This window comes from Teredinibacter haidensis (assembly GCF_014211975.1).
Taxonomy (GTDB): Bacteria; Pseudomonadota; Gammaproteobacteria; order Pseudomonadales; family Cellvibrionaceae; genus Teredinibacter; species Teredinibacter haidensis.
On the sequence record NZ_CP060084.1, the window covers coordinates 4,056,782 to 4,172,124 of the forward strand.

Annotated in this window: 97 protein-coding genes, 1 tRNA gene and 2 pseudogenes (1 of these 100 cut by a window edge); 62 read left to right on the plus strand and 38 right to left on the minus strand. The window is 45.0% G+C overall.

Annotation, left to right across the window (positions count from 1 at the left end; all coding sequences use genetic code 11):
• Window positions 1–5 precede the first annotated feature (5 nt).
• The 14 genes and pseudogenes from H5715_RS16455 to H5715_RS16520 all read left to right on the plus strand — a co-directional run bounded on the left by H5715_RS16455 (window position 6) and on the right by H5715_RS16520 (window position 11,709).
• Window positions 6–1,652, plus strand: a complete 1,647-nt coding sequence (locus H5715_RS16455) for an ATP-dependent nuclease (RefSeq protein ID WP_075186370.1) — start codon at window positions 6–8, stop codon at window positions 1,650–1,652.
• Window positions 1,642–2,757: a UvrD-helicase domain-containing protein gene (locus tag H5715_RS16460; RefSeq protein WP_075186369.1), complete on the plus strand. Its 1,116-nt coding sequence runs from the start codon at window positions 1,642–1,644 to the stop codon at window positions 2,755–2,757. The genes H5715_RS16455 and H5715_RS16460 overlap by 11 nt, the downstream gene beginning before the upstream one ends.
• Before the next feature lie 264 nt (window positions 2,758–3,021).
• The gene (locus H5715_RS16465; protein ID WP_075186368.1) at window positions 3,022–4,101 is read left to right on the plus strand and encodes a hypothetical protein; all 1,080 of its coding nucleotides are present in this window, start codon (window positions 3,022–3,024) and stop codon (window positions 4,099–4,101) included.
• Between the two features lie 37 nt (window positions 4,102–4,138).
• Window positions 4,139–4,873 (plus strand): hypothetical protein, encoded by a 735-nt coding sequence (locus tag H5715_RS16470; protein ID WP_075186367.1) that lies wholly within the window; start codon window positions 4,139–4,141, stop codon window positions 4,871–4,873.
• 11 nt (window positions 4,874–4,884) lie between these two features.
• Window positions 4,885–5,481 carry an imm11 family protein gene (locus H5715_RS16475; protein ID WP_075186366.1) on the plus strand — a complete coding sequence of 199 codons (597 nt, stop codon included), beginning with the start codon at window positions 4,885–4,887 and terminating at the stop codon, window positions 5,479–5,481.
• Window positions 5,482–5,685: 204 nt separating this feature from the next.
• Window positions 5,686–6,345, plus strand: coding sequence for a hypothetical protein (locus tag H5715_RS16480; protein ID WP_075186365.1), 660 nt, complete (start codon window positions 5,686–5,688; stop codon window positions 6,343–6,345).
• Window positions 6,346–6,479: 134 nt separating this feature from the next.
• Complete coding sequence (locus H5715_RS16485) at window positions 6,480–7,100, plus strand: hypothetical protein (protein WP_139309814.1); 621 nt, start codon at window positions 6,480–6,482, stop codon at window positions 7,098–7,100.
• 197 nt (window positions 7,101–7,297) lie between these two features.
• Window positions 7,298–8,791, plus strand: a complete 1,494-nt coding sequence (locus H5715_RS16490) for an IS1182 family transposase (protein WP_281388216.1) — start codon at window positions 7,298–7,300, stop codon at window positions 8,789–8,791.
• A gap of 171 nt (window positions 8,792–8,962) precedes the next feature.
• On the plus strand, window positions 8,963–9,592 hold the full coding sequence (locus H5715_RS16495; protein WP_075186362.1) for a GNAT family N-acetyltransferase: 630 nt from the start codon (window positions 8,963–8,965) through the stop codon (window positions 9,590–9,592).
• A 190-nt stretch (window positions 9,593–9,782) separates the two neighbouring features.
• Window positions 9,783–10,058, plus strand: a pseudogene (locus H5715_RS16500) (BrnT family toxin); the annotation flags it as partial.
• Window positions 10,055–10,249 carry a hypothetical protein gene (locus H5715_RS16505; protein WP_075186361.1) on the plus strand — a complete coding sequence of 65 codons (195 nt, stop codon included), beginning with the start codon at window positions 10,055–10,057 and terminating at the stop codon, window positions 10,247–10,249. The pseudogene H5715_RS16500 and the gene H5715_RS16505, both read left to right, overlap by 4 nt.
• Window positions 10,239–10,385, plus strand: coding sequence for a hypothetical protein (locus H5715_RS16510; RefSeq protein ID WP_175574277.1), 147 nt, complete (start codon window positions 10,239–10,241; stop codon window positions 10,383–10,385). Before H5715_RS16505 ends, H5715_RS16510 begins: the two co-directional genes overlap by 11 nt.
• Before the next feature lie 16 nt (window positions 10,386–10,401).
• Window positions 10,402–10,866 carry a hypothetical protein gene (locus H5715_RS16515; protein WP_075186360.1) on the plus strand — a complete coding sequence of 155 codons (465 nt, stop codon included), beginning with the start codon at window positions 10,402–10,404 and terminating at the stop codon, window positions 10,864–10,866.
• 342 nt (window positions 10,867–11,208) lie between these two features.
• Window positions 11,209–11,709: an RNA methyltransferase gene (locus tag H5715_RS16520; protein ID WP_075186359.1), complete on the plus strand. Its 501-nt coding sequence runs from the start codon at window positions 11,209–11,211 to the stop codon at window positions 11,707–11,709.
• A gap of 893 nt (window positions 11,710–12,602) precedes the next feature.
• Here H5715_RS16520 and H5715_RS16525 read toward each other — a convergent pair.
• On the minus strand, window positions 12,603–12,830 hold the full coding sequence (locus H5715_RS16525) for a YheV family putative zinc ribbon protein (RefSeq protein ID WP_075186357.1): 228 nt from the start codon (window positions 12,828–12,830) through the stop codon (window positions 12,603–12,605).
• Window position 12,831: 1 nt separating this feature from the next.
• Window positions 12,832–14,871, minus strand: coding sequence for an oligopeptidase A (gene prlC / locus H5715_RS16530; protein ID WP_075186356.1), 2,040 nt, complete (start codon window positions 14,869–14,871; stop codon window positions 12,832–12,834).
• A 64-nt stretch (window positions 14,872–14,935) separates the two neighbouring features.
• Between prlC and H5715_RS16535 the strand changes: the two genes are divergently transcribed.
• The 4 genes from H5715_RS16535 to H5715_RS16550 all read left to right on the plus strand — a co-directional run bounded on the left by H5715_RS16535 (window position 14,936) and on the right by H5715_RS16550 (window position 18,943).
• Window positions 14,936–15,493: a gamma carbonic anhydrase family protein gene (locus H5715_RS16535; protein WP_075186355.1), complete on the plus strand. Its 558-nt coding sequence runs from the start codon at window positions 14,936–14,938 to the stop codon at window positions 15,491–15,493.
• Between the two features lie 23 nt (window positions 15,494–15,516).
• Window positions 15,517–16,713, plus strand: a complete 1,197-nt coding sequence (uxuA, locus tag H5715_RS16540; RefSeq protein WP_075186354.1) for a mannonate dehydratase — start codon at window positions 15,517–15,519, stop codon at window positions 16,711–16,713.
• Between the two features lie 141 nt (window positions 16,714–16,854).
• The gene (locus H5715_RS16545; RefSeq protein WP_175574283.1) at window positions 16,855–17,877 is read left to right on the plus strand and encodes a lactonase family protein; all 1,023 of its coding nucleotides are present in this window, start codon (window positions 16,855–16,857) and stop codon (window positions 17,875–17,877) included.
• A gap of 67 nt (window positions 17,878–17,944) precedes the next feature.
• Entirely contained in the window at window positions 17,945–18,943 is a 999-nt protein-coding gene (locus tag H5715_RS16550) for a potassium channel beta subunit family protein (RefSeq protein WP_075186352.1), read from the plus strand.
• Window positions 18,944–19,393: 450 nt separating this feature from the next.
• On the opposite strand, the gene yihA is transcribed toward H5715_RS16550, so the two are convergent.
• Complete coding sequence (yihA, locus tag H5715_RS16555) at window positions 19,394–20,023, minus strand: ribosome biogenesis GTP-binding protein YihA/YsxC (RefSeq protein ID WP_075186351.1); 630 nt, start codon at window positions 20,021–20,023, stop codon at window positions 19,394–19,396.
• 186 nt (window positions 20,024–20,209) lie between these two features.
• Here yihA and H5715_RS16560 point away from each other — a divergent pair, with 186 nt between their 5' ends.
• The 4 genes from H5715_RS16560 to H5715_RS16575 all read left to right on the plus strand — a co-directional run bounded on the left by H5715_RS16560 (window position 20,210) and on the right by H5715_RS16575 (window position 24,590).
• Window positions 20,210–20,863, plus strand: coding sequence for a c-type cytochrome (locus tag H5715_RS16560; RefSeq protein ID WP_075186350.1), 654 nt, complete (start codon window positions 20,210–20,212; stop codon window positions 20,861–20,863).
• A gap of 139 nt (window positions 20,864–21,002) precedes the next feature.
• Window positions 21,003–21,869: a thiol:disulfide interchange protein DsbA/DsbL gene (locus H5715_RS16565; RefSeq protein WP_083608086.1), complete on the plus strand. Its 867-nt coding sequence runs from the start codon at window positions 21,003–21,005 to the stop codon at window positions 21,867–21,869.
• A gap of 148 nt (window positions 21,870–22,017) precedes the next feature.
• Window positions 22,018–23,793 (plus strand): GGDEF domain-containing protein, encoded by a 1,776-nt coding sequence (locus H5715_RS16570; RefSeq protein ID WP_075186349.1) that lies wholly within the window; start codon window positions 22,018–22,020, stop codon window positions 23,791–23,793.
• A gap of 14 nt (window positions 23,794–23,807) precedes the next feature.
• Window positions 23,808–24,590, plus strand: coding sequence for a 4'-phosphopantetheinyl transferase family protein (locus tag H5715_RS16575; protein ID WP_075186348.1), 783 nt, complete (start codon window positions 23,808–23,810; stop codon window positions 24,588–24,590).
• On the opposite strand, the gene H5715_RS16580 is transcribed toward H5715_RS16575, so the two are convergent.
• Window positions 24,559–24,948, minus strand: a complete 390-nt coding sequence (locus H5715_RS16580; protein WP_075186347.1) for a response regulator — start codon at window positions 24,946–24,948, stop codon at window positions 24,559–24,561. The two genes, H5715_RS16575 and H5715_RS16580, sit on opposite strands and share 32 nt — an antisense overlap.
• Window positions 24,949–25,303: 355 nt before the next feature.
• On the opposite strand from H5715_RS16580, the gene H5715_RS16585 reads away from it, so the two are divergent.
• From H5715_RS16585 to H5715_RS16635, 11 genes are all read left to right on the plus strand, one after another.
• Window positions 25,304–26,341, plus strand: a complete 1,038-nt coding sequence (locus tag H5715_RS16585; protein ID WP_246434594.1) for an efflux RND transporter periplasmic adaptor subunit — start codon at window positions 25,304–25,306, stop codon at window positions 26,339–26,341.
• 10 nt (window positions 26,342–26,351) lie between these two features.
• Window positions 26,352–27,047: an ABC transporter ATP-binding protein gene (locus tag H5715_RS16590; protein ID WP_075186345.1), complete on the plus strand. Its 696-nt coding sequence runs from the start codon at window positions 26,352–26,354 to the stop codon at window positions 27,045–27,047.
• Window positions 27,044–28,207, plus strand: a complete 1,164-nt coding sequence (locus H5715_RS16595; protein WP_075186344.1) for an ABC transporter permease — start codon at window positions 27,044–27,046, stop codon at window positions 28,205–28,207. Before H5715_RS16590 ends, H5715_RS16595 begins: the two co-directional genes overlap by 4 nt.
• A 3-nt stretch (window positions 28,208–28,210) precedes the next feature.
• Window positions 28,211–29,395 (plus strand): ABC transporter permease, encoded by a 1,185-nt coding sequence (locus tag H5715_RS16600; protein WP_075186343.1) that lies wholly within the window; start codon window positions 28,211–28,213, stop codon window positions 29,393–29,395.
• A gap of 93 nt (window positions 29,396–29,488) precedes the next feature.
• On the plus strand, window positions 29,489–30,253 hold the full coding sequence (locus H5715_RS16605) for an SIMPL domain-containing protein (RefSeq protein WP_083608085.1): 765 nt from the start codon (window positions 29,489–29,491) through the stop codon (window positions 30,251–30,253).
• Window positions 30,254–30,451: 198 nt separating this feature from the next.
• Complete coding sequence (locus H5715_RS16610) at window positions 30,452–31,351, plus strand: toll/interleukin-1 receptor domain-containing protein (protein WP_075186342.1); 900 nt, start codon at window positions 30,452–30,454, stop codon at window positions 31,349–31,351.
• A gap of 323 nt (window positions 31,352–31,674) precedes the next feature.
• The gene (locus H5715_RS16615) at window positions 31,675–32,109 is read left to right on the plus strand and encodes a pyrimidine dimer DNA glycosylase/endonuclease V (RefSeq protein ID WP_075186341.1); all 435 of its coding nucleotides are present in this window, start codon (window positions 31,675–31,677) and stop codon (window positions 32,107–32,109) included.
• Window positions 32,110–32,126: 17 nt separating this feature from the next.
• Window positions 32,127–32,510: a DUF3224 domain-containing protein gene (locus tag H5715_RS16620; protein WP_075186340.1), complete on the plus strand. Its 384-nt coding sequence runs from the start codon at window positions 32,127–32,129 to the stop codon at window positions 32,508–32,510.
• A gap of 9 nt (window positions 32,511–32,519) precedes the next feature.
• On the plus strand, window positions 32,520–32,840 hold the full coding sequence (locus H5715_RS16625) for a heavy metal-binding domain-containing protein (protein WP_075186339.1): 321 nt from the start codon (window positions 32,520–32,522) through the stop codon (window positions 32,838–32,840).
• Between the two features lie 114 nt (window positions 32,841–32,954).
• Window positions 32,955–34,349 carry a hypothetical protein gene (locus tag H5715_RS16630; protein ID WP_075186338.1) on the plus strand — a complete coding sequence of 465 codons (1,395 nt, stop codon included), beginning with the start codon at window positions 32,955–32,957 and terminating at the stop codon, window positions 34,347–34,349.
• Window positions 34,346–35,074 carry an esterase/lipase family protein gene (locus H5715_RS16635; protein ID WP_075186337.1) on the plus strand — a complete coding sequence of 243 codons (729 nt, stop codon included), beginning with the start codon at window positions 34,346–34,348 and terminating at the stop codon, window positions 35,072–35,074. The genes H5715_RS16630 and H5715_RS16635 overlap by 4 nt, the downstream gene beginning before the upstream one ends.
• Window positions 35,075–35,110: 36 nt before the next feature.
• Here H5715_RS16635 and H5715_RS16640 read toward each other — a convergent pair whose 3' ends face one another.
• Entirely contained in the window at window positions 35,111–35,446 is a 336-nt protein-coding gene (locus H5715_RS16640; protein WP_075186336.1) for a c-type cytochrome, read from the minus strand.
• Between the two features lie 111 nt (window positions 35,447–35,557).
• Here H5715_RS16640 and H5715_RS16645 point away from each other — a divergent pair, with 111 nt between their 5' ends.
• Window positions 35,558–36,775, plus strand: a complete 1,218-nt coding sequence (locus H5715_RS16645; protein WP_075186335.1) for a permease — start codon at window positions 35,558–35,560, stop codon at window positions 36,773–36,775.
• Window positions 36,776–36,789: 14 nt separating this feature from the next.
• Window positions 36,790–37,965 carry a BaiN/RdsA family NAD(P)/FAD-dependent oxidoreductase gene (locus tag H5715_RS16650; RefSeq protein ID WP_075186334.1) on the plus strand — a complete coding sequence of 392 codons (1,176 nt, stop codon included), beginning with the start codon at window positions 36,790–36,792 and terminating at the stop codon, window positions 37,963–37,965.
• A gap of 61 nt (window positions 37,966–38,026) precedes the next feature.
• Here H5715_RS16650 and H5715_RS20435 read toward each other — a convergent pair whose 3' ends face one another.
• Window positions 38,027–38,674: a pilin gene (locus H5715_RS20435; RefSeq protein ID WP_221892311.1), complete on the minus strand. Its 648-nt coding sequence runs from the start codon at window positions 38,672–38,674 to the stop codon at window positions 38,027–38,029.
• Window positions 38,675–39,111: 437 nt separating this feature from the next.
• Between H5715_RS20435 and dmeF the strand changes: the two genes are divergently transcribed.
• Together dmeF and H5715_RS16665 are read left to right on the plus strand one after the other, a co-directional pair.
• Complete coding sequence (gene dmeF / locus H5715_RS16660) at window positions 39,112–40,044, plus strand: CDF family Co(II)/Ni(II) efflux transporter DmeF (RefSeq protein WP_075186333.1); 933 nt, start codon at window positions 39,112–39,114, stop codon at window positions 40,042–40,044.
• 727 nt (window positions 40,045–40,771) lie between these two features.
• Entirely contained in the window at window positions 40,772–42,061 is a 1,290-nt protein-coding gene (locus H5715_RS16665) for a glycoside hydrolase family 6 protein (protein ID WP_075186332.1), read from the plus strand.
• A gap of 188 nt (window positions 42,062–42,249) precedes the next feature.
• Here the strand turns inward: H5715_RS16665 and H5715_RS16670 are convergent, their stop codons facing one another.
• The gene (locus H5715_RS16670; protein ID WP_075186331.1) at window positions 42,250–43,554 is read right to left on the minus strand and encodes a DUF1015 domain-containing protein; all 1,305 of its coding nucleotides are present in this window, start codon (window positions 43,552–43,554) and stop codon (window positions 42,250–42,252) included.
• Between the two features lie 87 nt (window positions 43,555–43,641).
• Here H5715_RS16670 and H5715_RS16675 point away from each other — a divergent pair, with 87 nt between their 5' ends.
• Entirely contained in the window at window positions 43,642–44,865 is a 1,224-nt protein-coding gene (locus tag H5715_RS16675; protein ID WP_083608082.1) for an MFS transporter, read from the plus strand.
• Window positions 44,866–45,257: 392 nt separating this feature from the next.
• Here H5715_RS16675 and rarD read toward each other — a convergent pair whose 3' ends face one another.
• Window positions 45,258–46,178 (minus strand): EamA family transporter RarD, encoded by a 921-nt coding sequence (gene rarD / locus H5715_RS16680; protein WP_075186330.1) that lies wholly within the window; start codon window positions 46,176–46,178, stop codon window positions 45,258–45,260.
• 123 nt (window positions 46,179–46,301) lie between these two features.
• Between rarD and H5715_RS16685 the strand changes: the two genes are divergently transcribed.
• From H5715_RS16685 to H5715_RS16700, 4 genes are all read left to right on the plus strand, one after another.
• Window positions 46,302–46,571, plus strand: a complete 270-nt coding sequence (locus tag H5715_RS16685; RefSeq protein ID WP_075186329.1) for a GIY-YIG nuclease family protein — start codon at window positions 46,302–46,304, stop codon at window positions 46,569–46,571.
• Between the two features lie 47 nt (window positions 46,572–46,618).
• The gene (locus H5715_RS16690) at window positions 46,619–49,267 is read left to right on the plus strand and encodes a helicase-related protein (RefSeq protein ID WP_246434596.1); all 2,649 of its coding nucleotides are present in this window, start codon (window positions 46,619–46,621) and stop codon (window positions 49,265–49,267) included.
• Window positions 49,268–49,990: 723 nt separating this feature from the next.
• The gene (locus tag H5715_RS16695; protein ID WP_246434800.1) at window positions 49,991–51,640 is read left to right on the plus strand and encodes a cellulase family glycosylhydrolase; all 1,650 of its coding nucleotides are present in this window, start codon (window positions 49,991–49,993) and stop codon (window positions 51,638–51,640) included.
• Between the two features lie 162 nt (window positions 51,641–51,802).
• Window positions 51,803–52,948: a class I SAM-dependent RNA methyltransferase gene (locus H5715_RS16700; protein ID WP_075186327.1), complete on the plus strand. Its 1,146-nt coding sequence runs from the start codon at window positions 51,803–51,805 to the stop codon at window positions 52,946–52,948.
• Here the strand turns inward: H5715_RS16700 and H5715_RS16705 are convergent.
• The 3 genes from H5715_RS16705 to H5715_RS16715 form a co-directional block, all read right to left on the minus strand.
• Window positions 52,945–53,493, minus strand: a complete 549-nt coding sequence (locus H5715_RS16705; protein WP_075186326.1) for a hypothetical protein — start codon at window positions 53,491–53,493, stop codon at window positions 52,945–52,947. The two genes, H5715_RS16700 and H5715_RS16705, sit on opposite strands and share 4 nt — an antisense overlap.
• A gap of 94 nt (window positions 53,494–53,587) precedes the next feature.
• Complete coding sequence (gene hemH, locus H5715_RS16710) at window positions 53,588–54,679, minus strand: ferrochelatase (RefSeq protein ID WP_075186325.1); 1,092 nt, start codon at window positions 54,677–54,679, stop codon at window positions 53,588–53,590.
• A 176-nt stretch (window positions 54,680–54,855) separates the two neighbouring features.
• Entirely contained in the window at window positions 54,856–55,059 is a 204-nt protein-coding gene (locus tag H5715_RS16715; RefSeq protein WP_075186324.1) for a hypothetical protein, read from the minus strand.
• A gap of 249 nt (window positions 55,060–55,308) precedes the next feature.
• Between H5715_RS16715 and H5715_RS16720 the strand changes: the two genes are divergently transcribed.
• Genes H5715_RS16720 through H5715_RS16735 form a run of 4 tightly spaced genes read left to right on the plus strand, consistent with a single transcriptional unit; the run spans window position 55,309 to window position 60,186 of the window.
• On the plus strand, window positions 55,309–56,715 hold the full coding sequence (locus H5715_RS16720; protein ID WP_075186323.1) for a TIGR03013 family XrtA/PEP-CTERM system glycosyltransferase: 1,407 nt from the start codon (window positions 55,309–55,311) through the stop codon (window positions 56,713–56,715).
• A gap of 15 nt (window positions 56,716–56,730) precedes the next feature.
• On the plus strand, window positions 56,731–57,363 hold the full coding sequence (locus H5715_RS16725; RefSeq protein ID WP_083608080.1) for an XrtA/PEP-CTERM system exopolysaccharide export protein: 633 nt from the start codon (window positions 56,731–56,733) through the stop codon (window positions 57,361–57,363).
• Between the two features lie 2 nt (window positions 57,364–57,365).
• Window positions 57,366–58,880 carry an XrtA system polysaccharide chain length determinant gene (locus H5715_RS16730; RefSeq protein WP_075186322.1) on the plus strand — a complete coding sequence of 505 codons (1,515 nt, stop codon included), beginning with the start codon at window positions 57,366–57,368 and terminating at the stop codon, window positions 58,878–58,880.
• 22 nt (window positions 58,881–58,902) lie between these two features.
• Window positions 58,903–60,186: a hypothetical protein gene (locus H5715_RS16735; protein WP_139309813.1), complete on the plus strand. Its 1,284-nt coding sequence runs from the start codon at window positions 58,903–58,905 to the stop codon at window positions 60,184–60,186.
• A 42-nt stretch (window positions 60,187–60,228) separates the two neighbouring features.
• Here H5715_RS16735 and H5715_RS16740 read toward each other — a convergent pair whose 3' ends face one another.
• Both H5715_RS16740 and H5715_RS16745 read right to left on the minus strand, forming a co-directional pair.
• Window positions 60,229–61,632, minus strand: a complete 1,404-nt coding sequence (locus H5715_RS16740) for a FemAB family XrtA/PEP-CTERM system-associated protein (protein WP_083608079.1) — start codon at window positions 61,630–61,632, stop codon at window positions 60,229–60,231.
• Between the two features lie 12 nt (window positions 61,633–61,644).
• Window positions 61,645–62,544 (minus strand): XrtA system polysaccharide deacetylase, encoded by a 900-nt coding sequence (locus tag H5715_RS16745; protein ID WP_075186320.1) that lies wholly within the window; start codon window positions 62,542–62,544, stop codon window positions 61,645–61,647.
• A 245-nt stretch (window positions 62,545–62,789) separates the two neighbouring features.
• On the opposite strand from H5715_RS16745, the gene H5715_RS16750 reads away from it, so the two are divergent.
• Together H5715_RS16750 and H5715_RS16755 are read left to right on the plus strand one after the other, a co-directional pair.
• Window positions 62,790–63,875, plus strand: coding sequence for a hypothetical protein (locus tag H5715_RS16750; protein ID WP_075186319.1), 1,086 nt, complete (start codon window positions 62,790–62,792; stop codon window positions 63,873–63,875).
• Between the two features lie 281 nt (window positions 63,876–64,156).
• Window positions 64,157–65,989: a hypothetical protein gene (locus tag H5715_RS16755; protein ID WP_075186318.1), complete on the plus strand. Its 1,833-nt coding sequence runs from the start codon at window positions 64,157–64,159 to the stop codon at window positions 65,987–65,989.
• Window positions 65,990–66,154: 165 nt separating this feature from the next.
• On the opposite strand, the gene H5715_RS16760 is transcribed toward H5715_RS16755, so the two are convergent.
• The 11 genes from H5715_RS16760 to H5715_RS16810 form a co-directional block, all read right to left on the minus strand.
• On the minus strand, window positions 66,155–67,333 hold the full coding sequence (locus H5715_RS16760) for a glycosyltransferase family 4 protein (RefSeq protein ID WP_075186317.1): 1,179 nt from the start codon (window positions 67,331–67,333) through the stop codon (window positions 66,155–66,157).
• 81 nt (window positions 67,334–67,414) lie between these two features.
• A complete protein-coding gene (locus tag H5715_RS16765; RefSeq protein ID WP_075186316.1) occupies window positions 67,415–68,464 on the minus strand; it encodes an acyltransferase family protein in 1,050 nt (349 codons plus the stop codon).
• A gap of 311 nt (window positions 68,465–68,775) precedes the next feature.
• Window positions 68,776–69,753: an acyltransferase family protein gene (locus tag H5715_RS16770; protein WP_075186315.1), complete on the minus strand. Its 978-nt coding sequence runs from the start codon at window positions 69,751–69,753 to the stop codon at window positions 68,776–68,778.
• Between the two features lie 35 nt (window positions 69,754–69,788).
• Window positions 69,789–70,883, minus strand: a complete 1,095-nt coding sequence (locus H5715_RS16775) for a glycosyltransferase family 4 protein (RefSeq protein ID WP_075186314.1) — start codon at window positions 70,881–70,883, stop codon at window positions 69,789–69,791.
• A 2-nt stretch (window positions 70,884–70,885) separates the two neighbouring features.
• Window positions 70,886–72,154 (minus strand): O-antigen ligase family protein, encoded by a 1,269-nt coding sequence (locus H5715_RS16780; RefSeq protein WP_075186313.1) that lies wholly within the window; start codon window positions 72,152–72,154, stop codon window positions 70,886–70,888.
• Window positions 72,155–72,205: 51 nt separating this feature from the next.
• Window positions 72,206–73,648 carry a lipopolysaccharide biosynthesis protein gene (locus H5715_RS16785; RefSeq protein ID WP_139309812.1) on the minus strand — a complete coding sequence of 481 codons (1,443 nt, stop codon included), beginning with the start codon at window positions 73,646–73,648 and terminating at the stop codon, window positions 72,206–72,208.
• Window positions 73,649–73,683: 35 nt separating this feature from the next.
• Complete coding sequence (locus H5715_RS16790; protein WP_075186311.1) at window positions 73,684–74,703, minus strand: polysaccharide deacetylase family protein; 1,020 nt, start codon at window positions 74,701–74,703, stop codon at window positions 73,684–73,686.
• 13 nt (window positions 74,704–74,716) lie between these two features.
• Window positions 74,717–76,684, minus strand: coding sequence for an asparagine synthase (glutamine-hydrolyzing) (gene asnB, locus H5715_RS16795; protein WP_075186310.1), 1,968 nt, complete (start codon window positions 76,682–76,684; stop codon window positions 74,717–74,719).
• Entirely contained in the window at window positions 76,672–77,928 is a 1,257-nt protein-coding gene (locus H5715_RS16800; RefSeq protein WP_075186309.1) for a glycosyltransferase, read from the minus strand. Before H5715_RS16800 ends, asnB begins: the two co-directional genes overlap by 13 nt.
• Before the next feature lie 6 nt (window positions 77,929–77,934).
• The gene (locus H5715_RS16805) at window positions 77,935–79,026 is read right to left on the minus strand and encodes a glycosyltransferase family 4 protein (protein WP_075186308.1); all 1,092 of its coding nucleotides are present in this window, start codon (window positions 79,024–79,026) and stop codon (window positions 77,935–77,937) included.
• Entirely contained in the window at window positions 79,023–80,132 is a 1,110-nt protein-coding gene (locus H5715_RS16810) for a glycosyltransferase (protein WP_075186307.1), read from the minus strand. Before H5715_RS16810 ends, H5715_RS16805 begins: the two co-directional genes overlap by 4 nt.
• A gap of 895 nt (window positions 80,133–81,027) precedes the next feature.
• Here H5715_RS16810 and xrt point away from each other — a divergent pair.
• The 5 genes from xrt (at window position 81,028) to H5715_RS16835 (ending at window position 86,447) form a co-directional block, all read left to right on the plus strand.
• A complete protein-coding gene (gene xrt, locus H5715_RS16815) occupies window positions 81,028–82,503 on the plus strand; it encodes an exosortase (RefSeq protein WP_075186306.1) in 1,476 nt (491 codons plus the stop codon).
• Between the two features lie 83 nt (window positions 82,504–82,586).
• On the plus strand, window positions 82,587–83,726 hold the full coding sequence (locus H5715_RS16820; RefSeq protein WP_075186305.1) for a glycosyltransferase family 2 protein: 1,140 nt from the start codon (window positions 82,587–82,589) through the stop codon (window positions 83,724–83,726).
• 29 nt (window positions 83,727–83,755) lie between these two features.
• Entirely contained in the window at window positions 83,756–84,862 is a 1,107-nt protein-coding gene (locus tag H5715_RS16825; protein ID WP_185906561.1) for a DegT/DnrJ/EryC1/StrS family aminotransferase, read from the plus strand.
• On the plus strand, window positions 84,863–85,729 hold the full coding sequence (locus H5715_RS16830; RefSeq protein WP_075186303.1) for an alpha/beta fold hydrolase: 867 nt from the start codon (window positions 84,863–84,865) through the stop codon (window positions 85,727–85,729). It begins immediately after the preceding gene.
• Between the two features lie 61 nt (window positions 85,730–85,790).
• Window positions 85,791–86,447 (plus strand): hypothetical protein, encoded by a 657-nt coding sequence (locus tag H5715_RS16835; RefSeq protein ID WP_075186302.1) that lies wholly within the window; start codon window positions 85,791–85,793, stop codon window positions 86,445–86,447.
• Here H5715_RS16835 and H5715_RS16840 read toward each other — a convergent pair.
• Genes H5715_RS16840 through H5715_RS16855 form a run of 4 tightly spaced genes read right to left on the minus strand, consistent with a single transcriptional unit; the run spans window position 86,444 to window position 89,495 of the window.
• Window positions 86,444–87,328: a CheR family methyltransferase gene (locus H5715_RS16840; protein ID WP_075186301.1), complete on the minus strand. Its 885-nt coding sequence runs from the start codon at window positions 87,326–87,328 to the stop codon at window positions 86,444–86,446. The two genes, H5715_RS16835 and H5715_RS16840, sit on opposite strands and share 4 nt — an antisense overlap.
• A 19-nt stretch (window positions 87,329–87,347) precedes the next feature.
• Window positions 87,348–87,767, minus strand: coding sequence for a MaoC/PaaZ C-terminal domain-containing protein (locus tag H5715_RS16845; protein WP_083608076.1), 420 nt, complete (start codon window positions 87,765–87,767; stop codon window positions 87,348–87,350).
• A 3-nt stretch (window positions 87,768–87,770) separates the two neighbouring features.
• Complete coding sequence (locus H5715_RS16850) at window positions 87,771–88,253, minus strand: FAS1-like dehydratase domain-containing protein (RefSeq protein WP_075186300.1); 483 nt, start codon at window positions 88,251–88,253, stop codon at window positions 87,771–87,773.
• Between the two features lie 6 nt (window positions 88,254–88,259).
• Entirely contained in the window at window positions 88,260–89,495 is a 1,236-nt protein-coding gene (locus H5715_RS16855) for a hydroxymethylglutaryl-CoA synthase family protein (protein ID WP_075186299.1), read from the minus strand.
• Between the two features lie 312 nt (window positions 89,496–89,807).
• Here H5715_RS16855 and H5715_RS16860 point away from each other — a divergent pair, with 312 nt between their 5' ends.
• Genes H5715_RS16860 through H5715_RS16890 form a run of 7 tightly spaced genes read left to right on the plus strand, consistent with a single transcriptional unit; the run spans window position 89,808 to window position 97,632 of the window.
• Window positions 89,808–90,047, plus strand: coding sequence for an acyl carrier protein (locus tag H5715_RS16860; protein ID WP_075186298.1), 240 nt, complete (start codon window positions 89,808–89,810; stop codon window positions 90,045–90,047).
• Window positions 90,048–90,079: 32 nt separating this feature from the next.
• Window positions 90,080–91,252, plus strand: coding sequence for an acyl-CoA dehydrogenase family protein (locus H5715_RS16865; protein WP_083608075.1), 1,173 nt, complete (start codon window positions 90,080–90,082; stop codon window positions 91,250–91,252).
• Between the two features lies 1 nt (window position 91,253).
• Window positions 91,254–92,180, plus strand: coding sequence for an amino acid--[acyl-carrier-protein] ligase (locus H5715_RS16870; protein WP_075186297.1), 927 nt, complete (start codon window positions 91,254–91,256; stop codon window positions 92,178–92,180).
• Entirely contained in the window at window positions 92,180–93,157 is a 978-nt protein-coding gene (locus H5715_RS16875) for a DUF1839 family protein (RefSeq protein ID WP_075186296.1), read from the plus strand. Before H5715_RS16870 ends, H5715_RS16875 begins: the two co-directional genes overlap by 1 nt.
• Window positions 93,158–93,193: 36 nt before the next feature.
• On the plus strand, window positions 93,194–95,659 hold the full coding sequence (locus tag H5715_RS16880; RefSeq protein WP_075186295.1) for a glycosyl hydrolase 2 galactose-binding domain-containing protein: 2,466 nt from the start codon (window positions 93,194–93,196) through the stop codon (window positions 95,657–95,659).
• A 6-nt stretch (window positions 95,660–95,665) separates the two neighbouring features.
• Complete coding sequence (locus H5715_RS16885) at window positions 95,666–95,905, plus strand: acyl carrier protein (protein WP_075186294.1); 240 nt, start codon at window positions 95,666–95,668, stop codon at window positions 95,903–95,905.
• Window positions 95,906–95,925: 20 nt separating this feature from the next.
• Window positions 95,926–97,632 carry an alpha/beta hydrolase family protein gene (locus tag H5715_RS16890; protein ID WP_075186293.1) on the plus strand — a complete coding sequence of 569 codons (1,707 nt, stop codon included), beginning with the start codon at window positions 95,926–95,928 and terminating at the stop codon, window positions 97,630–97,632.
• Between the two features lie 13 nt (window positions 97,633–97,645).
• Here H5715_RS16890 and H5715_RS16895 read toward each other — a convergent pair whose 3' ends face one another.
• Entirely contained in the window at window positions 97,646–98,611 is a 966-nt protein-coding gene (locus tag H5715_RS16895; protein WP_075186292.1) for a sulfotransferase family protein, read from the minus strand.
• Between the two features lie 175 nt (window positions 98,612–98,786).
• On the opposite strand from H5715_RS16895, the gene H5715_RS16900 reads away from it, so the two are divergent.
• Entirely contained in the window at window positions 98,787–100,442 is a 1,656-nt protein-coding gene (locus H5715_RS16900) for an alpha/beta hydrolase (protein ID WP_075186291.1), read from the plus strand.
• Here the strand turns inward: H5715_RS16900 and H5715_RS16905 are convergent.
• The 4 genes from H5715_RS16905 to H5715_RS16920 form a co-directional block, all read right to left on the minus strand.
• Entirely contained in the window at window positions 100,436–101,209 is a 774-nt protein-coding gene (locus H5715_RS16905) for a class I SAM-dependent methyltransferase (protein ID WP_075186290.1), read from the minus strand. The genes H5715_RS16900 and H5715_RS16905 overlap by 7 nt on opposite strands.
• Window positions 101,206–102,309 (minus strand): GNAT family N-acetyltransferase, encoded by a 1,104-nt coding sequence (locus tag H5715_RS16910; RefSeq protein WP_075186289.1) that lies wholly within the window; start codon window positions 102,307–102,309, stop codon window positions 101,206–101,208. Before H5715_RS16910 ends, H5715_RS16905 begins: the two co-directional genes overlap by 4 nt.
• A gap of 43 nt (window positions 102,310–102,352) precedes the next feature.
• Entirely contained in the window at window positions 102,353–104,992 is a 2,640-nt protein-coding gene (locus tag H5715_RS16915; RefSeq protein WP_075186288.1) for a tetratricopeptide repeat protein, read from the minus strand.
• A gap of 391 nt (window positions 104,993–105,383) precedes the next feature.
• Window positions 105,384–105,460, minus strand: a tRNA-Arg gene (locus tag H5715_RS16920).
• 305 nt (window positions 105,461–105,765) lie between these two features.
• Between H5715_RS16920 and H5715_RS16925 the strand changes: the two genes are divergently transcribed.
• Entirely contained in the window at window positions 105,766–106,170 is a 405-nt protein-coding gene (locus H5715_RS16925; RefSeq protein WP_075186287.1) for a c-type cytochrome, read from the plus strand.
• Between the two features lie 133 nt (window positions 106,171–106,303).
• Here the strand turns inward: H5715_RS16925 and rep are convergent, their stop codons facing one another.
• The 5 genes and pseudogenes from rep to H5715_RS16945 all read right to left on the minus strand — a co-directional run.
• The gene (rep, locus tag H5715_RS16930) at window positions 106,304–108,322 is read right to left on the minus strand and encodes a DNA helicase Rep (RefSeq protein WP_075186286.1); all 2,019 of its coding nucleotides are present in this window, start codon (window positions 108,320–108,322) and stop codon (window positions 106,304–106,306) included.
• Window positions 108,323–108,605: 283 nt separating this feature from the next.
• On the minus strand, window positions 108,606–109,397 hold the full coding sequence (locus H5715_RS16935; protein ID WP_246434599.1) for a hypothetical protein: 792 nt from the start codon (window positions 109,395–109,397) through the stop codon (window positions 108,606–108,608).
• Between the two features lie 75 nt (window positions 109,398–109,472).
• Window positions 109,473–109,619, minus strand: a pseudogene (locus H5715_RS20645) (hypothetical protein); the annotation flags it as partial.
• Window positions 109,620–109,628: 9 nt separating this feature from the next.
• Window positions 109,629–110,456, minus strand: coding sequence for a hypothetical protein (locus H5715_RS16940; protein WP_075186284.1), 828 nt, complete (start codon window positions 110,454–110,456; stop codon window positions 109,629–109,631).
• On the minus strand, window positions 110,453–115,343 hold the 3' portion of the coding sequence (locus H5715_RS16945) for a hybrid non-ribosomal peptide synthetase/type I polyketide synthase (RefSeq protein WP_075186283.1). It continues 2,231 nt past the right edge of the window; 4,891 of the gene's 7,122 nt are visible here — the last part of the coding sequence; the start codon falls outside the window, past its right edge; it ends in the stop codon at window positions 110,453–110,455. The genes H5715_RS16940 and H5715_RS16945 overlap by 4 nt, the downstream gene beginning before the upstream one ends.

A 115,343-nucleotide genomic window follows, 5' to 3' on the forward strand; every position in this document is an offset into this window, starting at 1 on the left:
CCAATGTGGTTATTGATAAAGTTACTATCGAGAATTTCAAAGGGTTTAAGGAACGGTTTACCATACCCTTAAATAGTGGTTTAAATATCATCGTCGGTGACAATGAAGCTGGAAAATCCACAATACTTGAAGCCATAAATTTGGTTCTCACTGGACTGTATCATGGTCGATATTTACGAAATGAGCTAACCCAGTATTTATTTAATAACGAGACTGTAGCTGAATATTTGGCAAGCCTTCCCTCCGATAAACCCCTTCCCCCACCAAGCATACTAATTGAGTTGTATCTCAGTGGTGAGGAAAGACCATTTCTAAAAGGCACAAAGAATACGGACGGTGCTGATTGCAGCGGTGTTTACTTTAAGATTGAGTTCGACGAATCATACAAAGTTGTCTATGAAGAACTCATCAAAGCTGGTGATCTCAAAACCCTTCCGATTGAATATTACCATATCGTTTGTAAAGGCTTTTCAAGAGACCCTATTACAGCAAGGAACATTCCCCTAAAATCTGCTTTCATCGATTCATCAAGCACGAAATTTTCAAACGGCTCCGATGTCTATATCAGCAGAATTGTAAAAGAACTTTTAACCCCAGAAGAAATAGTCAACATTTCTCAGTCACACAGAGAGATGAAAGAGAGCTTTATGGGCAACGAGTCCATACAGGCAATCAACGAAAAACTAACCACGGCCTCAAAGGTAACGGAAAAAACCGTCTCAATATCAGTTGAGCTGTCATCTAAAAATGCTTGGGAGAGTAGTTTAACCACCTACCTCGAAGACATACCATTTCATTACATTGGTAAAGGCGAGCAAAGCATTATAAAAACTAATCTTGCCTTAGCTCATAACAAGTCCAAAGAAGCTAATGTAATCCTGCTAGAAGAGCCTGAGAACCACCTTTCCCACAGTAAACTCAACGAACTAATCCAGTCAGTTAAAGCAAGCTGTGCTGAAAAACAAATCATCGTAACAACTCATAGTAGCTTTGTAGCAAACAAGTTGGGACTGGACAGTCTTACTTTGTTGAACGATAGAAAGTCAATAAAAATGGACGGCTTGTCATTAGCAACAAAAGCCTTCTTTGAAAAAATACAGGGGTATGACACTCTCAGGCTAATCTTATGTGATAAAGCAATTTTGGTTGAAGGCGACTCGGACGAACTTGTCGTTCAAAAAGCTTATATGGCAGTAAATGACGGGAAGCTACCCATTGAAGACCGTGTTGATGTTGTTTCTGTTGGGGTGTCGTTTTTACGGTTCCTCGAAATAGCCGACAAGATTTCTCAAAGAGTTTGTGTTGTCACGGACAATGACGGAGATACCGACGCGCTCTTGAAAAAATACAAAGACTATGTGGGCGACAATGCCAAGCCTAATATAACAATACATTATGATGTTGTTATTGATACTGGGGGGTTGATGATTGGAGATAGCAATTTCAACTACAACACCCTTGAACCAAAATTCCTGAAATCAAACGGGTTTGAACGCACGAAGAAAATACTTGGCGTTGAATATGCTGATATTGATGACCTCCACAAGCATATGAAGGCAAACAAAACAGATTGTGCATTAAAGATTTATGACAGTGCTGAGGAAATAACCTACCCGGGCTATATCATTGAGGCTATTTGCGATGGCGAATGATTTGATCATAGCCTCTGCTGGATCGGGCAAGACAACCGCCCTTGTTGAAAAAGCAATCGAGAAAGCCAATGCTGGTGAGACTGTGCTTATTACTACTTTCACAGAAGCTTGTGAAGCTGAAATAAAAAACAAACTGATTGAGGAAAGTAACGGCTACATACCTGACAGCATCACAATACAGACTTGGTTTGCTTTCTTAATCAAACACGGAGCTAAGCCTTATCAAGATTATGTCATTGACACTGAGGTCACAGGCTTGATTCTCGTAAGCGGCAAATCAGGTTTACGACATGAAACAGAAGACGGTAAAAAGTTCTATTGGGGTGAAGCAAAAAACCCCTATGAATTCTATTTTTCGAAGAGTGGTAAAATATATTCCGACAAGTTAGCCAAGTTTGTAATCCGGTGTAACAAAGATTCAGGCGGAAAAGTAATCGACCGATTATCGCAATGTTTTGACAATATATTTATTGATGAAGTCCAAGACTTAGCGGGGTATGACTTGGAGATACTTAAAGAGTTATTCAATTGCCAGTCAAGTATCTTACTGGTTGGCGATCCTCGACAAGCAACCTACTCGACCAACAATGCACAGAAGAATGCACAGTATAAAAAATCCGAGATAGTTAATTTCTTTTCCGACGACACTATCAAGATAGACACGGATGATAAATCATTAACGGTTAATCATCGTTGCTCACCACAGATATGTGAATATTCAAATACACTTTACCCTGACTTCCCAGAATCCACCTCTGGGAATGAAGTAGTAACAGGACACGACGGTATTATCATAGTTGACGATTCACATGTTCAATCATACTTGGATGAATATAGCCCTGTTCAGCTTAGGCACTCAGTTAAGAAACAGGTTAATGCTAACTTCCCTGTATACACCTTTGGAAAATCAAAAGGATTAACTTTTGATAGAGTCTTGATATACCCTACAGGCCCGATATTCAAGTGGCTGATAAGCTCGAAGAACGAGCTTAAAGGAATATCAAGAGCTGGGTTATATGTAGCTCTTACGAGAGCAAGGTATAGTGTAGGTATTGTTCTCGAGCCAAAGCAATACAAGAAAATCAATGGGATTTCAGTATATTGAAACTGGATTCATTGGGCACGGTAAGAGTACAACCACTTAACAAACGTTTCCAGCGGCCGGCAAGTACTGCGCGTTTTTTTGTGTTACTCGCTTCGCTCAAACATCAACACAAAAATCGCTCCATACCAGCCGCAGCTGAAACGGGCGTTATAGCTCGCAAGCCAAGTAGGTTAAGTGTCATTAGAGAGGTTGGCTCTTTTAACAGCTTTGTATTGCCAGTGCCTGAGTAACCATTTTTTTGAGTATTAAAATAAGGAACTAAGTGTGAGTCAGTTAGGTAATAAGCTATACATTGCCGCTATCGGCATGTTAACGCCCTTAGGATATAATTCTGCAATGACATCGGCAGCTGTGGGAGCTGGAATTAGCGCTTATAAGTTATCAGATTACCGTTCAAAGTCGGGGCGCGCCATAAGAACCTCGCCAGTCCCTGAAGAGATATTCTCATTGGACGTAGACGTAGAAAAGAACGCAACTTACAGACCGCAATATGACCGTGTGATAAAAATGGCTGCGTTAGCATTGCAAGATGTTGAAAAGGAATTAAGCAAGCCTATTAAGAAAGCTATACCGCTGATATTAGCTTTGCCCGAAAGTATTCCTAATGTAGATCAAACCCCGCCTCATTTGTTACTCAACAATATTTTAAAGTTAAGTGATATCCCTATTGACGGGAGTAAAGTGCAAGGAGTTCCCACAGGTAGAGCGGCTGGCTTGCAAGCGCTAGAGTTAGCAGAGCGTAACCTTTTTCAGCTAGGTGACGATTTTGTCTTGATTGGGGGTAGTGATAGTTATATTAACCTGTCATTCATTAATCACTTAGAGGAACAAGATCGGTTATTATTCGAAGGCAAAATCGGTGGCTTTGTTATAGGAGAAGGCGCTAGTTTCTTATTGCTTACTCGACACGCCGAACATGCAATGCAGCAGGATAATCATATTATTGCAATAAACCCCGTTGGTATTGCTGACGAACATGGTCATATAGGTAGTGATGAACCATATCGAGGTGATGGTTTAGACCAAGCTTTTAAACAAGCCTTAGCAAATTATTCTGGTCATAAAATAGATGCCATATACGGCAGCATGAATGGCGAGGCATTTTGGAGTAAAGAGCAAGGCGTAGCACAAACTCGTAATCATCAATTTTTTACTGATAATTTAGCGATAGAGCATCCAGCTGATTGTTTCGGTGATTTAGGCGCCGCAATGGGAAGTACACTGATTGGTGTGTCGGCATTAGCTTTACTTGATGATAAACGCCACAATGCTCACTTAGTTTATAGCTCATCAGATGGTGCTAAACGTGCAGCGGTTATTGTCGAAAAAATAAGTATTACATAATTAAAATGAATCTACATAGTTTAAATTGGAGATCTCAATGACACAAATTGGGGAAGGTATCGCAATAACTCAAGTACGCCTAGATGAAGGTAAGTGCGTATTTTGTGGTGAAGATGAACATGAGTTCCCTAAAAAGGATGTGATTAAGGCAACTGGTTGGAAAAGAGCAAAAATCGCGGGGGTGGGCGGACGGTTTTCTGGTGCGAAACTTGACCTTTACCCTAAACAAGTAACGCCACCAACTGCTTATAAATCAGAAGGGCATCATTGTCTTGCGTTTAGCTCTTTTATCATCGGGGCACAATCGTCACCACCGAATCCAAGAGACCGATTTGCTGCATTAAACCACTATTTAAAAGAAAAAAATTATGACCCAAACAATATAAATAATGTTATTGATTTACCTGGTAGAAAAGAAAAAGGCGAGGAAGATCCTCGCTCACATTATATGGAGTTTACTATCGCGGTAGAGAAGGAAAAACCACTACAAGTTCATATTGGCGGCCATGCTGATAAGTTTATGAATGCGTCAAACGTGCTGCTTTTAGATATAGTTAGTACAATTCAAGAAAATAAATTATGTGGTAAGCCTGATGATGAATTTAAAAATAAATTGTTAAAGAAAGTTGAGAATGCAGAAGATAAGGCATTTAAAAAAACAGCAGGTGCTATCTCTCCTTGGATTTGTCACCCTGCTCATATTAATAAGGCGAAAGAGTTTGCTAATGATATGCTAAACCGAACCGAAGAGATTAAATTCCCCAAATTATAAGGACTGATTCAATGTCACAATATTTACTTTGCCCCAATATGGATACCTCTCCTGGCTTGCGAATGAGCGATAATGGTTCATGCAATAAAATTATTTGGAGAAAGGGGCACAAGATAGATCTAAATAAGTTCGATTTATCAAACCTAGAGTTTTTATGTGAAACGCTACCCTCAGGTGGTATGACGGATTATGCGGTGAGCGATATGGGCTGTTCTGTGGTGTCAGAGCGTTTTAAACAGTTTTTAGATAGCCTTAAGATTAATACCATTGAATATTTTCCAGCCACCATGATAGAACGAGAGGGGGAGCCAGCAAAGTCGGGATATTATGCCGCTAATATACTGGGCTTGATCGATTGTATCGATAAAGATGCTTCTGAGATGGATGCAGAGCCTAATGATGAAGGTGAGCTTACAATTATTTTTAGTATTGACAAGCTAGTATTAAAAGATACCCCCTTTAGCCAAGAGCCTATTCATAGAGCGGCTCATTTTACTCGGTTAATTTTGATTAATGAACTAACCAAGCAGAAAATAAAAGAAAGTGGCTTAACGGGCATTCGCTTAGTTGCACCTGAACGCTGGGATGGCATTAACGGGGAATTGTAGGTAGGACAGCTAAGAGGATGTCAGCCTTGAAATCTAGCTATAACAAAGTCATCAAACCTTACACTTTTTACTCCATTCCATGTTGTGCATGCCTGCGGCATAATCGCACAACATTCCATTACATAAAAAAGTGCAGTTTATAACAACGTTATATCAAAACGAGCCCTGTCCTTGGGTGAAAATAAATAGTAGGAGTAATATAAAATGAAGTTTTTTGGGATCGGCACAAAATTTATGGCCTCTATTTTGGCTCTTTCATTATTTAGTGGCTGTGCCGTTAATGCTCCCATTCCTATTCCCTTGGTAACTTCTTTTGATTCCGAAGGAGAGCGTAAAGAAAGTGTGTTACTTGTAATTGATGATGAGTTTCGACGATATGAATTTGTTGAGTCGCAGGTGTTAGCTAACTTCATATACCCTTTGGGTGAAAAATTGCCTGTTATGATAGAGAATTCATTAACGCAGTCTTTTTCTCACGTTGTTGTTGCGTCTAACAGCGAGGCAAAAAGCGAGTACGACCTTATTATTCAGCCAAGAATAAAAAGCTTCGAGGTCAAGATTCCTGCTACGATTATGTCGCGTACTAAAACAAATATTGAAATTGAGTACTTTGTTTTGAACGTTAATGGTGGCAAAGAGTACACATTGCTGGGAGTCGGTGATTATGAGATTACTACTGAGGAAGACAAGGTGTTGTATAAAGAATTGTCGGAATATTCTTCTAGCTTCTACTACCATGATGTTAGCTCGGGAAACGGAGTGAATATACCAAATTTTGCCTATTTGGCTGCAAGGGACGCTGGCGTAGCTATATACCATTGCCTAAACGACTTGGATTCGAAACTGCTAGAGAGTCTGGAGTAAAAATATAACAATGCCAGCCAGTAGGATCTACATTTCGGCGCTTCGCGCCTTCACTCCGGACTCTGCTGGCGGGCGTTAGCTTATAAGGAGCTTAGGTGAGACTAAGAAGGAAACAGGTTTGGACAATAGGTTTCATGGTTGTTTTCATATCACCTGTAGTTTTATATGGGTACCAATTTGGTATTGGGCTCTGGAGCGAGCATAGTAAATGGGCTGAACTTGGGTCTTTTTTATCAGGCGTATATTCGCCAGTAATCGCGTTATTTGCTTTCATCGTGCTTCTTGTTCAGGCTAGCTGGCAGAGTAAAATAAATAAGTACCAGTACGATATTTCGTACATATCAGCTAACCGAGACGTTATTGACTATTACATTGAAAAAATGGAGCAATATCTAGAAAAGAAAAATGAGCAAGGAGTAACTATATCTCAAGAGTTGGTTCAGAAGTACTATGCTAAATCTGAAGATGCGCTACAGCTAGAAAGGGACCAAATATCAAATTACATTACTGCTTTTCATCCAAAAGTATCTGGCATTTGGAGCGCGCTTTACCCAATCTTAAATGCGATGGGGAGTAATAGCGAATTTCCATACGAGCACAACTATCTGGGTTCAATTCAAAAAATAGAAACGATCTTAACTCTACCAGTCTGTGTGGCAATTGATAAAGTGTACTTTTGTATAAACCGTAGGGTTAACCCTAGCGAAACACTATTTTGGGAAGGTGGTAAAAATATAACAAGTGGGTCAACCTGATGCCACATGCTACGCTCCGTTTTGGGGTGGCTTCGCCACTTTACCCCAAAACTACACTCCCACAGGTTACCCAAGCGTTGAAGCTGTCGAATTACTCCCAAAAGTGCAATGTTTCTGCTGAATTGACCACTTTCATCTAGTAAAGTGAACCTACTATCCATTTACAGGAAATCCTGATAGGCAATAACTTCAAAGAAATTGACTCGAGCCAAGGTCGATTTATTCCCGTTATCCCTGATGAGCAAATAACAGAGGGTAGTTTTGATGAAACGGTTCAGCTTCTAATCGATCACGTTGCTGATTTAAGCTCGTTCGAGGCGGGTTACAATAACTCCAAGGGTGGAGCCTCAGCTTACCCTCCATCAGTGTTGTTAAAAATTATACTGGCCGCCTATTCTCGCGGTATTACCGGTAGCCGAAAAATTGAAAACCTTTGTAAGTTCAATACCGTCTTTATGAGCTTGTCTGGATTCCTTACTCCGGATCACTCGACACTAGCGGCATTCGTATCTAAACAGCATAAGCAAATCGAAGATCTATTTATTCAAATTGTCATAGAGTGCGATTACCTAGGCTTGATCGGAGGCAATTGTTTTTCAATCGACGGTACGAAGCTGTCGTCTAATGCCAGTAAAGATAATTCGGGCACAATTTCTGATTTCGAGAAGCGGTACAAGAAAATAAAGAATGGCGTTAATTTTCTATTAAGGCAGCACCGCGAGGAAGACAAAGCGGGCGGTGTGAAGCCTGATCGTCGAGAGAGAGAAAAGAAGAAAATCAAGAAATTGCGAAAACTTGCTAAGGATCTAGAAGCCCCTCTTAGTGAAATGACGGACAAAATTGGCCGTACAGGCAAGCCCAAAAAGACCAATCTTACGGACTCGGATAGCAGTACCCTAATGTCCGGAGGTGGTGGTGCCGCACAAGGGTATATGGCCGTTGCTGTTGTAGATGATAAACACCAAGTGATTTCTGGTGCGGGAATAGCGCATGAAACAGAGCACAAATGCTTCATCCCAATGCTTGAGCAGGTTGAGGAGAACCTAGGAATAAGCTTAGAGGGACGAAAGGTTCTAGCTGACGCAGGGTTTAATACTATTGAAAACGTCGACTACTGTTTTGAACATGAAATTGATGCCTATTTAGCCGACGGGGGCATGCGAACAAGAAACCCGCTCTATAAAGACAGGGATCGCAAGAAACCGGAATCGCGCAGACGGAAATTCTTTAAGGTCAGTGAATTTAGCTACGACGAGGAAAGTAATAGTTGTCAATGCCCGGTCGGTAACAGCATGAGGTTGGCGATGGATGATTACATACTGAATGGCGAACACTACCGAAAGTTTGTGGGGCTGCTAAACGATTGTCGAAGCTGTTCATTTCAGAAGCAGTGTATGAAAAGCGCACCGAGACTACAGGGTCGACAAGTATCGATTAAAAAGGACGCGAAATCGAATCCTCCGAGCCCCTTTGATCTAATGAAAGAAAAGATAGATTCGCCGGAGGGGCGAGATATATACGGGGGCAGAATGGGCGCTGTAGAGCCGGTGTTTGGGAACATTAAGCATAACATTGGATTAAAGTGGTTGAGCCTGCGAGGTTTAGAGACGGTCACGGGTCAATGGTTGCTGTTCACAATGGTACATAATATGGTAAAGATTCAAAAATACGGCGAATATGAGCCCCAGTAGGGGTTTGTTGTTATTTTTTTAATGTTGGGGTATTGATTTTCCATTTTGGATAAATAGATGTTCCTCGACAAATTAAAATAAAAACAGGAAAGGCTAGTTGATTTTATTCATCTAAATATGTGAGTAATTCGACAGCCTCGTTAGATTGGAAAGCGCAATCAAGGAAATCGCGTGGGAAATATTGAAATAAGGAAATACCGAAAGTCAGATTACTCTAGCTGTGAAGAGTTAGTTAATCTTGCTTGGAGATTCGATAAAATATTTGCATCAGAAAAGCTATTTGTGTTGGCCAAAGAGCTATACACAAGAGGCTCATTTTTCACTAGCAATTATCATATGGTCGCAGAAATTAACGGAAAGGTCGTTGGCTTTATCTTCGGGTTTAATATTAATAACAAAAATCCTAAAGGCGGTCTGCTGCTTGGGTTAAAAGCTACATTCAAGTTATATTTTGGTAGCACTAATAAAGAAGAACGCAATATATTAATTGAGACAGCAACTGTACATGGAAAAAACAGAGCATCTGTAGACTCTCGAAATGTAAATGAAATTGTTCTATTCGTTATAGACGAAGCTTATCGGGGCTTAGGCATAGGCTCCAAATTGTGGAATTCATTCAAAGGTCATTGCGATAATTCAAATTCCGAAATAATACGTGTAGAAACAAATAGATTGGGCGCAAGTGGCTTCTATGAAAGAATAGGGTTTAAGTTTTATGCCAACTTCAACTCTCCGCTACATGAACTTGCCACAAAAGGTGGTCAAGCATGTATATATGAGTATAGCAGAAGTGAAATCTAACAAATCGCTCAAGCATCGCCACTTCGTGGCTGGACAGTTTTTAAGTCGCGTTTTTGTGGTTTTTCTGCGCAAAAGAATTCCACAAAATCACAACTTAAAAACTGCCGCTTAGCTCGGCGTTAGTAGCTACTTTGATATTCCTAATTTAGGAGGAAATATGGAATTTGAATGGGATTAAAATAAACGTCAACAGACCTTACTGAGACGCGGAATTGATTTTATTGACGCCGTAATGGTTTGGGATGACCCGTTTCGGCAGGAGCGGATAGATACTAGAAATGATTATGGTGAAATTCGATATCAAACAATAGGTAAGTGTGAACTTGGAGTTTTATTTGTCGCTTATGCAGTGAGAGCATACTCAGAAGGTCAGTTGGTAAATAGAATTATTTCAGCGCGTCCAGCAAAGAAAAATGATATCGAGCAGTATGAATCACACTTATTTAGAAAAGGAGTAGCGCTGTGAGCGAACGTATTACCAGAATGTCGTTTGAGCAGATTAAAAAACTTAAAGGGCTATCAAATGCTAAAAAAGTACAATCAATGACCGACGAAGAAATAGGAAAAATTATCGATGAAGATCCAGATCTTCATCATTTAACGGACGAAGAGCTTTCTCAGTTTCAGCTCGTCAAGGAAATCGGCAATGGACAATAATAAGAAAGAAAAGACGAAGATGTCGTTAGAAGAAGCCAAGAAAACCAAGGGAAAACCAACTTTGGTAAGCTACTTTCAGAGCAGAATAAAGAGAAATCAAAAAAATGGGCCGGTGAGTTCGGCGTTAGAGCAGTAAATAAGTAAGGGGATATATGAAAAACGTATTTTTACTATTTATCTTTTGTTTTATTGTCGCTTGTGCGACTCCGCCATCTACATCGCTTAATTATGATAATGCAGATGTAGGCACTCCTAATGAAGAATATTCTGTTTTAGTACTTTATCGAAAAATGGTTCCACCTGTTATGTATAAGGTGTCAGCCAGTCTGAATGGAAAGAGTATTGCTCAATTACCTAATAAGGCCTTTACTTGGGTTTACATAACGAAAGGAGAGCATGAAATAAAAATAAAATGGCCTGGAATTGCTATGACGCCAAGCACCAAAATCAACCTGACTGCCGAGCCGGGAAGGTATTATTTTGTCGAGTTTGGTGGTAGTACATACGTCTCAGGTACTGGAGTAGCGTACAACTTACATGGAGCAAAAGTACGCACATATGAAGAGAGTGTTGATGAGGTTCGCTCATGTTGTGGCTTCATTCCGTCACTGCTCTAACAAGCCTATCAATCTGGGGCTTGTCGGTTTGCTCCTGAGCATAGTCGTGGTATATAAACTTAAAACGCTACCTATTTGGTTTAAGCAGACGACCAAATATTTGAGCTATCTATGGGTTCTTTTTGTCCCAGCGGGTACAATAATTGGTGTTGTTCAAATTAAGCGACTAAATGCAAAAAATGCTTAACAAAGGTAGCCAATTGGCCTCCGTAAGCTGTCTTGGTTTTTACAAAAAATACGCAAACGCTCAATCCAACTTACTCCGGAAATAGCTACCGGCGTTAAATGTAAGGCGAAACCTTTGCCTGCTTTTCTTAAATCACCAAAAATGAACTAATTTTAATGAAAAATAGTTATGCCTGTATCGGCCTGTTCAACCCTAAGTCTCCTGAGAATGTCGGTTCAGTGATGCGTGCCGCTGGCTGCTATGGCGTCAATTCCGTGTTCTATACAGGAAAACGGTACGATCACGCCAAGCCTTTCTACACCGACACCCAAAGAATTTATGAAACACTGCCGCTCATAGGAGTAAAGGAATTAGAAGATATTATACCGTTGGGCTGCGTACCAGTGGCCATTGAGTTGATCGCTGGCGCCAAGCCACTAACTAGCTATAAGCACCCAGCCCGAGCCTTTTACATTTTTGGTCCAGAAGACGGCACTCTGAAAAAAGAGATCACCGACTTTTGCGAGGATATTGTCTATATTCCAACTGAGGGCTGCATGAATTTAGCCGCCACTGTAAATGTAGTACTCTACGACCGCCTCGCTAAGGGAGATCACTTCTCTCACCATCAAGACTCATTAAAGAACAAGAAAAATCAGCCAAACAACCTGCCATAATGTTGGTTCTGGATGCTTTGGCTGTGATTGCTGGAGAAACATTTAGCAAACACATAAAAAAGATTTCCCACAAAAAGCGTGGCCGGGATTCGCTGTCGCTCGCCGTTTATGTGGGCGTTTAGGTGTAAATCAGAAAGGAGAAATTACGCCAACAAATAGTGGAAAATATTGGGTTACATGGGCTAATGCCAAGAGCAGTAATAAGGTAAATAATTTATAGGCGACCTTCAAAGATTTTACGGATGCTGGGACGGCTGTTGATATCCAATGGAATCATGGCAATTTAGTAAAAAGTAAAGCTGGAGTAGCGGAAATGGTGAATGCATTTTGATTGGAAATTCCTCCAAGAAGCATAAATCCAGCTTCGTTGACACGTAATCATATAAGTGGGAAAGCCATAGACATGGCGATAAAATGGAGCGGTACAAGTAAAGTAAAAAAACGGATGGCCGCATGGAAATTGCTTGGCTATAAAAATCCAAGTCAAATATATGGAATGGCTGCTATTATCTAGGTTCCGAATCGGAAGTAACGTGCGATGAAAAATATAACAACTAGATACAGCCGACAGGCTAACGTGCCGGCTGATTTCGGTGTTATGTAATCGCAACCAACAGCAACTAGTATTTTTGGGATTTAGTTTTTATGAATTGGAAGTTGGTACTATTGGTCACGTTTTCGGTCACGCTGGGTTCTGCCGTCGCGGTGTATTGCTTGGGGAGTTTTAGTGTGTTGGGTTTTGTCGCGTGTTTGGGCGCTTCACTTTTGGCGGCAATATTGGTGTCTTTTTACAAACCATTGGTAAAAAAAGCGCAGAGTGGTGAGCTTTTCGCCGCGCTAGTTGGCAGGTTCTAGGCGGCGTTGCTGTTGTAAGTGGAACGATTGGCGGGGTGTTATTCTTTTGGTGGAAACTGTATAACTTGGGTTTGTGATTGCATTTCTTCTTCCGTTCGGTTTACGCGGGTTTCCAGTTCTTTTATTACCGGTCTTATCAGTATTTCATCTTTGTAGCCGCAGGCTACACACTCACGATAATTTTTCTCTTCATCCTGATAATTTAGGATTTTGTCCATTACTCCGCATTTGGGGCAGACGGCCCCGGCAATAAAGCGTTTTTTCATATTAGGTGGCCAGTCCGGAGTGTCTTAATAGTGCATCTACGTTTGGCTCGCGGCCACGGAAGTTTTTGAACAGTACCATGGCATCTTCTGAGCCGCCTTTTTGTAATATTTCCTGCAGGTAGCGCTGACCTGTTGCGGTATCGAAAATTCCGGCTTCTTCAAAAGCGGAGTATGCATCGGCAGACAGCACTTCGGCCCACTTGTAGCTGTAATAACCCGCCGCGTAGCCTCCGGCAAAGATATGGGAGAAGCTGTGTTGGAAGCGGTTGAAGCTTGGCGGAGAAAATACGGCGACTTCGTCGCGCACTTGGTTTAGCAGTGCTTGTACGCCGGGGAATTCGTTGGCGCCACTGTGAATATGCAGGAGGAAATCGAACAGTGAAAACTCTAGTTGCCGTTGCATAAACATGGCTGCCTGGAAGTTTTTGGCGGCCAGCATATTGTTAAGCTTTTCTTCGGGCAGTGATTTGCCATCTTCGTAGTGAGCAGATAAAAACGCGAGGACTTCGCGTTCCCAGCAGAAGTTTTCCATAAACTGGCTGGGTAGCTCTACGGCATCCCACGCGACACCGTTAATGCCGCTTACCGCTGCGACATCTATTTGCGTGAGCATATGATGTATGCCGTGGCCAAATTCGTGGAAGGTTGTTGTGACTTCGTTGTGGGTTAGCAGCGATGGCTTGCCGTCGAGCGGCGGATTAAAGTTGCACACTAGGTAGGCAACGGGTAGTTGTAATTCGCCCTGGCGAATGCGTCTTACCCTGCATTCATCCATCCAGGCGCCACCACGTTTTTTCTCGCGGGCATAGAGATCGAAATAGAAGCCGGCGATGGGCTCGCCGTTTTGCGTAATTTGGTAATATTTTACCGACTCGTGCCAGGTTTTGACTTCTGCTGTTTTGTCTTCAAATTCTAGCTTAAATAGGCGATTCGCCACTTCGAACAAGCCTTTGATAACGGTGTCGGCTGGAAAGTAGGGGCGCAGTTCTTCCTGCGAAATACTGTAGCGTGCTAATTTGAGTTTTTCTGAGTAGAACGGAATATCCCAGGCTTTTAGTTGCTGTACGTCGTATTCGCTGGAGGCAAAGGCTTTGAGCTCCTGAAGATCTTTTTCGGCAAAGGGCTTTGATTTTTTTGCGAGGTCGCGCAGAAATTCGACGACTTGGTCTGTGGTTTCTGCCATCTTGGGTTCGATGGAAAATTCGGCGTAGTTGTTAAAGCCAAGTAGCTGGGCTAATTCCTGACGCAGGGCCAGTATTTCTTCCATTATGTCGGAGTTATTCCATTTTCCAGCGCTGGGGCCTTGGTCTGATGCGCGGGTGTTAAAGGCTTCGTACATTTCCCTGCGCAGTTCGGGGTTTTCGCTCTGGGTGATAACGGTGAAATAGACGGGTGTGTCGAGCGTTAGTACCCAGCCGCTAAGCTCTTTGGATTGGGCAGCTTCTTTGGCGGCGGCAATGGCAAATGGCGGTAAACCCACCAGTGCTTTTTCATCTTCAATGTGCTTGTACCAGCCGTGAGTAGCATCGAGAACGTTGTTGGAAAACTGGTTGGTTAAGGTCGATAGGCGGGATTGTATTTCGCCGTAGCGCTGTTTCTGTTCGGTGGGCAAGGCGACGCCGGACAATTTAAAATCGCGAATGGCGTTATCTACGGTTTTTTTCTGGGCCTGACTAAGTAAGGGGTAGTGCTGGCCATCGCGCAGCTGCTGATAGGCTTTGTATAGGGTTTCATTTTGCCCAAGCTCGGTAAAATACTCGGTTAGCAGCTGTCGGCTCTGTTCGTAAGCTTCTCGCAGTTCATCGCTGTTGCAAACCGCGTTAAGATGACCGACTGGCGACCAGGCTTTGTTTAAGATATCGCCTCGCTCTTCGATGGGTGCCACCAATGTTTCCCATGTCACGTCTTTTAACTGCGCAAGCTGCTGTGTTAGCTGCGCGCGTGCATCGGATAAAAGCTGAGTGACTGCTGGCACCACATGTTCTGTTTGAATCGCATCAAAGGGAGGTAAGGTTTGGTCTTGCAACAGAGGGTTGTTCATCGCTTCTTGAATCCTTAGCGCTTAGAATGGCGAAATATCGTAGGTTTCTTTAATGGAGTTTAGTATGAGCGAAAACAAGCCCCTTGCCGGCAATATCCGGCCTTACAAAGACCATACACCGATGCTGGGCGAACGCGTGTTTGTCGATGCTGCCGCCGTTGTTATTGGTGATGTAGAGCTGGGCGACGATGTATCTGTTTGGCCCTGCGCAGTGGTTCGCGGCGATATGCACAGTATCCGCGTGGGTAAACGCACCAGTATTCAGGACAATGTGACCCTACATATTACCCATGCGAGCAAGTTTACGCGCGATGGCTGGCCGGTGAATATTGGCGATGATGTGACTATTGGTCACGGCGCCTGTTTGCATGGCTGCACGGTGGGAAACCGCGTGCTGATTGGGATAGGCGCTACGATACTGGACGGCGTGGTTATTGAAGATAATGTGATGGTTGCGGCAGGGGCTTTGGTTCCGCCGGGCAAGAGGCTGGAATCGGGCTACCTTTATGTGGGTAATCCGGCAAAACAGGCGCGCGCGTTAAAAGAATCCGAATGCGCCTTTTTCGAATATTCTGCCAACAATTATGTGGCGCTGAAAGACGATTACTTAAACGAGCAGTGAGCTTAAGTGAAAAGGGTAAATTAATGACCGTTATAGATTATTCCAATACCTTAATGGAGCAAACCATGCGCTGGTTTGGCCCGAAAGATCCCGTTAGCCTTTCCAATTTGCGACAAGCTGGCTGTGCCGGTGTTGTCAGCGCCCTTCATCAAATTCCCAATGGGGTGGTTTGGAGCGTGGAGGATATTCAAGCCAGAAAGGACGAAATTGAAGCAGCCGGTATGCGCTGGAGTGTTGTTGAAAGTTTACCGGTACACGAAGATATAAAATCCCAAGAGCTGGGCTTTGAACAGTTTATCGAAAATTACAAACAGAGCCTGCGCAATCTTGCCGCCTGCGATATAAATATTATTACCTATAATTTTATGCCGCTACTGGACTGGACTAGAACAAGCTTGAGCTACGACATGCCCGATGGTGGTAAAGCTTTGCGCTTCGATATGATCGATGTGGCGGCCTACGATATATTTATGCTTAAGCGCCCGAATGCGGTGGACGGCTATTCGGAAGACGTCGCTGCCCTGGCAAAAGAAAAATTTGACGCCTTAGATGAAAGCGACAAAGTGGCCTTGGAAAAAACCATTGTTGCGGGTTTGCCGGGTAGTGAGGTGGGCTTCAGTACGGAGCAATTTTTACAGGCAATTATGGTTTACCATGATATTGGCCCTGAGCAATACAAACAAAATTTGTTCTATTTTTTACAGCAGGTTTGTCCAATTGCTGACGAGCTGGGCATTAAGCTTGTTGTTCACCCGGATGATCCTCCCTTTACCATTTATGGTTTGCCTCGGGTTGTGAGTACGGCTGAAGATTTGGATGAGTTATTTGAAGCGGTACCGAATGAATCCAATTGCCTGTGTTTTTGCGCAGGGTCTTTTAGTATTCGTGAAGACAATTATTTAGAGGGTATGGTGCGCCGGTTTGGTGATCGTATTTATTTTATTCACCTGCGTAATACCCAGAGGGAACAGTACGGTAGCTTTCACGAGTCCCAGCATTTGAATGGCAGTATCGATATGTTTGAATTGATCAAGGCCATAGTGGAGGTATCACGTAAGCGGGGGGTTTCCATTCCTATGCGGCCGGATCACGGACATCAAATTCTGGATGATCTGGATAAGCAGGCTAATCCGGGGTATTCGGCGATTGGACGATTGAAAGGTCTGGCCGAATTGCGTGGGTTGGAGTTGGGAATCGCTCGTTCTTTAGTCGCGTTATAGCAAACGGGTTTTTCGTCCTGCGGGGCGAAAAACCTACAAATTGATATCTACTTAAAAATAAAAGAAAAAATGAAAAAATACCTGCTAGCTCTAACATTGATCATCCTAACCGCTTGTCAGCCCAACAAAGAGCCCAATAATATGCAAACTTTCTATACCGGTGGTTATACCGGCTCTGAAGAAACCGCCAGTAAAGGTATTTACCAATTCGATTTTAATCCTGAAACGAGGGAAATGGGCAACCTAAGCCTGGTAGTAGAAACCACAAATCCCTCCTGGCTGATGCAGGAAAATAAAAACACTTATGCCGTGGGTGAAACCCCTCAGGGTGTTCTGAATGTTTATGAGGGAGGCGAACTAAAGCAAACGCTAGCGAGTGAAGGCGCTTCGCCTTGCCATCTGGCTCTCAGTAAAGATAAGCAGCATTTAGTTGTGGCGAATTATATGGGCGGGAATATTGCCTTGTTTTCTCGAGACAGAAATACGGGCTTATTGGGCGAGCAGCCACAAGTTAAGCAGCACACCGGTGCTGGCCCCGACAAAGATCGCCAAGAGGCGGCCCACGCGCATTGGGTGGGCTGGGATAAGGCCGAGAAGATTTTATACGTGGTGGATTTGGGTATTGATACCATTATGGCCTACCCTTTCGATCAAGCGAGTGGGCAATTAGGTGAGGGTTTTGTGGCATTAAAAGCCAAGCCTGGTGCTGGCCCGCGTCATATGATTTTTCATCCCACTAAAAATGCGATCTATGTGGTCAATGAGCTGGATAATACGCTTTCCTTAGTGGTACAGAATGACGACGGTACATTGACCGAGAAACAAACTATTTCCATCCTGCCGGAAGATTTTAACGAGTATTCGCTGGCCGCTCATATTGTGCTGAATGCTGCGGGTAGCCGTTTGTATGTTTCCAACCGAGGCCACGATTCCATTGCGGTTGTGGCTCTGGAGGAGGAAGGAACGATGGATCTTATTCAGTGGCAATCGTCGCTGGGCCATTGGCCACGGTATTTCTCTTTACTGGAGGACAGCAATACTTTGCTGGTGGCGAATGAACAAAGCAACATGCTGGTTGCTCTGGAAGTTGCAGCCGATGGTCGGCTGGCACCAACAGGGCAGACGTTGGATGTGGGTACGCCAACCTTTATCGGTACCCCTTGAGAATCCAACCTATATTTGACAGAACAGTTGTTAACATCCGCGCAAAATTTATTAAGGGGTAAATAATATGCAATATCGTCGATTGGGTAAATCTGGGCTACAGGTGAGTGCTTTATCGCTGGGTTCCTGGGTTACCTTCGGTAAGCAGGTACATCTGGATGATGCCAAAGCTATGATCCAGGCTGCGTTTGATCTGGGTATTAATTTCTTCGACAACGCCGAAGGCTATGAAGCCGGTGAATCGGAAATTGTAATGGGTAACGCCATCAAAGCGTTGGGCCTGCCACGGGACGAATACTGTGTTTCCAGCAAGGTGTTCTGGGGCGGTAAAAAGCCCAATCAGTTGGGGCTGAGTAATAAGCATGTTACTGAGGCCTGTAACGCTGCGCTTAAGCGTCTGCAGGTGGACTACTTGGACCTGTATTTCTGCCATCGTCCGGATATAGATACCCCTATCGAAGAAACCGTACGCTCTATGCATAACCTGGTTGCGCAGGGCAAAGTACTCTACTGGGGAACCTCCGAATGGAACGCGCAGCAGATTATGGAAGCCCATATGATCGCCCGCCAGTACAACCTGACCCCTCCCACCATGGAGCAGCCGCAGTACAATCTGTTCGAGCGTCAAAAGGTGGAAGAGGAATATCGCGATATATACACCGGCGTTGGTCTGGGTACTACAGTTTGGTCGCCACTGGCCAGCGGTGTGCTTACTGGCAAATACAACAACGGTATCGGCAGCGATGGTCGCTTGAACCTGCCCGGTTATGAGTGGTTGAAGGAGATGTACGAGTCGGAAGAAGGCCAGGAGAAGATCGAGAAGACCCGTAAACTCTCCGCCGTCGCCGATGGTTTGGGTGTACCTGTCCACCATTTGGCACTGGCCTGGTGTTTAAAGAACCCTAATGTGAGTACCGTTATTCTCGGCGCATCTAAAATCGAGCAGCTGAAAGACAATGTTGCCGCGCTTGATGTGATCGAAAAGATCACACCCGAAGTTAACGATGCCATAGAAGCCATTGTGCAGAATCGCCCGGCTGACCCAATGCGTTGGGCTGAGCTGTAAGTTGCCAGTGACTCAAAAAAACTGAAACTATTTTGAACTTAGGGAAAAAGCTTTAGTCATATATTGTGTGCAGGCGAGATCGCCTGTTGGGTTTCCTCCCAATGATTATTGATTGATCTAAGCTTCCCCAAAGCGATAGCTAGCCCCGAGCCCCAAAAGCTCGGGGTTTTTTTATGTCCAGGGATGGACGGTATGCCGCGGGCGCATGGATGCGCAGGAGCGGCGTCTTCCCGCTGGTAGCAGCCACCCCTACGAAGTGAGTATATTCGTGCAGATTCGGGCCAGCGCGTGGTAATGGACGGTATGCCGCGGGCGCATGGATGCGCAGGAGCGGCGTCTTCCCGCTGGCAGCAGCCACCCCTACGAAGTGAGTATATTCGTGCAGATTCGGGCCAAAACATTGCCCTAACGGGAACAGTTGTTTCGGGGCTTTGCTGAGTGTTTCTGTGTCTATTCTTCTTCTGGTTCTTTGATTGTCAGCCAGTTGGCGAGCACTTTCTCTAGCTCGGCCACGCCGTCGCCTTTTAGGGCCGAAAAGGTTTGGGCAGAGACCAGATCTTCCACATTGGAGTTTTTCAGGTGGCGCTGTACTTCCAGCAAGGTGTTTTTAGCGGCGCCGCGATTCAGTTTGTCGGATTTGGTGAGCAGAATATGCACCGGCATTTCAGCGTCCACTGCCCAGTTAATCATCATGGTGTCAAATTCCTGCAGCGGATGACGGATATCCATCAGCAGTACCAGCCCGTTTAGGGATTGGCGTTCGTGCAGGTATTCCGATAAGTGTGCCTGCCATTTTTTCTTGGTTGCCAGTGGCACCTTGGCGTAGCCGTAGCCGGGTAGGTCGACGAGTCGCTGTTGATGGTCATTGTCGAGCGAGAAGAAATTGATTAGCTGTGTGCGCCCGGGCGTTTTACTGGTTCGCGCCAGCTTACCGTTGTCGGTCAGTTTGTTAATGGCGCTGGACTTGCCTGCGTTAGAACGTCCGGCAAAGGCCACCTCAGCACCGCCTTCGGCGGGGCAATCTCTTAGGCTCGGGGAGCTGATTAAAAATTGAGCTTTTCGGAAGTTAATTTCCGTCATAGTCGGGTATCTACTGGTTGGAAGGGTGTGATAGCTCTGGACAACGTATATAATGCCGCTCTTTTAATGAGCAGAATACGCATGTTGCCGTGGGCAAACGAGCAGTTTAACGCAAAAATGCCCAATGCCAGAGATTGAACTGCTCTATCATTGAAAATCATAGATAAATCAATAACGGATAAACCAATGAACAAAGTATTTCGCGCCACTTTGATTTCTTTCGGCCTATTGGGTGCAGCCCTGTCGTCACAGGTGAATGCTGCTGGCGATGCGGCAAATGGTGAGGCTCTGGCCGCAGCCTGTACCGCCTGTCATGGGGCTGATGGTAACAGCGCCATTGCCAGCTTCCCCAAGCTGGCTGGGCTGGGTGAGAAGTATCTGCTCAAGCAGCTTCAGGATATAAAGTCCAAGGTGCGCGATGTGCCGCAAATGACGGGGCAGCTGGATGCTTCCAGCGAACAGGATATGGCCGATATAGCCGCTTTCTTTGCCAGTAAAACGACCCAGCTCAGTGGTTCCAAAGAGCAGAAAGTTCAGCTGAACTCCGGTGTTAAGGTCGATGGTTTGAAATTGGGCGCCAAGGTTTACCGTGCGGGTAATCACGAAAGTGGTGTTCCGGCTTGTAGTGGTTGCCACTCTCCCCGCGGCCAGGGCAATGCCCCCGCTGGATACCCTCGCGTGAGTGGTCAGCACGCGGAGTATATTGCCAAACAGTTAAAAGATTTCCGCGCCGGTAATCGTACTAACGATGGTGATGCTATGATTATGCGCGGCGTTGCCCAGTATATGAGCGATGCTGAAATTGATGCGGTGGCGAATTTTATCGCCGGTTTGAACTAGGCGACACCCGCGTTTCAAAGAATAGAAAAAAGGCGGCTGCGGCTGCCTTTTTTGTGGAATTTTTTGTTTGCGCATATGTCCTCTATAATGCTCTTCCATAACTAGAAGATTTGATCCATTGGGACCCCAGGAGAACACCATGCGTATCCTCGCAGTCACTACAATAATTTTTACCCTTATACTCAGCGCTTGCGGTAAGCCGGAGGCCGAATCGGCACAGCTCGCACCTGCTGTTGAAGCTGTTGCCGCGCAGGTTCAGGAAACTGTCGCAGCACCGGTAGTCGCAGTCGTTGAAAAAGCCGATGCAAAAGCTGAAGAGGCTGCCGCGACAGTGGTCGATGCTCACGCTGGCCATCAGCATGCAGCAGAACAAGCAAAAGAGGCGGTTAAGCCGGTTGTTAAAAAGGCGTTAGTTGAAATGTCTGCGCAGGCACAATATTTTGCCGGCACTCACTACGAAGAACTGGCCACTCCGGTGAAAACCATTACCGGTAACAAAATCGAAGTGACCGAAGTTTTCTCCTACGCCTGTATCCACTGTTTCCACTTTGAGAGCGCAGCGAAGGCCTGGTTAACCTCAATGCCGGAAGGTGTTGAGTTTGTACAAAGCCCGGCGATCTTCAATAAGGCTTGGGCGCACTACGCACGCATTTTCTACACAGCTAAATCTTTGAATGTGTTGGATCAGGTGCATTTAAAAGTATTCGAGGCTATGCATGTTGGCCGCAATCGTCTGAACGATCCAGATGATATAGCCGCTATATTCGCTGAGGCGGGTGTTGATGCGGCCACGTTCAAAGCTACTTTCGATTCCTTTGGCGTTTCTAGCCAAATGCAGGCGACCGATAAGCGCGTACGTGATGGATTCAAAACCCAGGGCACGCCCGAGCTGATTGTGGATGGTCGTTATCGTGTAACCACTGGTATGGCCGGTGGTCATGCGGCGATGTTTAAAGTGGTCGATTTCCTGATTGGAAAAATCAAAATAGAGAAAGGCCTGAACTAGGGCGCCATCGACCCCGGTTTTTCGAAAAGCCCTGGCCTGTGCCGGGGCTTTTGTTTATGGCCAAAGGTATTGAATTGGGGCTTTCGCCAGAGCTGTCTTATACTTAGGTGGCCTTAAACAGAACAACAAAAAAATTGGGAAATGGCCCATGGTTGAGACAGCCGGTAGTAGCTACAAAGAAAAATACCTTAAAGCATTGGACGACCAGGAACGTCAGCAGAAACAGTTTACTTTTCAGCTGGATCTAATGCGCAAGACGCTCGGTCACCTGGGGGTTGCCGCTCAGGGTCTGGACAAAAATCTGGATAGTAGCTTACTGGCCTTGAAGGAACTTATGCGCGGTGGCTCGGGGCATCAGGTTGTCGAGCAGCTCGAGCGGGTACAGCAATCGGTATTAGCTTTTGAGCGCATTCGCGATCAGGAGCAGCTGCAAGCCGTTGAAAAAATGCGTGGCCTGCTGCAAATATTCCTTACCCTCAAGCTACCGAGAGAGCTTCGGGACAAAATTCACGGCTTTAGTAAAAATCTTCAACACGCTCTAACCTCTTATCGCTATTACCCCCGTGTGTTGGGGGAGCTGACTTTACTGCAGGAGTCGGCGCTTAACGCTGCAATGAATCCACCCACGTCTTTTTTTCAGCGCTTGAAGGGTGGGAATACGCTGGGTTCTGTTAAAGAATCGGTACAAGAGCCGACAGATGTGGCGCGCCACAAAGAAGAGGAGGGCCTGGGCGGAGAAACATTGCAACTGGCCAATAACGAGGTGCCACCCGCTGACAAAGCGAAGTCTGTCGGTAAGGAGAGAGGTGCTGAGCCATTACATGGTGGCCATCTGCTGAAGGAAGATGGTTATGACAAGGTTGCCTCTCGCATTACCTTAACGCTGCGTGAGCTGATGGATAATATTGAGCCCAACGATATTGTCCGCCACCGGGTAGATTTGGTTCGGGCCCGTATCGAGCGAGGTATGGATTGGTACGCTCTCTCTGTCACGCTAGAAGATATTCGCGATATCCTGATGCAGCGCTATCTGGATGTAGACCGCGAATTCAGCCAGTACCTGCAGGACGTCAATAAGGAACTGAGCTCTATCAGCAGTGCATTGGGCATCGCGCTGGAGCGGGAAGCGGAGGTTAATACCGCAGCTGCCGATTTGTCTGATGCCGTTAGTGGTGAGATGCAGAAAATTCAGGAGACAATGGTGCACTCGACCTCACTTGATAACCTTAAGGATTCGGTGACGAGCCACCTTTCGGTGATCCATGACGCGCTTCTCGATTATCGACAGGTACAGGAGCAGGGCGTCAATACCGTTACCGGCGAGCTGCAAAAACTGCTGACAAAAGTCGAGACCATCGAAAAGGAATCCAACAAAACAAAAGAGCTGTTGGAGGAAGAGCGCTACCGGGCGACCCACGATACGCTTACCGGGCTGCCCAACCGCGAGGCCTACAACGAGCGCGCGTTTCACGAATTGCAGCGCTTTCAACGCTACGGCCACAGCCTGACGATAGCCGTATGTGATATCGATTTCTTTAAGAAAATTAACGACAACTACGGCCATCAAGCCGGTGATAAAGTTCTTAAATTGCTGGCGCGGGTTATCTCAACTCGCCTGCGCAAAGTGGATTTTGTCGCACGCTACGGGGGCGAAGAATTCGTCCTGTTGTTGCCCGAAACCACACCGAATACGGCGAAGAAAGTACTGGATAAAATTCGCGCTGTAGTGAGCAAGGCGTCATTTCGCTTTAAGGATGAGCCCGTGGGCATTACCATTTCTTTCGGCATAACAGGTTTTGCCAGTGATGATTCGGTTGAGTCTGCCTTCGAGCGCGCGGACAAAGGCTTGTACGAGGCCAAAGCCGGGGGCCGTAACTGCTGTGTTCTTGTGTCTACAGAAGAAAGCGATAGCGAAACGAATTGAGTTTATATTCCACTATGCAGCCTAAGGCCAGCCTCTATTATTGCGCGGCGGAAGACATTCCTTCCTCCTCGCCAGACGACGTAAACATCTTTCTGGATGCCAGTGAAATCGAGCGTTACGGGCGTATGTGCGATATCGTGGCGGCACAATTCCTACAGGGCCGGCGCATGGTGAAGCAGGCGTTATCAGACGTTTTGGCAGTATCGCCCAGCGACATTCGCTTTGCCTATAGTGATAACGGCAAACCCCGTCTCGCCAATGACTGCGGCTGGCACTTCAATATATCCCATTGTAATACGGCCGTAGTGGTGGCTATTTCCAAGGAGAATCTGGGGGTGGATGTGGAAGCGGTGCATCGGGGCCGGGGCAAGGCGCCACCACCGTGGCAAAATTCTCTAAATTTTATGCATGCCTATACCGCTGAATGGGTAGAGCAGCAGGAGAGCGAGGAGGATAAGGCCAAGCTTTTTACATTGCTGTGGACACTTATGGAAAGTGAAGTAAAGCTTAACGACAGTAGTATCTTTAAAGCGCGCAAGCAGCTGGCTATACACGTGAATAGAAACGCGCAACAAGCAACAGCAGAGGTGGCGACTTCCGTTTCTAGCTACGGAAGCGGTAGCCGTTGGCTCGCGTTTGAGGGCTGGGGTGATGCGACGGGAAAAGATGTGGTGGCATTGGCATTTTCGGGGCTGGAGCCGACGTTGGAATTCTATTGCTGGCAATCACCGGAGGTGGTGGCGAAGCAGACGCCCGTTAAGCGTCTTATCGGGCCAGCAGTGAATGAATATGGCTGATAAGCTCTTCTTCGTTGACGGGTTTGGTTAACAGGCCGTCGACGCCACTGGCAATAATGCTTTCCCGTTCGCCTTGTACGGCATGTGCGGTAAGCGCCAGTATCGGAATATCCTTTAAATGGGGTGCTTGTCGAATCTTGCGGGTGGCTTCTTTGCCGTCCATGCCAGGCAGAGAAATATCCATTAATACGATATCGTAGCGCTGGACCTCCAGTAGCTCCAAGCCCTCTTCAGCGGAATCAACGCAGGTTACATTGAAACCCTCGTCTTCGAGTATCCAGGTGGCAAGTTGTTGATTGTCTGGGTTATCTTCAACAACCAAAACTGTTCTATTTTCTTCGCTATTGGTAGCAAGCATAGAGAATGTGCCGAGGGTTACATAAACGCCAATGAGTAAGGATAAGCATATACCATGCTTCGCGTGACTGCAGTTGAATTATAGAAACAGATTAATATCAAAGGCGAACAACGATGGGGGGAGAAGAATAGTTGCGGTATAGTGTCTGAGATAACGGCAGTATGCAAAATAAAAAAATCGGCCTGCTAAATCGCAATTCTATATTAGTGGATAACGATGCCAGTCGTCGGGCAGAGACTTATCGCTAGCAGCGGTATATAAAGACCGGGAGCCTAAACTGGCGCCAATGAATGTTAGGTTCTGAAAATTCCGAACCACTCTAAAAAGCATACACAGTATGCTACAGGAGTTTGTTGTGGTCCCAGAGCAAGATAAAAGTGAACTGCTGAAGCAGTTAACTATTGATAGAAGCGAACCACCTGCAAAAATAGTGGGCCTGCCGCAGTTAGTCATTGTGGTGGTGGTAACGGCAATTGTCAGCGCCGGTATCACGCTATATCTTTTCCCTTCCCCCTTATCCCCTACCAACGAAAAACAGCCACCAATTAGCACCGCAGAGCTTGCGAATATGCAATCGAGATCGGCCGCCGTTGATACACGTTCCAACGAGAAGGTCATACTCAATGCCTCTGGTTATATCACCGCGCGTCGGGTGGCGACTGTTTCGGCCGAAATTATGGGGCTCATTGTTAGTGTCGACGTGGAAGAAGGAATGCGTGTCGAGAAAAGGCAAATTCTTGCGCGCCTTGACGATTCCGTGGCTCGTGTCAATCTGCGCTTGGCTGAGGCGCAGGTTCAGGTTCAGAGAGAATTGGTTAACAGTATTGAAAGTGACCAAAAGGAGGCCGAGCGTGTACTGAAGCGTCTGTCGACTCTAGGGAAAGAAAATTTCTCCAGTGAAGCACAACGCACACGCGCTGAGGCAGATTTGTCCAAATTAAATTCCACACGGGCTAGTGCCAAAGCAGAATTAAACGTGGTGGAACTAAATGTTGAACGCGAGCGGGAACGGCTTGGCGATCACACCATTCGCGCACCATTTGGTGGCGTAATAACCGTAAAGAATGCACAACCTGGCGAAATTGTAGCGCCCGCTGCAGCCGGCGGTGGTTATACGCGTACGGGTATTTGCACTCTGGTGGATATGGATTCGCTTGAAATTGAAGTGGATGTCAATGAAGCCTTTATCGGTCGCGTTGTCGCCAATCAAAAAGTTATTGCGAATCTGGATGCGTACGCAGACTGGGATCTGGCGGCCAGTGTTATTGCCATTATTCCCACCGCAGATCGTGCTAAAGCGACCGTAAAAGTACGTATAAAAATACACACAAGAGATGAACGCATACTGCCCAATATGGGCGTTAAGGTGGCGTTTTTCGACGAACAGGCCTAGGGATAACACTATGAGCAGCGACAATTTATTTGAGTTAAAAGGCTTGGCCAAATATTTCACCAAGGGAAAGGAAACCATCTCGATTTTTGATGGCTTGAATATGCATATAAAAAAGGGCGATTTCGTAGCGGTGATGGGGCCTTCGGGATCGGGAAAAACGACACTGCTGAATATGCTGGGTGGAGTGGATAAACCCAGTGCGGGTGAAATTTTGTATGCAGACAAACCGATACAAAATCTGAGCGAAGGAGGATTGGCAAATTGGCGAGCCGAAAATGTGGGCTTTATTTTTCAGTTTTACAATTTAATGCCCATGCTAACAGCGGAAAAAAATGTAGAGTTACCACTTTTACTAAAACGACTATCCCGCGCGCAACGAAAGAAAAATATCGATGCAGCGTTAACACTGGTAGGTTTACAGGATAGGGCTAAACACAAACCCGATGAGCTTTCCGGTGGCCAGCAGCAGCGCGTTGCCATCGCCAGGGCCATTGTGTCTGATCCGGCTCTTCTATTATGTGACGAACCGACCGGCGATTTGGATCGCAGCACCGCAGAAGACATTCTAAAAATACTACAATTGCTAAATGATGAGTTTGGCAAAACCATCATTATGGTGACTCACGACCCCGCTGCCGCTAGATACGCCAAGCGTTGTATTCATCTGGATAAAGGGAGCTTTGTCGAGAAGGAGCTGGTGGCATGAAAGATTTCTATCTAGTGTTTAAAAACCTTACGCGCAATAAAATGCGCCTAACTCTCAATGGCTTTGCGATATTTATCGCGTTTTTACTTTTTGGGGTGTTGTCTTCTATTAAAGGCGCTTTTGATGCAGGTATTGATTTGTCCGCCGATAACCGTTTGGTTGTTGTCAACAAAATAAATTTTACCCAACCGCTGCCTATTGCCCATGTTCAAAAAATTCGCGCAATGGATGGCGTTAAAGACGTAACTTGGGCTAATTGGTTCGGGGCATACCACCAGGATGCGCGTAAACCCCTTGTCGGTATGGCGGTCGACCCCGAGAGTTACTTAAAGGTTTACGACGAAATTTTGTTAGATGAGGAGTTTAAGAAAGCCTGGTATGCAGAGCGTCAGGGGGTGATTGTTGGCGAGCGCATGGCGACCGCGAAAGGTTGGAAGGTAGGTGATCGCATTCCTATTTCCTCCAGTATATTTTCAAAGTCTGATGGTTCACACGTTTGGGATATGGTGATAATCGGAATTTTTACAGGGAAAGATCGTCAGCTGGATACAAACTATCTGCTCTTTCATTACAAATACTTTATAGAAACTCAGACCTTCGGTAGAGACTGGATCGGTTGGGCCATTCTTACAACCGATGATGCAATGCTAAACGACAATGTCGCTAATAGCATCGATAGACGCTTTGCTAACTCGCCCGCTGAAACGGAAACCACATCGGAAAAACAATTTACCAAAGCGTTTATAGCGCAGATTGGGAGCGTGGGCCTGATTCTAACCTCGGTCGTGCTGGCCGCATTTTTTACCATTCTGCTCATTGTGGGTAACTCCATGGCTCTTGCTATTCGTGAGCGTACGGCGGAAATTGCGGTGTTAAAAACATTGGGCTTTCAGGCAATGCGCGTTTTTCGCATGATCTTGACTGAATCAATCGTATTAGCCTTGATGGGAGGCCTGCTAGGTTTGGGCTTTGCGCATTTCATCGTGACGGGTGCGAGTCAACAGCCACAGTTGCAATCGATATTGCCGAATTTAATTCTCAGTGGAGAAACCATCCTGAAAGCTTTGGCTTATATGGTGCTGTTGGGATTATTAACGGGATTCTTCCCCGCTTGGCGGGCAATGAGACTCAACACCCTAGATGCGTTGAGCAGGAGATAGACGATGGTCAGTGTATTTGCACAAGTTATGGCGGTGGTTGCGATGAATATACGCAGCTTGCCGAAGAGAATCTGGATGTCGTTAGCAACGCTTCTGGCGGTTGCCATCGTTGTTGCTGTATTGCTCGGCTTTCTGGCGATGTCTAATGGGTTTCAGCAAACCCTAAAAGGCACCGGTTCGGAGGCTCTGGCAGTAATATTACGTGAAGGTTCGCAGGCAGAATTAAATAGTGTTTTACTGCGGGAACAATACCGTGTCATTGAAACCGCACCGGGTATAGCGCTAGATGCGGAAGGGCCAATCGTCTCCGGAGAACTCTATATTATTGTAACCGGAAAGAAAAAAACCACTGGTACCGATGTGAATTTACCGCTTCGGGGTTTGGACAACCGTGGTATTGCCATGAGGGAGAATATCAGCATCGTCGCTGGCAGAATTTTCGAGCCGGGGACCAATGAAATCGTGGTAGGAGAAGCGATTCTTAAAGAATTCAGCGGCTTCGAACTTAATAAAACCATTCGGCTTAATAATATTGAATGGACAGTCGTCGGTGTGTTCGCCGCCGGGGGCTCGGTCTTCTCAAGTGAGTTGTGGGCCGATTCGAAAACCGTACAGAGCCAATTTAATCGTGGCAGCAGCTACCAAATTATGCGCGTAAAACTTGCGAAATCTGGTGAGATAACACCATTAAAAGAATTCTTTAAAAATGATCCGCGCCTAAATTTAGATGTCTGGACGGAGTCTGATTACTATTCTGAGCAATCTAAAGGGATGGCGGATCTAATATTCTATCTGGGTTGGCCTCTCTCGATTGCAATGGCATTGGGCGCATTAGCCGGAGCACTGAACACCATGTATACCTCAGTAGCGCAACGAGCAGTGGAGATTGCAACGCTGCGGGCGATAGGGTTTAGTGGAATGTCCGCCTTCTTCGGCACCTTGGTCGAATCTCTGGTGCTTTCGGTGATTGGTGGTCTTCTGGGTGCCGTGGCGGCCTATTTGTTTTTCGATGGTATTACCGCCTCTACCCTTGGGGGAAGTTTTACCCAAATTGTGTTTGATTTTGAAATTTCAGGCGATGGCTTTCTGCAAGCCATAAAGTTAGCACTTGTTATCGGTCTAATTGGTGGTGTGTTGCCGGCTTACCGCGCGGCAAAGTTGCCAGTGATAGTGGCGTTTCGACGTTAGTGCTGAGGTAATGCGTAGAAGCGTTTTTTCAGTCGAAAAACGTAGGTTGAATAACGAAGGATTCAATAACTAAATGGGGTTTGGGAGAAAAAAATGATAAGACTTGTAGTTACCGTAATCTTACTTACCGCATCGTTGTGCTATGCGGCACCGGAAATTAAGGGTTACCCAGAAGATCTTCGTGGGTTTCTCTACCCAAAAGAGACTCTGGTAACGATTAACGATAGTGCAGAAAAAACCGCATATTCTGATGAGGCTGATATTAACCTGGTTATTACCACGGAGAAAGAGCGGCTTTCGCAATCCCTAAAAGCGAATACAACTGTGCGAGAAAACGTACGTATGTACTTAATCGACAAGGGGTTTAAAGCTGAAACGATAAAAAATTCCAAATTTTCGACATCGCCTCAATACGGTTGGTTTGGGAAGAAACCTAATGCCTTTAAAGTCGTTAATAGAATGACGATAAAAATCACATCTGAGCAGCAGCTTCAGGATATAGCCACTATTGCCGATGAGCTAACGGAGGTTGAGATATCGTCAACACTGTTCTCTCATTCAAAAAAAGACGAATTTCAAGAGGTGGTAAAGCAGCAAGCTCTAGATAAAATACTGGCTAAAAAACGACAGTATGAAAAATCACTTGGGATCAAATTAATTCCGGTTTCGTTTAGAGAGCTGGGGGTTGGCATGCAGGCCACTGAAGGGGCACAACTTGTTGAAGAGGTTGTGGTCGCTGCCGTTAGGTCTGGCGTTGACTACGATATGAAGCGCAAGGGGAGAGTTCAGCAGACTGGAAGCTCATTTGATGAAGTGAAGTACCATGCGAATATGCAAGTTGAATTCAGGGTTGAGTAAGTCGTTTACCCGGCGCTAAGGGAAACATTTGTATTTGAGAGTGATGCCGGAGCAATCGATCACCAACCTATATCGTTATCGAAGCGTAAAGGGGGGAGCAAGGAGGTATCGCCAAGTGACCAGAACGTTTTGTATTGGTTGTTGTAAATTGCGAGGGTAGTAACCAGTCAGCGTTTGGTCGTAAACGAGGAAGGGACTATGAACGATATTTTTATCAGCTACAAAAGGGAAGATCAGCAAACAGCCAAACAATTGGCCGACGCCCTGCAGAGGCAGGGCTGGACGGTTTGGTGGGACCCTCACCTGCGCGCGGGAGAACATTTCGACGATGTGATCGAAGCTGCGTTGCAAGAAGCAACGTGTGTCGTTGTTTTGTGGTCGAAGCTTTCGATAAGTTCGCGTTACGTGAGAGATGAAGCCAGTTATGCGCTGAATAAACAGAAGTTGATTCCTACACAGATAGATGATGTCGAGCTTCCATTCCGGTTTGCTGGTCTTCAGACCGTGCCGTTATATGGGTGGGACGGGACAGACAATTATCCTGGGTTCGTTAAGCTAATAGCCGATATTCGATCTAAACTCGAGCCTGGTATTGCTGCTGTATCCGAAGGCGTTCAAGAAAGCAATCAAGATGTAATGTCCGGTTTCAGAAGCGAATTGGTGCAGGACACCGCTACAATATCAACGAAAACACACTCGAGAGAATCCGTAGGTGGGCGCTCAAAGCTTGAGTGGACGCTGAGTGTGCTCACACTATTGATACTGGCTTTCTTTTATGTCGCCGCCGTTGCTAATGGCTGCTCCAACCATGACATTTTGGTGCTATCGGCGACAATAGGTTTACCGCTTAGCATTTTTATTATGTTCAAGCGAAAGCCTTATAGAATTACATGGTTGGCTGTGCCTATCGTCAGCTATTTTATCGGTATGCCCTATGGACACAACTATGGAAGTATCACGAGTTCACCATTATTCGGATTGCCACAGGGTACTAACTGCCAGGCGAGTGCTGAGGTAATTGTAATTTTCGGCGTAGTTTTTGCTGCCGCTGTGATAGAGCACACGGTGTACCTCTTCAAAAATAGAGCGAACGTATAGTAGGAATGCGTTACAGCCTAGTTCTTGGGAGATAACCTGGACGAGGCTACAGTCTTTGCTAAGCGAGTGTCCGCGTTGGTGCATACCTGCTTTTAAGCCCCCGTGCTCGCAGGATTAGCAAAACCTTAAATTGTCGGTTTCCGTCAGAATCCTAAAATTGCCAACTTACTGAAGCATGCTAGGTTAATTCCGCTTGTGAGTTTTAATGATGAGTGGTTAAAATACGCACTACTTGTTCGCATGGTATTGCAGTAAGTACGGTATTTAGCGTTGGCCAAAACGGTTAGCAGAGCAAGGTATTATCGATAGATTGGACCCATACTGTGAGACTCTGGAGTTTGCACCCGTGTTACTTAGATGCGAAAGGGCTGGTTGCCTTGTGGCGAGAAGGTTTACTTGCACTACATGTTTTGTCCGGCAAAACCAAGGGTTATAAGAACCACCCACAACTTATTCGATTCAGGAACACAAGAAACCCTCTGGGGGCTATCACCAGCTATCTAAAGTCGGTGGCCGATGAAGCGACTCAGCGAGGGTATAACTTCGACAAAAGCAAGCTGCCCAATAGAGCTATTCGCTCCAAGTTGCGCGTTACCACTGGGCAGGTGGATTATGAATTTCAGCATCTACTAAATAAACTGAGCGTAAGGGATTACAAGAGATATCAACAAATCGCCTTATTGAAGAAGCCAGAACTTCACCCGTTGTTCTATTTAGACAACGGTGAAATAGAATCCTGGGAGATTCTACCCAAATAATAATGACGAGGCCTACGATGGAATTGACAGGAGAGTTTCAAATAACTAATTGGGATGAAAAAGTTATTCACGAGTATGAAAATGGCACGAAACAAAGTTATGTTATTGTGACGCAAGCGTACAGTGGCGATATTTGTGGCTTGTCTGAAGTTCATTATCTTATGTATTACCAGAGTGAAAAAAACGCAGTTTTTGTCGGCCATGAGCGAATCGTATTGGACAGTGGCAAAGGTACTCTGGTATTACAGCACGAGGGAGTATTCGAAAACGGTATTGCCAAGAGTGAATTTACCCTGGCAAACTCCGAGGGTGAAGTCACTGAACATGGAGTACCCGCTACGGGCGCGTTTGAGTCCACCGCCGGTGGGAAAGCTCAGTATTCTATAAAGTTAAATGCCTAAGGAGTGACGATGCTTAAAACCACAACGTCGACAGTAGATGGCAGGCCCATTCGGGAATACCTGGGTGTGGTTGTTGGTGAGGCCATACTGGGGGCCAATATATTCAAAGATATTTTTGGCGCTATACGCGATATTGTTGGCGGTCGGTCTGCCGCTTACGAGCAAGAAATGGGAAAAGCCCGAGAAATTGCCTTCGATGAAATGGAGCAAAAAGCAAAGGCCCTAGGTGCCGATGGTATTGTTGGTATCGATATTGATTACGAAGTGGTTGGCCAGCAAGGAGGGATGATGATGGTGTCGGTGAGTGGTACAGCTATCCGGTTTAAGTAAATAAAATTACACAACATATAGGTTAAAGACGGCGAGAGCTCGTCGTCTATTTTTATTTAGTAGAGGAAAAATTTGTTGAGTTAAAAACTATCCCACCTTAAAGAGGGCCAAGCCATGAAAAAAGGACTTTATTTCGGTAGTACCCTTGTTATAGCGATTGTTGTTTTATCGCTTACTTCCTGTATTTCCCACCAACAATATCGAACGAATTACGAGCTTTGTACCTCTAGTAATCCTCTGCAGGAATGCAAAACCAGCTCGATTCAGAGCTATAAAAATCTCCAGGATAGCAGTCAGGATTATATGCTGGCGTTTATTGAGCTGGACGACCAGGGCCAGCTATGGCAACGCAAGCAGATGGACAAGGTGCTGACTAAAGTGGCCACGGATCTAATTGAGCAAGACGCCTTGGTGGTGGTGTTTGTTCATGGCTGGAAGCACAGTGCTAAGGTGGGTGACGATAATATTCAGAGTTTTCGCAAGAGCTTAATGCGCTTAAGTGCGATGGAATCGGCGATTAGCAACAGTATGGGTATGCAGCCGCGTAAAGTGACAGGCATTTATCTAGGGTGGCGAGGGGGTTCTGTTAGTTGGCCCGTACTGAAAAATCTTACGTTTTGGGAGAGAAAAGAAACTGCTCATAAGGTGGGTTACGGAGCAACAACAGAAGTACTCGGCCGCTTGGAGTTGTTACGTAATACCAAACATGCCATTGATAGAAAAGAGGGGAAAGAGAGCGGCACACGTTTGGCGGTTGTTGGGCATAGCTTCGGTGGTGCGGTCGTTTATTCGGCGCTGAGTGAAATTCTAGAGTACGGCTTTGTGCATACAGAAGGCCCGCAGGGGTTCGTGAGCGATACGATCGGTTTTGCGGATTTGGTGGTGCTGATTAATCCGGCATTTGAGGCTATGCGCTACGCTAACCTGAGTGATATGGCCACCGAGCGAGGCCATTATTTTCCCGGGCAGTTGCCGGTACTGGCAATTTTAACATCGGAATCCGATGGCGCTACCAAATATGCCTTTCCTATGGGGCGCTGGTTTTCGACCCTGTTCGAAAAAGAGCGCAAGGCTGAGCGTTATAATGCGGTTCTCCAGCAAACAGAAATTATTGACCAGGGTGTTGCGAATCAAACTGCTGTAGGGCATTTTGATCACTATAAAACCCACTACCTGAGTGCGACGGAGCGGAAGAACGAAGATGCAGCGCTGTGGGAGTTTGATCTCCAGAAAGAGGTTGAACTCTTTATGCGGACAGCAGAAAGCTGGGAGCAAGATCATCCGGGCAGTACAATAGCTTTTAGAGGCTCCTCGCTGAAACGCACCGACAATAGCGCTGGCAGGAATCCCTATATGAATATTCGGGTGGATAAAGCGCTAATTCCCGATCATAATCATATCTTCGACCCGCGCATTGAAAATTTTTTACAGCAGCTGATTTTAATTTCATCACAAACAGATGCGCTGGATAAACGTAAAGCATTAAGAGCAAAAAACGTATCTAAATGAGAGTACTGCTTTTTATCTTTTTACTGGTGCCCGTATCCGCGCAGGCCTCGTGCGTTGTTTTGTTGCACGGTTTGGCTCGTACCAATGCTTCCATGGGAAAAATGGAGGCACGCCTGAAAAAAGAAGGTTATTTTGTTGTTAATCAGGCCTATGAATCTCGAACGGGAAAGATCAATACCTTGGCTGAGTCGGCTATTTCTAGCGCCTTAAAAAGCTGCCGGGAGGAGAATGCCGTAAATTTTGTTACGCATTCCCTTGGCGGTATATTAGTCAGGCAGTATCTTCATAACAACAAGCTACCGCGATTAGCTCGTGTGGTAATGTTGGGGCCGCCCAACAAGGGTAGTGAAGTTGTTGATAAACTCGGTGATTTTCCCGGCTTTCATCTTATGAATGGCGATGCCGGTCTACAGTTGGGCACCGACCAAAAAAGCATTCCCAATACTCTGGGGCCAGCAGATTTTGAACTGGGTATTGTTGCCGGTACCAGTAGCATTAATTTGATATTGTCAGCGCTAATTCCTGGCGATGATGATGGAAAAGTGAGTGTAGAGCGGAGCAGGCTTGAAGGAATGGCTGACCACTTAGTTCTTCCCGTTACGCATACTTTTATGATGACAAATAAAGAAGTCATTGATCAGGTTGTCTATTTTTTAGCGTTTGGAAAATTTTTTCGAGGCGAGAAAAAATCTCGGGTCAATACATTTAACGAGATCCCTGAATGACCTATCCGTGTAATCGAGCCGTTTAGCTCTCTGTGACTACTTCTCTCTACTGGCCGCTTTACCTTTCTCCCGAATAAACACCACCATGGCGGTAATCTGCTCGTCAGATAGCGATCTGCCCATAGGTGGCATACCTTTTTTGATTACACCCTCCTTAATTACCTTGGCAATATCGGCGTCGGTAGCTCCGTGTTTCCACTCGTCGTCCACCAGTGAGCTGCCAAATGAACCTGTGAGTTCGGGCCCGTGGCAAGCGATACACAAACGTTTATAGAGTTGTTCGGCAGATTTTTCGGCGTTAGTAACGCCGGAAAAAAATAGTGCGGTTAGAAAAAAGGAGCCTATTAAATGGTACTTATACGAGACCAGCATACTGACAATAATCCTAGAATGGTTCGCATATAAGTGTAGCAAAAGGTCAGTGCGTTTCGCCCGAAGGCTTGCCATAATAGAGACACCTATTTAATCGAGATCAGATTTCAAATGGAAAAACCTTCCTGCTGTAGTAAGTCTAAATCCGTTGATGAGTCCCCCCCCGGCGGGGAAAGCGAAAGTTGCTGTCAGTCCAAAAAAGAATCAGAACCCAAAAGCTGTTGTGCTGGCAAACCGAAATCGGCGTCGACCTGTTGCGGTAGTGGCGAAGTAGCGAACGAAAAACCCAGTGCCGGTGGCTGCTGCGAAACCAGCGATAGACCCGACTATATGCTCTGGGGATCACTGTTTGGGGTTGCACTGGGCTATGGTTATCATCTACTTATCGCGAAGACCTTTCCAGAGCAAATGGCGTCTATGCTGGGCCATCTAGGTCATGCGATATTCGAGCTGATCAACACCATGGCTTGGGGCGCGGCCCTTGGCATCTTTATGGTCGCGTTGTTGTGTAAGGTTCCGCGAGAGTTGGTGATGTCATTGCTGGGAACCCATGGTGGACTGAAAGGCATGCTGCGGGCCACAGGTGCTGGCCTGCTGCTGGACCTTTGCAGCCACGGTATTCTGATGGTTGGTGCGAAGCTCTATGAGCGCGGCGCCTCCACTGGGCAGGTCATGGCCTTTTTGATTGCCAGCCCCTGGAATTCGTTTTCACTCACACTGATTTTAATTGCCATGATAGGCCTGGGCTGGACGCTTACGTTTATCGTGGCGTCTGCCCTGGTGGCCATTGTTACCGGGCTAGTGTTCGATGCGTTAGTCGCGCGGGGAAACTTGCCCGCTAACCCCAATACCGAAGCACTGCCAGACAATTTCGAATTTTGGCCAACGGCCATTGAGGCGCTAAAGCAGGGTAGCTACAACCACCGTAGTCTGTGGCAATTTTTTGTCGATGGTGTTCGGGAATCACGTATGGTATTACGTTGGTTGTTGTTTGGCGTTTTACTGGCGGCGGCGATCCGTACGTTTGTTCCGCCTGATTATTTCGGCAATTACTTTGGCCCCACCGCTGTGGGCCTGGCGGTCACGTTGCTGGTGGCGACGGTACTCGAAGTATGCTCCGAGGGTTCGGCGCCTATTGCGGCAGATATATTTAATCGAGCCGTGGCACCGGGAAACAGTTTTGCCTTTCTAATGACGGGCGTAAGTACCGATTACACTGAAATTATGGTGCTTAAAGATACAACACGCTCCTGGAAGCTGGCCTTATTCCTGCCGTTGATTACCGTCCCCCAGGTGGTTGTGATTGCGCTCGCTTTAAATGGTATTTAAGGGTTTAAAAATTAATGCAATACGATGTCATTATTATTGGTGCCGGTGCGGCGGGTTTGATGTGCGCCGCTACGGCGGGAAAAAGAGGTCGTACGGTTCTGTTGTTGGACCACGCTAATAAGCCGGGGAAAAAAATACTCATGTCCGGGGGGGGCCGCTGCAACTTCACGAACATGGATATATCGCCGGAAAATTACCTTTCGCAAAATCCACATTTCTGTAAATCAGCCTTAAGTCGCTACACTCAGTGGCATTTTATCGAGCTGGTGAATGAACACAATATCGCCTATCACGATAAGGGTGAGGGCCAGCTTTTTTGCGACAATAAAGCCAGCGATATTCTCAATATGTTGCTGTCGGAGTGTGAGCAAGCAGGCGTAACAATTCAGACCCACTGCGATATTGTAAACGTGCAGAAAAAAGAGAATCACTTTTTTATTGAATCCAGCCGAGGCGAGTTTGGTTGTGCGAGCCTGGTGGTCGCCGCAGGTGGACTTTCTATCCCAACAATGGGGGCGACAGGCTTTGGTTTCCAAATTGCCGAACAGTTCGGTTTAGAAACCCTGGAGCGAACAGCCTCTTTGGTTCCGTTTACGCTCTCTGGTCATTGGCAGGAGCTGTCTGCAGCGCTGTCGGGTGTTTCTGTTCGAGCAAAAGTTGAAAGCTCCCAAACAAGCTTTACCGATGAATTGCTGTTTACTCATCGAGGGTTAAGCGGGCCGGTAGTATTGCAGATCTCGAATTACTGGAACCTAGGGGAGAGCATATGCCTTGATTTTTTGCCGGGTGAAAGCCTTTCCGGTTTGATTATTGAGTGGAAAAAAAACAGCGGCAAGCAGGAGCTAAAAACGTTGTTGTCAAAATATCTGCCGAAGCGCTTTGTGCAATCATGGCTTGAGCAGAAAGTGGGCAATAAGCCTGTTGCAGAATTCAGTAATGAAGAGATTGAACAGCTGCACCAGCACTTTCATCAGTGGCGGATTACGCCGTCCGGAACAGAGGGGTATCGTACCGCTGAAGTTACACGTGGTGGTGTTGATACCGATGAGATATCTTCCAAAACCTTTGAAAGTAAAAAGGTGAAAGGCCTGTATTTTATTGGTGAAGTCTTGGACGTTACCGGCTGGTTGGGAGGGTATAATTTCCAATGGGCTTGGGCATCGGGGTGGTGTGCGGGCGAGGTTGTTTGACTTTGGGGATTAATCGGCGCACAAATGTGCGCCGGCATTGTTATCTGGAGTTGTATAAGGTCTATTTGCGACAGTTCGCAGGGCGGTATCTATTGTCCATATCGCCTTCCGTGCAGGACCAAAATTCCCCGTAGGTATTGTCGAACTGCGGTGTCAAAACGATGGTCGACCCTTCAATACTAGTCGGTTCGTTGAACTCGATTGTAATCGCTCCGGCTGTACTAACTTCCAATTCTGAATGCGTGTTTAAGGTATAGGGTTCTTCCAAGCCCAGCATAATATTACTATCTGGAAGCTGGTCGTTAGCTTGGTAAAAATCCTGAACCAGTTTTTTTGCGTGCGAAGCGTCAGCCATGGTTTCGGCTACTGTCGCTCTAGTGGTGTAATCCTGATATGCCGGTAGTGCAACGGCCGCTAGAATGCCAATAAGCGCGATGAGAATAAATGCTCCACCGATAACCGCAATAATAATGACTGCCGCACTGCTTCCGTCGTTCGGCCCCTTGGGACGACCTTCGTTATATTTAGCATCCCAGTTTTCCTGGTTGCTACACAGAAATACAATCATTTCGATAAAGGCGATAATACCGGGTATCCAAAGCCAGAAAAAAAGTAAATAAAATATTCCCCACCACTGGCCCATGTAGAATCGATGAACACCAAAGCCGCCAAATAAAAATGCGAGAAGTGCGGCAATATCTTTGGGCATGCGATACATTTGATCATGTCGTCCGGAGCAGATGCCTCGGGTGTTTGGTAGGGATTATCTGTCATTATTTTTTCCTTATTCTAATTTTAACAACACGGGTATAAATAGGCCGAGAAGTTCTGCGGCGATGAGATAATCAAAGCGTTAGCGGTGAAGGCTAGCGCGATCACAGGCTATACTAAGTAGCGAATATTCTCCAGCCGAAATATTCAGGTACACGTTAACGATCAATTTAGGACGAGTAAAAACGACCGCCAGAATTTCGTACGCACTGCATACAGCTGCTACGGAATCTATAGGAAATCGGTAATGCTTCCGAAGGTGCTTTTGATATTGCTCTATACGTACCATTCTTTTTGTCGGTATTCTTGCGGATAACATACTGAGTAATACAGATTTATATCTGTGACGTTTTGCAATTGAACAGGAAATTAAACGTGCATTCACATAACTTAAATCAATGGCAACACAGCCACAATTTTGCCGTAGCCAACCAAAAGGGCGAAAGGCGAACCCTGTATGTTCTGGTGCTCACGGCTATTACCATGCTGGTGGAAATTATTGCCGGTAGTATTTATGGTTCAATGGCGCTGTTGGCTGATGGCTGGCATATGGGCACGCATGTCGCCGCCTTTTTGATTGCAATGCTTGCCTATCGTTATGCAACCAAATATGCAGGTAGCAACCGCTACACTTTTGGTACGGGCAAGGTAAATGTTCTGGGCGGTTTTGCCAGCGCAGTGGGTCTGGCGATTGTAGCGCTGGTGATGCTGGTTGAATCTTTACAGCGCGTGATTGAACCCCAGGCGATCCATTTTAATGAAGCAATTGTGGTGGCATCGGTTGGCCTGGTGGTCAATATAGTTAGCGCCTTTTTACTCAAGGATGCTCACCACCACGGGCATGACGATCACGGGCACGACCATCACCATCATCACGATCACAATTTAAAAGCGGCTTATATGCATGTGCTTGCCGATGCGCTTACTTCGGTGCTGGCAATAGCGGCTTTGGTGTGCGGCAAATACTTTGGTTGGAATTGGCTAGATCCGGTCATGGGTGTTGTGGGGGGGATTATTATTACTCACTGGGCCATAGGTCTGATCAAACAAACAGCGCCAGTGCTTCTGGACGCAAGCATCAATGAGCAGGAGCAGCAAAAAATACGTGAGGTGATTGAGGCAGATGCGGACAATAAAGTGTCGGACCTACATATCTGGCACGTGAGCGCCAATCACTATGCGGCAATTATTGCACTGGTCACGCATCAAGCTCGGTCTGCTGAGCACTACAAAGGCTTGCTGAAAGATTTTGATAAGCTCTCCCATATCACCGTTGAAGTGAACCTGTGTGAAACGGATCATGCTTAGTGTATTTTACGAATAGTGAGTGGAATTGACTAAATAGAAGGGGTGGAGGCAACAAAATAATATCGTAACTCAATGTTTTATCAGTGTTTATTTAACGTGGACGAGTAATTACTTTAAGCATGCGTACCTTTTGAGTGATCCACTAATAGAACGAGAAAGACAATGAAATACGTGTTACTTACCCTACCAATGTCGCTCGTTTTTGAAATACGGACGTATTCCAGTATACAGGCGCCTTGACCTTGGAAAACCAGAATGTCAAGATTTGATTCGACTTAACCAGAGTTTCCTCGATCTAAGCACACTAATTTTAGTTGGCGGCATGTTGTTCCTTCCATCTTACTTTGATGTTTTGAAAAAGCCCGCCACTGCCTAACCACCAAAGATGTACGCGCCTCTAGAATCCCTCAAAATGATGGCTATAAATATTAATTTAGCCGCCATGAAACCGATTACAGTCTAATGGTTTGAAATTGATTTCGAGAGATTTTAAAATTTGTTGTCATCTTCACAAAGCGCATTTTAGTATGCGACGTCGCATTGTTTTTTGCGATTTCAGTAGTGTTTTAGTCAATCGTCTTCAAAAACTTCATCAACAATAATGTGTATAGAGAATGTATTCGTTAACGTGTTATCTAACGATTTTCATGTGCTGTGCTTGTCGTGAAAAAAGGAGGTTGTAGCGTTTCACGAATGCATTCAAACAAAACCTGTTAGGAGAAGAAAAATGATAAATAGGACGTTATTCATGGCCGCTGCCTCGTTGGTTGGGTTGGCAATGGCAAGTCAGCCGGTTGTTGCAAAAAAGGGTGGCGCAATGTCACACTATCAACATCATTGGAATATACCCGAGCACCTGTACATTCCACCGGCAAATGAGGGCGCGCGAGACCAGTTCAAAGCGTTGCTTAAAGAGGGTGAGTTCGAGGATGCAGGGTCGCTGGCGGCAATGATGACCACGCCGCAGTCTGTATGGCTGGTGGGATCGTCTGCCGATGAAATCAAGCAAACGGTTAGGCAGCACCTTTGGCAGGCGCGAATGCAGTTTAATGCCACGCCGGTTTTTGTTGTCTACAACATTCCTTTCCGTGATTGTGCATCTTACTCTGCGGGTGGCGCCACCAATGCCGACGAATACCTGGAATGGATAGACGCTATAGCTGAGACAATTGGCGAATCTAAAGCGAAAATTATGCTTGAACCTGATGGTTTGGGGATCATTCCGCACTACACGCCGTTGGGTAACGATTCCCCTGAGTGGTGTCAGCCCGATGAAGTGGACGCAGAAACCGCAGCGGATGAGCGCTTTTATATGATGACCGAAGCGGTCGAGCGTTTTAATGCTATGGGCAATGTTGATGTGTATCTCGATGCCACTCATGTGCGTTGGTTAGGGGTTGGCGATATTGCTGATCGTTTAAGCAAAGCGGGTATTGCTGATTCTGCGGGCTTTTTCCTAAATGCATCGAACTATCAGGCATCGGACCAGCTGATCAAATACGGCGAGTGGATTTCCTCTTGTCTCGCCTTTGCCAATAATGATGAAGAAGGCGGTTGGCGTTTGGGTCACTATGATTGGTGTGCTAGCCAGTACTACCCTGCGAATCTCGATGATACGAATACCTGGGTAGAAACGGACGACTGGTATGTGAGTAACCTGGGAACGGCGGAAGCTACAACACACTTTGTTATCGATACCAGCCGCAATGGTCAGGGCCGTTGGGTTGGCCCGGAAGATGCTCCCGGCGACGTGCAGGATTGGTGTAACCCTCCCGAGCGCGGCTTAGGTTTACGACCAACGCTGGATACCGGTATCGATCTGGTGGATGCTTATTTGTGGATCAAGATACCTGGTGAATCCGATGGCGAGTGCACTCGATGGGAACCCGCTGGATCACCTGACCCCGTTCGAGGTATTGACAACCCTCCCGCAGGCGCATGGTTCCCAGAGATGGCTCTGGAGTTGATTCGCAATGCCGAGGAAGGTGCTTTGCCGGAGTTTCCTTGGAAGAACTAATAGAGCCGCGAGTGATCGTGTAGACGTTTAGACCTGAGTAAAAGCCGCAACCTGCTGTTGCGGCTTTTTTCTTTGTTGGTGGTGGTAAGAAGGTGAAAATAGAGAGACTAGAATCATCCTCCGACAATGGTAACGCGGAGCAACCCCGTTGTGCCTGGTTGCTGGCGTCTATCAACCCGTCTGGATCATTACGGCTGTATGCGTCGGCCCTCAAAATAGAAGCGTTTATCCTGCGCCTCGCCCATCGAAAATGTTTTTCTCGGTAACGCGCCGTCAAAGATTACCGTTTTAAACAGAGCCTGTTTATCGATGGGTGGCAATAAAAATCCAATATTGCTCTCTTTCTCACCCAGCTGAATCGTTGTGCTCTCGCCGTGAATATAGTCGACATTGGCTTGAGGGTTATCTTTTAGATAATCGTCCAGAAACTGTTGCAGGCTTCCCGCCGCCAGCTGCTGTGCAGGTTTGTGAATAACGAGCGAGCCGCTGGTGTTGTGATAATGAAAGGGAATGGCTTGGGCGTCGGCGCTAAGGTTGGCAGGCTCGGCTTTCAATTCGGCCTGTTGATCGCGGTAGTAATCCAAAAAAGCGGCGATCAGTGCTTCGGGGTTTGTATTAAACACCACCCGGTGAATGGCCTCGAACTCCAGTGATGTGTCGTAGAGATTAACCAATTCCACCAGGGCATATCGGGCGGGGTGATCCGCAACGGCGTCAAAGCCCCGGTCGGCTTTCATCTGCTCCCATATTGCTCTCGCCGTAGCAAAGGAATGATTGCCATCACCCATGGCGTAGAGCAGGGGCTGCTGTTCTGGGCCGGTATCGTATTTTTCCTTGAAGCTGTCGGGTTGAGCGAGCTTTTCCAGGCTGGCGGCGAAGGCTACCAGCGCCTCGGGGGCGTCGATTAACTCGCCGCGCAGCTGACCACTGTTTTGCATCAGCTCGCATTGATAAACGGGTGTTGCCGACTGTTCGAACAGGGGTTCAATGACGGTTCTGTCGGGGTCGTCGATCAGTACCATAATGTGGGGGAACTCCAGCGCAGCGCCCTCGCGGATCTTGACGCGCGGCGGCAGGCGGTCAACAATGGTACCCTCGGTGGCACGAATCAGGGTTTGGCTGCCTTGCCGATAATCGTAGTGTTCCAGGTCCAGCGCAACGATCACGCCTTTGCGCTCACCGGTTGAGGTGCTGCGTCGACAGCGAATAAGGCTGCTTTTGTATTCCTCGAAAACGTCCTTTTGCAGGTAGGACTGCATGGTGCTTTGAATACCCTGAATAATGTCTTCGTTATTGCCACTTTCCAGCCATGCTTCCGGAAATACCATATGCCCGGTGGAGGGGCTGTCTGCAATGGCCTGTGCGACCTTTTGCCAGTAGTCCGGTTGGGAAGAGTATTGATCGCAGGCGACAACCGCCCAGTTTGTAGGGTCTATCGAGGGAGATGGCAGCAAAATGTCGGGGATTTGCAGGCCAATGGCATCAAATTTCATAGGCTGTTGTTTAGGTGGTAAATGGGTGCGCGAATTCTAACCTATGATAAGATCGTTGTTCTTTGATCTCCTACCAGTTGTACCTCTATGTCCGAATCTAAGTCCGCTTCCGCTGTAAATATTTCCGTATCTGAGCCTACAAGTTTTTGGCACAAACCAGAAAACCTCCTTTTAACCATGAGCTTTGTGATGTCATTTATGTTCGCCACCTGGCAGGTGTTGTTGAACAATTTTGTTATCGAGCGTGCAAACTTTACCGGTGTGGAAATAGGCATGCTGCAAAGCTTGAGGGAAGTGCCGGGCTTTCTGGCGTTTACGGCTGTTTTTGTACTGCTGATACTTCGAGAGCAATACTTTGCATTGCTCTCGATTGCGGTGATGGCGCTGGGAGTAGCTCTTACCGGCTTTTTTCCTTTTGCCATTGGGCTGTATTTAACCACTGTGGTCATGTCCATCGGCTTCCATTATTTCGAAACGATTAACAAATCTCTTACGTTGCAGTGGCTGTCAAAGGAAAATGCGCCGCAGTTTATGGGGCGTGCCTTGTCGGTAAGAGCGATTGCCAGTCTTTCCGCTTACGCGCTGATCTTTGTTGCGATGCATCAGCTGGGGGTAGATTACCAGTGGATGTACTTGCTGGCAGGAGCGAGCGGCCTGGTCGCGACATTGGTGATTGTGGCTAAATTCAAAAATTTTCATCCTCATGTAGAGCAGCACAAAAAATTGATTCTACGCAAACGCTATTGGCTTTATTACGCCCTGGTGTTTTTTAGTGGTGCGCGGCGGCAGATATTTGTGGTGTTTGCCGGATTTCTAATGGTAGAAAAGTTTGGCTACAGCGTGGGTGAAATTAGCGCGCTGTTTATTATTAACTATGTGTTTAATTTTTTCTTCGCTGCGCGCATAGGCAAATTTATTGGCGTTATTGGTGAGCGCAGAGCACTCATTATCGAGTACGTCGCGCTAATCCTAGTCTTTGTTGGGTATGCTTTTGTGACCAACGCGCACTTTGCCGCCGCGCTTTATGTTGTCGACCATCTCTTTTTTGCCTTCGCCATTGCCATTAGTACCTACTTCCAGAAAATAGCGGATAAAGCGGATATCGCCGCGACCGCCAGCGTCAGTTTTACCATTAACCATATTGCGGCGGTAGTGATTCCCGCGTTATTGGGTATTGTCTGGTTGACGTCGCACAGTGCGGTGTTTCTATTGGGGGCGGTGTTTGCTGTGCTGTCTTTGGTGATGGCTTTTAATATTCCCTCACAGCCAGGCCATAATAACGAAGTACTGGTAGGGCGAGTACCTCGATAAAAATCTACGGCGCTATTCTGCTTGCCAAAGCTGGAAGCGCTCAACCAAATTGAGAGTGAGGAGTAGTTCGCCAGTTGCACCAATGTGATGTTGGAATCTCCCTTGTCGGTAAGTTCAAAGGTCAGTTCAGTGACGGTCGATTTGGAATCTAGCGGATGGCGGATAACTGAAGGCGTATGCGTGTAAACGAACGCCCCATCTATTCGATGACAGGCTATTAAAGCCTTTAAAATAAAAGTGCTAATGACTAACAGCAACAAGGGATGAACGATGTTGTAATGTCGATTTTCCGTTGTGGTAGATCGGTCGATATTCATCAGGCTGGCTAGAGTTTATATCGTTGTTGGGGAGAAACCTTAATCCTCAAACATGGACGGTGTTTTTCCACGCATTCATTTTTGAGCTTCGCTGCCTTTGGCAATGTGATATCGGCGAGATTTTCTTGCCGTATAGAGGCTGTCCAGCGAATAAATCGCCAGCGCCACCCAAATGCAGACAAAAGTCATTGCTTTCTGCCAGACAAGGACTTCATCAAACCAGCCTATGGCAGTGATTAACACGATGGTGGGCGCGAGATATTGTATAAACCCCATGGTGGAATAATTTAATCGGTTAACGCCTGCGGCGAAAAGTATAAGTGGAATACTGGTTACCGGGCCCGCCGCTAGCAGTAAAAAAGCAAAGCTGGTTTCATTACTGGCGATACGCAGGGATTCCGCCGGGGTAAAAAAATAAAAATAGAGCAGCATTGGCAGCAGTAGCAGAAGTGTTTCAATAAACAGCCCCTCCAGTGCGCTCACGCGTATTAATTTGCGCATAAGTCCATAGGCGCCAAAAGAAAAAGCGAGTGTTAAGGCGATCACGGGAATTTCTCCAAGCGTGATCATTTGCAGGCCAACACCGGTAAAAGCCAAGGCGACAGCGAGCCATTGTAGCCGCCGCAGTTTCTCACCCAAAAATAATAAACCGAATAACACGTTGATGAGTGGGTTGATGTAATAACCCAGGCTGGTTTCCAGCAGGTGACCGTGGTTGGTTGCCCAGATAAATACCACCCAGTTAATAGCCACAAAACCGGCCGCTGCACCGAGGATAAGCAGGGTTTTGGGTGAGCGGAAGTAGGGTGCTAGTTGTGGCAAACGCTTTAATACTACGAGTATCAGCCCGACAAACAATGCAGACCAAACAATACGGTGAACAAGCAGCTCCCCCGCAGGTATTCGGCCAAATAGCTTGAAATAGAGGGGGACAAAGCCCCAGCAGGTATAGGCGGAGATGGCAAAGAGAAGTCCCCTGCGAGTTTCTTGAGGCATAGTATTACGGCTTGGCTAAAGTGGGCGTTGAACTCATGCTGTAGAGCATATAGTGTTTCCCGCTCGTTATAATAGCCGCCGAGCCATTCTGGCTGCTTTTTGTCATATTCAGGTTAACGATAAATGAATAATCCGGGTTGGTTCGTGTATATGGTGTGCTGCCAGGATAAATCGCTCTACACCGGCGTTACTACCGATGTTGAGCGCCGGGCCGGGGAGCATAACAGCGCAAACAAGGGCGCGCGCTATACGCGGGCGCGGCAGCCGGTGGAGCTGGTGTACTACGAAGCGGCGGAATCCCGCTCTCTGGCCTGCCGGCGTGAGTCAGAAATTAAACGGCTGTCGCGCAAAGCCAAGTTGGCTTTGATCTCTTCAACTATCATTAACACATAATTTCCGTACAATGGCGCCCCCCAAACTTTCGCAGAGATTCTTAGCTGATGATAAGCACTTTCGTTTTAGGTCAACGTTGGGTAGTCGATTCCGAGCCCGAGCTGGGATTGGGTATCGTCACGGGGGTGCAAGGTCGTACAGTTTCGATCTTTTTCGAGCAGGGAGATTGCGAGCGAAATTATGCCGTTGCCCAGGCACCGCTTACCCGTATCCTGTTTTCTGAGGGAGATGAGATATCCCTGGCCAAGGGTGAAAGCGCCGTTGTAAAAGCTGTTCACGAGCAAAACGGCCTGCTCATTTATGATATTGGCACTGAGCAGCTGATACCGGAGACGCAACTGTCCTCTGAAGTGAGCTTGAATCAACCGCTCGTGCGTTTGCTTACCGGCCAGCTGGACGCGCCTAAGTGGTTTTATTTCCGTCGCAAATTGGATGAGGCCGTGAGCAAAACCTGGCAGTCGCGCCTCGGTGGTTTGCTGGGGGTGCGCGCCAACCTAATTTCCCATCAATTATATGTCGCTTGGATGGCCTGCGAGCGCGAAAAAGTACGTGTGCTGCTGGCCGATGAAGTGGGTTTGGGTAAAACCATCGAAGCGGGCATGATCCTTAGCCGCATGCTGAAATTTGAGCGGGTCGAGCGCGCTCTTATATTAGTGCCGGATGCCTTACAGGTACAGTGGCTGGTTGAGCTGGTGCGCAAGTTCGCGCTGGTGCCGACCCTCTACGCAGGGGAAGAGCACGATTTCGTCAGTGGCCAGATCCATATTGTTCCCCACAGCATTGCCGAGCATATTGCCCCGCAACTTCTGGAGGCGGAATTTGATATCACCATTGTCGATGAAGCCCACCATATTCTGCCAGACAGTGAAGCCTTCGGTTGCCTGCAGCAGTTATCGCTGAGCAGCGACCACTTGGTATTGCTAACCGCCACTCCAGAACAGTTGGGCGCCGAAAGCCATTTTGCCCGTTTACAGCTGCTGGATCCGGCCAAGTTCACCAGCCTGGAAAACCTGCGTGCAGCGGAAGCTGAGTACCAGCAATTGAACGAGCGCATCCGAGCATTGCCGCAGGGCCGCGAGCAACTGATAGACGACTACCATTTGCCCGCAGGTGCCAGCGACGAGGAGCTGGTAGATGAATTACTGGATGTACACGGCGTTGGCCGGGTGATGTTCCGTAATGTGCGCTCGGCGATCGCTGGTTTTCCTAAGCGAATGGCGACACCTCATCTATTGGAAGATGATAGCTGGCCGGTGAAATTCGAGTGGTTGGCACAGTGGATAAAGCAGCAGGGTAGCGAAAAAATTCTGGTGATTTGTCACAGCATAGAGCAGGTTAAGGATTGCGAGAGCTTTCTTTGGCAAAAGCATGGCATTGACGCAGCACTCTTCCACGAAGAGCAAAACCTGATAGAGCGCGATAAGGCCGCCGCCTACTTTGCCGACCTGGACGAGGGCAGCCAGATTCTGATTTGCTCTGAAATCGGCAGTGAAGGCCGCAACTTTCAGTTCAGTTGTCACTTGGTGTGCATGGATTTGCCAGAGCATCCGGATTTGCTGGAGCAGCGCATTGGCCGCTTGGATCGTATCGGTCAAAACCGCGATGTAAACATTCATATTCCCTACGGACCACAGTCGAAAACTGCCCTTCAGCTACATTGGTATCACCATGTACTGCACTGTATCGAACAGCAAAACCCTGCCGCCGGTCAGGTGCATGATGAGATTGTTGAGCGGCACAGTGAGGCGCTTGAATTCTACAGTGAGGAAGTACTTACTTCTGATCTGGAGCAGGAATGCATGGATAAGGTCGAGTTGCTGCAGCGGGAAATTCAGCTGGGACGCGATGCACTGCTGGAAATGAATAGCTGCCGTCAACCCTTTGCTGATGAGTTGGCGGACAAAATAACCCTGTTCGAACAGGACACTCCTCTGGAATTGATCGAGATGGCCAGCGACCTGTTCAATTTTCATTTTGAGGGCACCTACGAAGGTATCTACAGTCTTATTCCCTCGGATAAAATGCTGATTCCTGCGCTGCCTGGGATTCCCGGAGAGGGCACCGAGCTAACCTTCTCGCGCGATATTGCCAATCGTCGGGAAGACCTGCAATTTATGAGTTGGGATTCGCCTTTCGTTATCGGTTTGTGGGAGATGTTGCACCATTCGGATCTCGGTTCTGCTTCCGTGGCGACCCTGCCCAGCAAGCAATTGCCCTCAGGCCACTGCTTGCTGGAAGTGTGTTTCGATCTGGTGATCCAATCCAAGCATTCTGCTGCCTGTTTACCCTTTCTAAACAGCCATTCTGTTCGCTCTTTGGTGTTGGATATCAGCGATAAAAACCTCGCTGCATTACTACCGGAAGCTTCGTTACAGAAGACAATTGAGCCGGTGAAGAAATTTCTTGCCAGGGATGTGGTGAAATCTCGAAAAAATGAAATAGGTGATTGGTATAAAAAAGCGGAAGCCTTTGCAGAAGTTGAAAAAGCCAGCCTCTTAGAGCAAGCCTCGGCGCGGGCAAACCGCTTCTTTGACGCAGAGACCAGTCGCCTGCAAAACCTCGCGCGACATAATGCGGGTGTGGATATCCGGGAAGTAGAGATGTTGCATCAACGCCAGATTGATATCGTGGGCGCACTGGAAGAGCAGACTCAATTGCAGCTTTCGGCAGCAAGGTTAATTGTGATTACAGGCTAAAACGCACTGCTGTTTGGGGGCTCCTCATCCCAGCGTGAAAGAGGGCAATGCCTTTGTTGGAGGCTGGCGGTGTAATTTGCCTATTGCGCTGGCCCCCAAATAAAAACTCCTACCTCCTCACATATTCTATCTAAACTCGAGCACAATTCAGGCAATTACTGGTTAGAATTCATGCTTTCTTCCGGTTGCCTTGCAAACGGTTACATTGTAGTTTTACACCCCTGTTCTTAACGAGCAGATATTTACAGGCACCTGAATAACAATAATAGCGACAGGGTGGCATGAGCAGGGTACGGCTTTCGATCCAGTGGTCATGGTGTTTTTTAGTCTCAGTAGGCACCAGTACGGTAGAGAATGTGTCCCTTTTCAACGGATAACCTTTGTTAGCCCTTGGGCTGATTAGCTCCAAGGCGCGTATATCGCCAAACTTCTTTTCCCTCAACTAGCTGTATCTCGTATGGGGTAGGCCGTGCTTTGCCTGTGGCTTGTGCCGCCGAAAGAAGGAGTGCGCTATCGTGCTTTTGGGTGGGTAATTCGGCACCGTCAGTGAAGCCTCGTTAGACAGGTGTTTTTTTCGGGAACCTTTTAGTTGGTACGGCGAATATAGCGCCGGGTAGAGGCCCCTCATCAGTAGTGAACAAGGAGTCAATTATAATGACCACCAACTTCTTCAAACGTTGTACTGCGCATCTCACCAAAACCTGCGGTGTGGCGGCAGTGACAATGGCTATGGCAGCTAACAGCTGGGCTGGCTTTTCTGTATCCGGCACCCAGTTACTGGACGCTAATGGCAACAATTTTATTATGCGTGGTGTAAACCATGCCCACGCCTGGTATAGCGGTGAAACTGGTTCTATTGCCGACATCGCCAATACCGGGGCCAACACGATTCGCGTTGTATTAAGTAACGGCGACCAGTGGACGCGTAATAGCGAATCCGATGTTGCTAATATTATTTCGCTTTGTAAGCAAAACCAGGTGATTTGTGTGCTGGAAGTACACGATGCCACCGGTGGTGGAGAAGAAAGTGCAGCGGGTACTATTGCCAGCGCGGCCCAGTACTGGGTGGCGATTGCGGGTGCGCTGCAGGGTCAGGAAGACTACATTATTATCAATATTGCCAACGAGCCTGTCGGGAATAATCAAGCCGATTCCATGTGGATAGGCGATCATCGCGCGGCTATTCAGACCCTGCGAAACGCCGGCCTGACTCATACGCTGATGGTGGACGCTCCCAACTGGGGACAGGACTGGGACAATGTGATGTATAACAATGCCTCAGAGGTTGCAGCAGCGGATACCTTGGGTAACACCATGTTTAGTGTTCACATGTATGAGGTTTACCAGGATCGTGCTACCGTTGAAAACTATATAACTGGCTTTATGAGCAACCATAACCTACCGATTATTGTCGGCGAGTTTGGTGCTGATCACCAGGGTACCTTTGTTGATGCCGATTCCATTATGGCGGTGTCCCAGCAAAACGGTACGGGATACCTGGGTTGGAGTTGGTCTGGTAACGGCGATTGCTGTACTGCGCTTGATATCGTCAATAACTTTAACGCCGGTAGCCTCAGTACCTGGGGTGACCGTCTTATCAACGGTACGGATGGTATTGCGCAGACCTCTCAGCGTGCTTCTATCTTTGGCGGAACATCTTCCAGCTCTTCTTCAAGCAGCTCCAGTTCTTCTAGTAGCTCTTCCTCGTCTTCAAGTTCTAGTTCCAGCAGTAGCTCCAGTTCTTCCAGTAGCTCAAACGGGCAATGCGAAGATGTGTGCCAGTGGTATAACGAGGGGACTTATCCACTCTGTACCAATGCTAGTGGTTGGGGTTGGGAAGATGGCCAGAGCTGTATTGGGCTCAGCACTTGTGAAAGCCAAGGTGGTGGTAACGGTGGTGTCGTATCCAGCTGCAGTTCTAGCAGCAGCTCTTCATCTTCAAGCTCTAGTTCCAGTTCTTCTAGTAGCTCTTCCTCGTCTTCAAGTTCCAGTTCTAGCAGCAGTTCGTCGTCTAGTTCTAGTAGCAGCTCTTCTTCAGCTACCGGACAGCAGTGCAACTGGTACGGAACACTGACCCCTGTATGCGCAAACCAGGATAGCGGTTGGGGTTACGAGAACAGCCAGAGCTGTATTGGTGCTATTACCTGTGAATCCCAGAGCGGAGATGGCGGTCTTGTGGGTGGCGATACTTCAAGCAGCAGTTCATCATCTAGCAGTTCTTCTTCCGTCAGTTCTAGCTCAAGCTCCTCATCTACCGGTGGTGTTTGTAACTGGTATGGTAGTGAATACCCTCTGTGTACAAGTACCAGCAGTGGCTGGGGCTGGGAAAATAATCAGAGCTGTATAGCGCCAAGCACCTGTAACTCTCAGTAGATATCTCATCATCGGCAGGTCATTTCCTGCCGTTTTCTGTTTGATGCCGAGCCCTAGCTCGGCTTTTTTATATGCAGGAATGGCGCGTGCATGGAGGCACAGGAGCGGCACTTTTCCTTCCATTCCCGTTATACTTCCGCGTCTTCAGATTAAGGTGAGTGCGTGGAAGAGATTAAAGTTGGCAAAACATTTTCTGGTGTCGTGAAAGACTTGGCCAGCGATGGTCGCGGAGTGGTAACGCACCCGCAGGGGAGAACGTTTTTTGTGCCTGGGGTCTGGTTGGGCGAGACGGGTGAATTTCGTATTGCTGGGTTAAAAGGCCGAATAGGTTTTGCCGAGGTAATTACGCTGGAGGAAAGCTCTCGCCATACGAAACGGGTCGATGCGCCCTGCCCACACCATGGCCATTGCGGAGGCTGCCCCTGGCAGTTTATTGAATACGGTGAGCAGCTGGCCGCTAAGCAGGCTCGGGTAGAGCAGGCTATGCGTCGTTTGGGCTGTGATAGTAAAGTGTTGCCCATTATACCGTCTTCGAAATCGCTGGCTTATCGCAATCGTGCGCAGTTAAAAACCGATGGCAACAATATCGGCTATATGGCAGTGAACTCCAACCGTCTTGTTGGCGTAGAAAGCTGCCCAATTCTGAGTGAAAAAAACCAGTCCACGCTTGCTGGGCTATTGGCGCAGCTGCCCAACAGACAGTGGAAACCCGAAGGTAAGCACAAGTGGATAACTTTGGATATCGATGAAAGCGTTGATGCTGAAACGGCCAGCATCAATAGTCGCTTGCCTTTTCAGCAGGGTAATAGTGAGCAGAATAAAAAAATGTGCGACTGGCTATCGGCCGGTTTAGGTCGGCTGGAAGAGGGTAAAACGGTGCTGGAGCTTTTTTGTGGTTCCGGTAATTTGACTGAGGTTATTGCTCGCAGTGGGGCTAAGCAAGTGTTTGCGGTTGAGGTAGTGGAAGCTGCCGTTGATCAGTTGAAACACAAAAAACTCGAAATGGTGTTGCCTATTATCTGCAATCTGTTTTCTGAGCAGGGTGCAGAATCGCTTTTACCGCTTGTTAAGCAGGCAGAGGTGCTGGTGCTGGATCCTCCAAGGGAAGGCTTGAAAATTTCCAGCCCTCTGTTCTCCAGGAGGTCTGCCATCCGTTCGGTATTTTATATTTCCTGTGATCTGGCCACGTTTGGCCGAGATCTTGCCGAATTTATAAAAAATGGTTTTCGGCTAAAAGACGTGCAGCCCTTGGATATGTTTCCCCATACGCCACATATTGAATTGATGGCCGAGCTTTACAGAAATTAGTAGTGGCCCAGTGTCTTGGCGAGGGTTTCTCTTGCCAGTGATAAGGTATTTCGCAGTTGCTGGTTGGGCAGGCTATGGCTAGCCAATGCAGCCTGTTCCATTTTTTTTATATCGACTAACCTATCCATACGGTAGTTCTTAGCTGCTTCTTTTCCGTAGAGGATGGCGATCCAGTCATTTACGCAATGCACGTAATTGGCGGTTGATAGATCCATATGGCTGGCGAAAGCGTTGTGCACGCCTTGTAGGTTACGCTCTCCGGGGCCTTTAAGATCGTGAGGTTTTAAAAACGACATTATGTAATGGTAGGGGTACTGCAAAAGTTGTACACAGCAGCACAGAAGCCACCAGGTTACCAGCAGGGGTAGCAGGGCTATTAAAGCTATAACGTAGATATATTTAATGGTGAAAGAGCTCTCCCACGCGAACCTCAGCAGCGGAGGCTTTGGCGTTAGCGAAGCCAGGAGCTGCTGCCACAACTGGTGTCGTTGCCACTTCATGGCGGCTTCGAAACAATGCATTTCGTTTTCGCTCATCTTAAGCATTGCTAAAATTTATCTCCTTTCGACGCTGTCGGGCAAGTGATTGTGCCGTTAGTCCTTTACTGCCGCTATTGAGCCACTGGTAGCTGCATGTTAACTACTTTTGATTAAATGGGTGCGAATTTGCACAATTTTGTCGATTTTGGAGCGCCTCAAGTTTTTCGCCTTCGGGTATTAGCCAGGTTTGGATATTGTCCATTACCAGCTGTTTGAGCAGCTCTATATGTTCTGGTTCACTGTTGAGCGCTGGAATATAGTCGTAACGACTGCCGCCACTTGCCATAAAGTAAGCGCGATTTTCTTCACCAATTTCTTCGATGGTTTCGAGGCAGTCAGCGGAAAAACCGGGGCAAATTATTTGTACAGATTTTACTCCTTTTGCAGGTAAAGATTTCAGTATTTCATCCGTATAGGGTTGCAACCATTGTTCACGGCCAAAACGGGATTGAAAACTAGTGATGTACTCGGATGCGTCGAGGCCTAGAGCGCTCGCGACCAAACCTGATGTTTTTAAGCATTGGCAGTGGTAGGGGTCGCCCTGCTGTAAATAGCGCAGGGGCACACCGTGGTATGAGAGCAATAACATTTCGGCTCTACCTTGCGTGCTCCAGTGGTGGCGAATACTGCTCACAATGGCATTGATATAGGCGGGGTGATCATAATAGCTGGTGAGAAACCGCAATTCCGGCAACCAGCGTCGATGCGTAAAGTCGGCTGCCAGAGCATCGAAAGTGGAGGCCGTTGTAGCACCGGAATATTGCGGGTACAACGGCAGTACCACAAGTTTTCTTACGCCTTTATCCATCATATTTTGTAATGCGTCTGCGATGGAAGGGGAGCCGTAGCGCATGGCCCACTCGACCACAATACGATCGTCGACTGCCTGCAGCTCCGTGGAGAGCTGTTGCGCTTGTGCCGACGTATGTATCGCTAAGGGAGAACCCTGTTCAGTCCAAACGCTTGTGTAGGCCTTTGCTGATCGGGAGGGGCGAATATTCAGAATAATACCGTTAAGGACCAGCCACCAAAGTAAGCGTGGAACCTCCACAACACGGGGATCGGATAAAAACTGTTTGAGATAGGTTCTTAGAGCGCGTTTGGTCGGGGCCGTTGGTGTGCCGAGATTAGTGATGAGAACGCCAATTTTTTTACGTTGATCATGGCTGAAAATCTGGTTCTTATAGCCCACGGAATTTCCTTGCGTCGCCAATAGTGTAGAAAGGAGCTTTAGTATAAAAGTTAGATAGCTTGCCGTCGATTAGGGTTTTTCAGAGCAATGTTATTTTTATGGTACGGGCCAGACAAAAAAAACCGGAAGAGGTAACACCACTCCCGGCTTTTTAAAATAATGTGTGACGTTATAGCTTACTCGGCGGCGGCTTCGCCTTCTGCTGCTACAGCTTCTGGTTCGGCCGGCTTTGGCTCAGCTTTTTTCATTAAGCCTTCTTTCTGCAAGATAGCTACTTTATCATCGCCATTGATCCAGCTGCGGTTAGTACCGCGCACGGCGTAACGCTCATCATTGCGCTGGAAAATGGTGTACTCGGCGGTTTTCTTTACTTGTTTCATGGGCCTTTCCTCTTGTTTAGGCTTTTCTGGGAGCGAGAATTTTACTGGAAATCGCAAGAAAGTACATTAGTCGTTTTTAATTGGTACTTTCTTCCGGTGTGAACGACTGTAATTCTTTTCGGCACTGGCAAAGCTGGCGTGAATCGAAGACAATTGTAAGCTTGCAGCAGTAGAACGCCGATCTGGATGTACAAGGCGTCTTCGCAGACATTTTTTGGCGATGTCCTCAAACTTAATGGGATTAATTGAGTGGCTTATATCCGTATTCGCAAGCATTATTTGCACGTTCCTTTTCTTGTTCTCGGGTGTATTGAGCTGGTGGGTCATGGCCTGGTTGCTCACCAACTATCCGCGCAGTTAACACCTCCCCCTGAATTTGCATTTTTTGAACAGCCGCCTTTGTGGGGGCAGACGATATTCTATGCATTAATAATGGCTTGCTGTTCTCTAGCAATGGGGGTGTATGGCGCCCTAACCCGTGAAAGCTTTACCAATATGCTATTGCGCACCATCGTTAGTTTTTTTCTGTTAGGAAGCCTAGCTTTTACAGTCTCTGGTTTTATATTGCCCTCCATAACGCTTCATCAAACGGTTGTATTTTGGGCCATTATCACCAGTTTTTTTATGGTCATAGTCGCTCGGGTAATTTTCAGCCTGATATTTGATAGCCAGCAATTGCGCAGAAATGTGGTTATTTTCGGTAGCGGTAAAATGGCAGGATTTTTAGTGAAATCCGCCCGGGAAGAGGAGCTACGAGAAACGGTGATTGTGGGTTGTATAGGAAGTGAGTTTGACGACCGCATCCCTAAAGACATGCAAATGCCTCTCCCGGACGACTGGAATAGCTTAATTAACCAATATAACGTATCAGAGATCGTTGTTGCGCAGGATGAGCGCCGAAAGAGTGAAGGTGGTGGTATGCCACTTTACGAGTTTCTTCTATTAAAATTGCGAGCGGTCTATATTTCAGAAGCTATTGCTTTCTACGAACGGGAATATACGAGATTGAAAATCCCGTTACTGTCAACGTCCTGGATGCTGTATTCCGACGGTTTTCGCTATTCAAAAACACGAGATATGGCTAAGCGTCTGTTTGATTTGGCTGTTAGCGGAACGTTATGTTTACTGCTGTCGCCCTTTATTCTCCTTACCGCAGTGGCCGTATTTTTGGAAACCGGCAGGCCAATACTGTATTACCAAAATCGTGTTGGGTATAACGGAAAGATATTCCGTATATATAAGTTTCGCAGTATGCGGCAGGACGCGGAAAAAGGAGGGAAGGCCATTTGGGCTTCAAAGAATGACAATCGTGTTACGAGGGTGGGCGCCATTATCCGCAACACGCGCCTTGATGAATTGCCACAGCTTTACAATGTTATCCGCGGTGAAATGAGTTTTGTAGGGCCGCGGCCCGAGCGTCCGGAGTTTGTAAGTGAGTTGAGTAAAAAGCTAGATTATTACGATATTCGCCATACGGTCAAACCCGGCTTGATGGGGTGGGCGCAATTAAAATACCCTTATGGTGCGTCCGAAGAAGATGCAAAAAATAAATTGGAGTACGATCTATATTACACCAAAAACCACAGTTTTCTTATGGATCTTCTGGTTATGATCCAAACAGTGGAAGTGGTGCTTTTGGGCAAAGGCGTACATTAACAACTTGGAGTGGAAATGAAGCAGATTGTCGGTTATTTGGTAAGGGTTGCTGGTATTTTGGTGTTTGGCGTCTTGGTTACCGCATGTGGTTCGAGTAAAACGCTAAAAGAAAAGCCAGTCTATCAGCCACCGGAAAGTACCGAAGCGTACGAAATAGGCGTCAGTGATTCTTTAAAGATTAATGTTTGGCGTAATCCCGAACTATCCTTGGATGTCGTCGTCAGGCCAGATGGTAAGGTTTCAATGCCCTTGATTGGTGATGTGATTGCTTCGGGCCAATCAACAGAGCAACTAGCAAATGTTATTAGCGAAGAGCTTAAGGCCTTTATTCGTAACCCACAGGTCACCGTAATTGTTACTAACCCAAGCAGTGCCGATTTTCAGCGTCGAATACGTATTACCGGTGCGGTTAATAGTCAACTTTCTATGCCCTATCGTGATGGTATGACAGTACTTGACATTGTTTTACAGGCAGGAGGACTATCGGATTTCGCCAGTGCAAACAAAGCAAAATTATATAGAAAGGTTGAAGGGGCAGTGAAAGTCTATCCCATTTATCTTGATGACATCCTGAGCGACGGCGATTTAGATACTAATTATATGTTGCTGCCTTCAGACATAATTTCAGTTCCAGAAAGAGCTTTTTAACGATGGATTTTCAGGTTATCAAATTACTACTCGAGTCATTAAAGTTGGAGATGATTCGCTACAAGGGACTCTGTGTTTGTATATTTATTGTAATTAGCAGTGCTATGTTGGGTATTGGTTTTATATGGCCTAAGAGCTTTACAACGAGCGCGGTATTGTATGCCGCTGAAACCAATATTATCGAGCCTTTGTTAAAAGGCCGCGCGGAAATTACTGAAATCGATCGAGCACAGTCTGCAAAAGAAATTATCTATACCAGGCAATTTCTAGAAGCTGTAGCGAAGGAAGCTGGCTTAGTCGGGGCAGATCCTAAAGCCGAAAAAATTGACTCTGCGTTGAAATTTCTACGTCGTACGATTCAGATAATACCGGTTGGAAAAGAATATTTTAAGGTTAGCTACTCGTCGGGTTCTGCAAACGAGTCATATAAAACCCTTGTTTCTGTTGTGCAGGCCTTTATCAATTATACCGTAAAGCAGAAAAAGGACGAGAGTTATTCCGCGTACAAGTTTATTGATTCGCAAGTACAGGCCTATAAAAAGCAGCTTGAGGAAGCTGATGAAAAGCTAAAAGAATTTAAATCAAAAAATACAGAAGGAAGTGAACTGTCTGTGTCCCAGAGAATTGCTCAACTACGAAGTGAAATTGAAGAGTTGACATTGGAGAGAGACGAAACAGCTTCCAGAATGGCGACCCTCAAAAAGCAGGTTGCAAATGAATCCAATTATCTTCAAGCGAAGTTCAAGCTTGAGGAGCTGGAAGATAGAAAAAGATCTTTACTTGCCAGCCGTGAAGATTTGAGAATAACTTATCAGGAAAATTATCCAGATGTTGTTTCTATCAATTTTCAACTAGAGGAGATTGATAAAAAAATAGAAGCTATTTATGGTGCCGAGGGCGTCGCGAAATCAGTTAAATCTGACGAAGCTACTAACCCGTTGTTCGAAGAGCTCAGAATCCAGTTGTCAGGTGCTGAGGTGAACTATAGGGCTCAGAGTCAACGAATCGAATCTCTGAAGAAATTGCGGGAACAAGGGTTGGAGCGGGCAGAAAAAGTTGCTTCAAACGAGGCCCAGCTTTCGGATTTAACCCGTGACTATGATGTGACCAAAAGCGTATATGAGGAAATGCTTGAACGTAAGGAAAATGCGAGGCTGTCAATGGTTTTGGATATTGAAGGCCAAGGCGTGAGCTATCAAATACATGAACCCGCTGTCTATCCTCTCGGCACTACGGGGCTAAGATTTATACACTTTGCTTTGGCTGGTCCGTTTATCGGTTTGATCATCCCGATTGCTCTTTTAATCGCATATATAATTGTTGACCCGAGACTTCGTTCTTCCAGATCAGTTGCAAGCGCATTTGGAGATTATATGCTCGTTTCTGTTCCTCATCATCATACTGCTCTAGGCGCGAGAATATTTAAACGAGATGTGTTGGTCATATTGTTCGTAGGTTTGGTATTTACATCGCTATATGTATTAGTTATCGCAAATCGCTATTTTACACTATTTTAAGTTGGAAATTATGTGCACCATTATGCGGAAATTTTTGTGGCAGTGCGCAACGGTTATTTGTTTCTACTGGAGTGTAGGTACAGCCCATTCTGTCGAGTACGGTTTCGATATAGCTATTGATTCGGAGTATTCGGATAATGCTTTTCGCGATAATGACAGGAAAGAGGGTGAGCGCCAAGATCGTATTGGCGTGAGTTTTGGTTTGACCGAGCAGGGTGAAGGGATACTTGCAGATTTAAACTACATATATAACAAGCAGTTTTACGAAAAGGATAGTCAGCTTGAGCGGGGTTTACTTGAAGGTGATGCTCGGCTTAGATTGGGGCAAGAAAGTGGTTTGTTTGTGCTTAATATGGAGCACTCTAACAGAGTAACCTTAATAGACAACCGCCAAAGTGATACCACACAGAATCTTGACGAGCGTTCAATTTATAGCTTAAAGCCCGAAACAAATTTTAAGCTGTCATCAGCTGATAGAGTTTCAATTATAGGCACGTTGGAGAAAATAGAGTATTCCGAGCAGTCTTCAAGAACAAGTGAGCGGCGCGGTGCGGATATGCAGTGGTCCCATCGCCTATCTGCTTTGTCCGAAATCGGGGTAAGCGGGAATTATCGACAAATAGACTATACGGAGGTTGATGGCTCCTCAAATGAATTAAGTTCAGTATATATAACAATTAGTCGAGCCCTTCGGAATGCTAGTTATGACGCCAAGCTTGGATACAACCTATCGGAAAGAGATGGTGAGCAGTTTGATAGCTTTAGCTATTACGCTACCTTTGCTTTGAGTGGGCTTGAGTATAATTTGGTAATAGAGCTGTCAGATTATATTACAGATACCTCCGCTGGAAATTCAACTTCAGAGGTTGTTCTGAGTTCTGATGTGCAAAATATTACGGGAAGCTTTAACGGTGTAGATCAATACAAAACACGATCGAGTGAACTCATTTATAACTATTTAGGCTTGTGCTTAAAGTGCAATGCAAATATCACGATTGGGACCACAAAGGATGAATACTTACAGAATAAACTCGAAAACGTAATTAACAAGTATGGAAGTATGACGCTCAGTTACAATCTTAACCAAGAATCTTCTGTTCGCTTAGCGGGCAGTATTAGAGAAATGGATTTTATTAATTCCGAACAAACTACTGATTACAGTGTTGTTGATTTTCGCTATGTACATCAGCGTGTTTCGGGCGTTCGTTTTGCTGTTATCGGATCACATAGTTCTCGTAAAGACGACAGCGGTCTGAGTGCATTTGATGAAAATAAATATGGTATATCCCTGGGGTACAGCTTTTAGTTAAGGAGTATTTCATTTCTATTTATTAGTGGCTGAGACGATTTAAGGAAGATTTTTTACGAGGTATGGTCCGACTCTATTTGTTAAAAATAGCGGTAGTTTTTTCCATAGTTTGATTGCGAGTTTATATTTGCTGTTTTCCGGGTTTAATTCAGGTAGCTCGCCACCTGTTGGAAGCCAATAATACCAATGGTGGTTTACAGGCTTTGCTCCCCATTGCTTCTTAAATCTATAGGTGCTGCTATCCTTTGATGAACGCCCAAAATCGAAGAAGTTGTAGCCTCTATCAATAGCGAAATGAAGTATCTTATGGTACATCCACATGTTTATACTCGCGTGATTTGCTGAACGAATTGTAGATGCCCAAGGGATTTCAAGCATTTGGCGAAATCCTATGAGGAATGCAGTACCTGAAGGTTTATTTCCAAGGTAAGCCACTGCTATGGTTGAATTTATCGAATCGTTGGCCAAAATGGTTTTGAATAATTTCTTGCTGTAGACGGGTGTTCCTAAGTCTCGCATGTTGGTGGAAAAAATGTGGTAAAAATCATCTAAAAGCTCAATGCCACCAAATGAAATATGTGCGCCAAAGCTATCGGCCTGTTTTGTTTGGGCCCTAACTTTCGCGCCTAAATTAGAGTTAAATTCATCCTTACAGTTTTTAAGCTCTAATATCATCGATATTTTTTTGGATCTTGATAACCAGGAGTATCCGGGGGTCGTTGTGCGAATTTCGAGGTGTGACATTTGAGATTCGCGAGCGACGTTTGCAGCTGCAGTTAAAAGCGATTCGGTAACAGACTTATTATCGCTTAAAGGTCCACCGTAATTAAAAAATGGGATAGAAACACCATAGCTGCCAAATATTCGGCTTTTAATCCAAATTACCGGAAGTAGACCGACAGTTATTTCAGAAATACTTGCTCGTAGATAAGTGCATTTATGCTTAAATACGGTTTCGATAATGCGTCGCCAGCTGTATAGGTGGTATAGGTTTGCCGCCGGGTGTTGAGACGCATATCTATCCCATTCGTCTCTGAAATCATCACCAACAGATTCTATAGTGATCTGTGAGTTATCGAATACCATCTTAGGCTGATACGTAAATTGGCAAGGCAGGCTAGGATGCATCGAGTTGTCGGGGAAGAGCACCTCAATTGTCGCGGCAATTTCATCTGTAATATTGTCTCGCTCGACGATCAGTGTGTTATGACCGGCAGAAATTTGTTTCATTTGCTCTTTCAAAGCATTGATTTCTTTTTCGTCTTTAGCAAGCTTGAATTTGGAAGAACACTGTTTTTTTGTTTCTAGGTGGGCTTTTAGGGCTTGTTTAGATTGTTGGAGCTGTTGTAACAAGCGTGTTAGTGAGCTCGGAACGTTAGAGGGCTCGGGATAAAGCTTTCGTATTGCACTTTCTGGATCCTTACGTAAATTTCGGACGTCCATAAAAACCAAACCTTATGCGAGATCTGAAATGTGAATTTCTTGATCGATGTGAATTGAACCAAGGCTATCTTGAACCGTTCCAAACTTAAAATCCGATAACATACGGCTCAAACGGGAGGCGCATTTTGATAGCCTGGTGTAGTGTCGAAACCTGGATTTCAGGCTTGCGCCAGAAACTTTGGGTTGGTCTGGATCGATCTCCCAAGGGTGTAAATAGAAGATAAGTGGACGGGTTTGATTTTCAGAAGCGCGGTTAAACAACCAGCGGGACAACGCGTAGGGGTATTGGCGAAAATAGCCTCCTCCTGCAGCAGGAATATTCAGTCCGAGCACCTTTGCTGATGTAAGTGGAAACTCAGTAATAGTGTTTCCACTTACAAGCTTTATTTTATAAGGGCTAGTTGGACTATTTGGCACGCCGTAATTGTCATGATGAACAGGAAAAATACTAGAGTCCCACTTGAATCCTAACTCATCAAGTATTTCCAAAGCCCAAAGCGAGTTCCGGGTGATGGAATAGCTGGCCGCACGGTACCCCAAAACAGGTTTTTGGATGATTTGCTCTATCAGTATTTTTGATTTGTGAGTTTCCTCACGAAAAACATCTGGTGTTTGCTTATATATTAGCTGATGCGAATAGCCGTGCGAAGCAATCTGATGATTACGGTTAGAAAGCTCTTCTACCAAGCTAGGGAATCGCTCGGCAACCCAGCCTAGAACAAAAAAAGTACAGCTGACACCAGCCTCTTCAAAAATATCTAGTAGCTGATAGGTGTTTTTTTCCACTCTTGAAGGCCATTTTTCCCAATCAGCAGGCTTAATAACATCTGAGAAAGCTGACACATGGAAATAGTCCTCCACATCGATTGTGAGTGCGTGAACAAGTTCGCTTTTTGATTGGGTTGATGGCATATAGTACTAACTCTGAATAGGTATAATTACTGTTTTATTTCTATCTTGGTAGGGTCAATATCAATTATGCTATTGTGGTACTACGGCGTGAAAATTGATAGCGCTAAAAACGTTATAGTACATCGAATTACATGCTCATTTTAATTAAAGTTTCTAGGAAACTAAATTGCCTAAATTAATTGGAATGATGTAAATAGATTAATCAGTTAAATATGAAGTCACGATGGTGGCTTAGAAGTTTAAGCATGGAAATTTCTGAAATTAAAAAAATTGTCGCCCTTTCCGAACACAAATCACGCCATACTTCCAATATAATAAGTGCCGCGTCTTTGTTTTCTGGGCGATTCAATATACCGCTTCTATTCGATCACGCTGCTAATCATGGGCTTCCGCCGGGAACACCAGCAACAACATGGGTCATTTTTGAAACGAAGAACGGCGAAAAAATTAATGTCTGTTTCGATATGGCAGACTGGCCGGATATATTGTCTTATGAAGCGCTGGATGTTGCTCATATCTATGTAAAGCGAAGTTACTCGAGCAGCGCGCTTGCCACCATTCCTGAAGAGATTAAAAAGAAAATCATGCCGTATGGGCTCTATTTTGCGTTCTCGCCAGGTTCGTTCGAGCATGAGCTAAAGGCGCATAAAGCGATCTTTCTTAGTGAATTAAGCCGACCTATTGGAAAGCCCCTGCAGGCCCTAATTTCTGCTGTGCGTTCATTATTAAAGTTGGCTCTCCTCAATGAGGCGCCATTTCTCCACTATGATCGTCTGGTGAATATCGTCGGAGGCGAAAATACAGTTTTTTACCAAACTCGCGTTTGGGATCCTGCGAATGTTTACTCAGAAATATCGAAAACGACTTCTGAAATTAATGAAACAAGAATACACCTTGTGAGCGAGCTTAAGGAGCGTTTAGGCGACCAATATATTGGGGGCATTATTGATTCAGATTATGCCCGTAAAGTTTGCCCTGAGTTAATAACACCTAACAAAGTATGTGTATCCGGCTATCTAGCCCTGTTAGGACAGTCTAAAATTGTAATAGCCGACCAGGGCCTGCACGGCAGTTTCGGAGCTAAATTTGCGGAATATTTTGCCGCTGGGCGCTGCATAGTCGGAGATATGCCCTATTATGATCTGCCTGATGCGCCTGTGAATGGTATACATTATTCGGTTTACACCGATGTAGCACATTGCGTCAGTATTTGTGAAGAGTTATTAAACAATGCAAATAGAGTGGATAGCTATATGCGTGAAGCCAAACACTACTTTGAGTCTGTATCCGACCCTGTGCTCTCGTTGGTCGCTCCGGTCCTTAAGTATTAAGGTGGTCTAGAAAAATTGATTAATGTCGTAGAGGTCTCTGGCGCCCAACCACTTATTAGGTATTGGTTCTGGCGCTAGGGAGGCGCGAATATCATTAATATGAGTGCCTTATAAGAGAAAGTTGTAATGAGTACTGGTGTTCATAAAACTATTCACCATGCTCAATGTTAAGTACAGCTGATTTAAAATAGAAGGCGCGAGGTATGTCCCAGCATGTTGTTTATGCATGCTAGACTTTGATTTTATCGTACATATCGGTCGAGTGAGTTTGGAGTATATAAATGAATAGACGTGAAATCATTAAGTTAATTGCCGCAGGTTATACGCTTCCCGTCGGAGGTGTTCAATTACTGGCGAATTCCGCCCACGCGAAAGATAGCCTTGTTCAGCCGTTGAAGATCGAACTCTCGACTGCGGGTCGGATTGGGTTTTATATAGATTATTCAGAACTCACAAGCCCTGGCACACATACTTTTTTTGTTTATCGCACCCATGGCACAGAGGGTAAGGTTTCGGTTAAATACCAAAGTAGGGGAGACTCCCATGACAATGTCTCCGGTGAGTTAAGCTGGGAAAATGGGGAAGCGAATATTCAAAAGGTTGAAGTTAATGTACCGGAAGATGTAAAAGCCGCTGGCGAGCACAGGATATGGCTTGAGTTAACAGAGCCAAGCGGCGAGGCCAAATTACATTTTGGTGATGCGACGGTTGCATATGGTGTAATTGATGACGATACGATAGCCCCCGATGTGGAAGCTGTGTTTTTTGACACTACGGCAGATAACTCCGGAGACGGTACACAGAAGAGCCCGTACAACAATATTTATGATGCAATCGCAAATGTAAACACAAAGCGATACATCTATGGCCGGGGGCTGGTTATTTCCGATGGAACGAATGATTCAGGAATATATAGAAGTGAAGGTACCAACTGCATTAAGGTACCGGCGACGAGAAACGGTGAAGCAACGCGGTTGATTATCCGCAATTGGCCTGGATATAAGCTCTCTGTAGAAGGTAAGGAAGGCAGCAAAAATTGTATTGGTTTCCTTGCCAAGAAAGATGAGAGTTATCACACGTTCAAGAATATTGATTTTAAAAATCTCGATGCTAGCGATGTTGGCCCTTCAGCCGGTATTTGGCACCACTATGCGGTAACGTCGGGTTGTAAGGCAAATACCGTAGAAGGTTGTAGCTTTGAGGAGATCAACGGTCACACGGGAACCAACAGTGCAGGTATTTCTCCCTACGGATGGGCGAGCGGAAAAATCTGGAGATGTACTTTTGATCGTGTTGCAACTGCGGGAAACTATAAGAACCAAAATACAGCAGGAGTACTGGTGTATAACGGAAAGGGCATTTCTGTTCAGCGTTGTGAGTTTAAGGAGAACATGTACCATGGAGTTTACCAAAAACGAATTAAGGAATTACATAATGTATCCGCTAGCGTAAAATTCAGCGTATTTAATGGCGTGACTGTTTACTACGGTAATTCGGGGAGTTCTGGAGAATCGCATAGCTACACTATTGTACAAAATAATGTGTTCATAGGAGGCGGGACTTCCTCAACGCCTTCTGGTATTAAACATAAAACCGAAAACAGCTCGGTAGGGGCCGTTGGAGAGAAGCAATGGTGGTGTAATAATGTTTTCTATAGATGTGGCTACGGAGAAGATGGCGCAATTAATTTTGTATTAGCGAATAAAGCAGCCATCTTTAATAATATTTTCTATGAGTGTCGAAGAGCCTGGAGAGAATATAAAGACTATTCCGATAGTGACATTGATATCGAATTTGCAGACTATAACTGTGTATATGGCACGACTTACAAATATGAATATGAATGGCGTTCACTCGATATATCATACGCTTCCAAACATTTTGATTCGCTCAATAATTTTGTAAGTAAAGATATACAGGTGGATCCTCTATTTGAGAAAAATAGTTTCCGTTTTCTGTTGGTGAGCCCGTGTTATAAAAGAGGCGTTAGTGGCACCGATATGGGTGTTTACCTGACCGGTCGAGAGGTGATAGGTGTGAGCAACGAGGAAGTTACAAGAATAAACCCAATTCAAAAAATGGGCGGGGAACGCATTAGAGAATTTAAAGCTTAGACAATGATCTAAGTTCTGTAAGCTAATGTTGGGTATCGATGATCTAGCTCTCGTTGTACGTGGCGGTGTAAAAATATTTTTGCGTTCAATTGGCTAAATATTCTTTCACCGTTTCGTGCATGCAACGTTCAGGGTATTTCTGCTTGGTCTTCTTTATAGGTTGGTTTACTCGAGAAGTGAATAATAAAGCTTCTCATACTTGTTAGTAATTTGTGCTAGTGATAGGGACGATGATTCGATGCGCGCCTTCCCGTTTAGGCCCATGTCTATAGCCAGGTTCGGGGACATAAGTAGTTGTTTTATTTTTTCAAATAAATCTACATGGTTGTCACACTGGAAAACCAACCCCTCGTGTTTATCGCTCATTATTGAAGTTGTGCACGCTCTATCACTGGCGATGATCGGTACGCCGGACGCCATCCCTTCCAATACAACGTTGGGTAGGCCTTCACCACGAGATGGCAGTATCATTATATCGCTGACACGTAGGAAGTCCGGAACTCTTGTGTCACGCCCCCAGAAAATAACAGAATCTGTAATCGCCTTATCTTTTGCATAATCCCTGATGGAATTACTGAAATAGTCTGGGGGCGAATTATCTTCAGGGCCTAGTAGGAGTAGAGATCCATCTAGCTGTTCGCTCTTAATCTTCTCCCAAGCTTTGATTAATGTGTCAATGCCTTTGCGATAATCAACAATGCCGACAAATGTAATCAAAGGCGTTTCGGGAAGGCCGAGCTCTTTTTTCAATAAATTCCGCTTTTCTTGATTGGAACATGGGGAAAAACGTTCTGTATCTACTCCATTTGGTATGTCTGCGATTTTAGCTTCCTGTAGACCGCTTTGTACTAGTTCGGCTCGTGTTTCCTGTGAAATACTAACGTAGCGATCTATGCATTTCATAGCAAACTTCTGAAGCTTACCCCATCGCCCTTTGCCAATGCATGCTAGATCGCTTTCTACCAGTGTGATTTTAACTAACGATTTTTTCCCAAGAATTCTTGCAAAAACTCCAACAATGCCAAGCTGCAAATGTGCGCCTATTATATGAATAATGTCATAGGAGTTACGTTTTAGAAATAGAATAATAAAAAGCCTTATCCAGAAACGAATTAATTGGAGTTGCGCGAGACCGCCGCTCGGACGGGAAACTCGGTATACCGGAATTCCTTCGATAACTTCGTGATCCAACAAATTATCGCGTTGAATAGTAACAACAAATGAAGATATGTTTTCTTTGTTGAGCGATTTTAGAAGTGCGAGCGCTTGTAAACTGGCGCCACTATAAGATGGCGGAAAAAACCCCGCTATTAGGCAAATTCTTGGAGCGCTATCTGAAGCCACTGTTCTATCCCTTTTTCCAATAATATGTGTTAGTTTTATCAAAATTAAAATAAATTATGCTAACTTTCGGTGTTGCCATACTTAATAGTCTGGTTGTGTGGAAATCGCATTCTTTGGTGATTTTGGTTTTGAGCCGCTTAGCTTGCCTTTTAAAAATAGCGTAAAATATTTTTCAATCAAAAGGTAAGTTATTGATGAACAGAAAATAGATACAAATAATGCCAGCGCTGGCAAAAATATCATGGGAAATTTTGAGTCCAACCCGAGGAAAAACCAGAGCTTCCCTACGGCAGGCAAAGCAAAATCATGAACCAGATAAAGCGAATAAGAAATATTTCCAAGTAGAATAAGAATTTTGCTACTGTTCATTAGATTCTCTTTCGGCAGCATAATGCAGCCGAATACCAACATCGAGCAGCCAATACCCCAGTCGAAAACTCTGCCACCGGGAATTGGCAAGACAATAAGAAACAAACCAAGGCCAGCGACCAAATAGCTGAGGTTGCTGGTAAATTCCTTTCTAAACCAAAATCGGGCAATAATCGATCCTGTGAGAAATTCAAGTAATAGTGGAGACGTTATTTGTCGAAGAATTGGGTTGTTAAGTTCTAGTGATGCGCCGGCTAGTACGGCAAGTAAAATGATTGACCATACTACGTTAGGGCCAACATTACGCGGTAAAATAAAGACCAAAGAAAAAATTATGTAAAAGCATATTTCAAAATTTAATGTCCATCCTATGCCAATGACTGGTGATAGCTTGTTTGGAATAAAAAATAACGAGTAAAATAGCTGTTCAGACGTTACTTTCAGGCTAGAGAATAGCTGTGGGAAAAGATAAAACAAAGAAAATAAAAAAATTGTCAGTGCCCAGTAGAGCGGGACAATACGTATTATTCGACCTGTGATAAAATTGGTCCAGGAGATATGCTTGCGTTGAAAATTATACGTCATAACAAAACCGCTTATTATGAAAAACAAATCAACGCCAGACCGAGCGTCATCAAATATCTGGCTGGCGTGTGCTTTCATGTTGTCAATGCCATAGTAATCGTACATGAGTGCTTCGGCATGAATAAGTGCGACAGAAAAAGCCGCGATTCCCCTTAATACCTGAATTGAATATATCATCAATTATGTCCTAAAATTCCTTCTGCTCTATAAACTCTATGAGCGGATATAAGCTGTATCATACGTTTTGTGTCTGGTATGCGTAAATGAATCGACAGCTGGTGAAGACATATAAAAACTACGTTTTTCCGAAAAAACGGGCAGCAAAACGAGAAGGCCGGATCAATTCTTCATTACGTTGGTATATGCACACAATTACTAGTCACAATTCAATCGCATATAGTGCTTATGGGAAAAAGTTTATCGTCCGAGCACCTTATATTTCGATTGAAATGATAAAAATTTTATTATGATCATTATAGCGTAGTAAGTTATCTACCTGGCGATCCCGCAAGTTTTTCAATGATCCTTGAAATAAAATTGTCGTATACTAACTGGGAGTAATAGGACGCTACCCCTATAATGGGTAAACAAACAATATATAAATATAAGGTTTGATATATCGGGGTAGCAGGGAAATAGAATTCCTTAAGCAGTAGAAAAATCGGTCGGTGAAGTAAGTACATGCAAAAGCTCGAATAGGCCAGTACTGAAATAAATTTAGAATCTATAAGGCGAGCATTAAACCGTTTAGCTAGACCGACGATGACAAAAGCTCCTATTAAAACCATAACCATTGCGATTAATGTATCGATAATACGGTATTTTACATTAACAAAAGAAATTGCTACGGCAGGGAAAAAAAGCAGCAGGGCTACCAGTGTACTTTTTTTGTCAATAAACTGGGGAATCTCCTTTCCTATATACAATGCTACAAAAAAACACGCATAGTACTGAAGGAATCTTCCATCTATAGACGGAAAAAAAACAGAAAGTATCAAAATTGTACAGAGAATCAAGGAGAAAAGTATGATGTAAGAAAATACATTTTTACTTGATTCGATGTAAATAGGCGCCAAAAGGTAATAAGTAAATAGAACCGTGATAAACCAGAGGGTTAAAGGCGAAGACCCGTCAAATAGGGATACAAATACTATTGACTTCCAAACGGTATAGAAATCAAGTAACCCAACTGCATAAAAAATGAGTAAAGATAGGGCGTATAAAGGATAAATTCGGATGAAGCGTTTTATGAAAAATTCTTTAAGTGTGAATTTTGACTTACTTGTCGCACCTATTAAGTAGCCCGATACAAAAATAAAGGTGCCTAAGACAATAAGTGTAAACTTTTGTGTTGCGAAGTTCATATAGAGAGGAAAAGCATCTGTATAATTGAACAAATGCCAAAATCCTACGACGTACATCATAGAAAGTGAGCGAACATAATCGAGATAAACCATTCTTTCCATAAGGATGTCTTTCTATTTTTGTGTGATTGTGAAGGTCATATTTTGTCCAGAAAAGCCATATATTTATTAGTATAATTGCCAATAGTAAACTCTTCATTGTAGCGACTGTACGCATTCTTACCGAGCGTTGATCGCTGCTCAGAATCGTACATTAGTAACTTCAGTTTCTCTGCAAGATCGGCTACATTTTCAGGTTTGAATAATAACCCATCTACTCCGTTATCTATGACGGTTGGAATCCCATCTATATTTGAGGCCAGTCTCGGACGAGAGAGAGCTGCAGCCTCCAGTAACACTCTTCCCATTCCTTCCGTACGTGAGGCAAGAACAAAAATTGTACAGAGGCTGATTTCATTAGGAATTTCAAAAAATGCTACTGGTTTGGAGAACGCAATCTGAGAATTATTGTTTGATATAAGCTTGAGATCTGCGATCTCTGCCTCGCTTAAATGCCCAATTATTTTTAGTTTCCAATCGTTTTCCTTTTCACTTAGTTCAGTGAAAGCTTTGACAAGAAGGTCGAACCCCTTAATTTTTGATGGGAAGCCAATCGATAAAATCAGTTTGTTTTCATTGTCTGAAAGTTCTTGAGGGTGAATGTCTGTGTATGATGCGAATATTGCAGTTTTAACTTTGGATTTAATCCTAAAGCCTTCCAGTTGCTTTTCAAATAGTAATTTCACGCCATTTGCACGATTCATCACAAATTGCTGAATTGCGTGCATTAGCCAATATTTTGGAGACTTGCCCGAATTCAGCTCTGAATTGTAAACACCGTTTACTTCGATAATCAATTTACATCGAAAAATTAGTTTTAACAAAAGCCCAATCAGTCCCGATTTAAGTGGGTCATAACATATGACGAATATTTCTTCGCCAGGACTCTTGGATTTAGACAGGCGTTTTAGCTGGCGATAGCTCTCTTTTAGCAGTCGAAATATTTCAATAAAGCGATTTTTAAAATTTGCTTTAACCAACACGGCATTATAGTTGCTGAGCTGAACGGACTCAGTGTCATTCGACGTAGAAACGATCGCTCCTCGGCTAAATTTTGAGAAAGCCTCACACTTTGTCTTGAATAATGCGTTAGGGTCGTAAGTTGGTCCAGGGTATATGTTTAAAATAATCATTGTTATCCGCGATCATTTTTGAGTTTGTTGTCATTTATATTTCGAAAGTGTCTTCGTTGTATCGCAAAGACAGCGATCCAAATTGGGATATGCGGATAGTACGCTACGGCTATAAACGCACCAGATACGCAGTAAGCTGCCATATTTCCTATCAATATTCTTGCTAGTAATTGATTTGTCTTTTCGTCTGGATCTGTAACTGGCTCGTCATTCCGAGCCATGCTGAAATAGAGCTTCATCGGGAATAGTACAAATACTATCAAATAGATCAGTGAGCCGATCGTACCTGTCTCCGATAGAATTTGAAAATATACTGAATGCACTACTTTGCCACGATAATTTTTGTTGTCTCGCCCTACCTTATACCAGGAAGTGAACTGTTGGTAATCTCCGGCTCTAAAGGCGAATTGAGCGACGCCTACGCCCATTATCGGGTTATGCTTATAGGTCACCCAGGCAGTTTCCCAAAGCTGGTAGCGTTCGACTTTGGTGTCATCGTTTGGGTCGGTCATTGATGCCATGTCTTCATAATAGCCATCAGGCAAAACAGCGAATATAACGCCGGACATAGTGACGGATACAGCTACGGCGATGAGAGCATATTTGATTCTCTTTCTCCCCAGCCACCAAACCGTAAGGAGTGTTGCTACCAAGCCAAGTAATCCGCCTCTTGAGCTAGTGATGATTATGGCCATAACGATTATAGCTACGGTTCCAATTCTGAACCAGAATTGCTTGCGTGTGATATCGGGTAGCCACAACGAATAAAGGGCGAATGGAAGTCCCATTGCGAGAGCTAGAGCTGCGTCATTTTCATCACTGGTGAAAGCGCCTGGACCACGACCACCGTTTTTAATAGTAATCAAGGCCATAAAAAAATGTATGACAACCATTAAGTTGATCAAGCTTGAAATTCGCTTGCTGTTATCGAATATGATGTATATCGCTGCACACTGAGTAAAAAGCTGTGTTACATAGCGAAACCCCATTTTATAGGGCACAACGTTAACCAGACCTATTCCTCCGACAACAAAAATGACACCGAGTATAAGTACAATTACGACAGGCGACTTGAGTACGCTGGCCCTTAAGTGAAAGAGTCCCCAAACGGAAAGTAGCGCGAATATCACCCCAGATGTGGGGAATAACGTCATCCCGGGGATATACTCTTGTGGCCTAACATACATAAAGAATAGGTATAGATAGGCCAGTATGGTACCGGTCTTTCTGTCGCCATCTGTTAAGCTATTTTTGTCGTTATAAATATCCATGTTTATAGGTAGGCGTAGAAATCTGAATTATTGTTCACTGTTAGAACTCGTTTAATTTGATCGTATCAAGGTTAATACTTCTCTAAAGCTACTTCTAAAGAAAATCAAAAGCAGAGTAAAATAAGTAAAGCTACCCATTAGGATTTTTAATGTGAGTATGTATGCAGATGGTAGCTCGCTGGCTAATAGAATGCTATTCATTGCTATAAGTACAGCTGTCATACCAAGGGTACTGGCGAGCGATGGTAGAACGGTTTGAAAAAACTCATATAAGGTAAGGTCAAGAACTTTGAAAATTTGCATGGTGAGATAGATGAAGCCGATTGGAATCACTATAAACCAAGCCATTAGCATGGCGTTTAAACCCCAGCTGCTTGCGTAATAAATTAGAGTCGGAAAAGCAATAAGACCTATCAATTGATACTTTAAGGAAATGTCGCTTCGGCCCAATCCGTCCAGTACCTTATAGAAAAAGAAGTTGCTGATCATAAAGATGTTTGAAATGCAAATTATTTTTATCGGTATTAATGCCGTTAACCATTTCTCTCCCAGTAGCAACAAAATAAGCTCATCTGACACAAGTGCTATGCCAGAGAACATTGGAGCTGAAGCTAATAGTAAATATCGATACATTTGTATGAATATTTTCTTGCTACGGGGTATATCGTCCTGTATTCGTGAAAAAGATGCAAAAATTATTTTAAAGATAATCTCAGATATTTTACTTAACGGGATGAGAGCGATAGTCCGCGCCATCTGATAGCTGCCGACTAATGTTTTACCAAGCACGGCCCCACCAATTATGGTAACCCACTGATTATTTATATGATCGATAATTCGGGAGCCTAGTACATTAGCACCATACTTATACGATGCGCGGTTGTTACCAAAAGAACCAAATCCAGAGGGTAAGTAAGGGTGGGCAATATAGACGCCAGCAGCCATAATGACTTCACCAAGAATTGTAGAGTATATAAGTGTCCAGTAGCCGAAACCTGAAAAGGCCATTGCAAGAGCAGATACAGTAATGGATGTGCTGGCAATGCCATTGATAATAGCGGTGTGCTTAAATTTCATTGCTCTATCGAGCAAAGCCCTTGGTACAATACTAAGGGAAGATACAAATATAATGAGGGAAGCAACTCGTAAGACAGAGTTGAGTTCTGGTACTTCATAGTATTCGCTAATGAAGGGGGAAAGGTTGTAGAGAAGAAGATAGGCAAGGATTGCCAATGCATTAGATACCCAGAAAAAATTATCTAAGTCCGATTTGCTTACGCTCTTTTTATTGACAATAGCACTTCCTAGGCCCATACCTGCTAGTTTGAGGCACAGGCCCACAAATACCCCAGATATGGCGACAATGCCATAATCTGACGGCGTCAAAATCCTTGCGACCCAAATGGTTGATACCCAAGAGAGTATCTGAACAAATAATTTTGTTGATGACTCCCAAGCGAATCCAGAAATAACTTTAGCTCTGAGATCTTGCAACGCTTTATCCTCTAGCTTCAATATTCGAAAAGACCCTATTTGGGAAGGCAGTTTTTTCTGGATAGTACTAAATTTTTGAGATTTTCTATGCACGAGACATATTGGTAAAAATCGAATAAATTATCTGGTAAGCCAAATCTGGGCAAGCAAAAAAGCGCATCTTTGTCTTTTGTACTAGCTGGAAAGGGGGCGGCGCTAACTGCAGCACTGAATCCAAGTTTCTCACAAAACCCCATTTCTCTCAGGCCGAAATCTTGTGAGCGACCTACGGGGTAACAAAATACGTTGGATGCCGAAGGGATATTTTCTAATAGTTGTGTTCGGGATATTTCGATTTCCTGATAGGAGCGTGCTTCCGTTTCTCGTGAAAGTATGGGGTGTTTATGCGAGTGCGCTCCAATTTTAAGGCCGTTATCTGATAGCTGTCGCAGCCTATCCCATGACGTTGGCGCGTATTTATTTGGGGCCTTTTCAGGAATACCAATATCGAACTCTTTAGAAACAAGAGCAATTGTATTGTCTATGCTGTCAATATTTTTATTTTTTATCTTCTGAATGATGTTTTTTATAACACTCAACTTATTTGATGAGCGCCCTGCCAGATCTGGGAACTTTTGCTGGAACCTTTGAATTTCCGGAGTAGCGATATTGTCGAAAACGTAGTGAATTTTTGCATCCCAGAACCAGGATTCTCCATTGATAAATCCCGTCGTTACAAAAAAAGTTGCAGGGCAATCGTAGTGAGTAAAGAGTTGTGCCGACGCCTCGATTTGGTCCCAGTAACCATCGTCTAATGTAAAAGCTACAGACTTTGGAGGTAAAGGCTCCCCTGAGCTTATCGAGTGTGCTATATCATCAACACTTACAAAGTTGAACCTTTCTCTACGCAGAAATTCCAGCACGTAACGAAGATAGGGCAGCTCATGCCCAGATATCCCTAGGGTACGATTTTGGAAACGATGAAGCATAAAAATTGGTACGCTGTACGGAAACAGGGTCTTACACAGAGTATTATATGGGTAACGACAAGCGATACTAGCAAAAAAAGATTTCATATAATACGCCTGCCTACCCGTATTGCCTGAGTATATTTTTATACCAGCTCTGAAACATAACAAGTGTCCAAATCGAATTTCCGTGGTCGTAGGCACCTGACCTGTGCTGGTTGAGGGTCTCGGTTACAAGTCGAGGGTCAAAAATTCCTTGGTTGGTTAAATAGCCGTCATTTAAGAGGCTGTCTGTTAAATCACGTAGTTCACAATTTATCCATTGACTAATAGGCACAGAAAACCCCATCTTTGGGCGATCAATTAGCCTGGGTGGTACGTATTTGTATAGCACCTGCCTTAGTAGCCATTTGGACTTTCCTTCTTTGACTTTCATTGTATAGGGGATACGCCAGGAAAAATCTATCATGTCTTTATCGAGTAGTGGAACACGCAGTTCCAAACTGTTAAACATTGATGTTCTGTCGCCTTTGACAAGATTGTCACCAGGAAGATAACAACTTTGGTCCCACGATGAAGCCGCTTTAAAGTAATCATCTTCGAAAGAGTAACCCGAAAATAAATCTGTTTCGTATATGTGATTGTTTAATAATTGGGTAGGATGTTGCCAATAGCTGCAAAGGTATTGATAAACTGCTGCAGGTGAATCGCTTTGAAGAAGATCTATGATTTTCTGAGCCTTTAGACCAAAATTTGCGGAGCCTTTTCGTCCTAGTACCGCATTGATAAACCCATATAACTGCCCATATCTTTGCGTGGGTACTAATTGTACGAGGCGAGATAAAGCTAGGCGAAGAGACTTGGGGTACTTTGCGATCAATCTTGAAAATTTTGCTCCTTGTATATAGCGGTTATACCCGCCAAATAGCTCGTCCCCTCCATCGCCAGATAGGCAAACAGTAAGCTTGTTTCGTGCGAAACGGTTAACTATTAATGAAGGTAGTTGAGAGGAGTCTGCAAATGGCTCATCAAACACATTGGTTAGTTTTTCGACGTTAGTTAAAATGTCTGATGCCGAGATATATAGCTCGTTATGAGCGGTACCGAGATGATTCGCTATAGCTTTTGCATGGATGGCCTCATTAAATTCCTTTTCATGAAATCCAATTGTAAACGTTTCAACGGGTTTACTGCTAATGGCCTGTAAAACCGATGTAACCAAAGTTGAATCGATACCGCCTGACAGAAAAGATCCTAGTGGAACATCTGAAATAGCCTGTCTACCTATGATCGTGTGGAGCAAATTGTCTGCGTGCTCAATGGCCACTTCTTCGTTGGTATAGGTATTAGCTTGGCCTTCCTCTATAGCTTCGTTAACCGACCAGTAAGCGGCTGTTTGACAATCTTCTAGGTCAATATTACGAGTGTCGTGATCAAGTAAATTGATTTTAAGTATGTGGCCAGGTGGTAAGTGTTTACACTCCTTAAATACGGTATTTGGCGCGGTGAAATACCCGAATCGAAAATAACTGCCGAGTGCATTAAAATCCAAATTGAAAGAGCTGGGGGGCACAACACTGAAAATTGCTTTTAATTCCGAGCCGAATAAAAACACTCCATTATGGAGTGCGTAGTAAAGCGGCTTCTCTCCAATTCTGTCTCGAACCAAGGTAAGAGTTGCCTCTTCTACATCCCAAAAAGCAAATGCAAACATTCCTTTTGCTAAAGATAGTGTTTTTTCTGGCCCCCAAAGTTCAAGAGCTTCAATCAAAACCTCTGTATCCGAACCGCCTTTTAGGTGAGTTCCCTGAGTATGTAATAAATTTTTGAGTTCTCTGAAGTTGTATATTTCACCATTGAAGCAGATCACGCTCTTGCCAGAACGAGATGTCATGGGTTGATGGCCCAGCGGACTTAGGTCCTGTATAGCTAAGCGCCGGTGGGCGAAACTAATGGGGCGTTCTTCAGAGTGCCAACAACCAAACGAGTCGGGTCCTCGATGAGTTAACTGTTCGCTCATCGCGTAGGCAGTTTCGTGTAGCTCTCTTGTGCTGCGATTGAAGTCAATTAGCCCTGTTATTCCGCACATAGACTACTTTCTCGAGCTGGTAACTGATTGAATTGATCGGCCAGCTTTTTTCCAATAGATTCGAAAGAAAAATTATTAACAACGTGTTTCCTTGCAGCATCACCAATGGCTTGGCAAAGGTCAGGGTTTTGCATGAGTGTCATTATTTGCTTTATATAGTCATCGGCGGTCGTTGCAAACAGGGCGTGCTCCCCTTCGACCACATTCAACCCTTCAAACGTAACGGGGTGGCCGACAACCGCTTTCCCTGAAGCGAAGGCGTCGAGAATTTTAAGCTTTGTACCTCCACCATCGTCGATAGGGCATAAGTAGATTGCAGCATTATCAAAATAGGGATTAATGTTATCGACATAGCCGTGAACATGAAAATGTTCGTTGTTGGATGCGTACCTAATTAATTCTGCCGGAGGGTTCGCGCCGATTATATTCATCTCTGCATTAGGAACTATCAGCATCAGCTTTGGCCAAATTTCTTGGGCTATAAAGTTAACCGCTCTAATATTAGGGTACCAATTGAGCGTGCCGACAAATATGATGCCAATCGGACAAGGGCTAACCTTACCGGGTTTAAAGAAATCAATATCTACCCCATTGGGTATGTCGACGAATTTTCCATCCGGGCAAAAATCTAAAAACCTTTCAGAGTCTAAATTTGAGCATGTAATGTTAATATCAAATTTCGGGCATAATTCTTGTTCCACTCTTTTAAGGCGTCTGCCTTCCTGTTGAAAATAGAGTTTTTTAAAAATATTCTTTTCGAGACCGCTACGTCTGAAAAGCATATGTGATTCGACGTTATGGTGGTCTAAACTTAAAAGGCAGTTATCGATAGCTTGGATATAGGGGGCGAGGCTTATTGTGTCACAGTGAATGAGGTCGTAATTTTCTGATTTATGTAAATCGTTAGCAAGCGATTGATATCGACTACTTGCTAACCAGTTAATATTGTACGGATATTGAGTGAATAAACTTTTTGATGCGCACAGGATTTTAGTAAATTTTGATTTATCCATTGGGCAATCAACAAACAAAACTTTTTCACAATATTTTTCGAGCTCCTTCTTTGCTATGTCTGTACCTTCCTCATAGCTATTGAAATACGGCTCAATAAGAGATCGTTGGTTAAACGCCAACAGGTGTACGCTATGGTATTTGGATAGTTCTTTTATTAAGTTATAGGCGCGGAGCAAAACTCCCGCTTTGGGTGGGAAAGGTACGAGGTGTGATAACCAGAGTATTTTCATATGCGCCTATTTTGAATATTGCTTAAGATAAGAGTTTAAGAATGATTCCTTGCCAAAGCTTCTGTTGACTTTGTTTCTGCTGGCTTCGCCCATTTTTATTCTTAGTGCGCTATCATCCATTATTTCATTTAGCGCAGTAGCCAAAGCGCTACTGCTATTGGGAGGGATAAGCAAACCATTTTTTGTCGGTTCTACGAGATCACTATTTCCGCCTACATCGGTTGCAATAATAGGTAGCGCTGATGCCATAGCCTCTAAAATACTGCGAGACATTCCTTCCGTATCTGAAGCGAGAACAAAAATATCTGCGGCATTGAGCAGATTAATGACGTCAGTGCGCTCACCTAACAAAATGACCTTCCCCTTTAACTTGGAATTACTAATTTGTAATTCAAGTTCAGATCTGAGAGGCCCGTCACCAGCAATGTAAAATGTTATATTGCTGGTGGTATTGACAATTTCCGCTGCTTTTATCAAAAGATCAAAGCGCTTCAGGTTTACTAGTCTGCCAACACTTATCACAACTATCTCATCTTTCAGCTCAAGTGACTGGCGTGTTATTTCTCGGGAACAGCTGGGAACAGATTCATTAACAAAATTTGGAATATAAGTGATTGAATTGGTAGGAAAACGTCCTCTTTCTCTATAAAACTGAAGCATATTGTTGGAAACGGCCACAAACCGTGTACCAAGAAAGGCGACTATTGATAGCATGTGTATCCGGCGAGGTGTCTCCTCTACCATATAGATATCATGCAGTGTGCCTACATGCCGTAGACCACATAACGATGATACGAAATGCATAGTGATGATAGGGCTATACAGGTGGGAGTGGAGACAATCTAATTTTAGGTTCCTAATAAAACTAATTGTTCTTAAAATAAAAATTGGAAGTTTATATGTCTTTTTATAAAGCGAGTGATTGGGTATGGTGTGATTTTCTATACGGTTGGCGTCTGCGAATTCTTGTATATAAGAACTGCCAAAATGTAGTAGTACAGGTTCATGACCGTGACTTTTTAACAGTGATGCTGTGTCTATCACCATTGTTTCTGCACCACCCAAGTTGAACGTATCGATAAACAGACCTACCCTCATTTAGAGTTTCCTTGGTCGAGTAACTTGTTGTATACGTCAGCGTAACTCTTGGCCATCTGATGTGACGAATAGCGCAGGCTTATTCTCTGGCGCGCGTTATCTCCAAGAGTGTGTCGCAAATCAGTATTGGAAGCCAGTGTCTTAATCGCTTCAGCGAAGGAGCTTGGATCACCTTCGATTAACCGGCCGCAAGTGTGGTCGATCACTGTTGGGATTTCGCCTACAGGTGTTACGATTGATGGTTTGCCAGCTGCCATTGCTTCAAGCAGTGCCATTGGTAAGCCCTCTTTTAGTGAGGGCATAGCAAATATGTCAATCGTTTGCAGGATTTCAGGAATGTCTTGTCTTCGGCCCGTAAAGGTAACACTTCCATTTAAGTTAAGAGCCTGTGTTAGGGAGAGCAGGCTTTCCATTTCTGGCCCGTCCCCAACCACCAGCAGGTGTACTGGAAGACCTGCTAGCGAACTATCTGACAGGGCTCTTATTGCGACATCTACAGCTTTCTCGGTCGTTAGGCTGCTGAGAGTGCCTATTACGATTCTATTGCCGGGTATACCTAGTTCGTTTCTAAGGTTGCTATCCGTAACTAAACGTTGAAGGTCGACACCGTTTGAGATTGTGCTAATCCTGTTGTCTGGTAGGCCGATAGTTTTCATCTCTTCTGCAATTTCGTTTGAAACCGCAACAATGTGCGCAAAAGATCTAAGTAGTAAAGCGTCTATTTTTGCGTAGAGCTTTAACCTTAGGTTGGTTCTTTTCCATAGGTGATTCGTGGCAACTAGGTGCGTGTCGTTCCGGCTATGGTGAGCGTAAAAATCCTCTCTGTAGCCATGGGTATGGACCACATCAATATTATGCTCATTAATGTATCGCCTGATCCGTGCCGGTGCGCTAATATCGAAAGCGTGTTTGATGGGGAACTGGACTATATCGAACCCCATCTTTTCCGCTTCTATGGCGAACTCGGGGCGCGGCAGATTAGCTTCTACCGGGATGCCAATTATGGGGTGATAGCTAAACTCAGGCAGAAATTTTCCGAGTTCCAGGATCACGCGCTCTGCGCCCAGTAGTTGACCGGTGCATCGGATATGAAGTACTTTTCGCATATGCCGGAGAATGTCTTTTTGTTTGTATCATGGCGATTTTAACAACAAAGACATGTTAATTCGATAAGCTTTTTTTATGACAATTCAAAGTCTGTGCTTTAGCGTTGCTTGTGTGTCGAATAATATTACATGTTTTGTTTGTTTAGTTGACTTGAAGCGATGAGGAGGAAATCTTAAGATGCTTTCTCGGTGCTAACGTTATACGAATCTAAAAAAATACTTGATAGACCTAGTTATTAGCCTATTTGACACGAGTCTCATTGAATTAGTCATTAAAGATGTGGCCGCTCGGCTGCAAAATGTTCTACCGCAACTATATGTGGCTCAATTAATTTTTTCTCTACGGGTTACAGTCTCGCAGATAGCGTAGTTAGTTTAAGACACATGGTGTTTTCGATCGGGCTACCGGATGTTGTAACGTCGTTCAGAGGTGAAGGCAAAGTGTTCGTTTGTCGTTAAGTGGCAAGCTTCTTGAGCAATGTTTCTCGGTCTTGCTGCTCAGCTTGAAGACGTTAGCGTCGAATCGTGACTTAGTCATAGTACGACCGCTATCACAATCATTTGACAAATACGAGACGATTACACTGGGGGATTTCTTGTATATCCATAAATTAAAGAAGACTGAATTAGCGAGTGTCGGCTAGTACTATCACATTGAACCACGAAGCCATGAACTAAAATTTTTCATCCAGGTGTAAGATGAATGGGTGAAGCGAGTATTCAGCTGTGGGTATTTTCGTAAGGCGGTAAAGCGGTTTAGGTTTGTCTTTTATCGTAGACTCCCAAATAGTGTGATTCGATGAAGTAGGGGCGGGCATGGATTAATGGCGAAGTAATGGTGTATTGAGGGGTAGAATGGTTGTTGAAAAAAAGCAAGTTGTAATGGGATAGGTAAATGGAAGCTTACAGTAGTGAGACAAGTCGGCGTTTTTTTCTGGTAATTGCTGCAGGATCTTTGTGTTCGCTGCTGATCGTATATCAGCATACTCTAATTTTGTATGATCAGTTTTGGTCAGATCCAGTAAAAGCATATTCCCACGGATATTTGACTGTTGGAATGGCGATGTTCTTATTTTACAAAAGAATCAGTTTATTACAAGAAATTGTTGTTCAGCCATCAATAGCCTTTACGCCATTGGCGTTGCTGTTTTCCGCGCTATGGTATATCGGGCATTACGTACAGGTCTCGATTGTTGAGATGGCGTTACTACCTGCCATCATTTGGTCGTGGGTTCTCATTGTTGGGGGAAGATCGTTAGCTAAGACGGTTCTACCTGCGGTTGCGCTTTTTTATAGTGCAGTGCCTATCTGGGATATGCTGGTAGTTTATCTTCAGTCGATGGCTGTTTTTGCTACCGAAAAATTCTTGTTGTTGGTCGATATACCGGCTTATGTTCGCGGAGAATACATTGAAATTCCAGCAGGGTTGTTTCGCGTAGAGAGAGGCTGTGCCGGATTACACTATTTAATGACGGGTGCAACGATTGGTTTTTTTTATGCGTTTGTATATAGGTTTTCCTATGTTAGCAGAGTCACTATTGTCTGTTTGGCCGTTGCTTTTTCTGTGGTGGCCAACTGGGTAAGGATTATTGGCTTGGTGATAGTGGGAAATGTTACAAACATGGAACACAGTCTAATTACAGAGGGACATTCGCTCTACGGATGGCTGATTTTTTCAGTAGTAATGGTTGTATATTTTGTGCTTACTCGATATATCGGTGTGTTACCGAGTGAAGCTCAAGAAGCGAAATTATTCTCCAGGCTGGGCGTAAAAAGGTATGCATCTAAAGTGTCTATTGCCTTTGTGGCGATTGTTTCGGTTGCCCCCCTATTTGCTTGGTATAGTTCTTCTTATACACCCTCTTCCTTGGCGACTCCAAATAGTTTTGATTTGGAAAGAGCTATACCAGAATATATCTGGAGGCCAGATTTTAATGGCTATGATAAGGTGGAATACAGTAGCAAATATTTTGATGAATATAGCGCGCAAATTTTGGTTTTAACATACCAGTACCAGCTCCAGGGAAAGGAGATGATTTCAGACAGTAACAACCTTAGCGAAGATAACGAAATAAAATATGTAGATAATCTAACGCTAGGGGAGCATGGTCAAATAAGTATTCATGTTGTCAGTAGTGGTCGAGATAGCCGTTTGGTTTTCTGGGGGTACTTAACGCGGGACGTTTATACTTACTCTGATATTCAGGCGAAATTGGACCAGTTGGTGAAGAGAAGCAAGGCTGGGCAGAAAGCAGTATTTGCAAGCTTGTTGTGCCAGTCCAAAGCCTGCAATAAAGAGATTCAAAGGCTGAATAAAAATGAGTACTCTTCTGCGGTTCGCCAGATGTTGATAGAAGCGGCAAGAGAATAGTTTCTTGAGTGTATAAAACTAGAGTGGAGCTTCATGTGTTTTGGGTATATTGAAAACTAAGTCTAGTAAAAATAGAGGGTATTATGCTTGTAATCTTATTTTGGATAGCAATATTTTTTACTTTGTATAGCTACTTTATTTATCCTATTGCCCTTAAGCTTATTGTTTTTTGGGGTGGTGGTTCACGTAAGCAAGTAAAGAGTAGTACTAGCGTTAATATATCACTCTTGATTACGGCTTATAATGAAAAGGATAGGATTGGTAAGAAGCTAGAGAATACGTTGAAATTGGAATATGATCACGGGTCTTTGGAGGTCATCGTTGCTTCAGATTGCTCGGATGATGGAACCGATAATATCGTCCGTACTTATGAAGATAGGGGGGTAAGCCTTGTTCGTGCGGCTAAGCGCTTAGGTAAAGAAAATGCGCAATTGGCAGCAATAAAGGTGGCGCAAGGTGAAATACTTGTATTCTCAGACACCGCGACAGATATTCCGCCTGATGCTCTTAATAAATTAGCTGCATATTTTAGTGATGAAAGTATTGGAGCCGTGTCCAGTGAAGATCGTTTTGTCGCGCAAGATGGATCTCTACCTGGCGAAGGCGCTTACGTTAAATATGAAATGTGGCTGAGGCAGCAAGAATCTAGGTTGGCCGGCTTGGTTGGTTTAAGTGGATCATTTTTTGCTGCGAGAAAAGAGGTGTGTCAAGAATGGGATATTCATTCTCCTTCCGATTTTAATACTGCGTTAAATTCAGTTCGTTTGGGCTATAAAGCAATTACTGCCCCTGATGTTCTTGGTTACTATCAAGATTTAAAGGACTCTTCAAAAGAGTATTCTAGGAAAATACGGACTGTGATTCGAGGTATGACGGCTTTACGAAGACACCCCGGCGTTCTTGATCCTACTAAGTACGGCCTTTTTTCCTTCCAAGTTTGGAGCCATAAGTTGATGCGGTGGTTGGTACCTTGGTCGCTATTAGTGCTTTTTGTGGTCTCTGCGTTTATCTCAGGTGAAGGTCAGCTTTACCAATTGGCATTATTGGTCCAAATAGTTTTCTACGGTATAGCGATTGCGGCGCACTTCAATAGTTCGCTTTTACGTTATGGTGTTGTAAAACTCATTTATTTTTTTGTTCAGGTAAATATTGCGCTTTTTGATGCATCGATCAAATTTTTCTCTGGTACGAGAATGACCACCTGGAAGCCTTCTGCACGATGATAACCAGTATACCGCCTGTGGGTAGCCGGGTGCTGGCGTTTAAATCAAGGGCAACCGCGCCATCGTTCCCCGGTTTTGATTGCACTTGGTTGAATTGTGGAACTGCAGCGCTGGCGCTTGCACTTCTGGCTGCAAAGGCATTGAAGCCGGAGGTGAAAAAACCAAAAGTTATATTGCCAGCTTACGGATGTCCTGATCTGGTTGCGGCGGCTGTTTTTGCCGGTGTAAAACCAGTCTTGGTCGATATTCAACCCGATGACCCCTCTTATGATCTCGACAAACTATCCATGTCGCTGGATGAAGCGGTAATTGCAGTTGTTGCAGTAAACTTTCTTGGTATACGGGAACGGTTACAGGAAATTAAAGATCGACTCGTCGGTCGCGAAATTGCGTTAATTGAGGACAACGCTCAATGGTTTCCTGAAGAGTACTTGTTCGAAATAGAAAGATCTCCAGCAGATTTTATATTGACCTCATTTGGGAGGGGGAAACCTGTCAACTTGCTGGGCGGCGGGCTCTTACTGAGTAAAACTATCTTTACCGCTCAGCTGAAGGTGATGCAGGCAGAGTACAGCCTCAGCGCGCCGAAAAAATGCAATGCAGTTGTGGCATTAGGGTTTCGGCTTAAGAGCATACTTTTCAACGCATTTTTGACTCCTACTGGTTACGGGATTCTCAGTCGGTTACCTTTTCTGGATATTGGCGCGACGAAATATCATTCGTTATCAGCAATAACTTCGATGGATGAGGTGAGGCGTCGGTTTCTACCGCTAAACCTGCGCCAGCGTATTGAACAAGATCGATCTATTGAGGCCTATTATCACAATGTGCTGGATGAAGGTGGGGTGCATTCATTGCCAGTTTCTCTTAGCGAACGGTGTGGTCGGTTATTACGTTACCCCGTTTTGGTGGATACCGAGTTAACAAGAAAGTACTTAATTGAATCGAAGCTGGGAGCATCACCTTTTTATGGTAAACCATTAATCACAATTGATGGTATATCGGCGTTGGCTATCGGCGAGCCGAATCCTGCTGGTGCACGCAAATTTTCTGAACGGTTGTTGACCTTCCCGGTGCATTCAGCAGTTCACCAAAAGCATGTAGATGGCTTGACCAAAATAATACAGCGGAGTTAAATGGTGAGCTTAAAGGTAGCTGTAATAGCGGTTATTTCGATTGGACTTTTGGGATACGGCGGATTGCTTTTTTCCATCGGGCATTTTATGCCTAAGCGGCAAGTAGTATTACCTAACGACAGGGGAAGCCATGTGCTTTTTAAGCAAGGTAATATTCGCTATGTTCGGGATTCGGACGATAAAACCACTACTGTTTTTTTGCACGGTTTTAACGGACGCCTCGAAGTGTGGGAAGAGACGATTGCTGGACTTAATGGTTGTGGTACCACTTTCAGTCTAGATGTTCCAGGTTATGCTGGATCAATGTGGGACTCAGATGATTTCAGCGTGCAGGTACAATCCCACCGAATATACCATTTTTTACAAGACCAGGGGCTAGAGCGGGTAACGCTTGTCGGTATATCCATGGGCGGTTCTATCGCAGCACAAATTTCTGCAGATTATCCGGACTTTGTCAGCTCGCTGGTTTTAATTGCTCCATCCGGGTATACGAATTCTCTAAACTTTTGGGTGCCTGCAAAGTATTTTCTGGAGAAAGGGTTGCTAAAAAATGTAGCCTTGTCGGTGGCCAATACTTCGCTATTTAAATACCTTTATCCAAAAAGTGTTGCGGCACAGGCAATGTCCGTTACGGACTCTTATAATGATCAATGGATTAACAGCTTAAAAAATATAGAAGCGAAAGCCATTCTTTTATGGTCGAAAGGAGATAATACAGTTCCGTTCGAGTATGCAGAAAAAATCTCCAAAGAGATTGACGGTAGTGTTGTACACGCACTGGATGAGTGGATTGGCCATGACGTCACAAAAAATGTCCCTCATATGATTTCGGAAGTGGTATGTGGCCTACATTTAACTAATGGCTAGAGAATATGCTTTTTAGTATAAATTATTTTAAATGTAGAAATACTGGCTAGGAGTTATGTTTATGAACAGTAAAAGACTTCAATTTCTGAGTGAGCACTTCAGGTCGCAAGGCTTTCTGCATGCAGCCAAAATCTCCTTCCGAAGAATTTTCTTTCCTTCCCGGTGCTACAAAATTTTGTTTGCACTTGATGAGCCCAAGCCAAATGAGAAAGCTGTAATTACCTCCGCCAATCATGTGTTCAGATTTGCTACAGTTGACGAGCTTAAGATGTTTTCTAAAGTGAAAGACTTTGATATCCATGATTTTGATATCGAACGTGTTGAACGCGGCAGTGCAAGGTGCATGCTACAATTGGACAAGGAAAATCTTGTCGGCTATTCATGGATATGGAGAAATAATCTTGCCCATATCGATGATGGATTTCATATTAATTTGCCAAACGATACGATATACAACTTTAAAGGGTATACCTCTCCAGAATACCGTGGTGACGGGTTTCAGGCTTTACGTCATTTAAAGCTATTGGAAAATCTCAAAGACAGTGGTGTTAACCGTCTATTTGGGTTTGTCGATCAGTATAATCTTCGGTCGCTAAATGGTGTGAAGAAAAGCGGCTATAAAAGAGTGGGAGAGATGGTGATAGATAGAGGGAGTGAAGATGTACGTATGTCGCTGCACCTGAAAAATTATTTTTGGTCCAGGGAAGCGCGTACTTAACTGGCGTTTTTTTTGTGTTTTACAAATATTGTTCCGTATCGATAGTTTCGATTTTTTGATAGTGCGAAATAGGGTTCGCAGCCCCAATAATACCCCCACCAACGTTCATCGATATGCTTCCTTGAATAATTATAAATACTCTTCAATTTATAGGTTAAGGGGGAGAGTTGTGTGTTTTTAAGAATATTTGTTCGCATATCTAACTCCATCCCGTCAATAAAAAGTACCGAATTATTTTTCATAAATGGAATGATTTTTCCCAGTACTTTCGTGGCCATTGTGGGTGGCATATGAAAAAGCACATTTTGAATAAAAATAATATCAGCAGAGCAAACTGATTGTTGAATATCATCTGTTAGCAGGTTGGCTGTTGAAAACGAAACGTGACTCTTTAAGTGCTCTTTTACGCAGTAGGTATCTGTTCCTTGCTGCTTGTCGAACGTTTGAAGTATGAATTCTTGAGGTATGCTGTGGCCTTGTGTAATTTCACGAAGCGTGTAAATACTGCTTTCTGCTTTTTCCACCATTTCCTGGTGGAGGTCAGAAGCTTGTATATTAAACTTTAGCTTAGGGTTAGCTTTGGCTAACGCAGACGCCACAGTGTAGGCTTCTGCCCCGTTGGAGCTTGCAAATATCTGGATATTGAGGGTTTTACTATCTGTTGGGGCTATATGATCCAAAACCGGACCGGTTAAAGCTTCAAGCTGTAAAGGTGAACGGTAAAAGCATGTATAAGTGTGGTTGTTTAAACGATCCGTTGTTTTTAACAGCTTGCGATGTTTCTTGCGACCGTATGGTAGAAGAATAAGGCCGAAATAGAGCTTTTCTCTTGCCCAGCGGTATACCTTTTTCAATAGACGAAAGACCAGTGTGTTTCTCATAATATAGCAAGGTCGTGAGTTAGTGAGTGTAGATACGAAGTGTAATATTACCGGTACAAATAGGTATCCCGTTCTGTGACACGCCAACGTTGCATACCGCTACGATATGATCTTTTTGTGTCTCACACTCGGTGACTTCTCCCCTGGCCTCTAGCGGCTCATTGGGTACGGCGCTAGCTTCCATCTTCCAGTTAATGCGTTCTATTTCGGAATTTTCACCGAGCCATGCTTCGATCATTCGCACCAAAACATTACCCGTTAAACCTCTGTGAACGACAATATCCGGAAGACCTTCGCTTATTGCTGCTTCCTTGTCGTAGTGCACATGATGCCTATTCCATGTGACCGCACTGTACATAAAAAGGTGAGTACTGCTAAGCGTTGTTACAAATGCGGGAATGGTATAGCCGACAGTGATATCGCTTGGTTTAGTTGTCACGAGTTAAAGCCTTTTAATAAAGGTGGCTATTTCTCTGGCCACTAATTGATGTTCTCTTAAATAAAACTGGGTAAGGATTTCAATAAAGTAGAGCTTCCCCGAACGCCCTTCCTTAGTGAAAACGCCTTTTAACTCGGTAGTAATGGTAATATCATCTCCCGGTTTTGCTCGCTCGAAAATTTCATATTCGCTGCTTCCACCGACGGTGCGTGTTGCCGGAAGAGGGATATTCAGTTCGGCAGGAGAGTTGTCTGAGGGCAATCCGCTAAGCGGTATATCGTCATACGATAGCGATTGGTAAAAAAGGGGGGGGGCTACAATACCGCCGTAGCGCGTTTTCGCAGCATACTCTTTGTCGAAATATAAAGGATTGTTATCCCCGATCGCCTGGGCAAAGCGTTTAATATCTCTCTCATTAACGATATATTTGCGCGTACTTTGTTGCCCAATATGATCTAAAGCTTCTTTTGGAATATTGTTGCCCATCTCGGTTTACTCGAAATCACTGTATTGGCGGATATGGTTTGTATTGCCCAGATAGAGATATTTGCCGGTAAGCCCCCAATCACTAGAAGCAAATCTTTCGGTGTCACCAGTACCCAGCTGATCATTCGTGCGAACAATATTTTCGTATTCACTTACGCTTAGCCGTTTGCGCGCATCAAGTTCTGGTTGTGGATCTATTAAGTGCGTGTATTGTTCGAAACCTTGGGTTGGATACACAATGCCCCATGAGGCGGCGCAACCACTACCATAGGAAAATAAGCTGATTTGTCGTAGGGTTTTGGTGGTGTTTTGCCGCAGTAGATCGATAAGCGCCAAGAACAATGAACCTGTATAAATATTTCCGACAATGGCATTTAGAGAGAGCCACGGCGTAACACGTTGTTGTAGTGATTCGCGAAAGGTCGCGTATTCGGGAGTGTCTCTTTCCACTATGAGATTGTTATCGATCTCATAGTGGCGCTGGTGAGCTTTGATGGCCATTTTTACAAATGGTACGTGATAAATACAGGCATCCAGCTGATCAAGTTTAAATAACTGGGGTAGAGTGGCCTTGCTCATGGCATCACTGTAGGCGCCGGACAAAGCATCAAGGTAGCAGTCTATGGAGTAGTGCCCGTCGACAAAGGCCGTTTTCGAGTAGAGGGGCCGCCAAAAATCCATAACATGTTTGGTGTAATTACCCGTTATATCTTCATCAAAGGTTAATAGCTTTGGAGTGTCCGAGATAATCATTGCAACGGCACCGGCACCCTGCGTTGGCTCCCCCGCATCGCCAATGGGATAGCGCGCGATATCTGCAGCGATAATCAGCGCTTTTTTTCCGGCCGCTCGACCACAGGAAATCCAGTCTGCAGCGGAAGTGACAGCAGCCATGGCCCCGAAACAGGCGTGCTTGGCTTCGTAGGTGTGGCAATTACTTTTTAAACCCAATGCTTGATGTACGTATACTGCAACGGGCTTGCTGTGATCGACACCGGTTTCTGTACCAACAACTAAGGTTCCGATTTCGGCAGGATCAATATTGAATTTCTGAATGGCTTTTAAACCCGCATTTATTGCGAGATGTACGGGATCCTCCATCGGGGTGGCGATTGCCATGCGGAGCTGCCCAAGCCCTTTAGTGAATTTGTCGGGATCAATTTCTCGCGCCTCCGCGAGGTCTACTAGATCGAGATAATGTTGGGGGCAGTGAAAGGCAATTGCTTCAATACCAACTCTCATTATTATATCCTCTGCTAACGGCGCCAACGTTTAGTATGCGTGTTCATAAGTCTGATTAGACTGAATTTGTACTAAAGCTGCAAGTCGCTTGCCAAAAATAATTTCTTTCACTACCGTTTTATTTAGTCTTGCCCGCAGTAAAAGGTTGATATCTGGGGGAAAAGGCTTAAAAGATAAATTTTTGATTAAGATTTTTCTAATTGTAGACATTGTATTTGTGTCGAATCGGTTTACAGTGCGAAATTTTTTACAGGCTGGCTATTTTTTTAATTCATATTAATATGGTGGGAACGTTTTAAACGGAATAGTGGTATGTTTGAAGATAAGATTAAAGAAATATTGAGCAAGCATGGGAAATTGTCATCTGATGTGAGCACTCTAACCGATACCAGCGACCTCTACGCTGCCGGTCTTACATCTCTTACAACGGTAAATGTGATGCTCGCGATTGAGGATGCTTTTGACGTTGAGTTCGAAGATCGCATGCTAAATCGACAAACATTCCAAAGTATCGATGCGCTAATTGAGGCCTTGGAAGAATTGAATTGCTAACACCTCTAACAACAAGGTAAGCGGGGTCTTTTGTGAGCGAGGATAGTAACGGGAAGTTCTATGCAGTGCTAAAGACTGTAGAGCGTCTGGGCGTTGATGTTGTTGCAAAATGGGCTGACGATGTTGATAGGAACGCGCGTTTTCCAGTAGAGGCTTTCGATGTATTTAAAGAAAGCAAGCTATTGAGTGCTTACGTTCCTGCGGAATATGGTGGTATGGGATTGAGCATAAGGCAAATTTGCAAGATATGCGAAACGTTGGGTGAGTACTGTGCTTCAACGGCAATGGTGTATGCGATGCATCAGATTCAAGTGGCCTGTATTGTTCATCATGGCCAAACTTCCGAATATTTTCGCAGTTTCTTGAAAGCGCTTGCACACAATCAGTGGTTGCTTGCTTCAGCTACCACTGAGCTAGGTGTAGGGGGCGACCTTCGCTCCAGCATTTGCGCCCTGGAAATAAAAGGAAAGCAATTTAGTTTAACAAAACAAGCGCCGGTTGTGTCCTATGCCTTGGCGTCAGATTTTATTCTTATTACCTGCAGGGCAAGCCCTGACTCGCCATCCAGTGATCAGAAGCATGTCGTCGTTAAAACAGAAGATTGTGAGATTGAAGAGATTGCTGGATGGGATACCTTAGGGTTTCGTGGTACTTGCAGTTCGGGTTATACGGTGAAAGCAAAGGGCGAGACCGAGCAAATTTTGCCAGTAGAGTTTTCCAGTGTGCTAGCACAAACTATGCATCCCGTTGCGCATTTAACATGGGGCTCTCTGTGGGTGGGTATGGCTGAGGACGCTGTTCGGCGGGCGAGGAAATCGGTGCGTATTCTTGCCAGGAGAACGCCGGGTACAGCCCCGGTAAGCGCCCTGCGTTTAAGTGAAGTTGATGAGCAGCTGTTTGCGATGAAGGGAAGTTTGAAGCAGATGATTGTGGAGTATCAGGAGCTTATAGACAGTAATCAGTTGGAGTTCTGTAGCCAGTTTGCCTTCGCAACAAAAGTGAATAATGTCAAATTACGATGCTCTGAAATGCTTGTCGACATCGTGGGTAATGCGTTACAGATTGTCGGAATTTCCGGTTATAAAAACGATTCGGATAACAGTTTGTGCAGACATATACGCGATGCTTACGGTGCTGCGTTAATGGTGAACAACGACCGTATTCGTGGCCACAATTCAACTATGCATATTGCGATGAGAGATTAGTATGTGCGTTCAGGATACCGATATTTTGGCAGCTTACTCCGAGTTTCGTAATGCGTTAACGGCGGCGGGGCTGTTGATTGCGTCGGATGTAAATGGCGTATACGGGCGAAGTGGCGTATTTGAAGCTATCGTGGATGGGCTGGAGTTGCTTATTACACGCGAAGGGGCTTTTCAGAATGCAGAGGTGATGCGTTTCCCTCCTGTTGTTAGCCGATCGACCTACCTTGCAACCGATCATATAGAAAATATGCCTGATCTTATGGGCTCGGTTCATTCGTTTAAAGGTGATGAAAAGGCGAAGCGCCAGTTAGTTGTAGATGCGAATAAGAAAGCTGCCTGGGAAGAGCGGCTTTTGCCCACCGATGTTATGTTAGTGCCTGCGGCCTGCTATCCGCTTTACCCGGCGGCCACCGGCACCTTGTCGGACGAAGGTCGAGTGGTAGATTTAAAAGCCTTTGTCTTCCGGAACGAGCCTTCTGATGACCCAGCGAGAATGCAGTGTTTTCGCCAGCGTGAATACGTACGGCTAGGTTCGGCCGAGCAGGCAATTGAGCATAGAAATCAGTGGTTGTCGCGAGCGGAAAAAATGTTGTTGAGTTTGGGTTTGGATGTACGCTCAGAAGCAGCCAGCGATCCTTTTTTTGGTCGAACGGGGAAAATAATGCAGGCTGCGCAGTTAGAGCAAGAGCTAAAGTTCGAGATCGTGGTACCCATTTGCTCCAAAGAAAAGCCAACGGCCATTACATCTTGTAACTACCACCTCAATCATTTTGGACAGACTTTTAAGATATTATTGCCAAATGGAGAGCCGGCCCATACCTCCTGTATAGGGTTTGGTTTGGAGCGTATTACCTTGGCACTGCTAAAAGCCCACGGCCTGAATCCAGAGCTGTGGCCGAGTGAAATCAAAGAGCAGTTGGCAATCTAATGGCCAGTATTATTCATCTGAGCCCAGCAAGCTATAGTGCTCACAGTCTTCATGCAGGGGACAGAGTGTGGAGCGAAACCAACTGCTACGTGGATGTTTTAATCGAGCTTATCCATTCATTAGGTTTTGAACCTATTGCAGGATTAGCGTTTACACTAGCGATTGATTTTGAAGAAGATCAGTGGACGTTTTTCAAATACCCCTTGAATGATCTTCTGCAGCTCTATGGCATGGACGTCCAGGAATTAAACCCATGGAATGATTTGGCTCGGCATATAGAGACTCAGGTGAGCGCCGGGCGATCGGTGTTGGTGGAATTGGATTCATACTTTTTACCCGATACGGTGGGAACAGCCTATAGCGAAGAGCATGTAAAATCCACAGTGGCCGTAAATGCAATGGATACGAGCGCTAAATTTATGGGCTATTTTCATGGCCAAGGTTACTATGAAATTATAGGTAATGATTTCGAGCAGGTATTTCAATTGAACGGTTTGGTACACGAAAGAATGTTGCCGCCCTATATTGAGCTTATAAAGGTAAGAAAAAATCTTCAGGCGAAATCCGAAAATGAACTAGTTGAACGGTCAATAATGAGTTTACGGCAACAGTTTCTGCTTATGCCGGAAGACGGCCCGCTTGAAAGATTTAAATTGAAGTTCGAAAAAGACCTCCCTTGGCTAATCAGTGATTCGATAGAGCAGTTTCATCAGTATTCTTTTGCCACATTAAGACAATTTGGTGCATGCTATGAATTGGCCGCTACCTACCTGAATTGGCTAGATTCTAAAACAGATTTGGAGTTAGATATTGCGGGTCAGCATTACCTCGCAATATCGAACGACGTAAAGGCTTTCCAATTTAAATTAGCTCGAACTATTGCGAGGAAGAAGCCTATTGACCTGGCGCCATTGGACAAAATGGCAGAACACTGGTGGCAAGCAAAGCAGCTGCTTAAAATTGCTCTATCCCTTTAACGCTCATGCCGATTGGCTTGTAAACCGGAAATTGTAATGGAAATAACTGACTGGCGTATAAGTCGATCGACACCAAAGCAATTCCTTGAGCCATCTGAACTTGATGATACTCGCTACGATCTCAACGGATTGTTTCCGAGCACTATTGCGCAAACGTTAAAGGCTAGTGCGCGGACAGCCGACAATATCGACCAATATGACTGGTGGTTTCGCACAGAATTTAGATATGAGAACAGCTGCGCACAAACGCTGATGCTGCACTTTGAGGGGCTGGCGACAATTGCAGAGGTTTGGTTAAATGGAGAGCCTATTTTAACGTCGGAGAACATGTTTTTGGCCCAGTGTGTTTCTCTAGGTGTACTGGACGACCGTAAAAATCGGCTGGATATAGTATTTCGTTCTGTATTTTCTGCTTGTGTACCGTTTAGGGGCCGACCGAAATGGAAGACCAATTTAGTTAAACGGCAAAATTTGCGCTGGATTAGAACATCCCTGTTAGGGTATATCCCCGGATGGACTCAAGCGTACCCCGCAATAGGCCCTTGGCGACCCGTTCATGTTCTTCCGAAAACGGAATACTACCTGAAAAAACTGAAAGTTATTCCGGCTTTGAATGGCGAATCGGGGGAAATCAAAATTCTGGGAGAACTTTGGCAAGACCCTTCGTTGAAATTCGATCCTACAATTGAATTTTTTATAGAGAGTAAAACTTTTACGTTAAAGTTGGGTAAGCCTGTCGAAGGCTATTACAGTATTAATGAATCCATCAAAATACCGTCGCCTAGAAAATGGTGGCCACATACGCATGGTGATCAAAATTTATATCAATACCAGCTAAAACTTGGCGGCACCGGCGCTAATTCGTTAACACGAAATGGAAACGTTGGCTTCAAATCACTTGCACTACTAAACACAAAAAATGATATTCAATGTTTAATAAACAATGAAGAAATTTTCTGTCGGGGTTCCTGCTGGACCATAGGCGACGCGTGCAACTTTCAAAGTGAAAACTTGCCCAGCCTACTTGGACAATTTGTCGACGCTGGAATGAATATGATTCGAGTCGGCGGCACCATGGTTTATGAAAATGATGAGTTCTACGGCTTGTGCGATAAGCTGGGAATAATGGTATGGCAGGACTTTATGTTCGCCAATATGGACTATCCAGTCGAGGATCAACAATTTAGAGAAAATATTCGAGAAGAAGTGCGCCATCAGGTTCGACGCCTGTCCGAGTACTGTTGCATAACAATTTTTTGTGGCAATAGTGAGGTAGAACAACAGGCCGCGATGATGGGCTGTGATCCTGATGAATGGAGAAATGAATTCTTTGCCTGCGATCTGGCTGAAATATGCAAAGAGAGCATACCAAATGCTGGCTATTTTCCCTCATCGCCTTGCTATGGGGATTTGCCTTTTCAACCAGACGTAGGCTTAGCCCATTATTTTGGTGTTGGCGCCTACCTTCGCGAGCTGGACGATATCTGGGTAAGCGATATCAAATTTTCGCCGGAATGTTTGGGTTTTTCGAATATTCCTGACGAACGAACACTTATTGAATGTTTCGATTGTGCAGCGCCGCCTGTGCATACACCAGCCTGGAAGGCTGGTGTACCGCGGGATAACGTGGCGGGTTGGGATTTCGAAGATGTTCGGGATTTCTACACCGAAAAGTTGTTTGGTGAAGATATATTGGCGTTACGATACTCCAAAAATCAAAAATATTTTAAACTTTCAAAACTGGTTACGGGCGAATTGATGAGCCGGTTATTTGCTACTTGGCGAAGTTCGCTCACCAGTTGTCGCGGCGCGTTAACTTGGTTTTACAAGGATATTATTCCTGGCGCGGGGTGGGGTCTGATCGATTCGTTTGGCAGGCCCAAGCCTGCGTGGTACATATTGAGACGCTGTCTGCAGCCTGAACAGGTTCTCATGATTAACAAAGGCTTGTCTGGGCACATTTATAGCGTAATAAATGAAACCGAGAATACCAAACGCTATAAGCTTTCCATAGATTTTTGTAGCAGTGGTGTCATTGTACAATCCTTTAATACGAGCATTTGTGTGAATGCACGAAGTGAAATACAATCCAGTCTCGCAAATCTTGCAAATGGATTTCAAGATACGACATTTTCCTATCGCTTCGGCGAGAAAAAGTACGATGCGATATTTTTAAGTTTAAAAAATGATGATAGCAGCATTATTTCGCGCTACGTCGATTTTCCTGGCTTAATCCCTACTATACCAAACAAAATGGAATCCATTCTGGTGGATCTCATCCATGAGCTAGGAAATGACTATCTGGTACTGACAACCGATAGTCCAGTCTATTTTGTGGAGCTATCGAGTAAGTCGATAAGCTTATTTGATAATTATGTGCATCTGTTACCGGGGGAAGATTACAAAATCAAAATCACAATTGATCCAGGGGTGACAAAGGTGAGGGGTAGCCTCTCGGCTATAAATTCTTCTAATAGCGTACGGTTTGTCTGTGAAGTTTAAAAATATATGAATAAATCCAGTATTGATCTTGTAAAGAGCATATTTAAAGAGGTCTTCGGCTTTATGTCCGACACAGAGCTAGAGCGTCTAAATAAGGATGAAACCCAAGCGTGGGACTCACAAACGTTAGTTCGTATTGTAACGGAAATAGAAGCAGAGTTTGATCTATTCCTGGAAGTGGAAGAGGCAATGTCTATTAAAAGCTTTCAGAGTTGCATTGCTCTCCTCTCGTCGAAAATACCTTAACACTATTTATGAGCCGTATAGTGAAGACTATTGCATGGCTTGGTGAGGGTGATGGCGCGGCTTATAGCGTCCATTTTTCATTAGACAGTTCAAGGCCCTCAATGGGTGTGATTCTCTGCCCCCCCATTGGTATTGAGTATAGCCACCACCATCGTTTACTTACACAAACAGCCGAAAATTTTGCCTCGACAGGTGAATGTCAGTGCATCAAATTAGACTATACAGCCACAGGGGATTCGCCTGGCGATGTAATAAGCGGTAACTTACTACAGAGTTGGCATAACAATATTGCTCTGGCGGCTAGCCATTTAATTAGCGAGCGGGGTGCTACCTCATTGCTACTTTGGGGGTTCCGATCGGGCGCTTTAATAGCTGCTTCGGCGGTCGCTGAGCTGGCGGCACGCTACCCTCTAAAGAAATTAATTCTCTGGAACCCCGTTTTATCCGGCAAAGCGTTATTGAGGGATGCAGAAATATTTGCGCGAAACCAAGATGCAGAAAATTCGCGATTTTTTGATTTTGGTGGTCTGGTAACAACGAAAAATTCGGCTCAGGAATTGGGAGCGCTGAAGCTGACAGAGTTTCGATATGAGGGCTTAAGATCTATTTGTCTTTTACAGCCGGAAAACGAACGGCCCGTCAAACGCTTGCGTGAGTACCTGGAAGGTGCTGACGTACAGTTGGTGCAATATCAATATGGAGGCCAATCGGAGATGATGAAACCGGCACTCCTCAATATAGTTTCACAAGAAGCTATTGATAAGCAGTGTGAATACTTGTGTATCACAGAAAGTAAGCGGAAAAAATGGGCTACTAGTATTAGTGAGTCATCCAGGCCTCTGATAACAACGAATTACTGCGAGAAAATCATTGCCTGCAGTAATCGGCAAGCTGTGGGGGTGTTGGCTATGCCAGCTTCTGCCGTGGACGTGAAGATCATTATTGTACTCCCTAACGGTGGAGCTTCACCAAAGTCCGGTCCTGCTAGGTTGTATGTCCATATTGCACGGACACTGGCGAAAGCGGGAATGGGCAGTTTACGAATAGATTTAAGCCAGCTAGGTGATGGAGCGATGGTTACCGATAAAGCAGAGAAAGCGATATCACCTTATCCTGATAATTCGTCGAACGATATACAAAAAATGCTATCTAAAATAAATCAACTTATGCCGAATAGGAAGATTATTTTGGGGGGGCTGTGCTCAGGTGGACACAACGCTTTCCACTATTTGTTGAACGATAAGAGCCATACTGTAAACGAATTAATTTTTATTAATCCAATCGATTTTTATTGGAAGCTAGGGATGTCCGTTACTCCCCATGTTGAACCCATATACAACCGGAAAGCGACGGATAGGATGGAGCTGGCAGCCAGGCTGATAAACACTATTTCTTGGGGCTTTGGAAAAAAACTCGCGACAAAGGCAGCAAGATACTGTCTGATAAGAGACAAATACCTCGTGCAGGTTAATCCCCAGTTGAGTATTGATTTTCTAGGGCTGGTAAAGGAGGGGGTTGCAATCAAATTTTTTGTGTCGAAAAATGAACCGGGGGAAAGTATTCTCAAGGCTTCCCTGGGGGCAGTATATTCTTTTTTGCGGAGAGAGGATAAATTATTTATAACGAATCTACCAGCAACCGGACATGCTTTTCTATTATGGGATAGCCAGGTTCTGCTCGCGGACGCCTTAATTTCAAGTTACAAAAAAACGCTCGATGGTGCATGATTAGAGTATTTTTTTACCGTTGGAGCGCAGCACCAAGAAGACGTTTAGCTGCCTTACGTATGAATCTAGATAAATATCTTATTCTTAGTCGTAGAGGCAATACTTTAGGAATTAGATCTTCGCTTATATAGCCTTTCTGAGCCATCGTTCGTCCCGCAACCCAATAAAATTCCTGTTGCTGGGCGTGATTAAGGGAGTTTTTCCAGTCGCCAACTTTCCCTTTTCGGAAAAAGTTTTTTGGCTCAGACCTATTTGTCGTACCGGAGGCTACGCTTTGCCCCGGATTTATAAATGTGCTTTTATCGTATTGATTTGCTTTGAGTTTTTCAAAGGTGTGATTACCGTAAATTGCCTGTATTTCGGCGAGAGAAATGGGGATGTCGAGAAATTGGAATAGGGTTTTTAATGTTTCCGGGCCTGTTGCTAATAGGTCCTCGTAACGAACTTCCAGATAATTACTGGTGAGATGCCTTGCTTTAGCGCATTCTGAGACAGCAGTTGACCATTCTAGTGCTGCGTCTTCAACCGTATTATGGGACCAATTCCGCCCCCAGCTTTTTTTCGCGGCTAAAATAGATGTTGTGACATCACGGCCATCCCGGAGTAGGTGAATTATTTTAGCCTGAGGAAAGCATCGTAAAATAGTTGGAATATGGAGGCTGTTGTTAGGTGACTTCTCTAGAAAATAGGTAGCGCCGGGCTTGGCCGATAGAACGCTGTCAAATACTCCGACAGCAAAACGCGTCAGTAAACGATAAAAACAATTTTCATCGATATAGGCAGAAATCCCGTGAAAACGTAAATCGCTTGTCTGCGGGTAAGCCAACTCTCCTTGCCAGCGCTGTACCAAATGTGAAAAATAATTATTAAATAATTGGCTCTCCTGCCCGGTAGCGATTGCAGCGTGGCTACCCAGCATCAGCTGTAGCCAGGTTGTGCCGCTTCTGCCAGCGCCTACGACAAAAACAATTTTTTCCATTGGTAGATTTTTCGTTTATGGACAAGAGTTCAATTTACCAGATTTCATTTGTGGTGGTATAGTTTTCTCATGCAAAGGGTTCAGATTCTAAGTTGGGTACACTTGATTGAATAAAATATTTCGCAAACCGGGGTTTTACTCGCTCAAATCGGGTGGGATATTCTGTTGGTTACATATGAAAAGCCATGTACCTAAGGCCTTAGCTGTTATCTGCCCACCACTTGGCCAGGAATATATGTCTTCTCATCGCACCCTGCGACATTTGGCGGATGCGTTTGCCGATGTGGATGTTGCCAGTATACGTATGGATTATCTGAATACGGGTAATTCGTCTGACACTGGAGTAGCTTATCCCTCCATGTCGGATTGCATCGAAAGTGTGGTTACTCTCTGTGAGCAACTACAGCGGGACGAAAAAATTGAAAACATCATATTGCTCGGATTTGGATTGGGCGCTTCCATTGCGTTTCAAGCTGCAAAACAGCGCGATATCCACACGCTTGTACTCTGGGAGCCCTGCATCAAAGGCAGGCGTTTGTTAAGAGAGCTTCGCCTTCTGTCCGGTGTTGTGGGTGGGAGAGAGTGCGAGGTCAATGATGTGGTGGGTCTAACGCTAACCGGACAACTAATAGGCGAACTGGAAGCTTTAGACCTGGAAAATGAAGAGCCCACCAAGGCAGCGAATACAATATACCTATACCGGAATGATAGGGGGCCGAGCCAAAAGCTATTGGCTTCCCTAGCTGCAAGTAATACTAACGCGATACAAATGGCTTACGAGGGTTATGAAGGGATCGTTGACTTTCCTACGGAAACGTTAGTGCCATATCACGTTATTAATCGGATCGTCGCCACAGTGTCCCGGCGCGTGCCGGAAACGGCAACTGTGTCGCTCGAGTGCATGAATAAAACGAGTCGTGACAACATTATCGATACAACAGTTAAGGAAGAGCTATTGTTGTTCGGTGCGAACAAACTTCTTTTTGGTGTTCTTGCTCAGCCGGTTGATACTGTCGATAAAAACCAACCGGTCATTCTTTTTTTAAATTGCGGGTCTGAGCACAATGTGGGTCCACACCGAATGTACACACGTTTCTCTCGGAAGTTGGCGGAAAAGGGTGGCGTTAGTTTTCGATTCGATATTGAAGGAATTGGGGATAGTTTTGCAAATGGAAAAAACCAGGACAATATGGCGTACTCTCCGGTAGCAATGAAGGATATTGGTGAGGCGATAATTGTATTGAAAGAATACGGCTTTAGCCGATTTATTTTGTCGGGAATTTGTGCTGGTGCCTATCATTCTTTTAAAGCGGTTTCTGAACTTGGTGAAGGCCTTGTGGAAGATGCCATTTTGGTTAATCCGTTGGTTTTCGATTGGTCCTTTGTTGGTGAAAACGGTGGGGAATACTTACACTCGATTTCCGAGGTGTATCGGTATAAGTCTACTTTTTTCAAACTAAATCACTGGAAAAAGTTGTTGTCTGGTAAATCTAATATTGCCTCTGTACTGGGGGTTTTTACGCAGTATGCAAAACTCAGGGCGTATAACCTGATATCAAGAGTAGTCAAGGGAAATGAAGGTCCTGTTATTAGGCGACTAAACAAAATTGCAGAAAAAAAATGTAGGTTAATGTTGGTTCTTTCTGAGGGAGAACCTGGGTATCAGATCCTAGCGGTAAGTGCCGGGAAAGAAATAAATAAATTGAGGGATTCTGGCTTACTCAATATTATACATATCGATGGGGGTGATCACGGTCTTTCAAAGCGGTTTATGCAGGATGAGCTATACCGTATTATAGAAAGTGTATACCTAAAAAATAGAGGCTACTGATCAGATAGCTGATACAAATGCACAAATTTATCTGTTTTTCTTCGTACTTCCTTGTTCCATATATCGAGTGTGTAATTGTCCTGCGGGTATCGTAACGCTGCGCTCTCTCTAATAAAGGTAAAGCCCTCTCTGGCCAACTCATTCTTAGTAAAGCTCTCATCTATACGGTGCAGTTTTACGGCGGTATTTACATCTTGACTTGGTTTTGACACATGATCCGTTATGAGTAAAAAGCCTCCAGGCTTCAGGGTATGACGCATTTGCTCAAAAAAGTGAACCCTGTTAGCTTCGAATTCTGGTCTATTGGGTCGGTGGACATAGATATCATGAAAGCTGAGGGCTAACCAAATAAAATCTACGTTCCTCGGTAGCTGGAGATCATTCCAAGGCACATCAAGCCGCGTAACGTTTTTAAGGCGATTTTTCTCTAGCCTTTTAGTTAGATCGTCACCGGCAAAATTAACAAATAAAGGGGGGTTAACTATATACACGTGTCCCTTGGGGCCGACGACGTTACTTAATATCTCGGTGTACCAACCACTACCACCAAGGAGGTCAACGACTATACTACCCGGTTTGATGTTTGAAAAAGCCAAAATCTCATCGGGCTTTCGTTCTTTGTCACGCTTTCTGTCAACATAGGGCCGGATTTTGTTGTAATAAACAGCTCTTTGGTAGATGTTTGCATCTTCAAATATTACCGGCGGTTTTGCACCGCAACCGGCTAAAAAACTTAATATTAAGCTTGCGAGGGTTTTTATGTTCATCGTCTTAAAAACTTAATATACAAGTTTCTAAAGGTATATAATAATTTATACAGTGTTGAAAATACATATTGTGCGCTCTCCATGTATATTCCCTCGGAAGCTATGCGGGATTTGTAGTTGCTTAATTTCCCGTTTCCCGCGAGCAAGTCGAATGCTGTAATATCACTGGCTGCAAAACAATTTTCAAGCGCATAGCCAAGCGTGATCAGGCCAATTGACAATTTTTGGTCAGTCATATCCTGAAATCCAAGCTGGAAATTATAGATACTTGAGCCACACTTGATATCAAACGAAGCACCAATAATATTTTCATCCACCTTCAATATAAAGCCTGTAGCGGAAATAATTGCGTTTTTCGATAGCTGGCGGACAAATAATTTATGCGTATCAAATACTATGGGATTATCCCATCGGCTACTGTGGAAATTGGATATAAGAGAAAATACATCCTCAAAAGCATCCTGACCTAATTGAACAAGTTCAATTTTTCCAAGTTTTTGGAGATTTTTTCTTCTGTTGTAGATCTGTAGTCTCGAATTTTTTCCCAACGTTTTTAGGTATTCTTCAAAACTACCTTGGGTATCTACGAGGTAAGAGACGTTTTTCGATTGAATTCTCTTATGGCAATTTGTAGTAGTTACAAACTGATCTAATGCGGTGTAAGTGCAGGAGTTCACAACAACATCTATCATAAATAATTCATCTAAGCTGTAGCGATCTCGGATATACGCGAAAACAGCACTGCAAACATCGTTTCCATTAGGTGGAGTGGAAATAATCTCTAAATATTCCGTTCGAAAGCCGGAGAAACCTTGTTTTGCTGTTCCAAGGAACATAACACGTCGAATATTGGGTAGGTACTTAACGGTAGTATCGATAGAGATGTACAGTGGAGCAATGCCAATTAAGACACCTTTTTTGATGATGGTGAGAACCAGTAACTCATCCGACGGATTCCGATACAGCGTCCACCAGTTATGCATCCAGTGCCATGAGAGAAAGAGCTTGTCTACATTTGATTGATAGAGCAGGTTTTGCCAGGCGTTTTCCATTTCAGAAAACGCTGCATCACTTACAGCTTCTATGTGTAGAGTTTCCATTCTTTTAAGGCTCTTATCCCTTAGGCTGGTTTCAATGGTATTGCTAATTGAAGGACGCCTTTGCTTTATTTAAGTGTTCTTCTATTTCCTTTTCGCCGGGTGCAAGAGCAAAGGCTTTCTCCAGAAGCGTAATTGAACCTTTGTCACCCAATCGATACTTGATATATCCGGCTGTATCCAGTATTGCAGCGCTCTCTGGAGCTAGCTCAACAGCGCGTGTAGCAAGTGTATCAGCCCGTTCCAGTTTGTTTTTTTCTTGATATAGCCAAGCCAAGTTGTTGAGTGCAGGAATACTGCGATCATTTAGTTGAAGTGTCTTTTCGTATAGAGCTATGGCATCGTCGCTGTTGTTCGTTTGTGCATTCATAGCCTGTATAAGTACCGGGCGGAAATTTTTGGTGTCTACACTTGCCCATTCTTTAAAAAACACATCCGATAGTTTGGTTTTTAGCTTTGTGCTTAGTTGAAAAACCGCATTGGCCAGACGCGGGTCTTTGTTTGCTTGCCAACCACTTTCTAGTTCGGAGTAAGCCTCTTCGGGTAAGCTCTTTTTGATAAGAATATCGGCTGTAAACAAGAGAAAAATTGTAGGGTCATTCATCCGGCCAATTTCATCCTGAATTTTTTCAGCCTTGCTAATGGAGCCTTGCTGCAAATACAGATTCCCCAAGTTAATGGCGATGGGTATGGATTCTGGGTGTTGTATCCGGCCACTTTCCAGTAGTTGTATCGCGGCGTTTTGATTCTGGCTTTTTAAATGATAATTTGATTCTGTAGTGATTTTATGGACTTCCAAGAAAGTAATTTGTTCCGTAGTGCTTGCAGCGGAATTTTTAATGTTGTTGATTAAGCTTTCTGCGTGGGAAAATTGTTCAGTGCGGATCGCGTAATCGGCGAGGAATCCATCGAGCTTAACGCGGTGCGCTTCATCTTTGGCAAGCGCACTAAAGCTTCGGGTAATTGTCGACCAATTACTATTGTTTCCAATTTCAGCCTTTAATAGGGCTATCAGATAATCGCTGGAATCGATATTCAGGTTAATCGCCTGTTTAAATGCATGTATGGCTTTGTTCCAGTTTTGTAACTGCATTTCATTGCTGCCAATAAGGAACCAAGTCTTTTCGCTGTTGGGGTTTATATCGATAGCTTTTTCGAGTTGAACTGAGGCCCGATTGGGCCGGCCATTTTTTATATCCATCGCCGCAGTCATCAGCCAGCCAGCTTCGCTATTTTTATCGGAGACTTTTAGGTTGTTTGCGTAGCGAGTTGCTTCCTCGTTGAAGCCGTATCGAAGATAGTTGCCGAATATTTTGAGCTTTTCGTCAGAGTTTGAAAACGTTTTTGAGGCTTTGTTAAGGATGCCGACCGATTTTTGTTTGTCTTGCTCTACTGTGTAATAGTAATTGGCAAGAAATTGATAAATCCTCAAATCTGGAGTGCCAAGCGCTATCGCTTTTTCGAGTGATTGAGCTGCTTTTCTCTGCAGCGACGGTTGATTTAGCGCGGTTAGGCCGTAAAGAGAGTGTAGCTGCAGACTGTTTGGGTTGGATGCCAGTGCTTGCTCTAGAATGCTAAGAGCTTCCTGCTGTCTATCCAGCTTTAGCTCCGCCATGGCTGCCGCAGCACTTAGTCTCGGCGCGGCTGTTTCTGGGTCGACGCTGCCCTGAAATAGCGAAGCGGCTTTATTTGCATCACCGAGCTCAAGATTGACCAAGCCTAACAGAGCTTCGGTAGTTTCTATATTTGGGAAGTCCTGGTGCAGTTTTTCCAGAAGTTCTTCGCCAGCTTTAATGTCGCCTTTCTGGATAGTGGCAATTGCATTTTCCAGTCGAGCTTGTACATCTTCTAAATCTGGATTTGCTTCTTTTAACAGTTTTTGAAAGGGTACCGCATCAGCATAGCGTCCCTGCTGTGTGAGTGTTTTCGATAGTAGGTTTAAGATGCCACTGCGCAGGGGCGTGAGCACGTCCGTTTGCGGGGAAAGATGAAGCGCCTTCATTAAGCTATCTTCCGTCGCTGCATAATTATTTTGGAGAAAGCGGATTTTGGCTTCTGTATAAAGTATGTCAGCATCTTCTGGGAATTTGGATGTCAGTTTGACCAAGGCTTCCTCGGTCTCCTGGGGGGTTGCGGAATTAAATATCGCTATAAAGTACGCGAGCTGAACGCTGCTATCGTCAGGGTATTGTGTTTGTATTGCCTCCAATTGGACGAGGCCTTCGGTAATACGCCCACGGCCGATATGGATTTTTGCTTCGAGCAGTTGAAGTTTTGTCGTGTTGTTGTGGGGAGCAGTAATTTTTTGCAGAGCCTGTTCGGCAGAATAGAATTTACCTAACGAAAGATAGGTTTCTGCAAGAAGAAGATTTAATTTGGGGTGGGTCTCTACGCTGTCCTCGAGTAACGACTGCGCTGCTCGGCTTTGTCCCAACTCGTTATATATTTCCGCCAAGGCGCCAATCGTTTTCGCGTTGGGCGCTTTTTTAATAGCATTGCGAACTTCGAGCATTGCCGCGCGGTACTGGCCCTGTTTAATGTATTTTTCGCTATTCAATAAATGAGAATCTGCAGAGCGAGTATCTTTCTCTGTATTGTTTGATTCGCTGCAACCGGAGCTGAGGGTGAGCAAAAGTAAGGTAATGACTAAGGAGAATATTGGCGAGAGGATGCGTAAATTGGACATGGTCACTATCACTGTGTAGGTCGTTATTCTGAGAGGCTAGTCTATCGGCTGGATGTTGCCGATTCAATGCAGTTATGCAGAATATGCATAGCTAACGTAGCATACTGTTTTTTTTGGTATATGCCAGACAAGTGGTTATTCACTTATTTTTAGTTGTCGGGGGTATCGAGCAGTTGGCTATTTCTTAGCTGCATAGAATGAGGCCAGTTTAATCTTTATGACCTTATGATGACTATGGGTATGGGGTGCCCGTGTCCCTTGAGCGTTGAAGAACGTGCATGGAAGTAATAGTGCCATGGAGCGCAAAGACGTACTGGAGTGGCGAAGGGAGTTCGAATCTCTCCGCGTAACGCATATAAAAAGCCCCGCCTAAAGACGAGGTTCTCATATATGGCGCACCCGGAGAGATTCGAACTCCCGACCAAGTGGTTCGAAGCCACCTACTCTATCCAGCTGAGCTACGGGTGCGGACAGGCTGCGCATAATACCGCTAAGGCGGGATTGCGTCTATCTTTGCCGAAATTTTCCTGGAGAAATTCCGACTAAGTCAGCGTTGTTCTGCCCACCCTCTTCAGGGCTCCTACCTTAGCGTCGCCTTTTTTTGAAAGGCGGGCGTATTCCCGTAAAGAGATGTTTTAATCGTGGAAAAGCTAGGAGGCCAGAACATATTTGGGCTTGATCAGAGCTTCGATAGTGCTTCTTTCAAGATATAGCGGCTATAATCCACATCAATTTTTATGGGATATTCTAGAGCAATCATCAAGGTGGACTATATGAAAGTTATAAAATTGGCAATGATGGGGTTGTTGCTGGCGGGCGCCAGTGCCTTTGCGGCAGATGCCGATATAGCAGCGCGGATAGCGCCAGTTGGCGAAACCTGTATGGCCGGTGAGGATTGCGCTTCTGCTGCTGTACCTGTCGTTGCAGACGCTGCTGCTGGTCGTCCGGGTGAGGTGGTATATCAACAATGTGCTGTATGTCATGCTACTGGGGCTGCTGGCGCTCCAAAGTTGGGAGATGTGGCAGCCTGGGGGCCTCGCGTTGAAAAGGGTATGGATATACTCTATGCCAGTGCGATGAAGGGCTTTAAGGGTATGCCTGCCAAAGGTTTGTGCTTTGATTGCTCTGATGATGAGCTAAAAGCGGCTGTGGACCATATGGTGGAAAAGTCGAAGTAGACCACAGGATATAATTGGGAAGAGCCGCGCCAGAGGGCGCGGTTTTTTATGCCCGGTGTCTCTGTTGTTGTGTGTGTTAGGGTTTTGCCGGGTTAGCTCAGAAGATCGACGGTTTTCCTGGGGTTAAAAGCCGTCAATCAAACATACTTTTGATCGATGAAAAGGTTTCGGCGCCTTTTTTCTCCAGCTGCTCTTTACTGACGGGGCTAAAGCCCTCTCGTTCAATGTCCTCCTCGGGTAATTCATCTAGAAAACGACTATAGGTCGTTTCGACTTTTTCGCCGAATTGTTTGCGGGTTTTGGTTAGCGTCATGGTTAGTGTCTTTTGGGCTCGGGTGATACCCACGTAGGTCAGGCGACGTTCTTCCTCGATATTGTTTTCTTCAATACTGTTGCGGTGAGGCAGCAGTTCCTCTTCCATTCCTACAAGGTAGACATGGGGGAACTCTAGGCCCTTTGAGGCATGAAGCGTCATTAGTTGCACCCGGTCGGTTACATCTTCTTCATCCTGTCGGTCGAGCAAGTCCTGCAGAACAAGGCGGGCCACTGCTTGATTAATACGTTCTTCACCGGTAAGCGTTTCGTCTTCGTTTTTCTCCAGTGAAGATCGAATGGAATCCACCAGAATCCATACATTGGCCATGCGCTTTTCGGCGACGGTTGGCGTGGTGGTATTCTGGTAGAGCCAGCCTTCGTAGTCGATGTCTTCGATCATTTCCCGTATGGCAGCGATAGGGTCATTATTGTGGCAGTTGTCGCGCACACGATGCAGCCACGCGCAGAAGCCCTGCAGACGTTCTAGGCCTTTTTTAGGAATGATTGACTGTAGCCCAACTTCTTCGCAGGCAGTTAACAGGCTGATTTCGCGCTCGGTGGAATAGGTTCCCAATGCTTCTAGGGTGCCGGTGCCAATTTGTCGCCGTGGGGTGTTAATCACGCGTAGAAAGGCGTTGTCGTCGCTCGGGTTGACCAGCAAGCGGAGATAGCCCATCACATCTTTGATCTCTGCGCGGGCGAAAAAGCTGGTGCCACCGCTAATGTTGTAGGGGATTTGGTGGTGTTGGAGCTTTAATTCTAGCAAGCGGGATTGGTGGTTGCCGCGGTAGAGCACTGCGAAATCACGAAATTTACACTGACGGCGCAGTCGCTGGGTAAGGATTTCCGTGGCGACGCGTTCTGCTTCCGCATCCTCCGTGGTGCAGCGAATGAGCCTAAGCGGTTCGCCCAGTCCTAGTTCGCTCCACAGAGTTTTATCGAATTCGTGGGGGTTGTGCGCGATGAGTTCATTGGCGACTTTTAGAATGCGCGCCGTTGAGCGGTAGTTCTGTTCCAGCTTGATGAGTTGGAGGCTAGGAAAGTCCTGCTTTAATAAGCTGAGGTTTTCTGGGCGGGCCCCCCGCCAGGCGTAAATGGACTGGTCATCATCACCCACCACTGTCAGCGCACCGCGGTGACCAACAAGGTGTTTGACCAGTTCGTATTGGCTAGAGTTTGTGTCCTGATATTCGTCTACCAACAAGTAGCGGATGCGCTGCCGCCAACGCCCGAGAACTTCTTCATTGGAGGCAAAGAGCTGGGAGGGGAGGCGAATTAAGTCGTCGAAATCGACTGCATTGTAGGCTCTTAAGGCCTTGTTGTAGCGTTCATATATCAGGGCCCAGGTTTGTTCCCCTGCACTTTCAGCCATTTCCAGGGCTTGCTGTGGCTCTACAAGGCCACTTTTCCAGTTGGAAATCTGATGTTGGACGTTTTGGATTAAATCCGTATCCAGATCACCGTCCTTCAACATGATTTCTTTTATAAGCGCGCCAGCGTCCTCGGCATCGAAAATGGTAAAGCCGGATTTGTAGCCCAAATGCTTGAGTTCGCGGCGGATGATATTCAAGCCGAGATTGTGGAAGGTCGACACGGTAAGGCCTCGCGAGGCTCGGCCATTCACCAGTTTTCCGACGCGCTCCTTCATCTCACGAGCGGCCTTATTGGTGAAGGTAACCGCCGCGATATGGCGCGCAGGCATACCGCACTGCTCTATCAAGTAGGCGATTTTACGCGTGATAACGCTGGTTTTACCACTCCCGGCTCCGGCCAGCACGAGGCATGGACCATCAATGTAGAGTACGGCTTCTTTCTGACGGGGGTTTAGCTGCGCCACGCTGCGATCCTGGGATAAAGGGCGAGCGATTTTAACAGATTCTGGTCTGTTAATAATCTGTTAGTCATCGTTTGTGGCGTTAGGTTACAGGCTGTCGACAGTGTTACAGCGAGATGAAACAGCGCATAACCGACAGAAAGAGGGGCGTTAGAGGTAAATGTTTGAACGTACCTACTAGCATTGGGACTGTATTTGGGCGGTGATCAGCGTTTCCCTAGAAATAAGTGGGGGCCGCAAAGCTTTCAGATACTCCCATAGTGCTGGTAAATTTTATTTGGAGCTATTAGTTGAGGTTGTCAATTTCAACAATGATCCGTCGAATAATATGCAAAGCGGAATCAATACCCTGCATATCCGTATACAAATTCCCATCATTCCCTGAGTGATGGCCGTGCCCAATAGGTTTCATTACAAAAACGAGATGCTCGGAATCCAAATCAATTGTTGTTTGATAAATAATGGACGGCTGCGCTGGGTTTCCGCTACCGCTATAGATGGGGTCTTCCGGATAACGGTCTTTTGTATAGTATCGGTTGTAGTCGAACGAACGGTTTATCTCGGCCAGAACCTGGAATCGACGTAAGGACTGGGGCAGGCGAGCTTTAAGTGTGAAGTGTCCTTTTGGTGTGGCGCCTGTGAGCGCGTCAAGTTTAGTGGCCTGGTTGCCCTGCTGCCATTTGTGTAACCAGTAGGGAAACGATTCTTTTCTTTCAACAATATCTGTTCGCAGTGGGTCGTGAGGAAATAGAAATGAGTAGCCGGTTTTAGCGGTAATAAATAACGTGCGAATATGGTTGTTTTCCATATTTTCTAACCAAAAGACCATCTGCGGCGGGCTGGTAATTATTTTTCCCCATATGAAGGGGGAAGCTCTGTCGCGGTAATTCTCGCCAGCCTTAACTTCGATACTAAGAACGTTTAATGCACTATCGACGTTTAGACGGAGCGTTTGATTTTGTTCGTCTACCACAACAGCCGTTTGCTTAATTTTATGACTGAAATCGAGAAAAGAAGATACAGGAATTAGCCTAAGGTAGGTTGCGGTTGTGGCCAGGAGAATTGTTCCTAAGGCCATTGCAACAATGGTTAGCGATAACCGGCGGGTAAAGTAGCTTGCGAGTATTGTAAAATTATTACGGAGGTGAAAGATCGCGGTGATTACTAATAGAAATCCAAAGCAAATATGAATGCCATAAAAAAATGAGTTGTAAGGTATGAAATATAAAATTACCCCGCTTACGGAGAGAGCTAAAAAAATGATTAGGAGAAAAAGAGATGCATAGAGTTTGTTTTTCATGCTATGTTTTTAACAGAAACTTTCTTGAAGCCAAGCTGTAATTCTGTCAATTACCTGTTTGCGTGCCTTTCCTCTGGAAAATGTGTGATCAAAGTAAGGGTACATTTGTACTTGAAGTAAGTCTTTGGTGTCTAAAGGGGCTAAAACGTCTTTTAGTTGATTTTGATAGTTGCAATAATATTCAACTCCCCGGGTAAAGACGTATAGCATTCGAACGCTTCTTTCCAGAAGCGATGAGAAATCGAGGCAAAGTTTTTCTTTAGAGGGAAATGCGCGAGCTAAAGCTTCAGATTTTTGATCAAATACGCCTTTGTGCTCGGTGCAACAACGTTTTTTAAACAATTTCAATATTTTTTCCTTTATAAAACGGGGGGAGGAAAATCTGTTACTGTAATACTTTATTGAATACTTGTAATTTTTAGGGCAATAGCCATCAAGATTAACGGTTCCGATTACTCGAGAATCCAGAGTGGCTACTCTGTGGGAATTGTCGGCACCGGAACATAGCCCCATTAATACGAATTTATTCTGATGATAAGCGCCAGACAAGTAATCCATGGTTTCACTAAGATCTGCTATAGATGCTGGTGAGGAGTCCGGTAGTAGGCGCATTTTACTGTCGCCTATGCCGGAAATATCCATGCGTAGAACGATATAGTCTAACGACTGAAGCTTGCGCGCCAAATCTACACTCAACCGAAATGGGCCTACCTTGTGGAGCAGGCCAGAGTTGAGAATAATAACAATAGGTAGCGTCGGTGCGCTGAGGGCTTGAGGCTCAGAAATAACACCCGTCAGCGCTGATTTTTTGCCAAAGAAAATAGCTTTTTCTCTCATGTTGTTACCCCTTCAATAAGGGAGGATATCTTTAGGATCATCTCGCTGGGTAGAATCGCATTTTGAAATTGTTGGAAATCATACCAGTCTACATTTTCCTTCAGCAAATGATATTCTGCTGTTGGGAATCGGGATTTTAGGCTGGACAGAAAAAATAAAAATTCGTCATCGTCGTGGGAAGAGGTAATGGCGATATTTCGGCAGTACTGAAATATCGCATTCATTAACTGGCTGCTTTCAATTTCTTTTTGTATTTCTTCGGTATAGTAAAATCCCAAAATCTCGTTATTATCGGCGCCGAGCTGCTCATCGGAGGGGTAGGGGTAGGTTCTTTTTTCTTCGATAAGTGCTTTTTGGTTCATTTTTTTAAGGGATGTGAGATATTTTGAACCGCAAATTACGGGGTTCCACAGAACTAGAGTCTCAACAGCTAAACCATTGTCTATCGCCTTGGCTGCAAGTACGGAACCAAAGCGTAGAGAGACAATAGAGATTTTTGATAGGCCGCTCATAATTCTGAGCTGCTCTGCTGCGCGTGAAATATCTTTTGCCCACCTATCGACATTCCAATCCTCTTGGCCTCCCAAGGAATCACCTGTACCATAGTAGTCGAACTTAAAGACGGGAATACCTTTAGCGATAAGTTGGTTAGCAAGTAGCCGGAACGCCCAATGGGATTTCATATATTCCTGCCCAATGGGGTAACAAAACAGAACGCCCGTGTCGGAAATTATTTCTTTTGGTGTATGACAAATACCATAAAGTTCATTATTGTTTCCGAAGTATATAGGTGAAGTTCCCGGCTTTTGTTTTTTCTCTTGATATCCACCGGATTTTGGATTGGGTTGAATATCTGGTAGCACTATACCCTGTTTCCGCAATATCTCTCCCAGTGTTACGGTGTTTTCTTCGTTTGCGATTTTTTCGTAAATACCTCGGAGCAAAAATTGCCATTGAGATATTTCTTCCAACGAAAAAATGTCTGAGTTGTGCTGAAACTCCAGTACTGTGTCGTTGTTTCTACTAACGACCGCGTTAATAAAAATATCGAAGCTTTCAAAATGTCGCGGACTAATATCGTAACTCGCCTCGATGTTATGAAAGGGGAATTGTTCGACGTCCATTTTTGGGCTGTAATTCATGCAAATTTGAATAAAGGGCTCGGTAGTTTCCAGTTTTTCACTTGTAAGGTGTTGAAATGGAAGGTCAAAGTTATCAACGGCTTCAGTAATGGCATTCTTAAGTGAATTTGAAAAGTCGTTTAAAGCTAAGCCGGGGTCAAGTTGGCTGAGTATGGGCATATAGTGTAAGCAATTTCCAACTAGGTCACGCTGGTGAGTGATTGCCTGGCCTGCTGTAGGCATTCCAATAACGAGCTTCCTTTGGCCGGTAAGACCATATACCAATAGTTTTAGTCCTGCGAGCAATAGGGTGTAGTAGCTGCAATTAAGCTGAGCCGCCTTTTTGTTAAGTGATTCGGCTATCTCTTTATTAAGGCATAGATCTTTTCGGGTACCGTTAAACGTTCTGTGTTGTATCGTATTGGTCCTCTGTGGGTAAACAATGGCCTCAATTGATTCTCGAAACCTCTCTTTCCAGTAGCTTCGCGAAGAGGCACTGGCTGATGATGTCTGTTCTTCCAGATATTTTTGAAAAGACTTAGACTCTGCGAGCTGGGGGCGTTCGCCCGTAACTTCGGCGCTATAAAGTGCTCCCAAATCTTTCACCAATACATCTAACGACCAACCGTCACAGATGGCGAGATGCGTCGTCATAATTAGTTTGTAATCCCCTTCTGATAACTTGATAGCGGTGGCGCGTAATAACGGGGCTCGATGAAGATTAAATTCCTGACTAAATTCGGTTTTCTGTACCTGACGAAGGCGTTCGGCTTTGTCGCCGTCGGGCAAGCGCGATAAGTCATGTTGTGCTAGGGGTTGCGGCATGGGTGTTGTGGTGCGTAGACGATCGCCGAATTCGGTATAGCTCATGCGCAGGGCATCGTGCCTTAATACCAACTGATTTAAAGCGTATTCCATGTTGTCGATCGAAAAGGTCTCGCCTTTTAGGTTGATAGTAATGGATTCGTTGAAAGAACAGGAAGCGCTGTACCCGTAACGGCCGATGAGTTCGAAGATTTCCCTCTGGAAGCTGGAAGTTGGAATTCCTTCGATATTAGTCGGCTTAGGGTTGGCGTTGGTTGGGTCCGTTAATGATTTATTTTCTTCAACGGATTCGGACTGGTTTCTTTCAATGCGCTCACACAGTTTTTCAATACTAGAGTATTCACTGGCAAGCTGTTTAAAACTGAGACCTACGTTGAAATCACTTTTCAATTTGAATGCGATTTGAGTAAGGAATAATGAGTCGAGTCCCAGCTCGGAAAAGCTAAGAGATTGGTCCATATCATCGCCAAATTCGACGCCGGAAATTTCCTCAAGAATATGGATCAGTTTTTTATCAACACTTAGGGGTATTGTGATAGATGGGCTGTCCGTACTCTCTATGTTTGCGTGAGCGGTGATAGGTTTTTGGTTCGATACTTCTTCATTAGCACGCGTATAAATATTGTATAACGGCTCTAACCAATAGCGCTTTCTTGCAAAAGGGTAAGTAGGTAGCGGGATTCTTTTACGTTGCTGCGAACCCCAAAAGGCAGGTCGATCAATGGATATGCCTTTTAACCAGAGCTGACCCATTGCCTGTAGTATCGCTTGCCACTCACGATTGTCTTTTTCTGTATCGGCAAGTGATGGAATTGCTGTTTTTTCACCGGGGATTGTTATTTGTTGCTTCGCCATGGTTGTGGCAACGGAGCGCGGACCGACTTCCAGAAGCAGGCGCTTTGGTTGTTCCCAAATTTTTCCGATAGCTTCGCAGAACCGTACAGGAGAGCAAAGCTGTCGACCCCAGTACAGAGGGTCGGTAATTTCGTCCTTAGTGATCCAGTTCCCCGTCGCTGTTGATACAAAGGGAATTTTAGGGGGGTTGCGTTGAGCCGAAGAAATTAGCTCGCAAAGCGGTTGGGATGCGGGTTCCATCATTGTCGAATGGAACGCTCTGGAGACATGTAATGCGGTACTATCTATGTTGTTTTCTTGTAGTGTTTTTTTCAGTTTGTCAATAAGCTCATGGGGCCCGGAGGCAACGGAAAGCGCAGGGCCGTTTGATGCCGCAAGACAAATGCCGGGAAACAGGTGTTGTTCCAGCTCTGCTGCTGGCAACCTGACGGAGAGCATTCCCCCTTCCTGCTGTTCACTCATTAAACGAGCACGCTCAGAGACAATATGCAGTCCATCTTCTAGAGTGAACACTCCGGAGAGAACCGCACAAACATACTCGCCAATGCTATGGCCTACCATCATATCGGGGTATACACCCCAGGAGTTCCACAGTTTTGCCAAGGCATATTCAATGGTAAACAGTGCTGGTTGCTGGTAACGAGTATCGGTCAATTTCGTTCGCGCTTTAGCGGTATCGCGGTCTTCAGGATAGAGTACGGTGCGCAAATCACAGTGAAGGTGAGGCGTCAAAATTTCTGCACAGTGGTTTACTGTTTCTCTAAACACGGACTCTTCTTGATAAAAGTTCAAGCCCATATTGACATAGTGTGATCCCTGTCCAGGAAAGACAAAAACTAATTCCGGTGCCTTCGCCTGTAGTAAATGTCGGTTAATTTTTCCGGGTTGTTTAAGCCGGGATATCAGCGCTTCATTTGTTGGTCCGACCAAGAATTGACGGTGATTAAAATCTGCTCGACCGTTATGTAAGGTAAAGGCTATATCGGCTATTTTTGTTTCCGGGTGCTTTTCTAAAAAAGTGGCCAGATTGACGCAACTCTGGTTTAGTGCTTCTTCAGTCTTTGCCGAGAGCATCAGTAGTTGTTCTGGCCTGGATGGGCCAGAGTCCTGTGTGTTGGGGGCTTCTTCAAGTATGGCGTGACCATTGGTTCCACCGAAACCAAATGAGCTGGCCGCCGCAAGCCGTTTGTACTTGGCTCTTGGCCACTCTAGTAATTTGTCGACGACGTAAAATGGACTGTTTTTGAAATCTATTTTTGGGTTGGCTTTGGTGTAGTGAAGTGTTGCAGGAATCTTTTCGTGCTTTAAAGATAGCGCTACTTTTATAACTGCGGCTGCTCCTGCAGCAATAGTGGGGTGTCCGAGATTGCTTTTAATCGAGCCCAGACCGCAAAATTGTTTTGCTTCAGTGTCTCGCCTATAAATTTGCGTTAGAGCTTCTACTTCAATGGGATCGCCAATTGGGGTTCCGGTGCCGTGAGTCTCGATATAGGATATTTCGGATGGCGACACGCCCGCGCGGGCGAGGGCCATGGCGATAACTTTTTTTTGGCCTTCGATACTCGGTGCAAGGTAGCTGATTTTATTGGCGCCATCATTATTTAACGCAGTGCTTTTAATGCTCGCGTAAATGGTATCTCCATCACGTAAGGCATCGTTTAGACGTTTTAACACCACAATTCCAGCGCTATCGCTAAACAGGGTTCCGGCCGCCTCGGCATCAAAGGGGCGGCAGTGGCCATCGGGTGAGAATACACCACCTTCTTCAAAGAGCTGCCCGCTGTATTGGGGTGTTTGCAGTGAAATTCCGCCAGCGAGAGCCATATCAGTCTGGCCTGTTGTGAGGCTGAAACAGGCGTTGTCTATTGCTGTCATGGCTGTGGAGCAAGCGGTGTGCACGCTGACTGCCGGGCCAGTTAAATTAAGTTTGTTGGCCACGCGTGTGGCGATATGGTCTTTTTCGTTGCCCACCATTACCGAAAACGGGCCGACCATTTTCACAATATCGGTATGCTGCATAACGTTGAGAGGGTAGTAGTGGTTGTTGCCAATACCGGCGTAGACGCCAATAAGTCCGTCGAATTTT

Bases quoted from the DNA above. Each gene is read 5' to 3' on its own strand.
- H5715_RS16570 (WP_075186349.1), top strand. From the start codon at position 22,018: ATGGTTGAGACAGCCGGTAGTAGCTACAAAGAAAAATACCTTAAAGCA.
- H5715_RS16735 (WP_139309813.1), top strand. From the start codon at position 58,903: ATGCGGAAATTTTTGTGGCAGTGCGCAACGGTTATTTGTTTCTACTGG.
- H5715_RS16590 (WP_075186345.1), top strand. From the start codon at position 26,352: ATGAGCAGCGACAATTTATTTGAGTTAAAAGGCTTGGCCAAATATTTC.
- H5715_RS16910 (WP_075186289.1), bottom strand. From the start codon at position 102,309: ATGGAAACTCTACACATAGAAGCTGTAAGTGATGCAGCGTTTTCTGAA.
- H5715_RS16665 (WP_075186332.1), top strand. From the start codon at position 40,772: ATGATAAATAGGACGTTATTCATGGCCGCTGCCTCGTTGGTTGGGTTG.
- H5715_RS16860 (WP_075186298.1), top strand. From the start codon at position 89,808: ATGTTTGAAGATAAGATTAAAGAAATATTGAGCAAGCATGGGAAATTG.
- H5715_RS16515 (WP_075186360.1), top strand. From the start codon at position 10,402: ATGAAAAACGTATTTTTACTATTTATCTTTTGTTTTATTGTCGCTTGT.
- H5715_RS16650 (WP_075186334.1), top strand. From the start codon at position 36,790: ATGCAATACGATGTCATTATTATTGGTGCCGGTGCGGCGGGTTTGATG.
- H5715_RS16935 (WP_246434599.1), bottom strand. From the start codon at position 109,397: ATGGCCTTAGGAACAATTCTCCTGGCCACAACCGCAACCTACCTTAGG.
- H5715_RS16690 (WP_246434596.1), top strand. From the start codon at position 46,619: ATGATAAGCACTTTCGTTTTAGGTCAACGTTGGGTAGTCGATTCCGAG.
- H5715_RS16835 (WP_075186302.1), top strand. From the start codon at position 85,791: ATGAACAGTAAAAGACTTCAATTTCTGAGTGAGCACTTCAGGTCGCAA.
- H5715_RS16645 (WP_075186335.1), top strand. From the start codon at position 35,558: ATGGAAAAACCTTCCTGCTGTAGTAAGTCTAAATCCGTTGATGAGTCC.
- xrt (WP_075186306.1), top strand. From the start codon at position 81,028: ATGGAAGCTTACAGTAGTGAGACAAGTCGGCGTTTTTTTCTGGTAATT.
- H5715_RS16855 (WP_075186299.1), bottom strand. From the start codon at position 89,495: ATGAGAGTTGGTATTGAAGCAATTGCCTTTCACTGCCCCCAACATTAT.
- H5715_RS16755 (WP_075186318.1), top strand. From the start codon at position 64,157: ATGAATAGACGTGAAATCATTAAGTTAATTGCCGCAGGTTATACGCTT.
- H5715_RS16880 (WP_075186295.1), top strand. From the start codon at position 93,194: ATGGAAATAACTGACTGGCGTATAAGTCGATCGACACCAAAGCAATTC.
- yihA (WP_075186351.1), bottom strand. From the start codon at position 20,023: ATGACGGAAATTAACTTCCGAAAAGCTCAATTTTTAATCAGCTCCCCG.
- H5715_RS16885 (WP_075186294.1), top strand. From the start codon at position 95,666: ATGAATAAATCCAGTATTGATCTTGTAAAGAGCATATTTAAAGAGGTC.
- H5715_RS16545 (WP_175574283.1), top strand. From the start codon at position 16,855: ATGCAAACTTTCTATACCGGTGGTTATACCGGCTCTGAAGAAACCGCC.
- H5715_RS16775 (WP_075186314.1), bottom strand. From the start codon at position 70,883: ATGATTATTTTAAACATATACCCTGGACCAACTTACGACCCTAACGCA.
- H5715_RS16600 (WP_075186343.1), top strand. From the start codon at position 28,211: ATGGTCAGTGTATTTGCACAAGTTATGGCGGTGGTTGCGATGAATATA.
- H5715_RS16630 (WP_075186338.1), top strand. From the start codon at position 32,955: ATGAAAAAAGGACTTTATTTCGGTAGTACCCTTGTTATAGCGATTGTT.
- H5715_RS16635 (WP_075186337.1), top strand. From the start codon at position 34,346: ATGAGAGTACTGCTTTTTATCTTTTTACTGGTGCCCGTATCCGCGCAG.
- H5715_RS16875 (WP_075186296.1), top strand. From the start codon at position 92,180: ATGGCCAGTATTATTCATCTGAGCCCAGCAAGCTATAGTGCTCACAGT.
- H5715_RS16745 (WP_075186320.1), bottom strand. From the start codon at position 62,544: ATGCCATCAACCCAATCAAAAAGCGAACTTGTTCACGCACTCACAATC.
- H5715_RS16715 (WP_075186324.1), bottom strand. From the start codon at position 55,059: ATGAAACAAGTAAAGAAAACCGCCGAGTACACCATTTTCCAGCGCAAT.
- H5715_RS16510 (WP_175574277.1), top strand. From the start codon at position 10,239: ATGGACAATAATAAGAAAGAAAAGACGAAGATGTCGTTAGAAGAAGCC.
- H5715_RS16575 (WP_075186348.1), top strand. From the start codon at position 23,808: ATGCAGCCTAAGGCCAGCCTCTATTATTGCGCGGCGGAAGACATTCCT.
- rarD (WP_075186330.1), bottom strand. From the start codon at position 46,178: ATGCCTCAAGAAACTCGCAGGGGACTTCTCTTTGCCATCTCCGCCTAT.
- H5715_RS16765 (WP_075186316.1), bottom strand. From the start codon at position 68,464: ATGATATATTCAATTCAGGTATTAAGGGGAATCGCGGCTTTTTCTGTC.
- H5715_RS16925 (WP_075186287.1), top strand. From the start codon at position 105,766: ATGAAAGTTATAAAATTGGCAATGATGGGGTTGTTGCTGGCGGGCGCC.
- H5715_RS16900 (WP_075186291.1), top strand. From the start codon at position 98,787: ATGAAAAGCCATGTACCTAAGGCCTTAGCTGTTATCTGCCCACCACTT.
- H5715_RS16685 (WP_075186329.1), top strand. From the start codon at position 46,302: ATGAATAATCCGGGTTGGTTCGTGTATATGGTGTGCTGCCAGGATAAA.
- H5715_RS16580 (WP_075186347.1), bottom strand. From the start codon at position 24,948: ATGCTTGCTACCAATAGCGAAGAAAATAGAACAGTTTTGGTTGTTGAA.
- H5715_RS16905 (WP_075186290.1), bottom strand. From the start codon at position 101,209: ATGAACATAAAAACCCTCGCAAGCTTAATATTAAGTTTTTTAGCCGGT.
- H5715_RS16800 (WP_075186309.1), bottom strand. From the start codon at position 77,928: ATGAAAATACTCTGGTTATCACACCTCGTACCTTTCCCACCCAAAGCG.
- H5715_RS16520 (WP_075186359.1), top strand. From the start codon at position 11,209: ATGAAAAATAGTTATGCCTGTATCGGCCTGTTCAACCCTAAGTCTCCT.
- H5715_RS16695 (WP_246434800.1), top strand. From the start codon at position 49,991: ATGGCTATGGCAGCTAACAGCTGGGCTGGCTTTTCTGTATCCGGCACC.
- asnB (WP_075186310.1), bottom strand. From the start codon at position 76,684: ATGTGCGGAATAACAGGGCTAATTGACTTCAATCGCAGCACAAGAGAG.
- H5715_RS16470 (WP_075186367.1), top strand. From the start codon at position 4,139: ATGACACAAATTGGGGAAGGTATCGCAATAACTCAAGTACGCCTAGAT.
- H5715_RS16915 (WP_075186288.1), bottom strand. From the start codon at position 104,992: ATGTCCAATTTACGCATCCTCTCGCCAATATTCTCCTTAGTCATTACC.
- H5715_RS16820 (WP_075186305.1), top strand. From the start codon at position 82,587: ATGCTTGTAATCTTATTTTGGATAGCAATATTTTTTACTTTGTATAGC.
- H5715_RS16740 (WP_083608079.1), bottom strand. From the start codon at position 61,632: ATGGACGTCCGAAATTTACGTAAGGATCCAGAAAGTGCAATACGAAAG.
- H5715_RS16535 (WP_075186355.1), top strand. From the start codon at position 14,936: ATGAGCGAAAACAAGCCCCTTGCCGGCAATATCCGGCCTTACAAAGAC.
- uxuA (WP_075186354.1), top strand. From the start codon at position 15,517: ATGACCGTTATAGATTATTCCAATACCTTAATGGAGCAAACCATGCGC.
- H5715_RS16550 (WP_075186352.1), top strand. From the start codon at position 17,945: ATGCAATATCGTCGATTGGGTAAATCTGGGCTACAGGTGAGTGCTTTA.
- H5715_RS16485 (WP_139309814.1), top strand. From the start codon at position 6,480: ATGGTTGTTTTCATATCACCTGTAGTTTTATATGGGTACCAATTTGGT.
- H5715_RS16705 (WP_075186326.1), bottom strand. From the start codon at position 53,493: ATGCTTAAGATGAGCGAAAACGAAATGCATTGTTTCGAAGCCGCCATG.
- H5715_RS16525 (WP_075186357.1), bottom strand. From the start codon at position 12,830: ATGAAAAAACGCTTTATTGCCGGGGCCGTCTGCCCCAAATGCGGAGTA.
- H5715_RS16480 (WP_075186365.1), top strand. From the start codon at position 5,686: ATGAAGTTTTTTGGGATCGGCACAAAATTTATGGCCTCTATTTTGGCT.
- H5715_RS16620 (WP_075186340.1), top strand. From the start codon at position 32,127: ATGGAATTGACAGGAGAGTTTCAAATAACTAATTGGGATGAAAAAGTT.
- H5715_RS16940 (WP_075186284.1), bottom strand. From the start codon at position 110,456: ATGAGAGAAAAAGCTATTTTCTTTGGCAAAAAATCAGCGCTGACGGGT.
- H5715_RS16895 (WP_075186292.1), bottom strand. From the start codon at position 98,611: ATGGAAAAAATTGTTTTTGTCGTAGGCGCTGGCAGAAGCGGCACAACC.
- H5715_RS16565 (WP_083608086.1), top strand. From the start codon at position 21,003: ATGCGTATCCTCGCAGTCACTACAATAATTTTTACCCTTATACTCAGC.
- H5715_RS16870 (WP_075186297.1), top strand. From the start codon at position 91,254: ATGTGCGTTCAGGATACCGATATTTTGGCAGCTTACTCCGAGTTTCGT.
- H5715_RS16675 (WP_083608082.1), top strand. From the start codon at position 43,642: ATGTCCGAATCTAAGTCCGCTTCCGCTGTAAATATTTCCGTATCTGAG.
- H5715_RS16850 (WP_075186300.1), bottom strand. From the start codon at position 88,253: ATGGGCAACAATATTCCAAAAGAAGCTTTAGATCATATTGGGCAACAA.
- H5715_RS16780 (WP_075186313.1), bottom strand. From the start codon at position 72,154: ATGGATATTTATAACGACAAAAATAGCTTAACAGATGGCGACAGAAAG.
- prlC (WP_075186356.1), bottom strand. From the start codon at position 14,871: ATGAACAACCCTCTGTTGCAAGACCAAACCTTACCTCCCTTTGATGCG.
- H5715_RS16605 (WP_083608085.1), top strand. From the start codon at position 29,489: ATGATAAGACTTGTAGTTACCGTAATCTTACTTACCGCATCGTTGTGC.
- H5715_RS16725 (WP_083608080.1), top strand. From the start codon at position 56,731: ATGAAGCAGATTGTCGGTTATTTGGTAAGGGTTGCTGGTATTTTGGTG.
- H5715_RS16750 (WP_075186319.1), top strand. From the start codon at position 62,790: ATGGAAATTTCTGAAATTAAAAAAATTGTCGCCCTTTCCGAACACAAA.
- H5715_RS16595 (WP_075186344.1), top strand. From the start codon at position 27,044: ATGAAAGATTTCTATCTAGTGTTTAAAAACCTTACGCGCAATAAAATG.
- H5715_RS16830 (WP_075186303.1), top strand. From the start codon at position 84,863: ATGGTGAGCTTAAAGGTAGCTGTAATAGCGGTTATTTCGATTGGACTT.
- H5715_RS16560 (WP_075186350.1), top strand. From the start codon at position 20,210: ATGAACAAAGTATTTCGCGCCACTTTGATTTCTTTCGGCCTATTGGGT.
- H5715_RS16805 (WP_075186308.1), bottom strand. From the start codon at position 79,026: ATGAGGGTAGGTCTGTTTATCGATACGTTCAACTTGGGTGGTGCAGAA.
- H5715_RS16810 (WP_075186307.1), bottom strand. From the start codon at position 80,132: ATGCGAAAAGTACTTCATATCCGATGCACCGGTCAACTACTGGGCGCA.
- H5715_RS16610 (WP_075186342.1), top strand. From the start codon at position 30,452: ATGAACGATATTTTTATCAGCTACAAAAGGGAAGATCAGCAAACAGCC.
- H5715_RS20435 (WP_221892311.1), bottom strand. From the start codon at position 38,674: ATGCCCAAAGATATTGCCGCACTTCTCGCATTTTTATTTGGCGGCTTT.
- H5715_RS16625 (WP_075186339.1), top strand. From the start codon at position 32,520: ATGCTTAAAACCACAACGTCGACAGTAGATGGCAGGCCCATTCGGGAA.
- H5715_RS16790 (WP_075186311.1), bottom strand. From the start codon at position 74,703: ATGAAATCTTTTTTTGCTAGTATCGCTTGTCGTTACCCATATAATACT.
- H5715_RS16840 (WP_075186301.1), bottom strand. From the start codon at position 87,328: ATGAGAAACACACTGGTCTTTCGTCTATTGAAAAAGGTATACCGCTGG.
- H5715_RS16770 (WP_075186315.1), bottom strand. From the start codon at position 69,753: ATGGAAAGAATGGTTTATCTCGATTATGTTCGCTCACTTTCTATGATG.
- H5715_RS16730 (WP_075186322.1), top strand. From the start codon at position 57,366: ATGGATTTTCAGGTTATCAAATTACTACTCGAGTCATTAAAGTTGGAG.
- H5715_RS16475 (WP_075186366.1), top strand. From the start codon at position 4,885: ATGTCACAATATTTACTTTGCCCCAATATGGATACCTCTCCTGGCTTG.
- H5715_RS16640 (WP_075186336.1), bottom strand. From the start codon at position 35,446: ATGCTGGTCTCGTATAAGTACCATTTAATAGGCTCCTTTTTTCTAACC.
- H5715_RS16460 (WP_075186369.1), top strand. From the start codon at position 1,642: ATGGCGAATGATTTGATCATAGCCTCTGCTGGATCGGGCAAGACAACC.
- H5715_RS16670 (WP_075186331.1), bottom strand. From the start codon at position 43,554: ATGAAATTTGATGCCATTGGCCTGCAAATCCCCGACATTTTGCTGCCA.